Source organism: Shinella sp. SUS2, assembly GCF_001262505.1.
Taxonomy (GTDB): Bacteria; Pseudomonadota; Alphaproteobacteria; order Rhizobiales; family Rhizobiaceae; genus Shinella.
Genome location: NZ_KQ410728.1, coordinates 1 through 109733, shown reverse-complemented (window position 1 = coordinate 109733; position 109733 = coordinate 1). Strand labels below are relative to the sequence as shown.

121 protein-coding genes, 6 tRNA genes and 1 pseudogene (1 of these 128 running past the window's edge) are annotated in these 109733 nt (G+C 63.4%); 45 read left to right on the top strand and 83 right to left on the bottom strand.

The features are described from left to right. On the top strand, positions 1 to 109 hold the 3' portion of the coding sequence (locus AKG11_RS10870) for a hypothetical protein (protein ID WP_050743900.1). It extends 317 nt beyond the left edge of the window; 109 of the gene's 426 nt are visible here — the last part of the coding sequence; its start codon lies off the left edge, out of view; it ends in the stop codon at positions 107 to 109. Between the two features lie 125 nt (positions 110 to 234). On the opposite strand, the gene AKG11_RS10865 is transcribed toward AKG11_RS10870, so the two are convergent. Next, positions 235 to 1362 (bottom strand): DUF2336 domain-containing protein, encoded by a 1128-nt coding sequence (locus AKG11_RS10865; protein ID WP_050743899.1) that lies wholly within the window; start codon positions 1360 to 1362, stop codon positions 235 to 237. Positions 1363 to 1490: 128 nt separating this feature from the next. Here AKG11_RS10865 and AKG11_RS10860 point away from each other — a divergent pair, with 128 nt between their 5' ends. Then, entirely contained in the window at positions 1491 to 2129 is a 639-nt protein-coding gene (locus tag AKG11_RS10860) for a hypothetical protein (RefSeq protein ID WP_050743898.1), read from the top strand. Between the two features lie 10 nt (positions 2130 to 2139). Here the strand turns inward: AKG11_RS10860 and AKG11_RS10855 are convergent, their stop codons facing one another. Together AKG11_RS10855 and AKG11_RS10850 are read right to left on the bottom strand one after the other, a co-directional pair. Next, complete coding sequence (locus AKG11_RS10855; protein ID WP_050744034.1) at positions 2140 to 2748, bottom strand: flavin reductase family protein; 609 nt, start codon at positions 2746 to 2748, stop codon at positions 2140 to 2142. A 4-nt stretch (positions 2749 to 2752) separates the two neighbouring features. Further along, entirely contained in the window at positions 2753 to 3337 is a 585-nt protein-coding gene (locus AKG11_RS10850) for a nitroreductase family protein (RefSeq protein WP_050743897.1), read from the bottom strand. A gap of 100 nt (positions 3338 to 3437) precedes the next feature. Between AKG11_RS10850 and AKG11_RS10845 the strand changes: the two genes are divergently transcribed. Beyond that, positions 3438 to 4430, top strand: coding sequence for a hypothetical protein (locus tag AKG11_RS10845; protein ID WP_050743896.1), 993 nt, complete (start codon positions 3438 to 3440; stop codon positions 4428 to 4430). On the opposite strand, the gene AKG11_RS10840 is transcribed toward AKG11_RS10845, so the two are convergent. The 4 genes and pseudogenes from AKG11_RS10840 to AKG11_RS10825 form a co-directional block, all read right to left on the bottom strand. Then, the gene (locus AKG11_RS10840) at positions 4427 to 5263 is read right to left on the bottom strand and encodes a lysophospholipid acyltransferase family protein (RefSeq protein ID WP_050743895.1); all 837 of its coding nucleotides are present in this window, start codon (positions 5261 to 5263) and stop codon (positions 4427 to 4429) included. The genes AKG11_RS10845 and AKG11_RS10840 overlap by 4 nt on opposite strands. Before the next feature lie 75 nt (positions 5264 to 5338). Continuing rightward, entirely contained in the window at positions 5339 to 7312 is a 1974-nt protein-coding gene (thrS, locus tag AKG11_RS10835) for a threonine--tRNA ligase (RefSeq protein WP_050743894.1), read from the bottom strand. Between the two features lie 200 nt (positions 7313 to 7512). Next, a pseudogene (locus tag AKG11_RS10830) lies at positions 7513 to 8658 on the bottom strand (P-loop ATPase, Sll1717 family); the annotation flags it as partial. Positions 8659 to 8673: 15 nt separating this feature from the next. Further along, positions 8674 to 8970, bottom strand: a complete 297-nt coding sequence (locus AKG11_RS10825; RefSeq protein WP_050743892.1) for a hypothetical protein — start codon at positions 8968 to 8970, stop codon at positions 8674 to 8676. Between the two features lie 648 nt (positions 8971 to 9618). On the opposite strand from AKG11_RS10825, the gene AKG11_RS10820 reads away from it, so the two are divergent. Beyond that, positions 9619 to 10020, top strand: a complete 402-nt coding sequence (locus tag AKG11_RS10820) for a hypothetical protein (RefSeq protein WP_157255834.1) — start codon at positions 9619 to 9621, stop codon at positions 10018 to 10020. Positions 10021 to 10027: 7 nt separating this feature from the next. Here the strand turns inward: AKG11_RS10820 and prmB are convergent, their stop codons facing one another. Beyond that, positions 10028 to 10945 carry a 50S ribosomal protein L3 N(5)-glutamine methyltransferase gene (gene prmB / locus AKG11_RS10815; RefSeq protein WP_050744033.1) on the bottom strand — a complete coding sequence of 306 codons (918 nt, stop codon included), beginning with the start codon at positions 10943 to 10945 and terminating at the stop codon, positions 10028 to 10030. Between the two features lie 262 nt (positions 10946 to 11207). Here prmB and AKG11_RS10810 point away from each other — a divergent pair, with 262 nt between their 5' ends. Together AKG11_RS10810 and AKG11_RS10805 are read left to right on the top strand one after the other, a co-directional pair. Continuing rightward, complete coding sequence (locus tag AKG11_RS10810) at positions 11208 to 11972, top strand: pseudouridine synthase (RefSeq protein WP_050743890.1); 765 nt, start codon at positions 11208 to 11210, stop codon at positions 11970 to 11972. Between the two features lie 122 nt (positions 11973 to 12094). Further along, positions 12095 to 12676 carry a methyltransferase family protein gene (locus AKG11_RS10805; protein WP_050743889.1) on the top strand — a complete coding sequence of 194 codons (582 nt, stop codon included), beginning with the start codon at positions 12095 to 12097 and terminating at the stop codon, positions 12674 to 12676. A gap of 2 nt (positions 12677 to 12678) precedes the next feature. Here AKG11_RS10805 and AKG11_RS10800 read toward each other — a convergent pair whose 3' ends face one another. The 3 genes from AKG11_RS10800 to AKG11_RS10790 form a co-directional block, all read right to left on the bottom strand. Then, the gene (locus AKG11_RS10800; RefSeq protein ID WP_050743888.1) at positions 12679 to 13206 is read right to left on the bottom strand and encodes a DUF1697 domain-containing protein; all 528 of its coding nucleotides are present in this window, start codon (positions 13204 to 13206) and stop codon (positions 12679 to 12681) included. A gap of 114 nt (positions 13207 to 13320) precedes the next feature. Continuing rightward, positions 13321 to 13686 carry a membrane protein insertion efficiency factor YidD gene (gene yidD, locus AKG11_RS10795; RefSeq protein ID WP_023517155.1) on the bottom strand — a complete coding sequence of 122 codons (366 nt, stop codon included), beginning with the start codon at positions 13684 to 13686 and terminating at the stop codon, positions 13321 to 13323. A 6-nt stretch (positions 13687 to 13692) separates the two neighbouring features. Continuing rightward, entirely contained in the window at positions 13693 to 14139 is a 447-nt protein-coding gene (locus tag AKG11_RS10790; protein WP_023517156.1) for an iron-sulfur cluster assembly scaffold protein, read from the bottom strand. A gap of 393 nt (positions 14140 to 14532) precedes the next feature. On the opposite strand from AKG11_RS10790, the gene folE reads away from it, so the two are divergent. The 3 genes from folE to AKG11_RS10775 all read left to right on the top strand — a co-directional run bounded on the left by folE (position 14533) and on the right by AKG11_RS10775 (position 16959). Then, entirely contained in the window at positions 14533 to 15144 is a 612-nt protein-coding gene (folE, locus tag AKG11_RS10785) for a GTP cyclohydrolase I FolE (RefSeq protein WP_024270818.1), read from the top strand. Between the two features lie 36 nt (positions 15145 to 15180). Then, positions 15181 to 15633 (top strand): phosphoribosyl-AMP cyclohydrolase, encoded by a 453-nt coding sequence (gene hisI, locus AKG11_RS10780; RefSeq protein WP_050743887.1) that lies wholly within the window; start codon positions 15181 to 15183, stop codon positions 15631 to 15633. A gap of 363 nt (positions 15634 to 15996) precedes the next feature. Beyond that, the gene (locus tag AKG11_RS10775) at positions 15997 to 16959 is read left to right on the top strand and encodes a patatin-like phospholipase family protein (RefSeq protein ID WP_023516451.1); all 963 of its coding nucleotides are present in this window, start codon (positions 15997 to 15999) and stop codon (positions 16957 to 16959) included. A gap of 78 nt (positions 16960 to 17037) precedes the next feature. On the opposite strand, the gene AKG11_RS10770 is transcribed toward AKG11_RS10775, so the two are convergent. Together AKG11_RS10770 and AKG11_RS10765 are read right to left on the bottom strand one after the other, a co-directional pair. Then, positions 17038 to 17466, bottom strand: a complete 429-nt coding sequence (locus AKG11_RS10770) for a CBS domain-containing protein (protein WP_023516762.1) — start codon at positions 17464 to 17466, stop codon at positions 17038 to 17040. A 186-nt stretch (positions 17467 to 17652) separates the two neighbouring features. Then, on the bottom strand, positions 17653 to 18393 hold the full coding sequence (locus tag AKG11_RS10765) for a rhomboid family intramembrane serine protease (RefSeq protein ID WP_050743886.1): 741 nt from the start codon (positions 18391 to 18393) through the stop codon (positions 17653 to 17655). 293 nt (positions 18394 to 18686) lie between these two features. Between AKG11_RS10765 and AKG11_RS10760 the strand changes: the two genes are divergently transcribed. From AKG11_RS10760 to AKG11_RS10750, 3 genes are all read left to right on the top strand, one after another. Then, positions 18687 to 19322, top strand: a complete 636-nt coding sequence (locus tag AKG11_RS10760; RefSeq protein ID WP_050743885.1) for a PAS domain-containing protein — start codon at positions 18687 to 18689, stop codon at positions 19320 to 19322. A 145-nt stretch (positions 19323 to 19467) separates the two neighbouring features. Next, positions 19468 to 20079: a PilZ domain-containing protein gene (locus AKG11_RS10755; protein WP_050743884.1), complete on the top strand. Its 612-nt coding sequence runs from the start codon at positions 19468 to 19470 to the stop codon at positions 20077 to 20079. 483 nt (positions 20080 to 20562) lie between these two features. Then, positions 20563 to 21162 carry a transglutaminase-like cysteine peptidase gene (locus tag AKG11_RS10750; RefSeq protein ID WP_023516323.1) on the top strand — a complete coding sequence of 200 codons (600 nt, stop codon included), beginning with the start codon at positions 20563 to 20565 and terminating at the stop codon, positions 21160 to 21162. A gap of 141 nt (positions 21163 to 21303) precedes the next feature. On the opposite strand, the gene AKG11_RS10745 is transcribed toward AKG11_RS10750, so the two are convergent. Continuing rightward, complete coding sequence (locus tag AKG11_RS10745; protein WP_037407892.1) at positions 21304 to 22278, bottom strand: GlxA family transcriptional regulator; 975 nt, start codon at positions 22276 to 22278, stop codon at positions 21304 to 21306. Positions 22279 to 22563: 285 nt separating this feature from the next. On the opposite strand from AKG11_RS10745, the gene AKG11_RS10740 reads away from it, so the two are divergent. The 6 genes from AKG11_RS10740 (at position 22564) to arsH (ending at position 25924) form a co-directional block, all read left to right on the top strand. Continuing rightward, the gene (locus tag AKG11_RS10740) at positions 22564 to 23004 is read left to right on the top strand and encodes a BA14K family protein (RefSeq protein WP_050743883.1); all 441 of its coding nucleotides are present in this window, start codon (positions 22564 to 22566) and stop codon (positions 23002 to 23004) included. A 133-nt stretch (positions 23005 to 23137) separates the two neighbouring features. Then, on the top strand, positions 23138 to 23491 hold the full coding sequence (locus AKG11_RS33685; protein WP_053190849.1) for an ArsR/SmtB family transcription factor: 354 nt from the start codon (positions 23138 to 23140) through the stop codon (positions 23489 to 23491). 86 nt (positions 23492 to 23577) lie between these two features. Then, positions 23578 to 23751, top strand: coding sequence for a hypothetical protein (locus AKG11_RS34530; RefSeq protein WP_156334083.1), 174 nt, complete (start codon positions 23578 to 23580; stop codon positions 23749 to 23751). Then, on the top strand, positions 23738 to 24796 hold the full coding sequence (arsB, locus tag AKG11_RS10730; RefSeq protein WP_050743881.1) for an ACR3 family arsenite efflux transporter: 1059 nt from the start codon (positions 23738 to 23740) through the stop codon (positions 24794 to 24796). The genes AKG11_RS34530 and arsB overlap by 14 nt, the downstream gene beginning before the upstream one ends. A 2-nt stretch (positions 24797 to 24798) precedes the next feature. Further along, positions 24799 to 25221 carry an arsenate reductase (glutaredoxin) gene (gene arsC, locus AKG11_RS10725; protein ID WP_050743880.1) on the top strand — a complete coding sequence of 141 codons (423 nt, stop codon included), beginning with the start codon at positions 24799 to 24801 and terminating at the stop codon, positions 25219 to 25221. Next, positions 25196 to 25924 (top strand): arsenical resistance protein ArsH, encoded by a 729-nt coding sequence (gene arsH, locus AKG11_RS10720; RefSeq protein ID WP_050743879.1) that lies wholly within the window; start codon positions 25196 to 25198, stop codon positions 25922 to 25924. The genes arsC and arsH overlap by 26 nt, the downstream gene beginning before the upstream one ends. Before the next feature lie 266 nt (positions 25925 to 26190). Here arsH and AKG11_RS10715 read toward each other — a convergent pair. From AKG11_RS10715 to gloA, 4 genes are all read right to left on the bottom strand, one after another. After that, positions 26191 to 26265 (bottom strand) — tRNA-Glu (locus tag AKG11_RS10715). A 506-nt stretch (positions 26266 to 26771) separates the two neighbouring features. Continuing rightward, positions 26772 to 26846, bottom strand: a tRNA-Glu gene (locus tag AKG11_RS10710). Positions 26847 to 26984: 138 nt separating this feature from the next. Next, positions 26985 to 28313 (bottom strand): YcbK family protein, encoded by a 1329-nt coding sequence (locus AKG11_RS10705; protein ID WP_082342411.1) that lies wholly within the window; start codon positions 28311 to 28313, stop codon positions 26985 to 26987. Between the two features lie 339 nt (positions 28314 to 28652). Beyond that, positions 28653 to 29093, bottom strand: a complete 441-nt coding sequence (gloA, locus tag AKG11_RS10700; RefSeq protein ID WP_023516788.1) for a lactoylglutathione lyase — start codon at positions 29091 to 29093, stop codon at positions 28653 to 28655. Between the two features lie 195 nt (positions 29094 to 29288). Between gloA and AKG11_RS10695 the strand changes: the two genes are divergently transcribed. The 6 genes from AKG11_RS10695 to AKG11_RS10670 all read left to right on the top strand — a co-directional run bounded on the left by AKG11_RS10695 (position 29289) and on the right by AKG11_RS10670 (position 31310). Continuing rightward, positions 29289 to 29867 carry a cold-shock protein gene (locus AKG11_RS10695; RefSeq protein WP_024270461.1) on the top strand — a complete coding sequence of 193 codons (579 nt, stop codon included), beginning with the start codon at positions 29289 to 29291 and terminating at the stop codon, positions 29865 to 29867. Further along, entirely contained in the window at positions 29867 to 30364 is a 498-nt protein-coding gene (locus tag AKG11_RS10690; protein ID WP_023517361.1) for a DUF192 domain-containing protein, read from the top strand. Before AKG11_RS10695 ends, AKG11_RS10690 begins: the two co-directional genes overlap by 1 nt. A gap of 90 nt (positions 30365 to 30454) precedes the next feature. Then, a tRNA-Pro gene (locus AKG11_RS10685) sits at positions 30455 to 30531 on the top strand. Between the two features lie 128 nt (positions 30532 to 30659). Then, a complete protein-coding gene (locus AKG11_RS10680; RefSeq protein ID WP_050743877.1) occupies positions 30660 to 30965 on the top strand; it encodes an ETC complex I subunit in 306 nt (101 codons plus the stop codon). A 24-nt stretch (positions 30966 to 30989) separates the two neighbouring features. Continuing rightward, a tRNA-Arg gene (locus tag AKG11_RS10675) sits at positions 30990 to 31066 on the top strand. A 169-nt stretch (positions 31067 to 31235) separates the two neighbouring features. Then, positions 31236 to 31310: transfer RNA gene (locus tag AKG11_RS10670), tRNA-Glu, on the top strand. Positions 31311 to 31342: 32 nt separating this feature from the next. Here the strand turns inward: AKG11_RS10670 and recJ are convergent. The 4 genes from recJ to AKG11_RS10650 form a co-directional block, all read right to left on the bottom strand. Then, a complete protein-coding gene (gene recJ / locus AKG11_RS10665) occupies positions 31343 to 33145 on the bottom strand; it encodes a single-stranded-DNA-specific exonuclease RecJ (protein ID WP_050744032.1) in 1803 nt (600 codons plus the stop codon). A 312-nt stretch (positions 33146 to 33457) separates the two neighbouring features. Then, positions 33458 to 34780 carry a homoserine dehydrogenase gene (locus tag AKG11_RS10660; protein ID WP_050744031.1) on the bottom strand — a complete coding sequence of 441 codons (1323 nt, stop codon included), beginning with the start codon at positions 34778 to 34780 and terminating at the stop codon, positions 33458 to 33460. Positions 34781 to 34838: 58 nt separating this feature from the next. Further along, entirely contained in the window at positions 34839 to 36059 is a 1221-nt protein-coding gene (locus AKG11_RS10655) for an LL-diaminopimelate aminotransferase (RefSeq protein WP_023511915.1), read from the bottom strand. A gap of 174 nt (positions 36060 to 36233) precedes the next feature. Continuing rightward, entirely contained in the window at positions 36234 to 36578 is a 345-nt protein-coding gene (locus AKG11_RS10650) for an SHOCT domain-containing protein (protein WP_023511916.1), read from the bottom strand. 125 nt (positions 36579 to 36703) lie between these two features. On the opposite strand from AKG11_RS10650, the gene AKG11_RS10645 reads away from it, so the two are divergent. The 7 genes from AKG11_RS10645 to AKG11_RS10615 all read left to right on the top strand — a co-directional run bounded on the left by AKG11_RS10645 (position 36704) and on the right by AKG11_RS10615 (position 44265). Next, positions 36704 to 38560, top strand: coding sequence for a PHA/PHB synthase family protein (locus AKG11_RS10645; RefSeq protein ID WP_050743876.1), 1857 nt, complete (start codon positions 36704 to 36706; stop codon positions 38558 to 38560). 13 nt (positions 38561 to 38573) lie between these two features. Beyond that, positions 38574 to 39293: a DNA/RNA nuclease SfsA gene (gene sfsA / locus AKG11_RS10640; RefSeq protein ID WP_050743875.1), complete on the top strand. Its 720-nt coding sequence runs from the start codon at positions 38574 to 38576 to the stop codon at positions 39291 to 39293. Between the two features lie 30 nt (positions 39294 to 39323). Further along, positions 39324 to 40151 (top strand): type I methionyl aminopeptidase, encoded by an 828-nt coding sequence (gene map / locus AKG11_RS10635; RefSeq protein WP_023511919.1) that lies wholly within the window; start codon positions 39324 to 39326, stop codon positions 40149 to 40151. A gap of 7 nt (positions 40152 to 40158) precedes the next feature. Next, complete coding sequence (radC, locus tag AKG11_RS10630) at positions 40159 to 40989, top strand: RadC family protein (RefSeq protein ID WP_082342399.1); 831 nt, start codon at positions 40159 to 40161, stop codon at positions 40987 to 40989. A gap of 183 nt (positions 40990 to 41172) precedes the next feature. Continuing rightward, positions 41173 to 42579 (top strand): Si-specific NAD(P)(+) transhydrogenase, encoded by a 1407-nt coding sequence (gene sthA, locus AKG11_RS10625; protein ID WP_023511921.1) that lies wholly within the window; start codon positions 41173 to 41175, stop codon positions 42577 to 42579. Positions 42580 to 42669: 90 nt separating this feature from the next. Continuing rightward, positions 42670 to 43515 (top strand): endonuclease/exonuclease/phosphatase family protein, encoded by an 846-nt coding sequence (locus AKG11_RS10620; protein ID WP_050743874.1) that lies wholly within the window; start codon positions 42670 to 42672, stop codon positions 43513 to 43515. A 69-nt stretch (positions 43516 to 43584) separates the two neighbouring features. After that, on the top strand, positions 43585 to 44265 hold the full coding sequence (locus tag AKG11_RS10615) for a DUF2268 domain-containing putative Zn-dependent protease (RefSeq protein WP_050743873.1): 681 nt from the start codon (positions 43585 to 43587) through the stop codon (positions 44263 to 44265). Positions 44266 to 44335: 70 nt separating this feature from the next. Here the strand turns inward: AKG11_RS10615 and tig are convergent, their stop codons facing one another. The 4 genes from tig to AKG11_RS10595 form a co-directional block, all read right to left on the bottom strand. Next, the gene (gene tig, locus AKG11_RS10610; protein WP_050743872.1) at positions 44336 to 45811 is read right to left on the bottom strand and encodes a trigger factor; all 1476 of its coding nucleotides are present in this window, start codon (positions 45809 to 45811) and stop codon (positions 44336 to 44338) included. Positions 45812 to 46092: 281 nt separating this feature from the next. Then, positions 46093 to 46177 (bottom strand) — tRNA-Leu (locus AKG11_RS10605). Positions 46178 to 46303: 126 nt separating this feature from the next. Beyond that, a complete protein-coding gene (locus AKG11_RS10600; protein WP_050743871.1) occupies positions 46304 to 46894 on the bottom strand; it encodes a GDYXXLXY domain-containing protein in 591 nt (196 codons plus the stop codon). Positions 46895 to 46897: 3 nt separating this feature from the next. Next, positions 46898 to 48001 carry a DUF2157 domain-containing protein gene (locus AKG11_RS10595; RefSeq protein ID WP_050743870.1) on the bottom strand — a complete coding sequence of 368 codons (1104 nt, stop codon included), beginning with the start codon at positions 47999 to 48001 and terminating at the stop codon, positions 46898 to 46900. A 1105-nt stretch (positions 48002 to 49106) separates the two neighbouring features. On the opposite strand from AKG11_RS10595, the gene AKG11_RS33680 reads away from it, so the two are divergent. The 3 genes from AKG11_RS33680 (at position 49107) to trmFO (ending at position 51292) form a co-directional block, all read left to right on the top strand. Then, positions 49107 to 49250: a DUF1127 domain-containing protein gene (locus AKG11_RS33680; protein ID WP_024270460.1), complete on the top strand. Its 144-nt coding sequence runs from the start codon at positions 49107 to 49109 to the stop codon at positions 49248 to 49250. Positions 49251 to 49595: 345 nt separating this feature from the next. After that, complete coding sequence (locus AKG11_RS33675; protein ID WP_023511883.1) at positions 49596 to 49739, top strand: DUF1127 domain-containing protein; 144 nt, start codon at positions 49596 to 49598, stop codon at positions 49737 to 49739. A gap of 143 nt (positions 49740 to 49882) precedes the next feature. Beyond that, positions 49883 to 51292 (top strand): methylenetetrahydrofolate--tRNA-(uracil(54)-C(5))-methyltransferase (FADH(2)-oxidizing) TrmFO, encoded by a 1410-nt coding sequence (gene trmFO, locus AKG11_RS10590; RefSeq protein WP_050743869.1) that lies wholly within the window; start codon positions 49883 to 49885, stop codon positions 51290 to 51292. A 140-nt stretch (positions 51293 to 51432) separates the two neighbouring features. Here the strand turns inward: trmFO and AKG11_RS10585 are convergent, their stop codons facing one another. From AKG11_RS10585 to yajC, 5 genes are all read right to left on the bottom strand, one after another. Then, entirely contained in the window at positions 51433 to 51885 is a 453-nt protein-coding gene (locus tag AKG11_RS10585; RefSeq protein WP_023511881.1) for a hypothetical protein, read from the bottom strand. A gap of 146 nt (positions 51886 to 52031) precedes the next feature. Further along, positions 52032 to 52886 carry a phytoene/squalene synthase family protein gene (locus tag AKG11_RS10580; protein WP_050744029.1) on the bottom strand — a complete coding sequence of 285 codons (855 nt, stop codon included), beginning with the start codon at positions 52884 to 52886 and terminating at the stop codon, positions 52032 to 52034. Positions 52887 to 52894: 8 nt separating this feature from the next. Then, on the bottom strand, positions 52895 to 53281 hold the full coding sequence (locus AKG11_RS10575; protein WP_023511879.1) for an Mth938-like domain-containing protein: 387 nt from the start codon (positions 53279 to 53281) through the stop codon (positions 52895 to 52897). After that, on the bottom strand, positions 53274 to 55781 hold the full coding sequence (locus AKG11_RS10570) for a protein translocase subunit SecDF (protein ID WP_050743868.1): 2508 nt from the start codon (positions 55779 to 55781) through the stop codon (positions 53274 to 53276). Before AKG11_RS10570 ends, AKG11_RS10575 begins: the two co-directional genes overlap by 8 nt. A gap of 90 nt (positions 55782 to 55871) precedes the next feature. Further along, complete coding sequence (gene yajC / locus AKG11_RS10565) at positions 55872 to 56207, bottom strand: preprotein translocase subunit YajC (RefSeq protein WP_023511877.1); 336 nt, start codon at positions 56205 to 56207, stop codon at positions 55872 to 55874. A gap of 183 nt (positions 56208 to 56390) precedes the next feature. Here yajC and AKG11_RS10560 point away from each other — a divergent pair, with 183 nt between their 5' ends. After that, a complete protein-coding gene (locus AKG11_RS10560) occupies positions 56391 to 57260 on the top strand; it encodes an ATP-binding protein (RefSeq protein ID WP_037406753.1) in 870 nt (289 codons plus the stop codon). 39 nt (positions 57261 to 57299) lie between these two features. Here the strand turns inward: AKG11_RS10560 and AKG11_RS10555 are convergent, their stop codons facing one another. Genes AKG11_RS10555 through AKG11_RS10545 form a run of 3 tightly spaced genes read right to left on the bottom strand, consistent with a single transcriptional unit; the run spans position 57300 to position 58543 of the window. Continuing rightward, complete coding sequence (locus tag AKG11_RS10555) at positions 57300 to 57605, bottom strand: NIPSNAP family protein (RefSeq protein WP_023511875.1); 306 nt, start codon at positions 57603 to 57605, stop codon at positions 57300 to 57302. A 36-nt stretch (positions 57606 to 57641) separates the two neighbouring features. Beyond that, positions 57642 to 58115 (bottom strand): GNAT family N-acetyltransferase, encoded by a 474-nt coding sequence (locus AKG11_RS10550; protein ID WP_050743867.1) that lies wholly within the window; start codon positions 58113 to 58115, stop codon positions 57642 to 57644. Further along, positions 58112 to 58543: a rhodanese-like domain-containing protein gene (locus tag AKG11_RS10545; protein WP_023511873.1), complete on the bottom strand. Its 432-nt coding sequence runs from the start codon at positions 58541 to 58543 to the stop codon at positions 58112 to 58114. Before AKG11_RS10545 ends, AKG11_RS10550 begins: the two co-directional genes overlap by 4 nt. An 88-nt stretch (positions 58544 to 58631) precedes the next feature. Here AKG11_RS10545 and ftrA point away from each other — a divergent pair, with 88 nt between their 5' ends. Then, entirely contained in the window at positions 58632 to 59642 is a 1011-nt protein-coding gene (gene ftrA, locus AKG11_RS10540; protein ID WP_197283970.1) for a transcriptional regulator FtrA, read from the top strand. Positions 59643 to 59687: 45 nt separating this feature from the next. Here ftrA and AKG11_RS10535 read toward each other — a convergent pair whose 3' ends face one another. The 15 genes from AKG11_RS10535 to AKG11_RS10465 all read right to left on the bottom strand — a co-directional run bounded on the left by AKG11_RS10535 (position 59688) and on the right by AKG11_RS10465 (position 77249). Then, the gene (locus AKG11_RS10535) at positions 59688 to 61268 is read right to left on the bottom strand and encodes a peptidoglycan DD-metalloendopeptidase family protein (protein ID WP_050743865.1); all 1581 of its coding nucleotides are present in this window, start codon (positions 61266 to 61268) and stop codon (positions 59688 to 59690) included. Between the two features lie 151 nt (positions 61269 to 61419). Next, positions 61420 to 62049, bottom strand: a complete 630-nt coding sequence (locus tag AKG11_RS10530; protein ID WP_050743864.1) for a hypothetical protein — start codon at positions 62047 to 62049, stop codon at positions 61420 to 61422. Positions 62050 to 62309: 260 nt separating this feature from the next. Beyond that, a complete protein-coding gene (locus AKG11_RS10525; RefSeq protein WP_023511869.1) occupies positions 62310 to 62966 on the bottom strand; it encodes a protein-L-isoaspartate(D-aspartate) O-methyltransferase in 657 nt (218 codons plus the stop codon). Beyond that, positions 62963 to 63733 (bottom strand): 5'/3'-nucleotidase SurE, encoded by a 771-nt coding sequence (gene surE / locus AKG11_RS10520; RefSeq protein ID WP_023511868.1) that lies wholly within the window; start codon positions 63731 to 63733, stop codon positions 62963 to 62965. Before surE ends, AKG11_RS10525 begins: the two co-directional genes overlap by 4 nt. A 19-nt stretch (positions 63734 to 63752) precedes the next feature. Further along, entirely contained in the window at positions 63753 to 65036 is a 1284-nt protein-coding gene (gene serS / locus AKG11_RS10515) for a serine--tRNA ligase (protein WP_050743863.1), read from the bottom strand. 69 nt (positions 65037 to 65105) lie between these two features. Then, complete coding sequence (tatC, locus tag AKG11_RS10510) at positions 65106 to 65942, bottom strand: twin-arginine translocase subunit TatC (RefSeq protein ID WP_023511866.1); 837 nt, start codon at positions 65940 to 65942, stop codon at positions 65106 to 65108. After that, positions 65939 to 66562, bottom strand: coding sequence for a Sec-independent protein translocase protein TatB (gene tatB, locus AKG11_RS10505; RefSeq protein ID WP_050743862.1), 624 nt, complete (start codon positions 66560 to 66562; stop codon positions 65939 to 65941). Before tatB ends, tatC begins: the two co-directional genes overlap by 4 nt. A gap of 91 nt (positions 66563 to 66653) precedes the next feature. Continuing rightward, positions 66654 to 66851, bottom strand: coding sequence for a twin-arginine translocase TatA/TatE family subunit (locus AKG11_RS10500; RefSeq protein ID WP_023511864.1), 198 nt, complete (start codon positions 66849 to 66851; stop codon positions 66654 to 66656). A gap of 42 nt (positions 66852 to 66893) precedes the next feature. After that, positions 66894 to 67997 carry an ABC transporter ATP-binding protein gene (locus AKG11_RS10495; protein ID WP_050743861.1) on the bottom strand — a complete coding sequence of 368 codons (1104 nt, stop codon included), beginning with the start codon at positions 67995 to 67997 and terminating at the stop codon, positions 66894 to 66896. A gap of 64 nt (positions 67998 to 68061) precedes the next feature. Further along, positions 68062 to 68793 carry an SMC-Scp complex subunit ScpB gene (gene scpB, locus AKG11_RS10490; protein WP_023511862.1) on the bottom strand — a complete coding sequence of 244 codons (732 nt, stop codon included), beginning with the start codon at positions 68791 to 68793 and terminating at the stop codon, positions 68062 to 68064. Next, positions 68768 to 69577 (bottom strand): segregation and condensation protein A, encoded by an 810-nt coding sequence (locus tag AKG11_RS10485; protein WP_050743860.1) that lies wholly within the window; start codon positions 69575 to 69577, stop codon positions 68768 to 68770. Before AKG11_RS10485 ends, scpB begins: the two co-directional genes overlap by 26 nt. Positions 69578 to 69690: 113 nt before the next feature. Beyond that, positions 69691 to 70710: a beta-N-acetylhexosaminidase gene (gene nagZ, locus AKG11_RS10480; RefSeq protein WP_023511860.1), complete on the bottom strand. Its 1020-nt coding sequence runs from the start codon at positions 70708 to 70710 to the stop codon at positions 69691 to 69693. A gap of 125 nt (positions 70711 to 70835) precedes the next feature. Then, positions 70836 to 74138: an SPOR domain-containing protein gene (locus AKG11_RS10475; protein WP_050743859.1), complete on the bottom strand. Its 3303-nt coding sequence runs from the start codon at positions 74136 to 74138 to the stop codon at positions 70836 to 70838. Between the two features lie 63 nt (positions 74139 to 74201). Beyond that, positions 74202 to 75962: an arginine--tRNA ligase gene (argS, locus tag AKG11_RS10470; protein WP_050744028.1), complete on the bottom strand. Its 1761-nt coding sequence runs from the start codon at positions 75960 to 75962 to the stop codon at positions 74202 to 74204. A 66-nt stretch (positions 75963 to 76028) separates the two neighbouring features. Further along, positions 76029 to 77249 (bottom strand): deoxyguanosinetriphosphate triphosphohydrolase, encoded by a 1221-nt coding sequence (locus tag AKG11_RS10465; RefSeq protein WP_050743858.1) that lies wholly within the window; start codon positions 77247 to 77249, stop codon positions 76029 to 76031. 218 nt (positions 77250 to 77467) lie between these two features. Here AKG11_RS10465 and erpA point away from each other — a divergent pair, with 218 nt between their 5' ends. Next, the gene (erpA, locus tag AKG11_RS10460) at positions 77468 to 77800 is read left to right on the top strand and encodes an iron-sulfur cluster insertion protein ErpA (RefSeq protein WP_023513989.1); all 333 of its coding nucleotides are present in this window, start codon (positions 77468 to 77470) and stop codon (positions 77798 to 77800) included. Between the two features lie 35 nt (positions 77801 to 77835). After that, complete coding sequence (gene xth / locus AKG11_RS10455; protein WP_037406760.1) at positions 77836 to 78627, top strand: exodeoxyribonuclease III; 792 nt, start codon at positions 77836 to 77838, stop codon at positions 78625 to 78627. A gap of 54 nt (positions 78628 to 78681) precedes the next feature. Here xth and exoR read toward each other — a convergent pair whose 3' ends face one another. The 6 genes from exoR to AKG11_RS10425 form a co-directional block, all read right to left on the bottom strand. Then, positions 78682 to 79485 (bottom strand): exopolysaccharide production regulator ExoR, encoded by an 804-nt coding sequence (gene exoR / locus AKG11_RS10450; protein ID WP_037406752.1) that lies wholly within the window; start codon positions 79483 to 79485, stop codon positions 78682 to 78684. Positions 79486 to 79848: 363 nt separating this feature from the next. Continuing rightward, complete coding sequence (locus tag AKG11_RS10445; protein ID WP_023512144.1) at positions 79849 to 81102, bottom strand: OmpP1/FadL family transporter; 1254 nt, start codon at positions 81100 to 81102, stop codon at positions 79849 to 79851. A 358-nt stretch (positions 81103 to 81460) separates the two neighbouring features. Further along, on the bottom strand, positions 81461 to 84388 hold the full coding sequence (locus tag AKG11_RS10440; RefSeq protein WP_023515115.1) for a valine--tRNA ligase: 2928 nt from the start codon (positions 84386 to 84388) through the stop codon (positions 81461 to 81463). Positions 84389 to 84527: 139 nt separating this feature from the next. Further along, entirely contained in the window at positions 84528 to 85292 is a 765-nt protein-coding gene (locus AKG11_RS10435) for a PopZ family protein (protein ID WP_050743857.1), read from the bottom strand. Between the two features lie 211 nt (positions 85293 to 85503). Further along, entirely contained in the window at positions 85504 to 86901 is a 1398-nt protein-coding gene (locus AKG11_RS10430) for a TolC family outer membrane protein (protein ID WP_023514824.1), read from the bottom strand. A 258-nt stretch (positions 86902 to 87159) separates the two neighbouring features. Then, positions 87160 to 87810 (bottom strand): protein-L-isoaspartate O-methyltransferase family protein, encoded by a 651-nt coding sequence (locus tag AKG11_RS10425; protein WP_088016539.1) that lies wholly within the window; start codon positions 87808 to 87810, stop codon positions 87160 to 87162. 367 nt (positions 87811 to 88177) lie between these two features. On the opposite strand from AKG11_RS10425, the gene exbB reads away from it, so the two are divergent. The 5 genes from exbB (at position 88178) to AKG11_RS10400 (ending at position 90920) form a co-directional block, all read left to right on the top strand. Then, positions 88178 to 89197 carry a tonB-system energizer ExbB gene (exbB, locus tag AKG11_RS10420; protein ID WP_082342410.1) on the top strand — a complete coding sequence of 340 codons (1020 nt, stop codon included), beginning with the start codon at positions 88178 to 88180 and terminating at the stop codon, positions 89195 to 89197. A 4-nt stretch (positions 89198 to 89201) separates the two neighbouring features. Beyond that, positions 89202 to 89639, top strand: coding sequence for a TonB system transport protein ExbD (gene exbD / locus AKG11_RS10415; protein WP_024270455.1), 438 nt, complete (start codon positions 89202 to 89204; stop codon positions 89637 to 89639). Positions 89640 to 89948: 309 nt separating this feature from the next. Then, entirely contained in the window at positions 89949 to 90392 is a 444-nt protein-coding gene (locus tag AKG11_RS10410; RefSeq protein ID WP_156334082.1) for a hypothetical protein, read from the top strand. Positions 90393 to 90447: 55 nt separating this feature from the next. Next, positions 90448 to 90675 carry a hypothetical protein gene (locus AKG11_RS10405; RefSeq protein ID WP_050743853.1) on the top strand — a complete coding sequence of 76 codons (228 nt, stop codon included), beginning with the start codon at positions 90448 to 90450 and terminating at the stop codon, positions 90673 to 90675. Continuing rightward, positions 90672 to 90920, top strand: coding sequence for a DUF982 domain-containing protein (locus AKG11_RS10400; protein WP_050743852.1), 249 nt, complete (start codon positions 90672 to 90674; stop codon positions 90918 to 90920). The genes AKG11_RS10405 and AKG11_RS10400 overlap by 4 nt, the downstream gene beginning before the upstream one ends. Positions 90921 to 91031: 111 nt before the next feature. Here the strand turns inward: AKG11_RS10400 and AKG11_RS10395 are convergent, their stop codons facing one another. From AKG11_RS10395 to AKG11_RS10310, 19 genes are all read right to left on the bottom strand, one after another. Then, positions 91032 to 91406: a DUF1515 family protein gene (locus tag AKG11_RS10395; RefSeq protein ID WP_050743851.1), complete on the bottom strand. Its 375-nt coding sequence runs from the start codon at positions 91404 to 91406 to the stop codon at positions 91032 to 91034. Between the two features lie 90 nt (positions 91407 to 91496). Next, positions 91497 to 91775, bottom strand: coding sequence for a hypothetical protein (locus tag AKG11_RS34525; RefSeq protein ID WP_050743850.1), 279 nt, complete (start codon positions 91773 to 91775; stop codon positions 91497 to 91499). After that, a complete protein-coding gene (locus AKG11_RS10385; RefSeq protein ID WP_050743849.1) occupies positions 91772 to 92782 on the bottom strand; it encodes a glycoside hydrolase family 19 protein in 1011 nt (336 codons plus the stop codon). The genes AKG11_RS34525 and AKG11_RS10385 overlap by 4 nt, the downstream gene beginning before the upstream one ends. A 24-nt stretch (positions 92783 to 92806) precedes the next feature. Next, positions 92807 to 93151 (bottom strand): hypothetical protein, encoded by a 345-nt coding sequence (locus AKG11_RS10380; protein WP_050743848.1) that lies wholly within the window; start codon positions 93149 to 93151, stop codon positions 92807 to 92809. Further along, entirely contained in the window at positions 93148 to 93273 is a 126-nt protein-coding gene (locus AKG11_RS35695) for a hypothetical protein (RefSeq protein ID WP_256364421.1), read from the bottom strand. The genes AKG11_RS10380 and AKG11_RS35695 overlap by 4 nt, the downstream gene beginning before the upstream one ends. A 121-nt stretch (positions 93274 to 93394) precedes the next feature. Beyond that, positions 93395 to 93967 (bottom strand): DUF4376 domain-containing protein, encoded by a 573-nt coding sequence (locus AKG11_RS10375; protein WP_050743847.1) that lies wholly within the window; start codon positions 93965 to 93967, stop codon positions 93395 to 93397. Further along, positions 93967 to 94782: a YncE family protein gene (locus AKG11_RS10370; protein ID WP_050743846.1), complete on the bottom strand. Its 816-nt coding sequence runs from the start codon at positions 94780 to 94782 to the stop codon at positions 93967 to 93969. The genes AKG11_RS10375 and AKG11_RS10370 overlap by 1 nt, the downstream gene beginning before the upstream one ends. Further along, a complete protein-coding gene (locus tag AKG11_RS10365; RefSeq protein ID WP_050743845.1) occupies positions 94782 to 95126 on the bottom strand; it encodes a hypothetical protein in 345 nt (114 codons plus the stop codon). Before AKG11_RS10365 ends, AKG11_RS10370 begins: the two co-directional genes overlap by 1 nt. 3 nt (positions 95127 to 95129) lie before the next feature. Then, a complete protein-coding gene (locus AKG11_RS10360) occupies positions 95130 to 95846 on the bottom strand; it encodes a hypothetical protein (protein ID WP_050743844.1) in 717 nt (238 codons plus the stop codon). A gap of 2 nt (positions 95847 to 95848) precedes the next feature. Beyond that, positions 95849 to 96364, bottom strand: coding sequence for a hypothetical protein (locus tag AKG11_RS10355; RefSeq protein ID WP_156334081.1), 516 nt, complete (start codon positions 96362 to 96364; stop codon positions 95849 to 95851). Between the two features lie 10 nt (positions 96365 to 96374). After that, on the bottom strand, positions 96375 to 97628 hold the full coding sequence (locus AKG11_RS10350) for a hypothetical protein (RefSeq protein WP_050743842.1): 1254 nt from the start codon (positions 97626 to 97628) through the stop codon (positions 96375 to 96377). Between the two features lie 24 nt (positions 97629 to 97652). Beyond that, positions 97653 to 98456 (bottom strand): baseplate wedge 1 family protein, encoded by an 804-nt coding sequence (locus tag AKG11_RS10345; protein ID WP_050743841.1) that lies wholly within the window; start codon positions 98454 to 98456, stop codon positions 97653 to 97655. Continuing rightward, the gene (locus AKG11_RS10340; RefSeq protein WP_050743840.1) at positions 98456 to 99343 is read right to left on the bottom strand and encodes a hypothetical protein; all 888 of its coding nucleotides are present in this window, start codon (positions 99341 to 99343) and stop codon (positions 98456 to 98458) included. The genes AKG11_RS10345 and AKG11_RS10340 overlap by 1 nt, the downstream gene beginning before the upstream one ends. Further along, the gene (locus tag AKG11_RS10335; RefSeq protein ID WP_050743839.1) at positions 99340 to 99699 is read right to left on the bottom strand and encodes a contractile injection system sheath initiator; all 360 of its coding nucleotides are present in this window, start codon (positions 99697 to 99699) and stop codon (positions 99340 to 99342) included. Before AKG11_RS10335 ends, AKG11_RS10340 begins: the two co-directional genes overlap by 4 nt. Further along, positions 99696 to 100352 carry a Gp138 family membrane-puncturing spike protein gene (locus AKG11_RS10330; protein WP_050743838.1) on the bottom strand — a complete coding sequence of 219 codons (657 nt, stop codon included), beginning with the start codon at positions 100350 to 100352 and terminating at the stop codon, positions 99696 to 99698. The genes AKG11_RS10335 and AKG11_RS10330 overlap by 4 nt, the downstream gene beginning before the upstream one ends. Further along, positions 100352 to 101230: a phage protein gene (locus tag AKG11_RS10325; protein ID WP_050743837.1), complete on the bottom strand. Its 879-nt coding sequence runs from the start codon at positions 101228 to 101230 to the stop codon at positions 100352 to 100354. Before AKG11_RS10325 ends, AKG11_RS10330 begins: the two co-directional genes overlap by 1 nt. A 1-nt stretch (position 101231) precedes the next feature. Further along, positions 101232 to 101546 carry a phage baseplate plug family protein gene (locus tag AKG11_RS10320; protein WP_050743836.1) on the bottom strand — a complete coding sequence of 105 codons (315 nt, stop codon included), beginning with the start codon at positions 101544 to 101546 and terminating at the stop codon, positions 101232 to 101234. Between the two features lie 3 nt (positions 101547 to 101549). Further along, positions 101550 to 102128: a phage baseplate protein gene (locus tag AKG11_RS10315; RefSeq protein WP_050743835.1), complete on the bottom strand. Its 579-nt coding sequence runs from the start codon at positions 102126 to 102128 to the stop codon at positions 101550 to 101552. Beyond that, entirely contained in the window at positions 102125 to 103792 is a 1668-nt protein-coding gene (locus AKG11_RS10310; RefSeq protein WP_050743834.1) for a tape measure protein, read from the bottom strand. The genes AKG11_RS10315 and AKG11_RS10310 overlap by 4 nt, the downstream gene beginning before the upstream one ends. Positions 103793 to 103846: 54 nt before the next feature. On the opposite strand from AKG11_RS10310, the gene AKG11_RS10305 reads away from it, so the two are divergent. Both AKG11_RS10305 and AKG11_RS10300 read left to right on the top strand, forming a co-directional pair. Further along, positions 103847 to 104170 (top strand): hypothetical protein, encoded by a 324-nt coding sequence (locus tag AKG11_RS10305; protein ID WP_156334080.1) that lies wholly within the window; start codon positions 103847 to 103849, stop codon positions 104168 to 104170. Further along, on the top strand, positions 104155 to 104634 hold the full coding sequence (locus AKG11_RS10300; RefSeq protein ID WP_050743832.1) for a thermonuclease family protein: 480 nt from the start codon (positions 104155 to 104157) through the stop codon (positions 104632 to 104634). Before AKG11_RS10305 ends, AKG11_RS10300 begins: the two co-directional genes overlap by 16 nt. A gap of 770 nt (positions 104635 to 105404) precedes the next feature. Here AKG11_RS10300 and AKG11_RS10290 read toward each other — a convergent pair. The 9 genes from AKG11_RS10290 to AKG11_RS10250 form a co-directional block, all read right to left on the bottom strand. Beyond that, positions 105405 to 105842 carry a phage tail assembly chaperone gene (locus AKG11_RS10290; RefSeq protein ID WP_050743830.1) on the bottom strand — a complete coding sequence of 146 codons (438 nt, stop codon included), beginning with the start codon at positions 105840 to 105842 and terminating at the stop codon, positions 105405 to 105407. Next, positions 105835 to 106269, bottom strand: a complete 435-nt coding sequence (locus tag AKG11_RS10285) for a phage structural protein (RefSeq protein ID WP_050743829.1) — start codon at positions 106267 to 106269, stop codon at positions 105835 to 105837. The genes AKG11_RS10290 and AKG11_RS10285 overlap by 8 nt, the downstream gene beginning before the upstream one ends. Positions 106270 to 106282: 13 nt before the next feature. Beyond that, a complete protein-coding gene (locus AKG11_RS10280) occupies positions 106283 to 107428 on the bottom strand; it encodes a DUF3383 family protein (RefSeq protein WP_050743828.1) in 1146 nt (381 codons plus the stop codon). A 31-nt stretch (positions 107429 to 107459) separates the two neighbouring features. Beyond that, positions 107460 to 107966 carry a phage neck terminator protein gene (locus AKG11_RS10275; protein ID WP_050743827.1) on the bottom strand — a complete coding sequence of 169 codons (507 nt, stop codon included), beginning with the start codon at positions 107964 to 107966 and terminating at the stop codon, positions 107460 to 107462. After that, positions 107963 to 108292 carry a hypothetical protein gene (locus tag AKG11_RS10270; RefSeq protein ID WP_050743826.1) on the bottom strand — a complete coding sequence of 110 codons (330 nt, stop codon included), beginning with the start codon at positions 108290 to 108292 and terminating at the stop codon, positions 107963 to 107965. Before AKG11_RS10270 ends, AKG11_RS10275 begins: the two co-directional genes overlap by 4 nt. Continuing rightward, the gene (locus AKG11_RS10265; protein WP_050743825.1) at positions 108289 to 108765 is read right to left on the bottom strand and encodes a hypothetical protein; all 477 of its coding nucleotides are present in this window, start codon (positions 108763 to 108765) and stop codon (positions 108289 to 108291) included. The genes AKG11_RS10270 and AKG11_RS10265 overlap by 4 nt, the downstream gene beginning before the upstream one ends. Beyond that, positions 108762 to 108965: a hypothetical protein gene (locus tag AKG11_RS10260; RefSeq protein WP_050743824.1), complete on the bottom strand. Its 204-nt coding sequence runs from the start codon at positions 108963 to 108965 to the stop codon at positions 108762 to 108764. Before AKG11_RS10260 ends, AKG11_RS10265 begins: the two co-directional genes overlap by 4 nt. Before the next feature lie 10 nt (positions 108966 to 108975). After that, a complete protein-coding gene (locus AKG11_RS10255) occupies positions 108976 to 109368 on the bottom strand; it encodes a DUF4054 domain-containing protein (RefSeq protein ID WP_050743823.1) in 393 nt (130 codons plus the stop codon). A 49-nt stretch (positions 109369 to 109417) separates the two neighbouring features. Next, a partial coding sequence (locus tag AKG11_RS10250; RefSeq protein WP_197283969.1) for a hypothetical protein occupies positions 109418 to 109733 on the bottom strand: 316 nt, incomplete at its 5' end.

The window sequence follows — 109733 nt, the reverse complement described above, 5'->3', positions numbered from 1 at the left end:
CGTGAAGCAGGCCATTCCCGACAAGGCCGCCCTGAAGACCGCCGTCACCACCCCGGTGCGTTACGCCGAGGATGGTTACTCCTGGGTGGTCAAGCGCTTCGCCGATTAGAGTGATGCCAGCAAAAATGCCAGGCGCACCTCCGTCATTAACTGTGTAAAAACAATTAGTTACAACAATTTCCAGTTCAGGGAACTGCGGATGTACGCCGGGGATTTTTCGAATACCGCCCTGGCCTAAGCCGCTTCGCGTGCGGCGATGAGGGCGTAGCTGCGCGCCGTCTGGCGCTGCTCGGCGATGGCCAGCCGCTCAACGAGTTCCAGCATGGACTGGCAGGCGGCATCGCCCGCCGCGCGGGCACGGGAGAGCAGGCGTTCGGAAACCGACGGCCCGTCGTCCTCGCCCTTCGCCTCGCGCCGCCAGAGCATCGTCGCCTCTGCAAAGAGGGCGCTGACGTCCCGGCCGAGGCCGGCGGTCTCGTAGAGGGCACGCACTGCCGCCTCGCGGCCGTCGGAAAGGATGGAGCGGACGCGCCGCTCCGCCTGGCCGGAGAGATCGGTGATGGCGGCCGCAAAGAACTCGACTCGCCCCGTGCAGAGCGCGTGCATCAGGAAGACCGGCGTCAGCCGGCCGGTCAGGCGCAGGTGCTCGACAAGTGCTGGCATCTCGGCAGCCGGGACCTCGCCGGCCATGCCGATCGTCGCGACATCGCAGGCCTCGCGCGTGATGCGCTCGACACGGCTCGTGCCGACCGCCGCCTGGATGAGCCCGAAACCGGCCAGCGCCGTGCCGATCTTCTCCACCAGCGCATGGCGCGCATCGCTCGGCAGGTCGTCTCGGTCGAGCAGCAAGGCACGGATTTCCGCATCGTCGCCGAGGCGGTCCACGATGCGCGTCAGGCTGCGCCGGGAGAGCACGGCGCCCTCGTTCTCCAGCAGCGCCAGCACGTCGGCCCCATCGCCGATTTCCGCCAGCGCCGCCGAAACGGCGCGCGAGACAAAAGCACGATGGGCGATCAGCATACGCGTCGTCGCGCTGCCCTTGGCAGCGAGATCGACGAGGTCGCCATCCGTCAGCACCGACGAACGCAGGATGATATGGGCGGCGATTTCCGGCTGGTCTTCCGCCAGCGGCAGGATGACGGCGCGCGGCGCCTCCTCGCAGTCGGCAAGCGCTTCCGCGAGGGCCAGCCGTACTTTCGGCGCCGGATCGTCAAGCAGGAAGATCATGGCCATCTCCGCGCCGTGGCGGTCATCCGCCGAAATGCGCGCCCGTGCGTAAGCCCGCGCCAACACGCTGGCCGCCTTGGCCCGGTCGGCTGCCCGTGCGGTCTCGACCCAACGGAGAAAAGCATGAACGATCAATGGACGCCCCAAACGCCTGCAAAACGCTACTGGAAACACGCTAGCGCCAAAGTGTTTAAGATTGGTTCACCATACCCGTTAACCGGTTCGTCATTGCCATTCCCAGGCGCAAAGCCCTATGAAAAGACATGGTACCGCTGCCCCACGCCCTTTTCGAAGCGACCGAAACGCCCTTTCCCCTTCCCAAAGGGTGCGGCGTACTGGTGCGCGCCGGCGACTCACAGACAAAAGGCAACATCGTCATCGTCGATACGACGATCGATCTCGCAACCCTCCGCTACATCATCGGTAGCGGCGCTGCCGCCATCGCCCTCGCCGGCTGGCGAACCGGCGCTGACCTCCAGCGCCTCGCCGCCCTCCTGTCCGTCGCAGAAGCCGAGGAAGGCAGGGGGGACGGCACCACCCCCGTCCTGGCGATCACCGACGGTATTCTGCCCGCCCCCGTCTCGTGCAAGGGCGTTGCGGGCAAAACCATACGGCTTGCCGCCCTGGTTTGGGACCAGCGTGCGCTGAAGCGCACCCTCGGCGCAGCCCGCGCCTTCACCGCATCAGACGAATGGATCGCCCCCTTCGCCGCAGCCCGCGCCGCAACCCTCCTCACCGCCGCTGTCGCCGGCGTTCCTGCCTTTGATTCGTTTCCGGATCTGACGGGAGCAGCACTGGAACGGGCCTGCGAACACTCACGAGACGAGGGCTTCTTCGGTGGTTTCGCGGTCGATACGGCGCAAGTTGCGCCGATCGGGACGATTTACGGCCGCAACCGCTGAGGCTCAGGCATCACCCCACCTTGGGCCGCATCATGGCAAAGACATCCGCTCCGCCGTCGCAGTAATCCATATAGCCCATGCGGGCGAGCGGGCGCGCGGCGGCCATGTCGATCATGCCGTCGCGCAGGATCTCCGGGCTGATGTGGATGCCGACCACCTGGCCGAACACCACCCAGTTGTCCGTCTCCCGCCCATCGGTATCGACGGGGCGGAAGGACTGCGTCATCCGGCACTCCAGCGCCGCATGGGCCTCGCCGACATAGGGCGCATCGACAAGGCGGCCGGTGACGGGCGTAAGGCCGGCGAGCGCGAATTCGTCGACGCCTCGCGGCACGGCAGCAGAGCTGGCATTCATCGCCTCGGCGAGATGCCGGCCGGCCAGCGAGCAGGTGAAGACGCCGGTTTCCTCGATGTTGCGCACGCTGTCCTTGTGGCCGCTCGAGGAGAACATCACCAGCTTCGGCCTGTCGCTCACCGCGTTGAAGAACGAATAGGGCGCCAGGTTGCGCCGCCCGTCCGCCGCCTTGGTGCCGATCCAGCCGATCGGGCGCGGCGCGACGATCGCCTTGAACGGATCGTGCTTCAGGCCGTGGGCGTTTTCCGCCGTCTCGTAGAACAGCGCGTCAGGTGTCATCGCCGACCCATGTGACGATCTCGGCAAGCTCCGGCCGCGGCCGCTCGGTCGGCGGCACGGTGGGCGTGCCGATATGGATGAAGCCGGCGACCTTCTCACCCTCGGCAACGCCGAGGATCGGATAGGCGCGTTCGTCGAAGGCGTACCATTCGGTCAGCCAGTTCGAGGCGAAACCATGTGCATTCGCCGCCATGACGAGGTTGAGGCAAACGGCGCCGGCCGACATCACCTGCTCCCATTCCGGGATCTTGAAATGCGGCGCGGCGCGGCTGACGACGGCGACCACCACCGGCGCGCGGCTGAGCCGTGTGTTTTCCACCTTGACCATCTCCACGGAAAGGTCCGGCTTGTCCTCCATCGCGATCCTGGCAAGTGCCTCGCTGATGCGCCAGCGCTCCGCGCCGCGATAGACGATGAAGCGCCAGGGGGCGAGCTTTCCGTGATCCGGCACGCGCGAGGCGAGCGTCAGCATCGCCTCCAGCTCCCCCTTCGAGGGGCCCGGCTCGCTCATCTGGAAGGCGGGGATAGACCGGCGGGTCGAAAGATAATCGATCAGCTTGATTTCGGTTTTCATCGGGAGGGAGTTCCAATACCTTGGCGCGCGACGCGGCCTTGAAAATGCCATTAGCCGGGTCTCCAAGTGGAGCCTTACAGTCAGGAAGTCAACCGTCCCCATGCGCATGCCCCTCCCTCCCGCCCTTGTCGCGAGCCTTGCCGTGGCCGGCCTTGTCCTGTCGCTCGCCCCGGCCCGCGCGCAGGAGGCGCTGGACAGCTTTTCGCAGGTCACCACGCCCATGAAGGGCGGCAAGCTCACCTCGTTCAACCCGATCGTGACGGGCGAGGCGACGCCGGCGAACCTTCGGGACGTAACCTGCGAGGCGCTTCTGACCCGGGACGGCAGCCCCATGCAGCACGGGCTGACCTGGCGCGTCTTCTCGCCGATCCCCGGCGCCGACGGCAAACTGCCGCTGCTCGCCACCTCCGAGGGCGGCTCGGCCGCCTTCCAGCTGGTGCCGGGCGAATATTTCGTCAACGTCGCCTTCGGCCGCGCCGGCGCCACCAAGAAGCTGGTCGTTCCCGATACGGGCGATGTCGACAAGCAGGTCATGGTGCTCGATGCCGGCGGCATCATGCTGAACGCCGTTTCCGGTTCGGACGTGCGCATTCCGCCGAAGGAGCTCAGCTTCTCGATCTTCGCCGCCGAGGTGCGCGAGGACGGCGAGCGCAACCTCGTCGTTGCCGAGGTGAAGCCGAATTCCGTCGTGCGCCTCAATGCCGGCACCTATCACGTCGTTTCCGACTACGGCACGGTCAACGCCGTCATCCGCGCCGACATCCAGGTCGAGGCCGGCAAGCTGACGCGCGCCACCATCCAGCACCGCGCCGCCAAGCTTACGCTGAAACTCGTCTCCGAGCCCGGCGGCGAGGCGATCGCCGATACGGCCTGGTCGATCCTGACCTCCTCGGGCGACACGGTCAGCGAAAGCGTCGGCGCGTTTCCGACGCTGGTGCTGGCCGAAGGCAGCTACATCGCCGTCGCCCGCAACAAGAACCGCATCTACCAGCGCGACTTCGCGGTGAAGGCCGGCGTCAACACGGATGTGGAAGTGCTGCTCGACGAGAACGCCAACGAGCAGAAGGCGGCGGCGGAAGACGTCGTGGACTAACCAGCGCGCCGCAAGAACGGCTTCTGCCGCGGCGCCATCGCGAACACGGCCTCGTAGAGCCGCGCGGTAATGTTCTTCCGGTCACCCGCATCCAGCTCCGCCCAGGCAATGACGCCGCCGATGCGCGCGGCGATCGTCGAGCCCGAAAGCCTGCGGAACTCGCGGATCAGCAGCGACAGGCGCAGCGTCAGCGAGACCTTGCTGACGAGGTGGAAGAGCCGCCCGTTCTGGCCCTCGAAATAGACGGGGATGACATTCGCCTTGGCCGACTGGATCAGCTTGGCCGGGAACATCTTCCACGGCAGGTCCTCCGCCCGCCCGAACACCTTCTTCGCCGTCGCAACGCCCCCCGCCGGGAACACGATGACCGTCGTGCCCTCCTTCAGGAGCCGCACCGCCTCCGAACGCGTCTTCATGTTGAGCGCCAGCGCCTCCTTCGTCTCCTCGAAGGAGACCGGCAGCGCATAGGGCTGCATTTCCGGCACTTTCAGGAGGTCGTTGTGGATCATCACCTTGAACGGCCGGCCGAGCTGTTCGGCAAGCGCCAGGACGGCGATACCGTCGCCGATGCCGAAGGGATGGTTGGCGACGATGACGACCGGCCCCTCGGGCAGGTCCGGCGGCGGCCAGGAGCCCTCGACGCGCAGCCCGACATTGATGAGGTCGAGCATGTCGCCGAACACCCGCGCGCTCTGCCCGACAATGGAGCTGCGCCAGATGTCGTAGAGCCGGGCGTAGCGGTTACGACCGGCAAGACCTTCCATGGAGCGGATGAACCATCGTTTGAGGCGCGGATCGTTTTCGTTGGCGTAGGACAGTTCCTTGAACTGCACGGCAGTCCCCAAAAAGATAATCCCGCACCTGATAGCACGGGATTATTGCAGTTTTCCGACAATCGCCGGGAAGGCTCACGCCTTGCCGAGCTTGCGCTTGACGTCCGGCGGGGTCGCCTCCAGCGACAGCATCGCGATCGCCTCGTCGAGCGACATCGCCGTCTGGTTCTGCGAACCGAGGCGACGGATGTTGACGGAGCGCTCCTCCGCCTCGCGCTTGCCGCAGACGACGATGACCGGAACCTTGGTCACCGAATGCTCGCGGACCTTGTAGTTGATCTTCTCGTTGCGGAAGTCGGTCTCGACGACCAGGCCGGCATCCCGCAGCTTTTCGGCCACCTCGCGGCCATAGTCGTCCGCCTCCGAGGTGATGGTCGCCACCACCACCTGCATCGGCGCGATCCACAGCGGCATGTGCCCGGCAAAGTTCTCGATGAGAATGCCGAGGAAGCGCTCCATCGAGCCGCAGATGGCGCGGTGGATCATCACCGGCTGCGTCTTGTCGGAGTTCTGGTCGATATAGAAGGCGCCAAAGCGTTCCGGCAGGTTGAAGTCGACCTGCGTCGTGCCGCACTGCCATTCGCGGCCGATGGCGTCCTTCAGCGTATACTCGAACTTCGGCCCGTAGAACGCGCCCTCGCCCGGCAGGATGCCGGTCTTGATGCGCCCGCCGGACTGCGCCTCGATGGTCTTCAAGACGTCCATCATGACGCTTTCCGCCCGGTCCCACAAAGCATCGGAGCCGACGCGCTTTTCCGGCCGGGTCGAGAGCTTCACGACCACCTCGTCGAACCCGAAATCCTTGTAGACCGAGAGGATGAGGTCGTTGATGCGCAGGCACTCCGCCGCCATCTGCTCGTCGGTGCAGAAAACGTGCGCATCGTCCTGCGTGAAGCCGCGCACGCGCATCAGCCCGTGCAGCGCGCCAGAGGGTTCATAGCGATGCACATTGCCGAATTCCGCAAGCCGCACAGGCAGTTCGCGATAGGACTTCAAGCCATGCTTGAAGATCTGCACATGCCCCGGGCAGTTCATCGGCTTCAGCGCGAAGACGCGCTCGTCGTCGGTCTCGTCGCCGGCAACGGTCACCTTGAACATGTTGTCGCGATACCAGCCCCAGTGGCCGGAGGTTTCCCACAGCGACTTGTCGAGCACCTGCGGCGCGTTCACCTCTTCATAGGTGCCGGCAAGACGACGGCGCATATAGGCGACGAGCGTCTGGAACATGCGCCAGCCCTTGCCGTGCCAGAACACGACGCCCGGTCCCTCCTCCTGGAAATGGAACAGGTCCATTTCGCGGCCGAGCCGGCGATGGTCGCGCTTTTCGGCCTCGGCGAGGATGTTGAGATAGGTGTCGAGCTCCTCCTGCGTGCGCCAGGCGGTGCCGTAGATGCGGGTCAGCATCGGGTTGTTGCTGTCGCCGCGCCAATAGGCGCCCGCGACCTTCATCAGCTTGAAGGCCGTGCCGATCTGGCCGGTCGCGGCCATGTGCGGCCCGCGACACAGGTCGAACCAGTCGCCCTGGTAATAGATCTTGAGGTCCTGCCCCTCGGGGATCGCATCGACCAGCTCGACCTTGTACTTTTCGCCCTTGGAAGCAAAAACCTCCTTCGCCTTGTCGCGCGACCACACTTCCCGGGTGAAGGGCTTGTTGCGCTGGATGATCTCCTTCATGCGCTTTTCGATCTTGGGCAGATCGTCGGGCGTAAAGGGCTCGTCCTTGGCGAAATCGTAATAGAAGCCGTTGTCGATGACCGGTCCGATCGTCACCTGCGTGCCCGGCCAAAGCTCCTGCACGGCCTCGGCCATCACATGGGCGGCGTCATGACGGATCAGCTCCAGCGCGCGGTCGTCCTCGCGCGTGACGATCTCGATCCGGCCGTTCGAAACGGTCTCGGAGAGATCGCGCAGCTCGCCATCGAGCGCAATGGCAATCGCCTTCTTGGCCAGCGACTTGGAAATCGCCTCGGCCACATCACGCCCGGTCGAGCCCGCGGGGTATTCGCGGACGGAACCATCAGGGAAAGTGAGGGAAACGGGTGCAGACATGAAAGAATCTCCTATCCAGTCCCGCCAACGAATGCGGGTGGTATGCGAGGGTAAAGCCGGAATGCCGGCGCGTGCGTCGCGCGGTATAAGGGGAAAATGGGGGGATTGCAAATAAGGGTACAGGCACGGCCATCCAGCCAAACCCTCCACCCAAATGCAAATTTGTTAATTCCCGCTTCCGAGTAGTGACGCAGTATCTATTAAAATGCTTTTCCTTGAGTGATTTTCAACCCGTCACGATAAAGCATCGGAATTTTGAAATTTTCCCCAATTTGCTCAAGAAAACCCATATCAGTAAGAGCCTGAATTGACGCCTTTGTATTGGCAACTGGAGAAATAAGCTCATCAAGCGTCTGGGCGTTATGCTCTGATTTCCCATCCCTGAACAATTCTATTACTCTTGTAAGCTCATTGGCCTCGGCAAGTAATGTGTCCTGAACGCGGAGTGCAGATACTTGTGAATATGCCTTCTTTACCGAGACAGCCTCGAATATCGGCCCACGCGTCGCTTCGATATCTCGCTTTTCACGCCCATCCTTTCTTGCTTGCGCCTCTTGCGCCTTATTAAATAGATCTATTATATTTCTGGGAGGCTTTGCGTCGTTTCCGTCGCGTATACGCCCCATTATCCAAGTCAAAGTCGCAGGCTTACGGTCGCCTAAATCTATTTGCTCTGGTAACATAATTTCCATTACTTCTTTATCGCTCTTTCCCTCAAGCCCGCACAATTTTTTCAAAGATTCATTGAGGGCCAATCGGCGAACAATCATATTCACCAAGTCATCCTGATCCCAAACTATCTCGATCCTTCTAGCGTTGATGTGCGTTAAATTAACAAATCCGCCCTGAATGATACGCCTGAAAAGGTCTTTTCGAACAAAAAGCTTCAACCTGACCGTCGCCATTGCGGCTAAGTCCAAGTATGTACGCATAAGAGCTCGCAATGCGGGAATTTCGACATCAGGCGAGCCAGTGAAAGCCTCATCAAGGCGATCGAACAGGACCCAGTAGGTCAGGTCGGTAGTGGCAGCAGCAAGCTCGAGAATTTTCAGAAAGTCGTCGCTGAATATCAGGGTACCTTCTTTCTTCTCCGGCCCAAATTCAATACGAGGCGTAACAATAGGCAAACCAGATTCAGTCAACTCAAGGCCCGCCTCTAAAGCGGTTGGCTCAGTGAGCCTGTGAGCAAGGTTATACAACTTACCAAAAATAGTAGCCGGTGTCGGATCAGGAGACTCTAGGCCGAGGTAATCCAGTGTGTTCTTTAGTGTATTCATTTCATCATTGAAATCATGACCGTAAATATCAATTAAGTAGTTTCCAACAAGTGAAAATACATATGCTTTCCAAAAATTTCTATATTACCCCTCAGATAGAGTAGGCCCTTGGAGAAGCCTTTGAAATATGGGATTGCCCTGCATGTTGAATGCATCAACAATTTCGACATGATCCAACTCTTTGTAAGTTCTGTAATGCCTTTTCAGTACTTTATAAATCGCTGATTTTCCGGTGCCTTTATCGCCAGCAATAACATCGCCCTTATTGCTTATAACAGCTCTAAAGGTCTCCGTTTCGACAAAGTAATTCTCGAGATGCTCATCGAATTCGGCGACAGAATTGCCGATGTTTACCTGCTTAAGAATTTCTAAGGCGTCCATTTTTCGCTCGCTCAACATTCAATTCGATTGTTGTAAATTCCTGGAGCTACTTAGCGCAAGGGTTGAGTGCTGCATCGCTATAAAAAATCCAAACTCAACGCAAACGGGAACATTGCGGTGGCGAGTGCTTGCTCGCCGCAGAACGTTTTTTATCATTTTCCCCGCTCCCAAAACCTCGCATATCCTAAACCTCCTTCCGCCGCCGGACGGATCGCGTAACGTGTCGATGCGGGCGGGAGGAGGCGCTTCCGTTTTCGGCCGAAACGTACGGCAGGGGCGGAAGAGGCGCGAAACGCTGCGGGAATGCGAATTTCCGTCGTGACAGGCTTCCCCCTTCCCCGGGTCTTGCGGGGTCGGTTTGGGTCCGCCATGCAAGCAGGATGGCGGCGCATGTCCCCGAAAGGCGCGGAACGTGGTTTTCGGAAAAGCGCCAACACACTGCGCAGCGAAGCAGTTTTGCGCCTGAAGGAGACCGGACCGTCTCCGAAGAACGCCTTGGGCCGCGCGAAAGCGAAGCCACATATCCCCATCCCCAGAGGCAACGCTTTCGCGCGGTTCTCCGGACATGGACAAACCCGATGGGCGGCCTTCGGGGCGTTTTCGCACGCCCGCAGGCAAGGACGGAAGGCAGGCGCGATGGAAGACGAGGTGAAGGACGTAGAGATCACGCTGAGCGCGCTGGAGCGCCGCCACATCCGGCGCCTGCAGCCGGAGCTTCGCGAGGCGGCGACGCAAGCGGGCCACCACCGCACCTGCCGCCTGCCGAAATGCCGGCGGGCAAAGCGCTGCACCGGCTGCCATCCCGCCGACGAGATCGCCACGACGCACTACAAGACCTTTCCGCCCTGCGTGCACGACGACGCCGCGCAGGCACGCCTGCTTGCCGGCTGGCGCGTGCTCTGCGACCGTGACGAACGGGCGTGGCTTGCCGCCGGCCACACGCTGGAAGCGCTGGACCGGCTCGGCGACGAGCGACGCCGCGCCCTGGAGGAGGATGACGACTGGCCGGAAGATCCCCTCTGCCCGCCACCGCGCAACGCCGTCGCGTGAGACCGGATCAGGAAACGCCGAGCGCTTCAGCGGAAATCCAGAAGACCGCATCCTGCGATTCGGCCGTTTCCAGCCAGACGAATTCCAGATGCGGGAATTCCTCTTCCAGGATCTCGCGGCCCGAGCCGATCTCGCAGATCATGCCGCCGCCGGGATTGAGGTGATCGGCCGCCCCGGCAAGGATTTTGCGCACGAGGTCGAGGCCGTCTTCCCCGCCGTCATGCGCCATGACGGGCTCGGCGCGGAATTCCGGCGGGTAGCCCGCGAGCGCGTCATGATCGACATAGGGCGGATTGGTGATGATGAGGTCGTAGGTGCAGCCGGAAAGCGGGGCGAAGAGATCGCCCTTGAAGAGCGTCACCTGGCCCTCGACGTCGTGTTCGGCAAGGTTCAGCTTGGCGACCTCCAGTGCATCGGCCGACAGGTCCACCGCATCGACGCTTGCCTGCGGGAAGAACTTTGCCGCGAGCACCGCAAGGCAGCCCGAGCCCGTGCAGATGTCGACGGCGCTTTCCACAAGCATCGGATCGGGCAGGAAGGACGAGCCGTGTTCGCCGAGATATTCGGAAAACAGGATTTCGCCGATATGCGAGCGCGGCACGATCACCCGCTCGTCGACAAAAAAGCGCACGCCCTGAATATAGGACCGGCCGGTGAGGTACGCCGAGGGCTTGCGCGTCGCAACGCGCGCCTCGATACGGGACGCGAGCAGCTTCCGCTCGGCCGGCAGCAGGCGGGCGTCGAGGAAGGGATCGAGCGTGTCGATCGGCAGGTCGAGCGTATCGAGCAGCAGGAAGGCCGCGTCGTCGCCGGCCGTCGTCGTGCCGTGGCCGTAGCTGAGCTCGGCCGCGTTGAAACGGGAGATCGCATAGCGCCAGTAGTCGCGCAGCGTGACGAGTTCGGATGTGATGTCGTCCTGGGTCAACGGCGGCCTCGCTTCGGATACTCTGTTGGCGGGCGCAATTCCGGCAAAAACGTGCAACGGTCTTGTCTTTGGACTTGCGCAGGAAACGAACAGGGCCTTCCGCCAGCCGCGGGCGAGCGGAAAGGCTCTGGACGAACCCGGCTTTAGAATGGCATGGGCAGGCCGGTCAACCGCGACGATCAGGGGTTTTGCACGCAGCATGGCGAAAGACAGAGGCAAAGGGCAGAAACCGGCGCCCGCCCGCAAGGCAGCGGCCGCCCCGATGGCGCGCGCGCCCGCGCGACCCGCCGCCCCGCCCGCCGGCAAGCGCGCCACCCTGCCCCGCGCGCTTTCCAAGCTCGGCTTCTGTTCGCGCACGGAGGCGGAAGCGCTGATTTCAGCCGGCCGCGTCGCCGTCGCCGGCCATGTCGTCACCGATCCCGAAACCTGGATCGACCTTGCCGACGCGCGCATCACGGTGGACGGGGCAGCGGTCCTTGCGGAAAAGCCGGTCTATCTCATGCTCAACAAGCCGCGCGGCCTCGTCACCACACGCAGCGATCCCGAGGGGCGGCCGACGGTGTTCGACTGCCTGAAACATCTGGATCCCGCGCATCTCTCCCCCGTCGGCCGGCTCGACAAGGCGAGCGAGGGCCTTCTGCTCTTCTCCAACGACACGGACTTCGCCAACGCCCTGCTCGACCCGAAGACGCATGTCGCCAAGACCTATCACGTCCAGATCGACCGCCTCGCCGACCAGCCGATGCTCGACGCGCTCATCGCCGGCGTCCACCACGACGGCGAGTTTTTGCGCGCGAAGGCCGTGCGCAGGCTCCGGGAGGGCGAACGGAACGCCTGGCTGGAAATCGTGCTCGACGAGGGCCGCAACCGCCAGATCCGCCGCATGCTGGAAGCGCAGGGCATCGCGTGCCTGCGCCTCGTGCGCGTCGCCATCGGCGACCTGGCGCTCGGCGATCTGGAAAAGGGCGCCGTGCGCGCGCTGACGGAGGCGGAGGTGAAGGGCCTCAGGCGGCTCGTCCGGCGCTGAGCGCGGCGACGGCTGTTTTCCCCGCACCGCCAGTTGGCCGCATACTGGGCGCGGGGCGCCGGCCTTGACCCTCCAGTCACTGGAGGTTGCAGACTGGTCGAGGCCAAGCCCGGAGACCCGACATGCCGTCCCTGCCCCTTCTTTCCGCGACCCTCATGGGCGTCTATCTCGCCGCCTTCCTCGCCCTGACGGCGCGTTCGGCGCGGGCAGCGGAGCGGCCGGCCTGGCTGTTCGGCCTCGGCGGGCGCCAGGGCCTGCCCGCCTTGCTCTTCCGCCTGAGTTTTGCCGGCGCTCTTGTCTATCCCGCGCTTCTGGCCGCAGGCCTGCCGCCGGCGCCGGCGCTTGTCGATCCGTCCTTGCCGGTCCGCCTCGCCGGCCTGCTGCTGGCGCTCGGCGGCGGCGTCTTCGCCATCCATGCCCAGCACCATATGGGCACGTCCTGGCGCATCGGCTCAGCGGCGGGCCATTCCGGCGCCATCGTCGATACGGGGCCGTTTCGCCTGTCGCGCAATCCGGTCTTCGTCGGGCAGGTGATGCTCCTTGCGGGCTTCGCCATCACCCGGCCCGATGCGGTCCAGCTCGCGCTCACGGCCGTGCTGGTGCTCGCCGTCCGGCTCCAGGTGCGGGTGGAGGAGGATGTGCTGGCCCAGGATCTCGGCGCGGCCTATCGCGCCTACCGGCAGCGTGTCCCCCGGTGGCTGTGAGGTCAGGCGAGCATGGCCGCAAGGCCGTTGACCGTGTTGGCATTGCGCAGGGTGCCGATACCGAGCTTCTTCGTCGTCAGATGCGACAGGAGCCTCGTCTCGCTCGGCTTTTGCGAAAAGTCGATCCAGAGATCGCCGTCGACGATGGCGAGGCGGATGCCGGGCGCTGCAATGCCTTCGAGTTTCGGCAAGATCTCCGGCCCCAGCGGCTTGCGCATGACGCGGATGCCGACATCCGCTCCGTTGCCGTCGGCAAAAGGATTGCCGGCCGCGACGCGCCGCCAGGCCTCCGCACTGCGCAGGATGATGTCGACATGTTTTCCGAAGCGCGCACGGAACGCCGTTTCCAGCTGGTCCCCGATGGCGGAAAGCGGCGCATCGTCGCCCTCGAAGATCAGGTTGCCGGTAGCAACCAGCGTGCGCGTGTTGCGAAAACCGAGGCCTTCCGCCATGGCCCTGAGATCGGCCATGACAAGCCGCTGGTCCGGGCCGAGCACGATGGAATGCAGGAGAGCGACATAAACCGTCATGCGTGCCAGAGCTCCCGTACGGCATGTGGCGGGCAGTCGATCACATGGGGATCGACGAAAACGGCGTCGAAATCGCGCGAGGCCTGGCGGTATTCCATCCGAACCGACATGGCGTCACCCTCTCCCGGCCGATATGCGCCACAGCCGCCACGGCGCCCACCAGCGCAAACGCGGCTCCAGCACCTCCGGTACGGGATCGAAACCATGGGTGCCGCCGGGGCCGCAGCGGGCAACGCGGAACAGCGCCAGGAAGCCACCCCGCCACAGGCCATGGCGGGCGACGGCCTCATATCCGTATTCCGAGCAGGTCGGCAGGTGGCGGCAGGCATTGCCGATGAAGCCGGAAAGCGTCAGCTGGTAGAGGCGGATGAAGCCCATGCCGACGAGGCGGCCCGGCGTCCGGCGGAACGGCCCCTGCCAGTTGCGGCCCCGATGGACGGGCCGCGCGCCGGCATGCCGGCAGTCGGGCGCATCGCACATCGCCTGTCACCCGGCCTTTTCCAGCCGCTTCGCCTCGATCTGGCCGATGGCGTCCACCACGGCGTCGAATGTCAGCATGGTGGAGGCATGGCGGGCCTTGTAGTCCTTGACGGGTTTCAGGAACCGCATGTCCTCGAAGCGACCGTCCGGCCCCTCGCCGTCGGCCTTCAGCATGGCGAGCATCTTTTCGCGCGCATCCCGGATTTCCGCCGCCGTCGCGCCGATGACGTGGCGCGCCATGATCGAGGAGGAGGCCTGGCCGAGCGCACAGGCCTTTACCTCATGGGCAAAATCCATGACGCGGTCGCCCTCGAGCTTCAGGTAGACCTTGACGCGCGAGCCGCATAACTTGGAATGGGCGCCCGCCTCGCCATCGGCATCGGCAAGCGTGCCGATGCGTGGAATGTTGCCGGCGAATTCGAGGATACGGCTGTTGTAGATATCGTCCATCATGGCCCCGTTTTCCGCATTTTTTGCGGAATCTTCAATGATCCGAGGAGATTATTCCGGCCTCGTCGGTAAAAAAGCACCGCGTGTCGTCTCAAGCCTCTTTCGCAGGCCTCGCTCGATACTATATGATAACTCGTATTGGGGTGAGCGTTTTGCAAGAAGCGGGCAATTCCAGGAAAAGCGTGAAGCGGTTTTCCGTCCGGAATTGCAAGAAGCAAAAAGCAGATCGTTCACCTGTTGTTTGGGAAACCGTGCCGGACGGTCATACGCACTGAGAAGCGAAGACCCGAAAGCCCCGGAGCCCGCCAACGGAACCCAAGCCTGCAGGGTTAGGCGAATGGCCAGTGGCGAGTCCGATAAACACGTCAGGTAACCTGCAGAAAGGTCAATGGGTCCATGGACGCCATAGTCACCAATTTTCCGCGTGTCGACGATCCGTCGGGCCGTCCCTCGCAAAAAGAGGCGGAGGATGCCGTTCGCGTCCTGCTTCGCTGGGCGGGCGACGATCCGGAGCGTGAAGGACTGCTCGATACGCCCAAGCGTGTCGCAAAAGCCTATCGCGAACTGTTCTCCGGTTATGACCTCGCCGCCGAAGACGTGCTCGGCCGCACCTTCGAAGAGGTCGCCGGCTATGACGACATGGTGCTGGTGAAGGACATCCCGTTCTTCTCGCATTGCGAGCACCACATGGTGCCGATCATCGGCAAGGCGCATGTTGCCTACCTGCCGAACGGCCGGGTGCTGGGCCTCTCCAAGATCGCCCGCGTGGTCGAGATCTACGGCCGCCGCCTGCAGACGCAGGAGACGATGACGGCGCAGATCGCCAGGTCGATCGACGAGACGCTGAACCCGCGCGGGGTCGCCGTGATGATCGAGGCCGAGCATATGTGCATGGCGATGCGCGGCATCCAGAAACAGGGCTCGACAACGCTCACCACCACCTTTACCGGTGCCTTCAAGACCGAACCGACCGAGCAGGTACGGTTCATGACGATGATCCGGAGCTAGGCGAGGACCGGCTCCCTTTCGACGGAGCCGACCGCCATGCCGATCACCTTCCAAAGCCCCTCCAAGGACAAGGCCGAGCTCGAAACGGGCCCGGCCTTCACGCCGCGTTTCGACGAGCACGGCCTGGTGACGGCCGTGGTGACGGATGCGAAGGACGGCGAACTGCTGATGGTCGCCCACATGAATGCCGAATCCCTGGCCCTGACCATCGAGACGGGCATCGCGCACTATTGGAGCCGTTCGCGCAAGGCCCTGTGGAAGAAGGGCGAAACCTCGGGGAACCTGCAGACCGTCGTGGAGCTGCGGACGGATTGCGACCAGGACGCCGTGTGGCTGAAGGTCTCGGTTGCGGGCCATGACGCGACCTGCCACACAGGCCGCCGCTCCTGCTTCTACCGCACCGTCTCAAGCGGCCCGGACGGTGCCCTGCTGACGATCACCGGCGGCACGCCACAATTCGATCCGGCGTCGGTCTACGGGAAAAATTAAGCATCCCGGCGAAATCCGTCCGGTTTCGGCACGGATTCATCAATTGGCAACCGGTGCCGACGCCTAATACCCCCCATGGCGGCCTCTACCCCCGCCATTGGATCAGGACATGGAACCCCATCGCTCTCGTGCGTCACGACCGGTTTCCAAGGCCACCCTCACCGCGGTGCCGATCCTGCGGGCGAAGGCCCTCCTCCAGCTGCGACCGGACGCACACGAGACAACCCGCCGGGAGATTATCTTCGGCAAAGTTCCCCGCGTCACAGAGTGCTTCTATCCTGTCATCTATTGTGTTGCCGAGGGTGCCGAGGCACCGGAACGGATTGCCTCGCTGCGAATTCCTCTTGGTAATGGAGGTCCGGAATGTTGAACTGGAGTTTCAATCGTAGTCTCGTAACGGCGGATGCATCCGACCCCGGCGGCCCTTCCATGAACGACATGTCCCATATTCCCGCGCCGGCCACGCCGCGCAAATCCAAGATCGCGCTGGCGCTGGGCGGCGGTGCTGCCCGCGGCTGGGCCCATATCGGCGTGCTCCGGGCGCTGGACGAGGAAGGCATCGAGGTCTCGATGATCGCCGGCACCTCGATCGGCGCTCTCGTCGGCGGCTGTTATCTCGCCGGCAAGCTGGACGAACTGGAGGCTTTTGCCCGCTCGCTCACCATGCGGCGCATCGCCAGCCTTCTCGATTTCACCATTCGCGGTTCCGGCCTCTTCGGCGGCATGCGGCTGACCAGACGCATGCAGGAGCATCTGGAGAATCTCTCGATCGAGAGCCTCGACCGCCCCTTCGTCGCCGTCGCCACCGAGGTCAACAGCGGCCACGAGGTCTGGATCAACAGCGGCGCGCTGATCACCGCCATCCGTGCCTCCTATGCCTTGCCCGGCATCTTCGAGCCGATCAAGTGCAACAACCGCACGCTGGTCGATGGGGCGCTGGTCAATCCGGTTCCGGTGTCGGTCTGCCGCGCCCACGAGGAGCCGCTGGTCGTTGCCGTCAACCTCAATTACGACCTTTATGGCCGCTCGGCAGTGATCAAGCACAGCGCCAGCGAACAGAAGATCGACGAGCACAAGCAGGAGGACAGCGCTGCGCGCCTCGGCCTGACGAGCGTCATGGTACAGTCCTTCAACATCATCCAGGACCGCATTTCGCGCGCGCGCCTTGCCGGCGACCCGCCGGATCTCGCGCTGCACCCCAAACTGTCGGATATCGGCCTGTCGGAGTTCCACCGCGCCGGCGAAGCGATCGACCGCGGTTACCTGGAGGCGAAGGCCCGCATAACCGAGATCAAGCGCATGCAGGAAGTCGTGCTGATGCGCTGAGAGAGGCTTGCTTTTAAAAATGCCGGAGCGGGCGGAGCGACACATCGCTCCGCCCGAAACCGTTCGGGAGACCTGCAATCAGCCGGCGATATAGGCCTTGATGGCATCCGCCTCGTGCTGGATCGCCCGGATATGGGATTTCACCACGTCACCGATCGAGATGATACCGACGAGCCTGCCGTCCTTCTCCACCGGGATATGGCGGGCGCGCAGCGTGCTCATCATTTCCATGAGTTCATCGACGGTCTGGTTCTCGCCGCAACGATGGACGTTACCCCACATGATGGAGGAAATGGGTTTGTCCAGGCATTCGGCCCCGTTGCGGGCCACGGCGGCAACGATATCGCGTTCGGTCGCAATGCCGGCGATGCGGTCGTTGCGGTCGAGGATGACGATGGCGCCGATGTGATTTTCATGCAGATAGACGGCGGCTTGCCTGACGGTGAGCTGCGGGCCGCCGGTGACGACGTTGCGGCCTTTTTCGTCCAGTATCGTCTTTACATACATGCGTACCTCCCGTGTGCATCATGAACGCAGAGAGGCGGGACACCCGCGCAGGGATGCCCTGCCAGTACCGGCGACACCCGCTTCCTCCTGCACGGTGTCGCCCCGTTCCGGTGTGCATGTGCGAACCGGAACACAACCATGGTGCGCCACGAAGGAGGCGATTGCAAGACCGCTAATGGACTATCGTTAATCCCGGCGGCTTTCCGACGTTGCCACATCGAACAGCGGGAAGAACAGGAAGCCGAACAGGAAGCCGCCGATATGGGCTTCCCAGGCGATGGCCCCGCCGGCATCCGAGCCGAAGATCTGGCCGAATCCGATCAGGAAGTTCGTCAGGAACCAGATGCCGGAAAAGACCAGCACGGACCGGTTGGACAGCGCCTCTGCGATCGTCAGGCGGCGGTTGAGATGGGCGAACTGCCGGCTGATGCGCCCGCTCGGCGAGAAGACGAAGCGGGCCGCTGCCCCCATCAGGCCCGACACGACGCCGGAGGCGCCGACGACGAGGATCATTGCGCCCCAGTGCAGGGCCGTATGAAAGGCAACCGCCGCGATGGCCGAAAGGCACCAGAACAGGAAGAAGCGCGTGACACCGATGCGGCGCACCACCGGCGCCCCGAAGGCGACCATCCAGAAGGCGTTGAAGATCAGGTGTTCCCAGCTGCCATGCAGCAGCGAATAGGTGATAGGCCCCCAGAGCCAGCCGAGATCCTGCTCGGCGAAGGGAATGGCATAGCGCCCGGGAATGAAGGCGAAATGCAGGAGCACGTACTCGTCCGCAGAGGCCGAGAGAAGATAGGTGCGGATCACATGGATTGCGGTCAGGAGTGCCAGGACCGCGACGAGGCTGCCCGGCAGGTTGAAGGCCGGCTCTCGCTTGCGGATATCCGCACTGCCATCCCGCGCGTCAACGCCGTCGTTGCTCATGACCGATCCACCAAATTTATAAAATACGAATCGCGCTTATACAGAGAAAAGAAAGGCCGTGCAGCTTTCGCTGACGGCCGGCGCCCCCAATCCCCGGGGCTGAAATCGATGTGCAGTAAACCATTCCCTCGTGGAGGAATGCCCGGATGTTCTCCCATGCCGGCCTCAAGCGCAATCGAAACCAATCGTTAACCTTAACGGCGCGCTGGCACGAAACTCGCTCCTTCCCTGGCATGACCACCATATGCCCGGCCTTTCGTGCCGGAACGGAACAGAACCGATTGGAAATGAGCATGCAGACGAAGGCCATCACGGCCCTTTACGATTACTGGACGCGCCAGCGTGGCGATCGCCGCGTTCCGCTGCGAAGCGTCATCGAGCCCGCCGACATCGCGCCGATCCTCCCGGATGTCTTCATCCTGGAACACAGCCGGCTGCACGATCCGCGTTTTCGCCTGGCGGGCACGCGCCTCTGTGCGCAGTTCGGCCGGGAACTGAAGGCGACCGGCTTCGACACGCTCTTTGCGCCCGACCAGCGCACCCGCATCGCGCGGATCACCGAGAATGTGATGGCGCATGCGGCACCCGCGGTCCTGCAGGTCGCACTCGTCGATGGCCGGCTGGAGACCACCGAGGCCGAGATCGTGCTGCTGCCGCTCGCCAGCAACGGCAAAGTGGCCGATCGCATCATCGGCGCCTTCTCCCCCCTGCCCGGCCAGCGCCAGCCGCTGAGCGCCTTCCGCTATGCGACACTCGGCGCACTTTCGGTCATCGACCCGAGCCGCGCGCGCACCCTCGAGGGCAACCGGCCCGCCGTTCCCATGCCCACCTCCATCATGGCCATGCGGCCGGTGGGGCTTGGCCAGACGGTGAACCGCGTGCTGCATCTTCGCATCTTCGAAGGCGGCCGCCAGACTGACGATACGTGAGGCTGGCGGCACAACTACAATCGAGGGCGCTTCATAGTTGTTGACGGATGCGCGTGTGACGACTTTTCCACGGCGCAACGAACCTTCTGTTAACCCCGAAAGATTAAGAGTTGGAAAGAGATAGGATCATCAGGCCCGCGCGCACATGTACTCATTCCAGCAAGCATCGCCCGCCGCCCGCAAGCTGCAGCCCGAGCAGCGCAGCTTTCAACGCGTCTCGGTGACCCTGCCCGGCCGGCTGATGCTGCCCAATCACGATGAATACGAGTGCACGGTGCTCGACATGTCGCCCGGCGACGCCAACTTCATCTGTGCCGCCCGCCCGCGCATGGGCGAGCGCATCATCGCCTATGTCGATCATCTCGGCCGCATCGAGGGCAGCGTCGCCGCCCTCAACGACAATGGCTTTGCCATTCTCCTTACCGCCACGGACCGCAAGCGCGAAAAACTCGCCGCACAGCTAACCTGGATCGCCAACAAGCATGAACTGGGCCTGCCGGAAGACCGCCGCCACAACCGCCTGACGCCGCGCAACACCCGCACCGAGCTGTCGCTCGACGACGGCCGGCGCTACCCCTGCCGCATCATCGACCTGTCGCTCTCCGGCGCCGCCGTCGACATCGACGTGCGCCCGGCCCTGGGCACACCCATCCAGCTCGGCAACATGAAGGGCCGCGTCGTGCGGCACTTCCAGGAGGGCGTCGCCATCGAGTTCTCCTCCGTCCAGTCGAAGGAAGCCCTGACCGCTTTCCTGTAACATTTCAGGACGGCGCGACACCGACCTGTTCCACAAGGGCCCCGCGGGGCCCTTTGCTGTTTCAGGACGAAACAGATCAATCTGCGCAAAAATAAATTCAAAAAAATTTTGTCCGTCGAAAGCGTTTTTCTGACGCTAGCAGTGTTTCCCCTGACTTTCCGCGCACCCGCTCGGCACCGCATGTGGCTCCCCATCCCCCCCACCGGCACGCTCAGCCGGAAAACAACCCTCCGGCAACTCGAGGAGGAGTCAAAAAATATCCCTTTAAACCAGCCACTTACGACACAAGCAACGCTCCCGGAGCAGGTGGAAATTCGTTCAAATTTTAATCAAATACATCTCAAATACAGATCAAAACAAACTCAAATTCTATTCTTATTTTATGCTTATGCGATCTTGATTTGAACTAAGTTATACTTCGGTTTTTCGCGTAAGCTCAAAACATAGCTGTCATTGTGACCTCATCAAACGGGGACGAACACAATGACAAAAACGATCAAGACAGGGACGTTTGCATTCCTCTTCTCTCTCGCCGCCGCCGGTGCCGCGATGGCGCTGCCCGCGAACATTCCGCTGGCCGGCGCGACCAACCAGCCCATCGGGCACTATGAATTCTGCAAGCAGTACAGCGACGAGTGCGGCTCGAACGGCAAGGATGCCGGCCCGCTCACGCTGACGCAGGAAAACTGGAAGACGATCCTCAACGTCAATTTTTCGGCCAACACCGAGTTCGCACCGCTGACAGACATGGAAATCTACGGCGTCGAGGAACAGTGGACCTATCCCAACGGCGCGGCGGACTGCGAGGACTACGTGCTGATCAAGCGCAAGCGCCTGATGGAAGCCGGCATCTCGCCGTCGAACCTCCTAATCACCGTCGTGCTGCAGCCGAACGGCGAAGGCCATGCCGTGCTGACCGTGCGCACCGACCGCGGCGACTTCGTGCTCGACAACATGCGCAACAAGGTCCTGCTCTGGTCGCAGACCGAATACCGCTACCTGAAGCGCCAGTCCTCGGCCAATGCCGGCAAGTGGGTCAAGCTTCAGGACGGTCGTGCCGACGCCGTCGGTAGCGTCAAGTAACCTCCGGCCGCCGCAAGGCGCCGTATGACGAGACTGCCCGGCGACCCCGCCGGGCGCGAGAAAGGGCCCGGTCAGTCCCCCAATCCCCGTCCCCGACCATGGCCCTGCGGCCGGTTCTGCTGTCCCGGAACCGGCCGCGCTCTATTTGGCCCGCTGCTCGGCCCGCAGCTTGAGCGGGCTGGCGCCGAAGTGATTGCGGAAGGCGCGCGAAAAGGCGGAAAGGCTGTCGAAGCCACTGCGCAGCGCCACATCCTGGATTGAAAGCGACGTGTCGCGCACCAGCCGCTGTGCTGCCGTCAGCCGCAGGCGCAAATAATATTTTCCCGGCCCGATGCCGAGGCCCGTGGCAAACAGCGTCTCCAGCTTGCGCGTGGAAAAACCGAGACGCCTTGCGAGCGCGGCAATGGTCAGCGGCCTGTCGATCGTGCGTTCCATGAGGCGGATCGCTGCGGCGAGGTCCGGCTGATGTTCTCCCAGCCGGCCGAGCGAGACGAGCGGCTGCGCATCCGTCGCGGCATGCACCTCGTCATAGACGAAGACGCTCGCCACATCGAGCGCCACTGCCGAACCGAATCGCTCGCGCACCAGATGCAGCATCATGTCGAAGGTCGGCGAAGCGCCACCGGAGGTCCAGAGCGGCCCGTCTGTGACGAAGCGGTCGGCCCGGACATTGAGCGCCGGAAAGGCCGCCGCAAAATCCTCCAGCTCCTCCCAATGCGCCGTCGCATCGCGCCCATCGAGCAGGCCGGAGCGCGCCAGCAGCCAGCAACCCGATTCGATGCCGGCCACCACGTCGAACCGCCGCGCCACCTTCTTCAGCCGCGACACGAAGGTCCGGTCGGCATGGCGCTCCTGGTTGAAACCGGCGATGACGAGCAGCGCATCGCCGCTCGTGACATCGGCAAAGGCGCCGTCCACGCGGATTTCCACACCGCAGGTCAGGAGCACCGGCTTGCCCAAAGGCGACAGGATCGTCCAGCGGAAGACCGGCTCCGGCACGACACGATTTGCCGCGCGCATCGGATCGAGCGCCGAGGCGAGCGACATGATCGACGACTCGGGCAGAAGCACGATCGTGATGTCGAGCGGCCCCTGCCGCGGCGCTTGTTTGCTCATGTGGAAATTGTCAAAAAAGATGCGCATTCTGTCAATCGGCAAAATCGCATTCGGGCATGATCGCTCACACAGGAGATCTGGAGATGCAGCCGGATTGTGGTGAGAACCCCTGTACCCCGAACACCCTGATCCGCATTTTACCGGAACGGGTTGGCGAGCCGACAAGGCGGACCAACCCGTTTTTTTTGACGTTTTTCCTTACGGAATCATGGTTTTTGTCAGGTTTTTGGAACCACACCGCCCTTGCCGCGTTCTTCTTCCGAAGAAGCAGGAAAGGTTTTTGCCATGTTGAGTTTGAAGACTGGTCTTGCCGCAGGGGCGCTTTCCCTCGCGCTCGCGCTAACCTCCGTCATCCCCGCCCAGGCCGTGACCTTCGCAAGGGTGCCCGTGCCGGAGGCCTCTGCCGTGGAGAAGGTGCAATATCGCTACGAGCGCCGCGATCGCCGGGACCGGTATGAGCGGCGCGCAGACAGGCGCTGGCACGGCCATCGCGGCTATCGGGACTATCGCCCGGGCTATCGCCGCCATTCGGACGGCTGGTGGTATCCCCTCGCCGCTTTCGGCCTCGGTGCTGCAATCGGCGGTGCCATCGCCAATCAGCCGCAGGCGGGTGGCGGATCGCACCAGAGCTGGTGCGCCAACCGCTATCGGTCATACCGCGCCTATGACAACACGTTCCAGCCCTACAACGGCCCGCGCCAGCAGTGCGTCTCGCCTTACTCGTAACGAACGCACAACAGGCAAAACAAGGGGCGGCCGTTTGGCTGCCCTTTTTTGCATGGACCGCGAACAGGCGCCGGCAGCGGAAGGTCAATCCGGCCTGCATTGACAAAGGCAATACATCCATTATTCTGGATATATGGAAACCTCTTCAGCCGTAAACACCCTTGCAGCGCTCGCCCAGGCAACACGCCTTGAAACCTTCAGGCTTCTCGTTCGGCACGAACCTGCAGGGGTGCCGGCGGGCGAGCTCGCTCGATTGCTCGACGTTCCCCAGAACACGATGTCCGCGCATCTGGCCACCCTGTCGAGAGCCGGCCTCGTCAAAAGCGAGCGACAAAGCCGCTCGATCATATACAGAGCCAATCTGGATGGCCTTCGCGAACTGATGCTCTTCCTTCTCAAAGACTGCTGCGGCGGCTCCACCGCGCTTTGCGCCCCGTTGATCGCGGAACTTACGCCGTGCTGCAAACCGCAAGAGCGACCCACATGACCACGAACCCGATCTCCGAAAGGTATCCGGCGCTCAAGCGCCTTTCCGCAAAACCTGAGTCTGAGATCTAGGCGACGGATTCAGCCATGGCCGACAGAATCTCCAGCGTGCCCTTTCCGCGCGCGGGCAACCCCACACTGCCGTTCTCACCATTCACCTTTCCCGATAAATCGGCGCTTGAGCTGGTGTCGCGTGAAATCGGCAAAATGGATGGCACGGCAGCTGCTCCTGCAAGGGAAAACTTAGATGTCCACCTTTGAACGATATCTGACCGTCTGGGTCCTTCTCTGCATCATCGTCGGTGTTGCTCTCGGGCATGGGGCGCCAGACGTGTTTCAGGCCATCGCCTCCATCGAAATCGCGAAGGTCAACATTCCCGTCGCGGTCCTCATCTGGCTGATGATCATTCCGATGCTGATCAGGATCGATTTTCGATCCATGACAAAGGTCGGGACATTCTGGCGTGGCATCGGGGTGACGCTGCTCGTCAACTGGGCGATCAAACCATTCTCGATGGCGATCCTGGCATGGCTCTTCATCGGCTGGCTGTTTCGACCGTATCTGCCTGCGGACCAGGTCGATTCCTACATCGCCGGCCTGATCATCCTTGCTGCGGCCCCCTGCACCGCAATGGTCTTCGTCTGGAGCAACCTCACCCGCGGCGAGCCATTGTTCACCCTGTCGCAGGTCGCCCTCAACGACGCGATCATGATCGTGGCCTTCGCGCCCGTCGTCGGCCTGCTGTTGGGCCTGTCGGCAATCTCCGTGCCCTGGGACACGCTTGCGATCTCCGTCGTCCTGTATATCGCCATACCGGTCGTCATCGCTCAGCTTCTGAGGAACAGGCTAACCGCGGATGGCAATTCGTCGCGGTTGAACGGCCTGCTGGAGACACTGCAACCGGTCTCCCTCGTCTCGCTGCTCGCGACCCTCGTCCTGCTGTTCGGCTTCCAGGGGGAGCAGATCATCGCGCAACCCGCGGTCATCGGCCTGCTCGCCGTGCCGATCCTCATTCAGGTCTACCTGAATTCCGGCCTTGCCTATGTGCTGAATCGCCTATCCGGCGAGCAACACTGTGTCGCCGGGCCGTCCGCCCTGATCGGCGCCAGCAATTTCTTCGAACTGGCGGTCGCTGCCGCCATCAGCCTGTTCGGATTTCAATCCGGGGCCGCGCTGGCCACCGTCGTCGGCGTCCTCATCGAAGTCCCGGTGATGCTGTCGGTCGTCTGGATCGTGAACAGGTCGAAGGGCTGGTACGAGGCCTCACCCGCCGTCTCCCGAAACATATCAACGGAAAGCGCATGACCATGGACGTTACCATCTATCACAATCCCGCATGCGGCACATCCCGAAACGCCTTGGCCATGATCCGCAATGCCGGGATCGAACCCAGGGTGGTCGAGTACCTGAAGACGCCTCCGACACGCGCGCAGCTTGCCGGGATGATCGCCGGCGCCGGTCTCACCGTCCGAGCTGCTGTCCGCGAGAAGGAACCGCGCTATGCCGAGCTCAGGCTCGACAATCCGGCGCTCACGGACGACGAGCTGCTCGATGCCATGCTGCGAGACCCCATCCTGATCAACCGTCCCTTTGTCGTTTCACCCATGGGGACGCGCCTTGCCCGCCCGTCCGAAACCGTTCTCGATACCCTTCCCGACACGCACCGGGGCTCCTTCGCGAAGGAAGACGGCGAACAGGTTCTCGATGAGAAGGGGCAGCGCCTTGTCTGAACCATTGCCAGCGGCCTCGCCGAACCATCTGCGCAAGCCCGATCCGGCTGCTCTCCGGCCGCCGTTTTCGACGCACCGCCCCCGCATCCTGATCCTCTACGGCTCTCTGCGCGACATATCCTACAGCCGGCTCCTCGCCTTTGAAGCGCAGCGCTTGCTGGAGCATCATGGTTGTGACGTCCGGTTGTTTGATCCGAGAGGCCTGCCGTTGCCGGACGAGGCACCGGCCGCTCACCCGAAGGTCCGGGAGCTGCGTGAACTGTCGGCATGGTCCGAAGGGCAGGTCTGGATCAGTCCGGAGCGCCACGGCGCGATGACCGGGATCATGAAGGCGCAAATCGACTGGATACCGCTGTCCGTCGGCTCGGTCCGCCCGACCCAGGGCAAGACGCTGGCCGTCATGCAGGTTTCCGGCGGCAGCCAGTCCTTCAATGCCGTGAACCAGCTTCGTATCCTTGGCCGCTGGATGCGGATGATCACCATTCCGAACCAGTCGTCGGTTGCCAAGGCCTATCAGGAATTCGATGCGGAGGGGCGAATGAAGCCTTCATCCTACTACGACCGCGTCGTCGACGTCTGCGAGGAGCTGGTGAAATTCACGCTTCTGACCCGTGACGCCTCTTCCTACCTGACCGATCGCTACAGCGAGCGGAAGGAGGACGCCGCCAAGCTGGAGCAGCGGGTGCGGCTGACGTCGATCTGACACATGGATGTCGCCGGCCAACATCCGCCGCGTTTCGCCACCCCCGACGGCTAAGGCGACAATGGCCGAGAAGCCAAGGTTGCGGACTGTCGACGCCATTGATTTTCCTGCTTATTTCGGTGAGCGCAAGATCGTCGACGTTCTCCCGGCTGACAAGCGGCGGGACAGCCGCGACCGGGCGACAAGCTTGTTGTACGGCAAAGCGGCACGGCGCACTGCAAGCCGTGAATCCTGCAGGATTTCAAACACGAAATGGAAGGAGAGAATGGCACGCCCTAGGGGAGTCGAACCCCTCTTTTCAGAATGAAAATCTGACGTCCTAACCGATAGACGAAGGGCGCGTGCGGTGGGCGTTATCTAGTCGGGACCGCATGGATTCGCAAGACGAAAAATCGCGTCGGCGCGAAGTTTTTCACAGGCGGGAGTGAAGGATAGGAGCCAGCGCATTTCGAGGGAGCTCCGCCTGCCGGACGCCCGAGCCACGCCTTGCCGCCCAGCCAGATTTGACCACTGGCAATTCTGCATCGGCCTTCCCATATCTCTTCTGCTGAGGACCTGAGGTTGCCGCCGTTGACCCTCCCGGCGTCGCCCGTTGGCTCGGCTTCGTTGCCCCGTCGGCAACACGCAGCCGCTCGTCCGGCAAGCTGGGCCGGGCGGGCGGCTCGACCCAAGCGGTTCGAGACCCCGGAGCGCTGGGCCAAGCTCGACGGGGCCTCTCGCCCGACCGCGTAAGATGGCAGCCGTGACAGTTAAACGTTCTGAACCATGCTTCGTTCCGAAAGGCGTGCGGAAACGACACACCAAAGCACGGCATCGCTTGTTTTTTTACAGTAAGTACAGGAGAGAGTGGCACGCCCTAGGGGAGTCGAACCCCTCTTTTCAGAATGAAAATCTGACGTCCTAACCGATAGACGAAGGGCGCGTGCGGTGGGCGTCTTATAGAAGGGCATCCTGCCTTCTGCAAGCCGGAAAAAGCTGTTGTGACAAAAAAATGAAGAGCCGCCCCGAGGGCGGCTCTCCACGCGAAAAGGTATCGATCACAGAGGGTTAGAGACACCGCCTACTTGCGTCGGCGGCAGCGCCAGTTCCAGTCGCGTTCAGGACCGACGTCGATATGCACGGATTCGGTATGGCAATAGGTGCCGACGCCGCCGCGGCCCGGCATGGTGCGCAGATACTCCGCCAGCTCCCATTTGCTGACGCCGGAAATCTGGATGTCGGCCGCCTCGCAGCGCGTGTGCAGCGACTGCTTCGTCCGGTTGACCTTCAGGTCGCGCAGGCCCGAGGTGACGATGATCGGCTTGTCATAGTGGGTCTCGATCGTCTTCAGCACCTGCAGCAGCTCCGGCTTGAAACAGCCGGTGCGCACCTTGTCCGTCTGCAGCCACAGGCCGTTCGGTGCAAGGCGGGCAAGGCCGGCAAGCGAGGCGACTTCCTTGAACTGCGGGCCGTCATCCTCGACCTCGTCGGCCTCGGAGTGATCCGTCGAGAACATGGCGCTCGCCATCGAGACGCCCGGCAGCGTGCCGAGCGAGGCCTTGCGGGTGGTGTTTGCGCTTTCCCGGTTGAGCACGCGGCGCGGTTGCTCGGCAAAACGGTCGCCATCGAACTGCTGCTTGGCCTCGCGCTTGCCCGCGAAGAGCGAGGCGAGCGTCACGGTCTTTCTCGGCTCGTCCTTCTTGATGCCGGTCGCGCTCACCTGACCCGTGGTGCCGGGCAGCACGGCCGCTGCGCCATCGTCCGCCGGCGTCGCAAGCGCAAGTTCGGCCGCATTGCCGGTTGCGGCTTCCGCCGCAAGAGCCGTTCGCGCGGTCTTGGGAATCGGCCCGTTTTCCGGCAGCGTGATTTCCGCCTGCTCGTCGCCGAGCATGGCGAGGGGCTGCTGGCCGGTTGCCCCGACCGGTGGCATGTCCTCGACCGGCAGACGGCCGGACTGGTCTGTCGTCTGCGCGGCACCGGTATTGGCATAGAGGCTGTTGACGGAAGCATTGGCGCCGGCGGTCTGCGTCGCATAGGCATTGCCGGTCGCGACGGCCTGGCTGCCGTTGCCGTATATGCTGGCTTTGCCGGCATTCAGCGTCGTCGGCTGCATCACGAGGCCGGCCCGGTCACCGGTTGCCTCGCCCGCGACCTGCTGGTCCGCCGTGGCGGCGGCCGCGATATCGAGGGCGGCGGAAGAATCTGCGTTCGCAGCACCCGCGCTCACCACGGGCGTGGTGGTCTCGTCCGTGCTGCCTTCGGCGACCGTGTCTTCGCTTTCCTGCGCAGCCTTGTTATCCGCGCGCATATCAGTGGAGACTGCGGAAACGCAGCCCGAGAGCGTGGCGACCGACACGGCCAGCAGCAATCCATACCGCAGCGCCTTCAGGCCTGGCCACTTTCCCTGCATGTCCTGCAAAGGCTTTCCCCCGCTTTCGACGTTCACACCCTCGGTCTTGCCGCCGATAGGGCCATTTCTTCAAACAGTCGCAACCGCAATCGAGAAAAGCCATAGGGCCAGGCTGCGGTTGCTGCGATGTTAGCGTTTCGGCCGGTGGTGTAAAGGCCGAAGCGCGTGAAGCCGTGAAACGCAGAACGGGAGGCTATCCGGCCCAAATCGGCCAAAGCACCCTCTCGCTGGCGATCGACCGGATGGGCAAGAGATTTCCGGTCAAATACGGCGGAACGATGATCGTTGCACGGATCTATAGGATGCAAGCTTTGCCTGGAGCTTGCGTCCGGCATTTGCCTACCAGGCGCCGGTGTTGCCCATGGAAACCCAGGGTTCGGCCGCCGGCAGACGCTCGCCCTTCTGCAGGATTTCGATGGAAATGCCGTCCGGCGAACGCACGAAGGCCATGTGGCCGTCGCGCGGCGGGCGGTTGATGGTGACGCCATTGTCCATCAGCCTCTGGCAGAACGCATAGATGTCGTCGACCTCGTAGGCGAGATGGCCGAAATTGCGCCCGCCGGCATAATCCTCGGTGTCCCAGTTGTAGGTGAGCTCGAGGCAAGGGGCGGCATTCGCCCGCGCAGCTTCGACATCGTCGGGCGCGGCGAGGAAGATCAGCGTGAATCGGCCCTTTTCGTTCTCGTAGCGGCGAACTTCCGTGAGGCCGAACAGCGTCGAATAGAAATGCAGGGACTGGTCGACGTCTTTGACGCGGACCATCGTGTGGAGATAACGCATTGGAATATCCTCTGAATGTGGAATCGTCCGGAAGAGTAGGGTTTTGTCAGCCTCAGGCAAGCCTTGCAGCCTACCAATGGGACCGGCAAAACTTTCAAAGGGGCTTGCGCATTCGCATCGGGACAATGTTATTCTGGTTATCAAGAATCAGTTAACCGTAACTCATGTGACGCGTAAACGAGGGGCTGGCAGGTCATGGCGGATAGGGTGTCTTCAAAGGAAATCACTGATCGTGATGACCAGAGCAACGACGCCGTCGATCTCGTCGAGATCACCGGGGTCATCAAGTGGTTCGACGTCGCCAAGGGGTTCGGCTTCATCGTTCCCGACAACGGCATGCAGGATGTGCTGCTGCACGTCACCTGCCTTCGCCGAGACGGCTACCAGACGGTTCTGGAGGGCACGCGCGTCGTCGCACTGATCCAGAAACGCGACCGCGGCTACCAGGCCTTCCGCATCCTTTCCATGGACCAGACCACGGCCGTGCACCCCTCGCAGATGCCTCCGGTGAAGACCCATGTGCAGGTCACGCCGTCGAGCGGACTGGAGCGCGTTCTGGTCAAGTGGTTCAACCGCACGAAGGGCTTCGGCTTCCTGACGCGCGGCGAAGGCACGGAAGACATCTTCATCCACATGGAGACGCTGCGCCGCTTCGGCCTGGCGGAACTGCGTCCCGGTCAAGTCGTGCTGGTCCGCTTCGGCGACGGCGAGAAGGGCCTGATGGCAGCGGAAATCCACCCGGACATGCCGGTTCCCGGCAACAGGCCCCACTGATGGGCCTTTTCGCGCGGGCGGCCGGTTTCGCGCGCCTTGCTAGCGCCGCCCTGGCGCTTTTCTTCTGTTTTTCCCTTTCGGCCTTCGCAGCGGAAACATTCGACACACAGCCGCTGACGATCGTCACGAAGGACGGCAAGAGCCATGCCTTCACGGTGGAGCTCGCCATTACGCCGCGCCAGCGCGAACAGGGGCTGATGCACCGCCGCGAGATGGCGCAGGACCGCGGCATGCTCTTCGCGTTCGGTGAGACGCGGCAGGTCTTCATGTGGATGAAGAACACGTACCTGCCGCTCGACATGCTGTTCATCGCCAAGGACGGCAAGGTGCGCGCCATCAAGGAAAACGCCGAGCCGCACTCCGAATCGATCATCGATTCGCAAGGGCCGATCGACTATGTGCTGGAGCTCAACGGCGGCACGGCCAAGCGCCTCGGCATCCGCGCGGGCAACCGCGTCGAGAGCGAATTGATGGATTCGCTGCGCAAGGCGAAGTAAGCCTGCATTTCCTGCGACAAGCGCTTGAAAACGCCCATTTGCTGTTGCGGCGGGGGGCGGATGCGTGTATCTCCCCATCGCCGGGACGGACGGAGTGTAGCGCAGTCTGGTAGCGCATCTGGTTTGGGACCAGAGGGTCGGGAGTTCGAATCTCTCCACTCCGACCAGTCCGGCGGGCGTTTCGATGCCAAATGCGCGTTCGGTCATTCCCCCTTTACGGAATCCGGGTTATGCATTCTCGAACGCGCGCCGGCGGAACGGTGCGCCTTTATGCGAGAATTCTGGAGCCGCTTCGATGACCGCGAAGATCTATCGTCCCGCCAAGACCGCCATGCAATCCGGCAAGGCCAAGACCAATCTCTGGGTTCTGGAATTCGATGCCGAGAAGCCGCGGACGATCGACCCGATCATGGGCTATACAAGCTCCGGCGACATGTACCAGCAGGTCAAGCTCACCTTCGAAACCAGCGAAGAGGCGGTCGCCTATGCGGAACGCAAGGGCATCGACTACCGCGTGATCGAGCCGAAGGAATCGACCCGCAAGCGCGTCGCCTACCCGGACAATTTCCGCTTCAACCGCATGCAGCCCTGGACCCATTGAGGTTTCGCTGGCCCTGCCAGCCCCGGCCCCTTAGCTCAGCTGGATAGAGCATCTGCCTTCTAAGCAGAATGTCGCAGGTTCGAGTCCTGCAGGGGTCGCCATTCCCGGCGAACAATTGAAGAGGAATGTTCCCGGTTTGCGGCGGAGTGGAGGCCTTTGGCGTTTTCGCAGCCTGCAGAAAAGCGGAAACATCAAACGGAAAAAACTGAAAATTCCTGCATTTAGGGCTTGCGCAAATCAGCGGTCCCGACTAGATAACGCCCACCGCACGCGCCCTTCGTCTATCGGTTAGGACGTCAGATTTTCATTCTGAAAAGAGGGGTTCGACTCCCCTAGGGCGTGCCACTCTCCCGTTCATCTTCCGGAATAACGTTGTTTCAGAATGCCTTTGCGGCATCGAGAACACGGAACTGCATGCGCCGGCTGCCCTGCCAGCTGTCGGCGGAAAGCGTGCCGGCGAGATGCACCGCCTGGCCGCGCTGCTTCATCAGGAAAAGACCGAGATCGGCTTCCGCCGCGCGGAAGGCCATGGCACTGAGCCGGCCACCGTCGGGACCTTCGAGTTCGAGACGCAGGTGATTGACGCCGACGGGCCTGATGTCGCGTACGCGGTGCGCAGGCAGCGCGAAGATCGGCTGCGGATGCCCCGAACCGAACGGGCCGGCCTGCTCCAGCTGGTCGGCAAGCGCCAGCGTCGCACCGCTTGCGCTCAACGCACCGTCGATCTTCAGCGTTTCCACGGCCACCAGATCGCGCACGGTGCGCTCGGCGCGCTCCTCGAAGAAGCCGCGCAGGCGGCCGAGATTCGACCGCTCCACCGTCAGCCCCGCCGCCATGGCATGGCCGCCCCCCTTGACGAGAAGGCCCTCGTCGACGGCGGCGCGCACCATGCGGCCGAGATCGAAGCCGCTGATCGAGCGGCCGGAGCCGGTGCCTTTACCCGAGGGATCGAAGGCGATGGCGAAGGCGGGTCGGCGGAAGCGATCCTTGAGGCGCGAGGCGAGCAGGCCGACGACGCCCGGATGCCAGCCCTCGCGGGCCGTCAGGATGACGGAGGCGCCTTCACCGGTGCCGTATTCCGCCTGTGCCTCGGCCTCCGCCTCGGCCAGCATGGCGGCCTCCATGGCCTGGCGCTCGCGGTTGAGGTCGTCGAGCTGCTTGGCGATTCGCTCTGCCTCGCCCGGTTCGTCGATCGTCAGGAGGCGGCTGCCGAGCGCTGCATCGCCGATACGCCCGCCGGCATTGATGCGCGGGCCGACGAGGAAGCCGAGATGGTACGGCGTCACCGGCCCGCCGATGCCCGCCTGCTTCAGGAGCGCCGTCAGGCCGGCATTGCCGAGATGACGTGCCGCGACGAGGCCCTTGACCACATAGGCGCGGTTGAGCCCCTTCAGCGGCACCACGTCACAGACGGTGGAGAGCGCCACGAGATCGAGCATGGCGAGCAGATCGAAGGTTTTCGCCCGCCCGTCGCCCCTTTCCCGCAGGACGCGCTGCAGGGCGACCAGGACGAGAAAGACCACGCCGGCGGCCGACAGATGCCCCTGCCCCGACAAATCATCCTCGCGGTTCGGATTGACCAGCGCATGGGCCGGCGGCAGCGCCTCGCCCACCTGGTGGTGGTCGATGACGACCACGTCGATGCCGCGCTCCTTCGCGACAGCCAGCGACTCGTGGCTGGTCGAGCCGCAGTCGACCGTGACGATAAGCTCTGCACCACGCTCGATAAGCTGGGCGATGGCATTGGGGTTGGGGCCGTAACCTTCGAAGATGCGGTCGGGAATGTAGATTTCCGCCTGCACGCCGAAATGCGCGAGGAAACGATAGAGGAGCGCCGAGGACGACGCGCCGTCGACGTCGTAGTCGCCGAAGATCGCGACGCGCTGACGCTTTTCGATGGCGCGCGCCAGCCGTTCGGTGGCCGCCTCGCAGTCCATCAGGCTGTAGGGTTCGGGCATCAGGCGGCGCAGCGTCGGGTCGAGGAATTCCAGGGCACCTTCGAAGGGCACGCCCCGCCCCGCCAGAACGCGCGCGATGAGATCCGGCAGGCCGTGGCTCTGGCTCATCGCCAGCGCCCGGTTCTCGCCCGCCTGATCAAGCCGCGCCACCCAGCGCTGGCCGGTCACCGAGCGTTCGACATTCAGGAAGGCCCGGCTGACGGGGTCGGCGTTTTCCAGCATGCTCATGGCGGCTCCGGCAACGAGAGCTTTTCCGCTTTTCCCCGAATCGCGAAAACGCTCTATCTCCTTGTTTTGCCGCATTTCCGGACGCAAAATCGCTTCGCACTTTTGCTGGAAATGCTCTACACTGCAGACAAAGTCGCGAAGACCTCTCCCTCGAACGCCTCTCGTCCTTCATCCTCGGGCTTACCCCGAGGAACCACCGTCGCGGGTGACGCATAGATCCTCGACCCAGGGCCGAGGACGACGAAGGTGGGCGTGGCGAGGTTCATCGATCCCTTGATACCACGCCACGCCGAAGAAACGAAAAGATCAGGTCGTCTTCGGCCGCTCGATGCGGATCACCTGCGGTTCGCCGACAAGGTACCCCTCGCCCTTGATGGAAGCGACCGCCTTGCGGACGGAATCCTCCATCGTCGCATGGGTGACGAGGATGATCGTCTTCGGGTCAGTGGTCTCGGCGCTCGCCTGGGCGCGCTGCACGATGGATTCCAGCGAGATGCCGTTCTCCGCCATGTGCTTGGCGATGCTGGCGAAGACGCCGGTGCGGTCTTCCACCGAAAGGCGGATGAAATAGCCGCCGTGGTGCTTGCGGATCTGCGCGCGCTTGTAGGGGGAGAGAGAGGCGGCCGGGCGGCCGAGCGCCGGCACGGTCTGCCCACCCGGACGGCTCTTGGCGATGTCGGCGATGTCGCCGAGCACGGCCGAGGCCGTCGCGTTGCCGCCGGCGCCGGGGCCGACCATCAGGAGTTCGCCGAGAATGTCCGATTCGATCGCAACGGCATTCGTTACGCCGTCCACTTGCGCGATGACGCTGTCGAGCGGCACCATGGTCGGGTGCACGCGCTGTTCGACGCCCGTATCCGTCTTCTGTGCGACGCCGAGCAGCTTGATGCGGTAGCCGAGGTCGGCGGCGGCACGGATGTCGTCGATGGAGATGTTGGTGATGCCTTCGAGATAGATGTCGTCGGCCGCAATCTTCGTGCCGAAGGCGAGCGTCGTGAGGATCGACAGCTTGTGCGCCGTGTCGTTGCCCTCGATGTCGAAGGCGGGATCGGCTTCGGCATAGCCGAGACGCTGGGCTTCCTTGAGGCAAGCCTCGAAGGAAAGGCCTTCCTTCTCCATCTTGGTCAGGATGTAGTTGCAGGTGCCGTTCATGATGCCGTAGACGCGCGAGATCGTGTTGCCCGTCAGGGATTCACGCAGCGCCTTGATAACAGGGATGCCGCCGGCGACAGCCGCCTCGTAGTTGAGGATGGCACCGTTCTTTTCCGCGATGCCGGCGAGCTCCACGCCATGGGCGGCGAGCAGCGCCTTGTTGGCCGTCACGACATGCACGCCGCGCGAAAGCGCCGCCTTGACGGCGGCACGGGCCGGATCGCCGGAGCCGCCCATCAGTTCCACGAAGACGTCGATCCTGGCCTCGCGGGCGAGCGCGACCGGATCGTCGAACCATTCGGCTGCCGAAAGATCGACGCCGCGGTCGCGGCCCTTCGAGCGGGCGGTCACGGCGACGATCTCGATCGGCCGGCCGCACGTTGTCGTGAGCATGTCCCTGCGTTCGACGAGAATCTTCGCGAGCGAGGCACCAACGGTCCCCAAGCCCGCAATGCCGATCTTCAGGGCATCAGCCATGGTCATGTCCTAACGTTTTGGAAGAAGGCCCTCCGCAGATGCGCGGAGGGCGGATTTTTCAGCGATGGGCGTTCAGCGAGATGACGTTGTGCATCGTCTCGTCCGCCGTGGAGAGGAACTTCTTGATGTTGCGCGCCGCCTGGCGGATGCGGTGCTCGTTCTCGACCAGCGCGAGGCGGACGTAATCGTCGCCCTGCTCGCCGAAGCCGATGCCCGGTGCGACGGCGACGTCCGCCTTCTCGACGAGCAGCTTGGAGAATTCCAGCGAGCCGAGGTGGCGGAACTTTTCCGGGATCTTCGCCCAGGCGAACATGGTGGCCGCCGGCGGCGGCACGTCGAAGCCGGCCTTGCCGAAGGTATCGACCATCACGTCGCGGCGGCGCTTGTAGACGTTGCGCACTTCCGCGATGTCGGCGCCGTCGCCGTTCAGCGCATGGGTCGCAGCGACCTGGATTGGCGTGAAGGCACCGTAGTCTAGGTAGGACTTGACGCGGGTCAGCGCAGCGATCAGCCGCTCGTTGCCGACGGCAAAGCCCATGCGCCAGCCGGGCATGGAGAAGGTCTTCGACATGGAGGTGAACTCCACCGTCACGTCGATCGCGCCGGGCACTTCCAGAACGGACGGCGGCGGCGCGTTGTCGTCGAAGTAGATTTCCGAATAGGCAAGGTCGGAGAGCACGATGATGTCGTGCTTCTTCGCGAATGCGATGACGTCCTTGTAGAAATCGAGCGTGGCGACATGCGCCGTCGGGTTCGACGGATAGTTGATGATGAGAGCAAGCGGCTTGGGGATCGAGTGGCGCACGGCGCGCTCGAGCGGCGGGAAGAAACTTTCGTCCGGCTCGACCGACATGGACCGGATCACGCCGCCGGCCATCAGGAAGCCGAAGGCATGGATCGGATAGGTCGGATTCGGGCAGAGGATGACGTCGCCGGGCGCGGTGATCGCCTGCGCCATGTTGGCAAAGCCTTCCTTGGAGCCGAGGGTCGCGACGACCTGCGTTTCCGGATTCAGCTTCACGCCGAAGCGACGGGCGTAATAGGCGGCCTGGGCACGGCGCAGGCCGGGAATGCCCTTGGACGAAGAATAGCGATGGGTGCGCGGGTCCTGGACCACTTCGCAGAGCTTGTCGACAATCGCCTTGGGCGTCGGCAGATCGGGGTTTCCCATGCCAAGGTCGATGATATCGGCGCCACCCGCTCGCGCGCTTGCTTTCAAACGGTTGACCTGTTCGAAAACATACGGCGGCAGACGCCGGACCTTGTGAAACTCTTCCATCTTTAACCCCGTTAGGCACGGAGCCCCTCCGGCGGCTTTGCCGGACGGCGTAAAACTCCGTGCGAATCAAGAAATCGGATACGGACGAAAGCGTTCGAAATGAAGGCACTCCGCCCGGCCGACGACCAACTGGCCGTCATCCGCTTTGCTGCCAAACGGCAAGAAACGCAAGCGCTAATTCGTCTTCTCGATTTCGGAAAGCGTCGCCTTGCCGTGACCGTCGCGCAGCGCCTGCAACTCGGCAAGCTTGCGGCGGTATTCGGCTTCCGAAATCGCGCCCGAACGGCGACGACTGGAGAGTGCCGTCAGGCGTGCGCTGTAGCTGGCGGCTTCCTCGTCGCTCATCTGCTGCGTCTCGGCGCTGACGATCGCCGTGATATCAGGGTAGACATCGGCCCGGTTCGCGCCGGCATTTACCGTCGCGGTCGATCCGGTCTCGCTCGAGGCACAGGAAGCGAGCGCCACCGTGGCGGCAGCCATGAGGAGAGCGGCGCGCAAGCGCCTGATTTCGAACGCCATGTGGCTGTATGCTCCTGTCGAAACGACCGGTTCCCGATAATGCCGTATGCGGCTGTCAGGCCCTTGTAATCTGTTTCGTAGAGAATGTAAAAATACAAAAGTAACAATAAAATCGGGAGGGAACCATGGCCGATGAACGCAAGGCGAATGAACGCGATGCGGCCGGAAACAAGCCCGGTTTCCAGCCCTTCGACCCCGCGACGATCGAGCCCTACATCGTCAAGGATCCCGAGGCGCTGACGGTCAACTTCGCGCGCACCGTCGAACAGCTCGGCAAGGCCGCCTCCGCCTGGCTCGCCCCGCGCGAAAGCGGCGAGAAGGTCGACACGGTTTCCGAGCCGATGGTCGACATGGTGAAGACCCTCTCCAAAGTCTCCGAATACTGGCTGACGGACCCGCGCCGCACGCTGGAGGCGCAGACGCTGCTGCTCGGCAGCTATTTCAACATCTGGTCGCGCACGCTGGGGCGCCTTTCCGGCGACGAGCAGGATGCGGCACCCGATCCGCATGGCAAGGACAAACGCTTTGCCGATGAGGACTGGGTGAAGAACCCGTTTTTCGATTTTCTGCGCCAGGCCTATTTCGTGACCTCCGACTGGGCGGAGAAGCTCGTCGCCGATGCCGAAGGCCTCGACGAGCACACGCGCCACAAGGCGGGCTTCTATGTGAGACAGATCGCCAGCGCGATCTCGCCGACGAACTTCGTCACCACCAATCCGCAACTCTACCGCGAGACGGTCGCCTCGAACGGCGCGAACCTTGTGCGCGGCATGAAGATGCTGGCCGAGGACATCGCCGCCGGCCGCGGCGACCTGAAGCTGCGCCAGACCGACACGAGCAAGTTCGCTATCGGCCAGAACATGGCGCTGACGCCGGGCAAGGTGCTGGCGCAGAGCGACGTCTGCCAGGTCATCCAGTACGACGCAACGACGGACAGGGTGCTGAAGCGCCCGCTTCTCATCTGCCCGCCCTGGATCAACAAGTTCTACATCCTCGACCTCAACCCGGCAAAATCCTTCATCAAGTGGGCCGTGGACCAGGGTCACACGGTCTTCGTCATCTCCTGGGTGAACCCGGATGAACGGCATGCGGCCAAGGACTGGGAATCCTACGCCCGTGAGGGCGTCGGCTTCGCGCTCGACACGATCAAACAGGCGACCGGCGAGGACGAGGTAAACGCCATCGGCTATTGCGTTGGCGGCACGCTGCTCGCGGCGACGCTCGCCCTGCACGGCCAGGAAGGCGACAAACGCATCCGCACGGCGACGCTCTTCACCACGCAGGTCGATTTCACCCATGCCGGCGACCTGAAGGTCTTCGCCGACGAGGAGCAGATCGACCTCATCGAGCGCGGAATGAAGGCGACCGGCTATCTCGACGGCTCGAAGATGGCGACCGCCTTCAACATGCTGCGTGCCTCCGAGCTGATCTGGCCGTACTTCGTCAACAACTACCTGAAGGGCCAGGATCCGATGCCCTTCGACCTGCTCTACTGGAATTCAGATTCCACGCGAATGCCCGCCGCCAACCATTCGTTTTATCTGAGGAATTGCTATCTCAACAACACCCTCAGCAAGGGCGAGATGCAGCTCGCCGGCAAAAAGCTGTCGCTGAAGGACGTCAAGATTCCGATCTACAACCTCGCCACCAAGGAGGACCATATCGCGCCGGCGAAATCCGTCTTCGTCGGCAGCAAGTTCTTTGGCGGCAAGGTGACCTATGTGATGGCCGGCTCCGGCCACATCGCCGGCGTCGTCAACCCGCCGGACAAGATGAAATACCAGTACTGGACAGGCGGGCCGGTGAAGGGCGAGTTCGAGGACTGGGTGGAAAAGGCGAAGGAGGCACCGGGCTCCTGGTGGCCGCACTGGCACGACTGGATCAAGGCGGAGGACGATCGCATGGTGCCGGCACGCAAGACCGGCGGCACGATGAACTCGATCGAGGAAGCCCCCGGCTCCTATGTGCGCGTGCGCGCCTGATCGCCGAACCGCCATGAAATTCGATCCACCGCTCGTTTCCGGCACTCTCGTGCAGCGCTACAAGCGCTTCCTGTTCGACGCCATCCTCGACGATGGATCGGCGATAACAGGCTCCTGCCCCAACACCGGCTCGATGCGCGGCCTGACGGCGCCCGGTTCGCGCATCTGGATGTCGGAGAGCGACAGCCCGACGCGCAAGCACCGCCACCGGCTGGAACTGGTGGAGGCCGACGACACCGTCGTCGGCATCAATACAGGCCTGCCGAACCGGCTGGCGGAGGAAGCGATCCACGCCGGTCTCGTTTCCGATCTCGGCAGCTATCCCGTTCTTGAACGGGAGAAGAAATACGGCCGCAACTCACGCATCGACATCCTGCTCTCCGGGCCGGACCGGCCGCTTGCCTATGTCGAGGTGAAAAACGTGCATTTCCGTCGCACCGCCGGCCTTGCCGAATTCCCCGACACGGTGACCGAACGCGGCGCAAAACATCTCGAAGAACTCGGCGACATGGCCGAGGCCGGCTGCCGCGCGGTCATGCTTTATCTCATCCAGCGGGAGGATTGTTTGCGGTTCCGCATCTGCGCCGATCTCGACCCCGCCTATGCGGCCGGGTTCCGCCGGGCGATTTCTCGCGGCGTCGAGGCCTATGCGGTCAAATGCGCCGTTACATCCCAGCAAATCCGGCCTGTGGCATCGATCACCATGGACGAACCCGGTATGGCTGTTTTATGAACATGCGGAAAGACTAGCGAGAGTTCGACCATGGTGACCTATATCGACGCGTCCTCCGCGCCGCTGAAGAACACGGGCGTGATCCGCCTCTACGATGCAGAAGCCTTTGCCGGCATGCGCAAGGCCTGCCAGCTGACAGCGCGCTGCCTCGATGCACTCTATCCGCTGGTCAAGCCCGGAGTCGCGACCGACGCCATCGACCGCTTCGTGTTCGAATTCGGCATGGACCACGGCGCCCTGCCCGCGACGCTGAACTACCGCGGCTACACCAAGTCGAGCTGCACCTCGATCAACCACGTCGTCTGTCACGGCATTCCGAACGACAAGCCGCTGCGCGAGGGCGACGTCGTCAATATCGACGTCACCTTCATCCTCGATGGCTGGCATGGCGATTCGAGCCGCATGTATCCGGTCGGCGAGATCAAGCGCGCCGCCGAGCGCCTGCTTGAAGTGACGCATGAATGCCTGATGCGCGGCATCGCCGCCGTCAGGCCCGGGGCGCGCACCGGCGCCATCGGCGAGGCGATCCAGGCCCATGCGGAGGCCGAGCGCTGCTCGGTGGTGCGCGATTTCTGCGGCCACGGCGTCGGCCGCCTCTTCCACGATGCACCGAACATCCTGCATTACGGCCGCGCCAACGAGGGGCCGGAAATGCGGGAAGGCATGATCTTCACCATCGAGCCGATGATCAATCTCGGCCGGCCGCATGTGAAGGTGCTGTCCGACGGCTGGACGGCGGTGACACGCGACCGCTCGCTCTCCGCCCAGTACGAACACACGGTGGGCGTCACGGCCGACGGCTGCGAGATCTTCACGCTTTCGCCCGGCGGCCTCGACCGCCCCGGCCTTTCCGCCTAAGGCCGCCATGACAGGATCGCGCGGCCGAACGGACAAGACCTCCCCCGCCGAGACGGGCAACGATCCGACGACCGCCGACGATCTTTTCGACACCCTCGACGAGCGGGGCCACTTCTTCGAGCGCCCCGCCCGCACGACGCCCGCCAAGGCGATTCCCCCCGCCGAAGACAAGCACTACCACGGCCATCGCGAGCGGCTTCGCCTGCGCTTCCGCGACAGCGGCGACGGCGCGCTGGCCGATTACGAGATCCTCGAACTCCTCCTCTTTCGCCTCATCCCCCGGCGCGACACCAAACCGGTGGCAAAAGCCCTGCTCGAGCGGTTCGGCACGCTTGCCGGCGTCTTCGGCGCCACACCGGCGCTGCTGCAGGAAGTGAAGGGCATCGGCGAGGCGGTGGCGCTGGATCTGAAACTCGTCTCCGCCGTCGCCCAGCGCACGCTGAAGAGCGAGATCCGCAACAAGACCGTGCTCGCCTCCTGGTCTTCGGTCATCCAATATTGCCACGCCGCCATGGCGCACGAGCCGCGCGAGCAGTTCCGCATCCTCTTCCTCGACAAGCGCAACACGCTGATCGCCGACGAGGTGCAGGGCCACGGCACGGTGGACCACACGCCGGTCTATCCGCGCGAGGTGGTGCGGCGTGCACTGGAACTGTCGTCCACGGCGATCATCCTCGTCCACAACCACCCGTCCGGCGACCCGACGCCGTCGCGGGCGGACATCGATATGACGAAGACGATCGTGGAGACCGCTCGGCCGCTTGGTATCACGGTGCATGACCACATCATCATCGGCAAGGACGGGCATGCCAGCCTGAAGGGGCTGAGGCTGATCTGAAATCAAGGGGCGCACCCTGCGGGGAAGCGCCGAATCGCGTTACAAAACAACGAAATCGGGTGAGCGTTCCTTCATCCGATTGAAACGGTTTGCTGCCACATTCGATTGACGAAAACTTGCACGGCGAAGACAATTGCTGCGTCGCAATATGATTCTTCCCGCAAAAGGCTGGGGCCATCTCACATGCAGGAATATGATCTCGTCGTCGTGGGCAGCGGCCCCGCAGGCCGCCGCGGCGCCATCCAGGCAGCCAAGCTCGGACGCAAGGTCCTTGTCATCGAACAGGGAAAACGTGTCGGCGGCGTTTCGGTGCACACCGGCACGATTCCCTCCAAGACGCTGCGCGAGACGGCGCTGAACCTCTCCGGCTGGCGCGAGCGCGGCTTCTACGGCCGCGCCTACCGCGTCAAGCAGGAGATCAGCGCGGACGACCTGCGCCGCCGCCTGCTGATCACGCTTGATCATGAGGTGGAGGTTCTGGAGCACCAGTTCGCCCGCAACCGCGTGCAGCACATCCGCGGCAAGGCGAAGTTCGTGACGGCGGATACGATGGAGATCGCCAAGGACGACGGCGAGACCATCCACGTCCAGGCCAAGAGCATCATGCTGGCCGTCGGCACGAAGCCGTACCGTCCCGAGAGCATCCCCTTCGACGGCGTCAGCGTTCTCGACAGTGACGAATTGCTCGACATCAAGGAATTGCCGCGCTCCATGGCCGTCATCGGCGCGGGCGTCATCGGCATCGAATATGCCACGATCTTCTCCGCGCTCGACACGCAGGTCACCGTCATCGACCCGAAGCCGACGATCCTCGATTTCATCGACAGGGAAATCGTCGAAGAGTTCATCCACGATCTGCGCGACCGCAACATGAAGCTCATCCTCGGCCAGAAGGCCGACAAGGTGGAAAAGCTCGACAACGGCAAGTGCGAGATCACGCTGGACAACGGCCGCCGCGTCACCTGCGACATGGTGCTCTATGCCGCCGGACGCGTCGGCGCGACCGACAGCCTCAACCTGCCGGCTGCCGGCCTGACGGCCGATTCGCGCGGCCGCCTCAGCGTGAACCCGGAAACTTTCCAGACCGACGTGCCGCATATCTACGCCGCCGGCGACGTCGTCGGCTTCCCGTCGCTCGCCTCGACCTCCATGGAACAGGGCCGCATCGCCGCCCGTGTCGCCGTCGGCGCCATCGCCAAGGAGCCGCCGAAATATTTCCCCTACGGGATCTATGCCGTGCCGGAAATCTCCACCTGCGGCCTCACCGAGGAAGAGGTGAAGGAGCGCGGCATTCCCTATGAATGCGGCATGGCCCGTTTCCGCGAGACCTCGCGCGGCCATATCATGGGACTCAATTCCGGTCTCTTGAAGATGATCTTCTCGCTGAAGACGCGCCGCCTGCTCGGCGTTCACATCGTTGGCGAAGGCGCGACGGAGCTCGTCCATATCGGCCAGGCTGTGCTCAACCTGAAAGGCACCGTCGAATATTTCGTCGAGAACACCTTCAACTATCCGACCCTCGCCGAAGCCTACAAGATCGCCGGCCTCGACGCCTGGAACCGCATGGGCGACCTGTCGCAGGCTGGTTGATCTTTCGCAGGCGAACAAGGCAGGTCTGACCACCGAGCGGACAGGCCAGTTGCGCCCAGAATCGCAAAACACGCGGGAGGAGGAGCGCGCGTGAAGATCCTGTCGCTGAACGTCTGGGGCGGGATGCTGCATGCGCCGCTCCTTGCCTATCTCGCGGATGTCGATGCCGACGTCTATTGCCTGCAGGAGGTGCCGCGCGCCATCGCCGCGCGCTCGGCCTTTCTGACCTATCGCGACGGCGCAGTGGAACTCCAGCAGCGCGCCAATCTCTACCGCGACATCGCCGCCGCCCTGCCCGGCCATGACGGTTTCTTCGCGCCGGCCATGCGCGGCGAGCTGATGGACGGCGCCCATCCCTGCTGGCAGGAATTCGGCCTCGCCACCTTCGTCCGGCAAGATGTCTCCGTGATCGGCCAGGCGCTCGATTTCGTGCACGGCGCGTTCTCCCCGCACGCTTTCGGCCCGCATCCGCGTCCCCGCAATGCCCACGCCTTGCGCCTCTACGACTATGCCGCGGACCGCGCACTCACCGTCGTGCAGCTCCACGGCCTGCGGACCGTCGACGGCAAGGGCGACACCCCGGAGCGTGACGCGCAGGCCGGCGCCCTGATCGCCCTTGTCCAGCGTTTGCACCGCCCGGACGAAGGCCTCGTCCTCTGTGGCGACCTCAACCTTCTGCCGGAGAGCAGGACGTTTGGGGCCCTCTCCCGCCTCGGTCTGGCCGATCTCGTCACGACCCGTGGCTTCACGGACACGCGGACGTCGCACTACACGAAACCCGGCCGCTACGCCGACTACATGCTGGTGAATGCGACGGTGCCAGTCGCCGGATTTGCCGTCGTCGAATCACCGGAAGTGTCGGATCACCGGGCACTGCTTCTGACGCTCGGCCAGGGCGCGTCCTCCACGCACGCGGAACGAGCGCCGCGCCACTGACAGTTTTCTCTTTCCGCGTCCCCTTCCTTCTGCAAACATTGCACCGCATGGCATGAGCGGGGAGACGGCATGAACCTGACACTTCATTTGCTGGAGGCGGAGGGCTCTCTTTCCGCCTGGCGCGATACGCTTCGCTTACAGACGATCGACATCGGCAGACGGATAGCCGCCCGCGTGCCCGCCGATCTCTGCCGCCATCCGGTGGATATTCTCGTACAGAACTTTCCCGAGGGCACGATCCCGGAAATGGCGATGGGCGGGTCCTGCTTCCGGCGTGGCCTCGTGACGATCAGTCTGGCACCGGACAACCCAGCCTTCGAAGCGCATGTCGCTGGCGGGGTTTTCCAGCAGATGCTGGCGCATGAGCTGCACCACGCCATGCGCTGGAACGCCTGCGGCTATGGGGAAACACTCGGCGAGGCGATCACGTCGGAAGGATTGGCAGATGCCTTTGCCGAGATGCTGACCGGCCTTGCTCCACCGCCCTGGACCGCGGCGCTCGATCATGAGCAGCTTCCCAGCACCCTCGCCCAGGCGAACACGGAACTCGAAAATCCCTATTATGACCATGCCGAATGGTTCTTCGGGGCCGGTGCGGTGCCACGCTGGGCCGGCTACACCCTCGGCTACCGGCTGGCACGGCTTTGCCATGAGCGAGATCCCGATCAGGTGCGGTCGGGCTTCATCGATATGCCCGCTTCTGCGGTTCTTTCCGGCTGGCCGCTGCTCGCATCCATCGAGAACGCATAAAAAATCGCCCGCGGCCAGAGCCGCGGGCGACGAACAGTGTCAGATCAGGCCGTCGTGGCCCTATCCCAAATTATTCGGCCTCGCCTTCAGCGGCCTTCTTCTTGGCCGGGGCCTTCTTCTTCGGAGCGGCGTCTTCGCCTTCCGCAGCGTCGGCCTTGGCAGCAGCCTTCTTCTTCGGCGCAGCCTTCTTGGTTTCCTTTTCGGAACCCTCTTCGTCGTCTGCCATCAGCTCGTCCTTGGAGACGGTCTTGTCCGTCACCTTGATCTCGCCGAGCAGGTGATCAACGACCTTCTCTTCGAAGATCGGCGCGCGCAGCGAAGCGGCGGCGCCCGGGGTCTTCTGGAAGTATTCGAGGATCTGCTTTTCCTGGCCCGGGAACTGGCGGAGCTGCTGGTAAAGCGACTGCTGCATTTCCTCGTCGCTGACCTGGACGCCGGCCTTTTCACCGATTTCCGAGAGAACGAGGCCGAGGCGGACGCGGCGTTCGGCAAGCTTGCGGTATTCTTCGCGGGCAGCCTCTTCCGTCGTGTCTTCGTCAGCGAAGGTCTTGCCGGACTGCTGGAGGTCCGTGTTGATCTGGCGCCAGATGTTTTCAAATTCGGCTTCGACCAGACGTTCCGGCGTATCGAACTTGTACATCTCGTCGAGCTGGTCGAGGATCTGACGCTTGACCTTCTGGCGGGTGACCGAGCCATACTGGCTTTCGATCTGGCCGCGAACGATTTCGCGCAGCTTGTCGGCCGATTCGAGGCCGAGCGTCTTGGCGAGGTCGTCGTTGATCTCGACGTCGGCGGGAGCGGCGACATCCTTGACCTTGATGTCGAAGGTGGCTTCCTTGCCGGCGAGGTTTGCGGCCGGGTAGTCGGCCGGGAAGGTGACCGTGATGACCTTCTCTTCGCCAGCCTTCAGGCCGACGAGCTGCTCTTCGAAGCCGGGGATGAAGCGGTTGGAGCCGAGAACGAGTTCTGCGTCCTCGTCCTTGCCGCCGTCGAAGGCTTCGCCGTCGACCTTGCCGAGATAGTCGATCGTGACGCGGTCGCCATTGGCGGCCTTGCCCTTCTTGGTCTCGTAGGTGCGGGCGCTTTCGGCGATCTTGAGGATCTGCTCGTCAACCTCGGACGCGTCGACCTCGACGACTTCGCGCGTAACGGCGATGCCGGAATTGTCCTTCAGGGCGATTGCCGGGATCACTTCATAGGACAGCGTGAATTCGAAATCGGCCTGACCGGCGAGGATCTTCTCCGCTTCAGCCTGGTCTTCGGTCATCGCGATTTCCGGCTGCGTCGCAGACTTTTCGCCGCGCTCGGAAAGGATGGCCGACGGACGGTCGCGGACGATCTCGTTGACGAGTTCGGCCATGATGGACTTGCCGTACATCTTCTTGAGATGCGCGAAGGGCACCTTGCCCGGACGGAAGCCGTTGATGCGGACACGGCCCTTGGCGTCTTCAAGACGCTCGTTCATCTGAGCTTCCATGTCCTTGGCCGGGATGACGACCTTGATTTCGCGCTTCAGCCCTTCAGCGAGCGTTTCGATAACCTGCATGTTCAAACCTTCATTTCGAGTTGGCGATGCTCAAACCGGCCTGCCGGTTATGGCGAGCACCCCGCCGGTCCATTTGCCGGCAGTGGCTTTACTGAATTCGGTGGCCTTTTGGCAAGCAAAATGGCGCTCTCGACAGCGCCGCGCGCCATTTACGGCGCGCAAAGGACGCTGTCGCACTCTAGAATCTACGACACAATTCCTTAAATCGCTGTCGATCTAAGGAATTGTGTCGCTGTGCTCCACGTCACGCGGAAACCTCCTGTCTCCGCGTTTGGTGGCTCTGGTGCGGGTAGAGAGACTTGAACTCCCACGCCTTGCGGCACCAGAACCTAAATCTGGCGTGTCTACCAATTTCACCATACCCGCGTCTCAGAAACCGCTTTGCCACGGGCAGCGCAGCTGCGCACCGTGGCGCCTTCCGAGCGCGGCGTCTCTATATCACCCGTTTCCGGAGGATCAAAGGAAAAATGCGGGAGCTTCCGGGCACTCCCATCAATAGAGCGGTTCGTCATAGATTGGCTCACCGCGAAGGATCAGCCGGGCGATCTGCGGCGTGCCGTCCGCGGAGACGCGGGCCTCCACCTCCAGCTCCTCCAGGTTGCGGGCATCCTCCAGCACCCTGCCCTCGCCCTCCGGCACATAATAGCGCTCGAGGCCATAGCTCACGAAGAGGGTGTCGGGCAGGCTGCCGTCGCCGGCGGAATAGTAATCGAAGGGCAGCGTGCGCAGGATGACGCTGCCCTCTTCCGGCGCAAGATCACCGAAGCGCGCCTCGTTCGCCGTCCACAGGCCGTCCGCGCCGGGCTTCAAGCGCACGGCGAGGCGTACACGGCCGCTCGCCTTCGGCACATCGCCGGTGACGATCGCCTTGGGGATGGTCGAGATCGGGTAGGACAGGATAACATAGTCGCCGCGCAGGAGATCACGCGGATCGACCGGCAGCGTCTTCAGCTTGATATCGGCGCCGCTGCGCAGGATCGACGCGCGGCTTTCGACCATGTAGCCGAGCACGGCCGTCTGCAACGCGGCGGCAAGGATACCGGCGACGAGCGGCGGCATGCGGAGAAAACGGGAAAGGGTCATGGGTCAGGCCTCCGCCTTCGTTTCAGCCTTGGAAAAGCGCCGCTCCAGCACGATCACCGCCCAGGCGATCAGCGCCACCACGAGGCCGGACACCAGGAAGAAGCCGGATGTGCCGATGATCGAGCCGATCGTTTCGGAGGCCAGATAGAGCGTCTCGGCGGCAAAGGTCGCATAGCCGAGGTAGCGCACCGCGCCGTTCTCCTTGCCGGACAGCGCAATGCCGGCAATGGCGGCCGCGAGCGTGATGATGCCGAGGAACAGGCGGTTCGCCATATTGTCGAATTCGGCATGCAGCACGAGAAGGCCGACCACCAGCACCAGATAGGAATAGAAGGCGGGCGCAGCACCGGCGCTGCGGGCAAACGCATGCAGCGGCGATTGTGGCACGGCGGCGAGGAGATAGGCGATCGCGCCGAAGCCGGCGATCGCGATGGCGGTCTCGGGCGTCTCGTATTCGCTATAGATGAAGGCAAGCCAGGCGACGAGCAGCAGATAGGCGAGATGCCGCACCCGCGCCGCGCCGGTATAGCGCACCAAGAGGATGACGATGACCGCCATCAACGGCATCAGCCAGAGCAGCACCGTCTCGTCGACATTGTAGGACGACGTCCAGTCGGCGCCGGAAACGACGAAGGCAAGGACACCGGCAATGGCCGTGACCGCACCCGAGCGGAAGAGCGCGGCAGCCACGACCGCCCCTGAGAACCAGACGAGCATCGCCTGGAACGTATCGCCGGAAAGATGATACATCTGGCCGACGAGGGCGATCGCGCCGCCGAAGGCGAGCGTGCCGAAGACGAGGAAGGCGGAAGCCAGCCGCTCCGCGCCGCGGGTGATCAGCACCGCGCCGGCAATATAGGCACCCCAGATCAGCCCGACGATGCCGACGAGCCGGACGAGCCGCGGGATCGCCTCCCAGTTGGCCGCGACGAGCAGCAGCACCGCGGCCGAAACGAGCAGCGCCGCGATGATCATCAAAACCCGGCCGAGGCTGAAGGAACTGGGGCGGGAATCGTATTCCTGCAGCAGGCGCCCGGCCGTCGGGGCATCGAGCAAGCCCTGTGCCGTCCAGTGTTTGAGGTCGCGCTCCAACCTGCCCCTGTACATCCGTTCCTGCTCCGTTCGAAAATGCCTGCGGTTCGCGCCGATTCCGGCGTTGTCAACAGGAACGATACAGGGCCGCTGGAAATTCGCAATCGGAGCAAAAATCCGAAAAAAGAGCATTTATTCGACACTTCTGCCCTTGAAGACGGGCTCGGCACCACCAAGATTAACGGGAAATAAAGAAAGGCCTGATAAAATTAGCCTCAACAGGTCGATTGGACCGGTGGTTTCGGACATGCAGTTGGCGCATATCATCCATGCTCATATTGCACTGCACAAAATCAACGGTCGAGGCTATAGTTCAGACATCGGATCAGAAGCGATCCAGCCCGCAAATCAAGGCGCCGCGTAACGTAGGGCGACAGAGGAACGGGAAAGGCGGACTGGTCGAACGCCCGGCATGATGCCGACCGACCCGAGCCCTGGAAACGGGGATCGACATAGAATTCGGAACGACGCACTCCTCCTCCCAGTGTCGTTTCGATACGATTGGCAACACTCCTCCTCCCAGTTGCCAATCACTCATAGTGACGCCCGCTGGACCTCCTCCCCCAGCGGGCGTTATTGTTTGCGCCAGACGCATGCGCAGCCGCGCCAAAGCGGCCAAACACCTCGACACGATCGACCACTCCGCTCAAAATCCGGGCAGAAAATCCTGCTGCACGATCACAGGCATGCACCACATGCATTGGTGCCATTCCCATCCTGCGCTTCAACGCAAGGCTCGAACGGCCTATATCATTCCCATCGGTCGGGCGGCGATCTCCTCCTCCCAACGTCCCCGACAGGATTGGCGGCCCTCCCTCCTCCTCCCAGGCTGCCAATCGATATCAGCAAAGCCCGCCGGATCTCCTCCCCCGGCGGGTTTTGTTTTTTTGCACCGCACCCAACCTCTGACGCATAGCGATCTTAACCTTTGTGGCCAAAAGCCGGAAATTTGGCCAGAATTTTGCCGAAATTTCCGCTTGACATGCTCAAAACGCATAGGTGCCGTGCTGTAACAGCGCTGTTCTTTTCGGCGGCGCAGCGTATATTCCAATTCATCAGATCGGGGCGGCGCCAAGGACGAGCGGCCGCCCAGTAGGAAGCCCAAGAAAGGGGTAAGAACATGAACCTGGCACGCTCTTTCAACAACTGGCGCAAGTACCGTCAGACCGTCAACGAACTCGGCCGCATGTCGGACCGGGAACTCCGCGACCTCGGCATCGGCCGCAGCGATATTCCGTACATCGCTCGCAAGGCTGCCAACTAAGCCGAACGACCGTTAGCGGTCCTGTTTCGAACGCCCTCAGGCTTCCCGCCTGGGGGCGTTTTTGTTTGCCTGTCTTTTTGCGCCGCACAATGTCGCAATCTTCCCCATGCGACATTCCGCAGAGAAGCCACCCAGTACGATGAAGCTTTCTATCTGCCTGGAATAGCGGCATTTTCTGCGTGCTATGCCCGCAGCAAAATCACCTGCCCGATTGGTGGTCGTCTTATTGCACAAATGCATAGCAGCTGCATTTTCTTTGCACTGCACATTAATAAGGGTATCGCCTATATAGAGCTCACACACCGGTGAGACAGACCTCCCGGCCAACCCTTCGAGGAGAAGACGATGAACCCGATCCGCATTGCAAAGAACTGGATTTCCTACCGCCGCACGATGAACGAACTCGGCAACCTGTCGAACCACACGCTGTCCGACATCGGCCTGACCCGTTACGACATCCGCGACATCGCAGCCCGTTCCTTCCGCTAAGACATAGCCGGTTTCCACCGCTGCGGCCGGAAACGGCGACGCGCGAGGAACGCTTCAAACGGCACCATCTGGTGCCGTTTTTGATTCGGGCTTTTGAATCTCCGTGATGGAAAGCAGCCCGCGGGCATGGTAACGAACCGCCCATGACACAGACCTCTTCCCTCGCTCCCATCCACGTCATCGGCGGCGGCCTTGCCGGCTCGGAAGCCGCCTGGCAGATCGCGACCAGCGGCGTACCCGTCATCCTGCATGAAATGCGCGGGGTGCGCGGCACGGATGCCCACAAGACGGACGGCCTTGCCGAACTCGTCTGCTCCAACTCCTTCCGCTCGGACGACGCGACGAGCAATGCCGTTGGCGTGCTGCACGCCGAAATGCGGCTCGCCGGCTCGCTGATCATGCGCGCGGCCGATAGCAGCCAGGTGCCGGCCGGCGGTGCCCTCGCCGTCGATCGCGACGGCTTTTCCGCCGCCGTCACCGCCGCACTCGAAGGCCACCCGTTGATTTCCATCATACGCGAGGAGGTCACCGGCCTGCCACCGGAGGCTTGGGACCAGGCGATCATCGCCACCGGGCCGCTCACCGCCCCGTCGCTCGCCGAAGCGATCCAGGCCCGCACCGGCGCCGATTCGCTCGCCTTCTTCGACGCCATCGCGCCGATCGTGCATACGGCCAGCATCGACATGGACATCTGCTGGTTCCAGTCGCGCTACGACAAGGTCGGCCCCGGCGGCACGGGCAAGGACTATATCAACTGCCCGATGGACGAAGCGCAGTACAACGCCTTCATCGACGCGATGATTGCCGGCGATACGACAGGCTTCAAGGAATGGGAGGGCACGCCCTATTTCGACGGCTGCCTGCCGATCGAGGTGATGGCGGAGCGCGGCCGCGAAACGCCGCGCCACGGCCCGATGAAGCCCATGGGCCTCACCAATGCGCACAACCCGACGGTCAAGCCCTATGCCGTCGTGCAGCTGCGGCAGGACAATGCGCTCGGCACGCTCTACAACATGGTCGGCTTCCAGACGAAGCTGAAATACGGCGCCCAGGCCGAGATCTTCCGCCTGATTCCCGGCCTCCAGAATGCGGAATTCGCTCGCCTCGGCGGCCTCCACCGCAACACCTACATCAATTCGCCGACGCTGCTCGACCGCTCGCTGACGCTGAAGGGTCGCCCGGGCCTGCGCTTTGCCGGCCAGATCACCGGCTGCGAGGGTTATGTGGAGAGCGCCAGCATCGGCCTGCTCGCCGGCCGGTTCGCGGTTGCCGAACGACGCGGCGAAACGCCCTCACTGCCGCCGGAAACCACAGCCTTCGGTTCGCTGCTCGGCCACATCACCGGCGGCCATATCGTCTCGGACGACGAACCGGGAAAACGTTCCTTCCAGCCGATGAACGTCAACTTCGGCCTGTTCCCGCCGCTGGAGCCGGGCACGGTGACGAAGCCGGACGGCGTCAAGCGGTTCCGTGGCAAGGACAAGGCCCTCGCCAAGAAACAGGCGACGGCCGCACGGGCGCTCGAAGACTGCGCCCGCTGGCTCGGTCGCTGATTTTCCGGACGGCTCCCTCGGCCGCACCGTCAAAATGCAGGATAGCACAGGAGGCCGGGAGCACGCCTCCTGCCCCTTCTCCCCGTTGAGGAGAAGGAGAAGGACGCAACGTCGTGCCACGGGCGATTGGCCCCGCCTTTTTAGTTTTGTTGGCCTGCGGTCTCGGCCCCGCGCCCGGCCACGGCCGGCATGAAGCTGCCGAGCAGCCAGAGCGAGACCTCCGCGGCCTCCCGTTCGTCGCGGAATTCGAAGACGCCGCCCTCGAAGGCGGCATTGGCAAATTTCACGGCGAGGCGCTTCGGGCCGGCGCTTTCGACGCGCACGGTGCCGGGCTCGATCCTGTGGCAGGAATAGTGGTGACCATGGGCATGCATGCATCCGGCCTTGCCGTCATGCAGGCGCAGGAACACCGTGCGGCTGTCCGCGGTGGTGATGACCTCGCGGATCGCCTCGTCGGGAAAGGCGCGGCCGAATTCAAGGATCGCAAGCCCCGCATCCTCGCCGGCCATCTCCTGCTCCTCATCCCGGCGAAACACCTGACGGAAGACGAGGCCGGCCAAAAGCAGGCAGGCGATGGTGATGGTCCAGAGCATCGGCGCGATTCCTCCGCGAAAAACGTCCTGCCGCTGTAGCGGACAAGGCTTGCGCCAGTTTTGCGTCTTGTCAGGCGCTCAAGAGGCAGCGCCGACCGGACACCGCAATTTTACGCGACACGCGAAGAAACGGGAACCCCGCCAAGTTAGAACGGGCCACGGCGCAGCGCACGCCACATCCACCATTGCCGTCGCCATTGGGCGGGCTGGAGGGAGCGCTCAAGCACCGCTTCGCCGGCCTTCTCCGCAGCACCCAGCACAGGCGGAACGAGCGCGACGGGCAGAAAGGCCGGGCGGTTGGCCGGCGAAACGCCACCAGCGGCCCGTGCCTTGGCAAGGTGCTCCCGACCGAGACCGACAAAGGCATCCACCGCCCGCGCCGCCGCGGCCGTATCGTTGCCGGCAAGCAGGGCTTCCGGTGTCAGGCCCGTGGCGGCAAGAAGATCGGCCGGCAGGTAGACCTGGCCGCGCCGCCGGTGGATCGGCAGCATCAGCAGGGTGCCGGCGACGGTCTGCGCCACGCCGGCATGGCCGGCAGCCTCCGCCGATTCGGGCGCCCTTGCCGGATCAAGGATAAGGCTTGCAAGCTGGATCAGCGCCGAGGCGGTTTCACCGGCATAGCCTTCGAATGCCGCGCGGCTTTCCATCGGGTCGTTGTAGACGTCGAAGATGCGCGCCTCTGTCATGTCCGTCAGCACGGCGACCGGCAGCCGATGTTCCTTCACGCAGGCCATCAGGCCGGCAGCGAGCGGATTGGCCATGGCATCGCCCTCGGCCGTACCCTCGAGCACGTCGCGCCACCATTGCAGGCGGATTTCGCCGGGCAACGCCTCGCGCACCACGTCGCGCACGCGGGCGATCTCGGCATTGAAGGCATAGAGCGCGGCAAGCGCGCCGCGCTTTTCCGCCGGGGCCAGCAGGCAGGCGAGGTAACGGTCGCGGTCGGTGTCGCGAAGCATCGCCAGACAGTGCGCATAAGGGTCTTGCCGCATATCGGTCATGGCAAAATTCACACCGCGATCAGCGCTGCGGCGACGGCCCGGCTTTCGGCCAGCATGACATTGAAGGTGCGTACGGCGGCGCCCGTGCTCATCGGATCGGAACGCACCTTGCGCTCCGTCAGCGCTGCCTTGATCTCGGCCGAGAGCGGACGGATCTCCTTGCCCGTGCCGACGAGCAGCACCTCGATCTCGCCCGCCTCGTCCAGGACGCGCTGGAGGTCGGCCAGCGTCAGCGGCGCGCCCTCCTCCTTGTCCCAGCCATGGATGCCCGAGGGCAGGCAGAGGATGGAGCCGCGATGCGACATGTCGGCAAAGCGGAAGCCGCCATTGCCATATGCGTCGATCGGCGCACGGCCGGGGAAATGCGCCTCCCGGATTTCGATGCCTTTAGCCATTGGCTCCCGTCGCTTCCGGAGCCGGGCCCTTGCCGCCCTTGCCCGGGCGGTAGCGCTCCGGCTGGAGGCGGAACAGGATAAGGACCGGTCCGGCGATATAGATAGAGGATATGGTGCCGATCGCCACCCCGAAGAGCAGCGTCAGCGCGAAGGTGCCGATTGCCTCACCGCCGAACAGCGCAAGCGCGGCGAGCGCGATCAGCGTCGTCGCCGAGGTGAGCACGGTGCGCGAGAGTGTGCGGTTGATCGCGTCGTCGATGAGGATCGGCAGCGGCATCTGCTTGAAATGCCGGAGATTCTCGCGAACACGGTCGTAAACGACCATCGTGTCGTTCAGCGAATAGCCGGCGACCGTCAACAGCGCCGCAACGGCGCTGATGTTGAACTCGATCTTGGCGAGCGCGAGGAAACCGAGTGTGAAGAAGACGTCATGCGCCAGCGAGATGATCGCACCGATGGCGAAATGCCATTCGAAGCGGATCCAGATATAGGCGACGAGCGCGAGCAAACCGACGATGAAGCCAAGGGTCGCAGTATCGATCAATTCGCCTGAGATCGCCGGGCCGACCACCTCGACACGGCGAAAATCATAATCGTCCTCCAGCTCGCCGCGGGCAATCAGCACGGAGGTCTGCTCCGCGTTTTCGCCCTCACCCGCCGATGTCATCCGCACCAGCGCGTGCCGCGCATCGCGTTGCTTCGTGACGTTCAGCACGTCGACGCCGGCATCGTTCAGGCGGGCCGTGATGTCGTCGAGATCCGCATTGCCGGCCTTCGCCTGCACCTCCAGCGCCGCACCGCCGGTGAAATCGATGCCGAGCTTGAGCTTGCCGGCGACCAAGAGGCCCGCGATGGCGAGCGACAGCACCGCCGTCAGCAGGAAGACGCCATTGCGCACCGCCATGAAACGCAGATTGAGGCTGTCGAAAAAGCCGGAGCGCACGCCCTTCGGCAGGTGCGTCGCGTGGCTGCGGTTGAGCCAGACCGTGACAAGGCGGCGCGTCAGCGTGAAGGTGGTGATGAGCGTCGCGAAAAGGCCGATACCGACGGCAAGCGCGAAGGCGCGCACCGGCGCGGCCGAAAGCAGGAAGAGGACCGCGATGGCGATGAACATGGTGACGGCGGCATCGAGCACCGTGGCACGGGCACGGCGGAAACCGACCAGAACCGACCGGGAGAGCTCGCGCCCACCCTTCACCTCCTCGCGGATGCGCTCGAAGATCAGCACGCTGGCATCGACGGCAATGCCGACCGTGAGCACGATACCGGCGATCATGGAAAGCGACAGCGGTGCGCCGATCAGCGCCAGCATGGCGAAGGTGAGGATGACGTTGAAGGACAATGCCAGCGAGGCGATGACGCCAAGCACGCCATAGAAGAAGGTCATGAAGGCGACGACGGCCGCGACGGCGACGAGAAGCGCGACAACGACCGTGTCGCCCGAGGTCGTGCCAAGCACCGGCTCGATGGAGCGTTCCTCGATGATGGTGAGCGGCGCAGGCAGCGGGCCGCTGGTGATGACGCGTGCGAGGTTCGCCGCGCCCTCGGCGTCGAAATCACCTGAGAGGCGGCCAACGCCGTCCGTGATGGCGCCCTGGATGCGCGAGGTGGAGATCACCTGGCCGTCGAGCAGGATGGCGACGGTGCGGCCGCTGTTGTTGCGGGTGAAGGCTGCGAGCCGTTCGGCGGCCTCGCCCTTCAGCACGAATTCGATGAAGGGTTCGCCATTGGCTGCCGGCTGTGCGGAGGCAACGTCGACGGCGGTGAAAAGATCGTCCTGGCGCACGAGATAGCCGACCGGCGGCTCGCCGGTGGAGTAGAGCACTTCGGATCCGGCCGGAGGGCCGTTCTCGATCGCCTGGTCGACCGGCACACTGTCGTCCACCAGCCGGGCGGAGAGACGGCCGACCTGCGCCAGCATGTCCTTCACGCGCTGCGGATCCGTGAGGCCCGGCATGGAGACGGTGATCCGATCGCGGTCGCCGCGGGCGACGAGCAGCGAGGGAATGCCAAGGCTTTCGACGCGGCGGCGCACGGCATCGACCGCCCCGAGCGAAGCCGCGCTGACGGCGCTGTCCACCGCTTCGCCCGAAAGCACGATGCGGAACTGGCCGGCCTCCGGCTCGCTGAGCGTGCCGAGATCGAGACCGGCGAGCGCCGCGCGGGCCGCGTCACGGCGATCGGCCGCCGAAACCGTCACCTCGATCGTGTCGTCGGCGCCGTTGAGATCGCTATAGGGAATGCGGGCGGCGCGAAGCGCGTTGCCGATCGTCTCGACGCCGGCACGCAGCCGTTCGGCGGCGATGTCGCTGCGCGAGACTTCCAGCACCAGGCGGGAGCCACCGGTAAGATCGAGGCCGGGGGCGAGGCGACGCTCGCTCAGCCAGCCGGGAAGGCCGGCCGACATCCGTGCCGGCAAAAGGCTCGGCAGAAGAACAAGAAGGCTCGCCACAAGGACGAGCCAGAGGGAAAAGGTCTTCCAGCGGGCGGATTGCTGCATCGCGATCTCGACTAATCCGGCGCGCCGCCGGCTGAAAACCAGTCGGGCCGTCCGGCCGGGCACATTCGCTCGGCCAGGCGGCAGGCCAAGTTATTCCTTGACGGGTTCGCCCTTGACGCGGACTTCGCTGACGCCGCTGCGTACGACGCGGATCTTGATGCCTTCGGCGATCTCGACTTCGAGTTCGTTGTCGTCGACGACCTTGGTGACCTTGCCGACGATGCCGCCGCCAGTAACGACCTGGTCGCCGCGGCGGATGTTCTTCAGAAGCTCATCGCGACGCTTCATGGCAGCGCGCTGCGGACGGATGATGAGGAAATACATCACCACGAAGATCAGCAGGAACGGCAGGACCGACATCAGAATGTCTGCGCCGCCTGCACCGCCGGGTGCCGCCGTCTGCGCGAAGGCCTCGGTAATGAACATCAACTACTCCTTGAAATCTTGAATTCGTGCGGCCTCCAGGGCCGTTTCGGTTGCCGGAATATAGGCAAGCGGGCCTTGAATGCAACACACGACCTTGCGAAGTGGCCTGTTTTCAAGCGCTTTCCCCCTTTTCGCGACCCGCCGCCGCATGCTACCCGGCAGGGACGCATGAGGAGAGAGAAATTGCAGGAAGATCACGTCAAGCTCTTGCTCGCCGAAATCGGCCGCATCAACGCCGCGCTGGAACGCCTCGCCGGCCCCGCCCCCGCCGTCAACGACTGGAACGCCGCCGAGGTTTTCGTCTGGTCGCCGGCCCGCCAGCACCTTCAGCCGGTCAAGCGGCCGAACCGCATCGAGATCGATCTCATCCGCGGCGTCGACCATGTGCGTGACATCCTCGTCGACAACACCGTGCGTTTCGCCCGCGGCCTGCCAGCCAACAACGTGCTGCTCTGGGGCGCGCGGGGCATGGGCAAGTCATCGCTGGTGAAATCCGTCCATGCGCTTGCCGCAAAGGAAACCGGCAGCAAGCTGAAGCTGGTCGAAGTGCACCGCGAGGACATCGCCACGCTGCCGGCGCTGATGGATATTCTCAAGGAAGCGCCCTGCCCGATCATCATCTTCTGCGACGACCTGTCCTTCGACCATGACGACACGTCCTACAAGTCGCTGAAGGCGGCACTCGACGGCGGCGTCGAGGGGCGTCCGGACAATGTGCTGCTCTACGCCACGTCCAACCGCCGGCACCTCCTGCCGCGCGACATGATGGAGAACGAGCAGTCGACGGCGATCAATCCGTCGGAGGCGGTGGAGGAGAAGGTTTCGCTCTCCGACCGTTTCGGTCTCTGGCTCGGCTTCTACAAGTGCAGCCAGGCCGAATATCTCGAGATGATCGACGGCTATGCCCGGCATTTCGACCTCGACATCCCGTCAGAGCAGTTGCATGCCGAGGCGCTGGAATGGTCGACCACCCGCGGCTCGCGCTCCGGCCGCGTCGCCTGGCAGTATGTCCAGGATCTTGCAGGCAGGCTGGGCAAACCGCTGGCGAAATGACGAAAAGCCGGCTCAACAATGAGCCGGCTTTTTCCTTGCTCAGGAAAACACCGGGCGCAGGAAGCTTCGCTCGTAGCTCACGATGCTGCGGTTGCGCTTGTCCATCTCGAAGGCCGCGACGCATTCGGGATCGGTCAGCATACGCGTGCGGTAGTCCTCGTAGGCGGCAAAGCTCGGAAAGCTGAAGAGCGCCAGCGCGATGTTGTTCGCCCCTTCGCTGGGCAGGAAATAGCCGTGATGCGTGCCGCCCATGCGGTTGACGATGGGGATCCAGGCACGGGCATATTCTTCGAACTCCGCCAACTTGTGCGGATCGATGACATATCTGAGATAGCAGGTAATCAAGAGGGCCTCCGGTCTTTGTGTTTTGCGGGGACTTTCTCAGATTCGGCCTGGTAGCGGGAGGGTCCAATGCTCCCAGGCCGCATCCGGCGCTGCGCCCTCGGCAGTATAGAAGCGCCGGGCCGGTTCGTTGTCCGGCAGCACCGTCCAGCGCAGGGCGGAAGCGCCGATCCCGGCCGCATAGGCGCGCAGTTGCGCAAAAAGCGCCTGTCCGACGCCCGCGCCGCGAAAACCCTCCGCAACGTAAAGCTCCTTCAGCACCACGACGGGCCGCAGGTCGAAGGTCCAAGGGATGCGATAGTGTACGGCAATACCGGCGATCGTTTCGCCTTTCAGGGCGACGAACACGCCGAAGGCCGGCGCAGGGCCGAAGCCAAACGCCAGCAGATCCCCGGGCGTGACCGCGAAGGCGTCGATATAGCCCTCAAAGACCGCAAGATCGCGCATCAGCCGCCAGACGGCGTCGACATCCTGCGGCTCGAAGGGCCGGACGACGATCTCTCCGCCGCTCATTCGGCGGCAACCGAAAGCAGGCTTCCCGGCTCGGCGCCGGCGGCGAAGGGTTGGCCCTCATCGACCCAGCCGGTAATGCCGCCGATCATGATCTTCACCGGCCGGCCGAGCCGCGCGAGTTTCAGCGCCGCCTGATCCGCGCCGTTGCAATGAGGACCGGCGCAATAGGCGACGAACAGCGTGTCCTCAGGCCATTCAGCCATGCGCTCGGCGGAAATCTCCCGGTGCGGCAGATGCAGCGCACCCGGCACATGCCGCCGTGCATAGGCCTCCGGCGTGCCGACGACATGCAGCAGCACGAAATCCTGATCCGCCGACTTCAGCGCCGCGGCGACATCGGCACAATCGGTCTCGACGGAAAGGCGCTTCAAAAAATGCTCGATCGCGACGGTGGACGGGGCTGCGGCGTAATCGGTGACCGTGCTCATGGTCTCTCTCCTTGCTGGCGATGGGAAATGTTTAGCCGGTTTTCCGCGCGCCTTGCAGATGGCAGGATCGCCATATAGGATCAAGATCATGCCAAACACGCTTTTCCTCCGCCCGATTGCCAATCCCCTTGTCGTCGCACTTGCCTACGACCGGCTCTGCACCTTCGAATTCGGCATCGCGACCGAGATTTTTGCGCTACCGCGGCCGGAAATGGGCGAGAACTGGTATCGTTTTGCCGTCGCGGGCGTAGATGAAGGCGAGATGCGCGCCACCGGCGGACTGCGCTTTCAGGTGGATGGCGGGCTGGCCCTGCTGGCGGAGGCCGGGACGATCGTCATACCCGGCTGGCGCGGGATCGATTCGCCCGTGCCGCAGGCGCTGATCGAGGCGCTGCGGGCGGCCCATGAGCGCGGTGCGCGCATTCTTTCCTTCTGCTCCGGCGCCTTCGTGCTCGCCGCGGCGAAGCTGCTCGACGGCAAGGCGGCGACGACGCATTGGCGCTATACCGACGCCCTCACCGAACGGCATCCGGAAATCGGCGTCAGTCCCGACGTGCTCTACATCGACGCGGGCGACGTCCTCACCTCGGCAGGAACAGCGGCGGGGCTCGATCTCTGCCTCCATCTCATCCGTCGGGATTTTGGTACGGAGGCGGCCAACCTGGTGGCGCGGCGCTTGGTCGTGCCGGCGCATCGCGACGGCGGCCAGGCCCAATTCATCCGGCAGGCTGTGCCGCGCGCCCACGAGAAAAGCCGGCTTGGCCCGCTGCTCGACCACATCAGGGAAAATCTCGGCGCGGATCATTCCGTGGCGACGCTCGCCCGCCGCACCGGCATGAGCGAGCGCACGTTCCTCCGCCGTTTCGAAGCTGCGACCGGTATGACGCCTGCCCGCTGGCTGCTCGCCCAACGCCTCGGCAAGGCGCGCGACCTCCTGGAGGAAACCAACACCTCGGTCGAAGAGATCGCAGCGCTCGCCGGCTTCGGCACAACGGGTACGCTGCGTCACCATTTTCGCCTGCATCTTTCGACGACGCCCGCCGCCTATCGCGAGGCCTTCGGCAATCGCGCCACGCAACGACAAACGGACGGCCCGTGAAGGAGCCGTCCGTTCGATGTTTCAGCGGTGCCGTTTCGCCCGACCCTATTCGAGGAAGGTCATCGGGTTGACCGGGGTGGCGTTCTTGCGCACCTCGAAGTGCACCTTCGGGCGGGTGGCATTGCCGCTCATGCCCGAGGTCGCGACGGTCTGGCCGCGCTGGATCTTCTGGCCGCGCTGGACGTTCAGCTCGCCGGCATGGCCATAGACCGTGACAGTGCCGTCGTCGTGACGCACGAGAACTGCGTTGCCGAGTTCCTTCAGGCTGGAACCCGAATAGATGACCACACCGTTTTCGGCAGCCTTGATCGGCGTGCCCTCAGGAACCGAGATGTCGATGCCGTCGTTGCGGTTGCCTTCGACATTCGCGCCGTAACCCGCGATGACCGCGCCGCGCACCGGCCAGCGATACTTGCCGATGCCCGTGGATTCAGGCGCTTCGTCCGTCACGTCGGACTTCGCAGCCACTTCGGTGACCGACACGGTCTTCACCGGCGCCTTGTAGGCTTCCGGCTTCTTCTCCGCCGTCTCGACAGCCTTTTCCTTCTTGACCGGAACCGATGCGGTCACGGTCTTGTCGGTCGTCGTCTCGGCCGCAGCCATGCTGCCGCCGGCCGGGATGGCCAGGTTCTGGCCGATGCGGATCGACGCGGTGGTGAGCCCGTTCGCCTTCTTCAGCGCATCGACGGAGACGCCGTTGCTGCGCGCGATCTTGGCGAGCGAATCGCCCGGCTTCACTTCGTAGCTCCCCTTGCCCTTGCCTTCACCGGCATCGGCGACGTTCGAATTCGTCTGGCCGCTTTCCGACTTCAGCTTTTCACGGCTGGAGGTGGTGGGCAGGATGGCGACGTTCTGCTCGCCCTTGCGCTCCGGCGTCGGCAGCTTGTTGTCGACCTTGAGCGTGCTGTCGGTCGAGGCCTTGGCGGCGCTTGCCGTGGTGCTGAAGGTCGGGATGACGATCTTCTGGCCCGGCTCGGCGTCGGATGCGCGCTTCAGGTTGTTGGCCGCGAGGATTTCCTTTTCCGGCACGCCGTAGCGGTTGGCGAGCGTCTTCACGCTTTCGCCCTGGCGCAGCATGACGACCGGCGCGTTCGCCGTCGACCAGCCGGCCTTGCCCTTGTTGACGGTTGCCGTCGTCAGAGTGTCTGCATCCCCGACGATCGCCTTCGCCTTGCGCTCGGGAAGCTGCTGACCGAGGGCGACTTCACGCTCGGCGGCCTGACGGGCGCCGGCGGTCGGATCGCCAAGCTCGCCGCGCTGGACGCTCATCGGCGTCGTCGCCAGCCGCGTGCCGGAACCGCCGGTGGTCGCGGTGTTGATCGGATCGTAGGAGACGGCGCCCTGATCGGGGAACGGCTGATTGAGCGCTTCCTCGCGCGACCCCAACTGGTCGGCCGTCGCGAACTGCTGGCCGTTGCCGACATTGCCGCGAGGAACCGGATTGCCGCCGAGGAGCGTGCGGCGCGGGACCGAGCTCGTCGTCATGTTATCCTGGCCGGAGGATGAGAAGAGGCCGCCAAAACGAGACACGTCCGAGCTGCACCCGGTCGCGACGCTGGCCAGCAAGGCGGCAACCACGAGGCGGGTCGCGGTCCTAGCAAAACTCGGCGATACACTCTTACGCATGTGACTACCCAATCGGTACGCTACTTGATGTGGACCGATTAAAGCGCGTTAGAGTTACTGCCCGGTTAAAGCGGGCCTATCCGCATTGTTTTTTTGATGAATTGATAACCATGGCGCGCCCGCACCGTGGCAAGAGGGCCACGGTAACGGATCAGAAGCCGGTCGCGTACATGGTGTCGGCGCGGGAGATACGGCTGGTGACGACGCGGGCGGCGTTCTCGAAATCCGCCTGGCTCGGCTGGAAGATCGCGGAGATGGGGGTCGCGCGCCGGGTGGCCCTGTCATCGGTGGGCACGACGTTCTCAAGAGCGGCGTCGGGCGCCGTCATGTCGAGCGCGCTTTCATTGTAGGCGATGGCGCGAAGCGCGGCGACGGCAGGCTCGCGCGTACCGGCATAGCGGGCGCTGCGCTGGTCCTCGACGGGCATGCTGTCGAAATATTCGATATAGGCACGGTAATAGGCCTTGCGGTCGCCTTCCGCCAGGAAGTGGCCGAACGCCGCATGTTCGCGCTGCTCCAGCGCCGCCGTATCCAGGTTCTCGCGCTCGGCCTCGGTAAGCGCCGGCTGACTGTAAGCCGTCTCTTCCCTGGCGACGCTGAGGACCAGAAGCGCATCGACCGAAAGGCCGACATGGGCGGAAGGATCATAGCTGCCGCCAGCCAGATGCGCGGTCGAGCCGGCCTCGGCGCTTTCTTCGGCGACCTTGCCTGCAGCCTTGGTCGCGAGATAAGCGAGGCTGTCGCTGGTCGAGCTGCTGGCGATCCTGTTCGAGACGTGCATTTCCCTCTCCATCGGAACGGCCGCACCCTTGGAAAACCGGCGTCCTGCGTGGAAGTTTCTGCTTCGCTACCGGCCTACGCCCTGAAGCTTGCGCGAAGCTTGCGCTGGTTAACAAAAGGTTAACGCGCTGTATTTACGCTCGGAATTCGCGCGAAACGCGCAGGCGCGAGCGCCGGGCGCGTTGGTTTTCCGCCAAAAATGCGGAAAGACTCAGCCGGCGCCGGCTTGCCGAGCGAAAGAAAGCGGGTTTTGGGAAGGGATCAGAGGGCCTGCGCCATCTGAGGAACGATCGGCAGATACGGCACCTCGAAGAGGTCCTCGCGATCGAAGCGGCTGCCGGTCTTGACCAGCTTCAGCATGCGACACTCGGTTTCGCTGACCGTGACGGGGGCGATCAGCATGCCGCCCGACACCAGCTGTTCGGCGAAGAAGCGCGGCAGGGCGGGAAAGGCGGCGGTGACGAGGATGCGGTCGAAGGTCCCCTCACCCGGCATGCCGTTGCTGCCGTCGGCCTGTCGCACGATGACATTGCGGATGCCGGCCTTCTCGATCGACTGCTGCGCATTGGTGGCGAGCGTCCGGTAGCGATCGACGGTCAGCACGCGTTCCGTCAGACGCCCCATGACGGCGGCGGTGAAGCCGGAGCCGGTGCCGACCTCGAGGATGCGCTGGCCGGCCTTGAGGTTCAGATGGTGCAGGAGCCGTACGGAAAGGTCGATCCCCTCCATGAAGGACCCGCAGTCGAGCGGCAGGATGCGCCGCGAATAGGCGTCGCCGGCAAACTGCGGCGGCACGAAAAGCGTGCGCGGCGTCTGCTCGACGGCGGTCAACAGGTCGAGATTGTTGATGCCCTGGCCGCGCAGGCGCAACGCCAGCGCGGCAAAACCCTCTTTCTCGATGACCCGTCCCGTATTCAATCCGCATCCTCGCCGTTGAGCGCGCGCTGCACGCGATCCAGCACCGTGTAGTCCGTGAGATCGAGCTTCAGCGGTGTTACGGAGATCTTGTGGTTCTTCACCGCGTGGATGTCCGTTCCGGCGCGGAAATCGCCCTTCCGCTCACCGAAGCGCAGCCAGTAATAGGGGAAGCCGCGGCCGTCCATGCGCTCGTCGATCGTCAGGCCGAAATCGAGCTTGCCCTGGCTGGTGACCTCGACGCCCTTGAGGTCCGCAGGCGCGCAGTTCGGGAAATTGACGTTGAAGAAGGTCCAGTCCGGCAGCTCGACGTCCATCAGCTGGCGGATCAGCTTCGGCGCAAAGCTTTCGGCGACTTCCCACGGCACGACGCGGCCGCCGGCATGGTTGTAGGCCTGGCTCAGCGCCATGGACTTGATGCCCTGCAGCGTGCCCTCGATCGCACCGGCAATCGTGCCCGAATAGGTGACGTCGTCGGCCATGTTGGCGCCGACATTGACGCCGGACAGCACGAGGTCCGGCTTCCTGTCGAGCACTTCGCGCACGCCCATGATGACGCAGTCGGTCGGCGTGCCGCGCAGCGCGTAGCGCTTCTCGTCGATCTTGCGCAGGCGCAGCGGCTCGGAAAGCGTCAGCGAATGGGCAAGACCGCTCTGGTCCGTCTCGGGCGCCACGATCCAGACGTCATCCGTCAGCTCGCGGGCAATCCGCTCGAGGGCAGCAAGGCCCTCGGCATGGATGCCGTCGTCGTTCGTCAGAAGAATACGCATGTCATCTCCGCCTTCCGCCTCAGGCGGCCTTCTCGATCTTCTTCCGGCCGCCCATATAGGGCAGCAGCACGTCCGGCACGGTGACCGAGCCGTCCTCGTTAAGGTAGTTTTCCATGACGGCGATCAGCGCGCGGCCGACCGCCGTACCCGAGCCGTTCAGCGTGTGCACGAACTTCGTCGTCTTGTCGTCCTTGCCGCGATAGCGCGCATTCATGCGCCGTGCCTGGAAATCACCGCAGACCGAAACGGACGAGATTTCGCGGAACGTGTCCTGACCGGGCAGCCAGACTTCCAGGTCATAGGTCTTGCGAGCGCCAAAACCCATGTCGCCGGTGCAGAGCGTCATGACGCGGTAGTGCAGGCCGAGGCGCTTCAGGATTTCTTCTGCGCAGGCCGTCATGCGCTCGTGCTCGTCGATCGAGCTTTCCGCATCGGTGATCGACACGAGCTCGCACTTCATGAACTGATGCTGGCGCAGCATGCCGCGCGTGTCGCGGCCGGCCGAGCCCGCTTCCGAACGAAAGCATGGCGTCAGCGAGGTGAAGCGCAGCGGCAGCTTTTCCTGATCGACGATCTCCTCACGCACGAGGTTGGTGAGCGAGACCTCCGCGGTCGGGATCAGCCAGCGGCCGTCCGTGGTACGGAACAGGTCTTCGGAGAACTTCGGCAACTGGCCGGTGCCGAACATGGCATCGTCGCGCACGAGGAGCGGCGCATGCACTTCCGTATAGCCGTGCTCGCCGGTGTGCAGATCGATCATGAACTGGCCGAGGGCGCGCTCAAGGCGTGCGAGCTGGCCCTTCAGCACGGTGAAGCGCGAGCCGGCGATCTTAGCTGCGGCTTCAAAATCCATGTAGCCGAGGGCTTCGCCGATCTCGTAGTGTTCCAGCGCCTTGTGGTTCCAGCCGGGCTTGGCGCCCCATTTCAGCTTTTCCACATTGCCGGCCTCGTCGGTGCCGACAGGCACGTCGTCGAGCGGAATGTTCGGAATGCGCGACAGGGCGTCGTTGAGCTCGGCAGTGACCTGGCGCTCCTCCTCCTCGGCGGCGGGAAGCTGATCCTTGATGGCCGAGACTTCGGTCTTCAGCTTCTCGGCGAGCTCGCCGTTCTTCGCCGCCATGGCCGCGCCGATCTCCTTGGAGGCGGCGTTGCGGCGCGACTGCATGTCCTGCGCCTTCTGGATGACGCTGCGGCGCCTCTCGTCGAGATCGATGAGGGCCTTTGCCAGGGGGCTCGCACCGCGCTTTGCCAGGGCGGCGTCGAGAGCGGCGGCGTTGTCGCGGATCCATTTGATATCAAGCATTGTCGTTCCAGGCGTTCCGTGGATTGAGGCCCACCCGCGCCCGGCAGCACAGTGCGACGACGCCGGGGATCAGGCCTTGTCGGCCTCTTCCGGCGTCGCAACGACCTCGTTCTCCGCATCCTGCGCGTTCGAGGCGCTCGCCCGCTGCCGTTCGATGAGTCGGGCCGTATAGATGGAAATCTCGTAGAGAAGGATGGCCGGCAGTGCAAGGCCGATCTGGGAAACCGGATCGGGCGGCGTCAGCACGGCGGCGACCACGAAGGCGATGACGATCGCGTATTTGCGCTTGTCGGCAAGCGTCTGGGAATCGATGAAACCGGCCCGCACCAGCAGCGAGGAAACCACGGGAAGCTGGAAGACAAGGCCAAAGGCGAAGATCAGCGACATGATGAGGCTGAGATATTCCGACACCTTCGGCAGGAGCTGGATCGACACCTCTCCCTCGCCGCCGCCCTGCTCCATGGCCAGGAAGAACCACATGACCATGGGCGTGAAGAAGAAGTAGACGAGCGCCGCACCGATGAGAAAAAGGATCGGCGAGGCGATCAGGAACGGCAGGAAGGCGGCGCGCTCGTTCTTGTAGAGGCCGGGCGCGACGAACTTGTAGACCTGCTGGGCGATGACCGGAAACGCGATGACCAGCGCGCCGAACATGGCGACCTTGATCTGCGTGAAGAAGAATTCCTGCGGCGCCGTGTAGATCAGCTCGACATTGCGGTGCGAAAGCCCCGCCCATGTCACGGCCCATTTGAAGGGCAGGACGAGCAGATTGAACAGCTGCTTGGCAAAATAGAAACAGACGAGAAAGGCAACGAAGAACGCGCCGACCGCCCAGAGAAGGCGCTGGCGAAGCTCGATCAGGTGCTCCATGAGCGGCTGGGGCTTATCTTCCATATCGCCGCTCATGCGTCGCCCTTCTTGGTCTTTGCAGTCTTGGCCTTGGCAGGCGCCGCCTTCTTTTCGGCGGAGGCCTTTGCGGCCGGCTTTTCAGCCGCCTTGGCGACGGGTTCGGCTTTCGCGGCCGCCTTGCGGGGCTTTGCCGCCTTGTCCGTCGCGTCCGCGGGTTTCCTTGTCGCCGTCTTCTTCACCGGTCCGGCTTTCAACGGAACGGCAGCGACGGGTTCGGCGGAAACCGGCTTCGGCACCTCGGCTGGCACGGCGACCGGCGTGCTGCCGGCAACGCCTTCCGCGGGCGTTGCGGCAGGGGCCGTCGAGGAGACGGAGCTGGTCGTCTTCTGAAGATCAGCCTTGATGTCGTCGCCCATCTGGCGCAGCGGGTTGACCGCCTCGCGGATGGTGTTCAGCGGATTGAGCTTCTGCGCCTCGCCGATCGTCTTCTTGACGTCCTCGAGGTCCGCTTCGCGCAGCGCCTCGTCGAACTGCTGGCGGAAATCGCCCGCCATGCCGCGCATCTTCGACATCATGCGGCCGAACGTGCGCAGCATCTGCGGCAGGTCCTTCGGACCGACCACGATGATCAGGACGATCGCGATGACGAGTATTTCGGTCCAGCCGACATCAAGCATAGGGTACTGTCCTCATGGGCTGCGAACCACCGCTCGCAGCCGCCAGGTCACGCTGCACGGATTGACCTGGCAAATCCAGGTTCAACGCCGCTCACTTGACCTCGTCAGCCTTGTGATCGACGGTCTTGGCCTTGTCGGCAGCGGCGGCTTCCTCGTCGGACATGCCCTTCTTGAAGTTCTTGATGCCCTTGGCAACATCGCCCATCAATTCCGGAATCTTGCCGCGGCCGAACAGCAGCAGCACCACCACCAGAACGATCAGCCAATGCCAGATGCTGAATGAACCCATATTCTTGACTCCCTTTCGAACTCGTACCCCGATGTAAGACGTTCAGCCGTCTTTTTCAAACACTAGAATGTCGCGGTGGTTAGCCGAAAGCGTGACGTCGCGCAATCCGGAAGCCAACTGATCGGCCCTAACGCGCGCCCGGACCGGCCGATCTGTGCCCGGCACGGCGAGATCGAGCAGCTCCACCACCCCGAGAAAACGCCGCGACAATATGCGTGCGGGGATTTCACCGCCCGTTTCCATCACCCGCAGCCCGGAAAGGCGCACCGCGACATGGACCTTCTGGCCGTCGGAAAACCGCTTGCCGTCGACAGTGCCGAGCGGCGTTTCGACCACGCCCCCGTGCACGCGGCCGGGAAACTCGTTGATTTCGGAGAAAAAGGCGGCAGCGAAGATATTTTTAGGATTGAGATAGAGCTCTTCCGCCGTGCCCACCTGCACGAGCCGGCCATCCTTCAACAACGCGATGCGGTCGCCCATGCGCATCGCCTCCTCCGCATCATGGGTCACCACGATGGCGCTGGCGCGCGACTGGCGCAGGATCGCCAGCGTATCGGCGCGGATCGAGTCCTTGAGGCGCGAATCAAGCCCGGAAAACGGCTCGTCCATCAGAAGCACCGAAGGGCGCGGCGCAAGCGCCCGGGCGAGCGCCACGCGCTGCTGCTCGCCGCCCGAAAGAACATGTGGAAACTTCTGGGCGTAGTGCGAGAGGCCGACGCGTTCGAGCGCGACCTGCGCCTCTGCCTCCGCCTCTGCCCGCGGCAGCGCCGTCAAGCCGAAGCGCACATTGTCGAGCACGGACATATGCGGGAAGAGCGCGAAATCCTGGAACATCAGCCCCACGCCGCGCCGCTCGGGTGGCAGGAAGACGGTCGGACCGGCAACCTCACGGTCGTTCAGAAGCACGCGGCCGGCCGTCTGCGCCTCGATGCCTGCGGCAATGCGCAAAAGCGTCGTCTTGCCGGAACCGGACGGACCGAGCAGGCACAAGACCTCGCCGGGCTCCGCCGTCAGCGAGATGCCGCGGATCGTTTCCTTGTTGTGGTAGCTGTGGTGGATATCCTCGAAGGACAGGCGCGCCGCGAAGGTGACCGCCGATGCCCGTCTCGTCTCGTTGCCGTTGGAGCCTGACGGGTCCAAAACCATGTGCCGAAGTCTTTCCCTGCCGCCGGCACAGGCGCCGACGGTACAGTCCTGTCATAAGCTTCGTTTATTCGTCTTCTTTTCCGCCCGGTGTCAAGAGACCGAGTTCTTCGAGATCCAGCTGGGTGATCGGATCCTCGTCGTCCGCAAACTCGTCCTCGCGCAGCGGCATGGGCACCTGGAAATTGGACGGAATGCGGCCGGACAGCAGGCCGGCGCCCTTCAGTTCCTCAAGGCCCGGCAGGTCGCGCAGGTCCTCCAGGCCGAAATGATCGAGGAAATCACGCGTGGTGCCAAACGTCACCGGGCGGCCCGGCGAGCGGCGGCGGCCGCGAAACCGCACCCAGCCGGCCTCCATCAGCACGTCGAGCGTGCCCTTCGAGGTCTGTACGCCTCGGATATCCTCGATCTCCGCGCGGGTGACGGGCTGATGGTAAGCGATGATCGACAGAACCTCGAGCGCGGCGCGCGACAATTTGCGCACCTCCGTCTCCTCCGTCCGGATGACGAAGGAGAGGTCCGGGGCCGTGCGGAAGGCCCAGCTGTCATCGAGCTGCACGAGGTTGACGCCGCGGCCTGCATAGAGTGCCTTCAGCTCGCGCATGACATGCAGCACATCGACGCCGCGCGGCAGCCTGTCGGCGATATAGGCCTGCGAGACCGGTCCGGCGGAGGCGAAAACCAGCGCCTCGGCAATGCGCGCTGCCTCGTGCAGTCGACGTGGATCGACGATCGTGCCGGCGTCCGCATCGCGCGGTGCGTCGTCCCCCGGCTCAGCCACGTCCGTCGCCCCCGTCATCGTCGCCCTCGGGCTTGGGTCCGCGGCGCAGGTAGATCGGCTGGAAGGCACCGTCCTGGCGCAATTCCAGGCGCCCTTCCCTCACCAGCTCCAGCGTCGCTGCAAACGCGCTGGCGATCGCCGTGGTCCGCTCCGTCGGGTTGCGCAGGTAGCGCAGGATGAAGTTGTCGAGCGCCGCCCAGTCGTCCTCAAAGCCGCCGACGAGCAGCGACAGGATTTCGCGCGCATCGGAGAGCGACCAGACGGTGCGTTTCTCGATGGTGACCTGCGTGACCGCGTGGCGCTGGCGCAGCGACGAATAGGCGTTGAGCAGGTCGTAGAGCGAAGCGTCGAAGGACGAGCGCCGCTCGGTCGGAATATGCTCCGGCATGCCGCGGGCAAAGACGTCGCGGCCGAGGCGGTTGCGGTTGATGAGCCGCGTCGCCGCATCGCGCATCGCCTCAAGCCGCTTCAGGCGGAAGGCGAGGCTTGCCGCCATCTCCTCGCCGGAGGGGCCATCGTCCTTCGCCTGCTTGGGAATGAGCAGGCGCGACTTGAGATAGGCAAGCCAGGCCGCCATGACGAGATAGTCCGCGGCCAGCTCGATGCGGATCTTGCGCGCCCGCTCGATGAAGACGAGATATTGTTCGGCAAGCGCCAGCACGGAGATGCGGGTAAGATCCACCTTCTGCGTGCGGGCGAGATGCAGCAGAAGGTCGAGCGGGCCTTCGAAGCCGGCGAGATCGACGACGAGGCTCTCCTCGGTAAGGCCCCGCGCCTCGGCGTCCTGCCACAGGTCGGCCATCGGCGCTTGCGCGCCGCGCCCTTTCTTCGGTGGCTTCGACCCCGTTCCCTGCACGTCGCCCCTCTTTATCGTGCCGCGCGCCCGCGCCTGCGGGAGCCCGCTTGCGGCGGCTGTCAGGCCACCGCGATCATGGCGTTGAACTCTTCGCGCAGCGCCGCCTCGTCCGCCCCGTCCGGCGTCGGGAAGCCTGCACGCACCGCATTCGCCCGCCGCAGGCTGTCGCCGGTCAGTGGCGGAACGTTCTCGGTCACCGCGATCATTTCCTCCATGATGCCATGGCAATGCAACACCATGTCGAGGCCGGCAGCAATGATTCCCCGGCTTCTTGCGGCAATATCGCCCTTCAGCGCGTTCATCGACACGTCGTCGGACATCAGAAGCCCGTCGAAACCCATATGGCCGCGGATGATCTCGCTGACGACCTTTGCCGAGGTGGTCGCCGGATTGTCGGCATCGATGGCGGTAAAGACGATATGGGCGGACATCGCCATCAGCTCGTCGTTCATGCGGCGGAAGGGCACGAAATCGCAGGCCTCCAGCTCAGCGCGGCTGGCATGCACGACCGGCAGGTCGTGGTGCGAATCGACCATTGTCCGGCCATGGCCCGGCATGTGTTTCATGATCGGCAGCAGGCCGCCGGCCTTGAGACCTTCGGCAGCCGCCCTGCCCATCACGGAGACGATCTCGGGCTCCTGTCCATAGGCACGGTTGCCGATGACGTCATGCACACCCGGGACAGCGACGTCGAGCACTGGCAGGCAATCGACATTGATGCCGAGGCGGAGGAGATCGAAAGCATGCAGGCGCGACATCAGCCAGGCGGCGCGCAGCCCCTTCTCCGCATCGGCGCGGTAGATCGCACCGAGCGCGGCGGCGTTCGGATACTGCTGCACATGTGGCGGCTTGATGCGCTGGACGCGGCCGCCCTCCTGATCGATCAGCACGGGGATATCCGCGTCGCCGCCAAGGCAGTCGCGCATCTCGGCGGTCAGGTCCGCCACCTGCGCCGGCTCGCCGATGTTGCGGCCGAACAGGATGAAGCCCCACGGCCGCTCGCTGCGGAAGAAGGCTTTCTCGTCGGCGGTCAGACTCAGGCCCTTGCAGCCCGAAAGGAAGGATTTCGATTCGCTCATGTCCGCAATCTTAAAGGTTCGATGGAGAAAACGAAGGAGTGCCCTGCCGGCTCCTGCGGCAGCAGCCCGTCGGAATCGAAGAGGCGCGGACCCTGCCCGCGCCTCTCCAGAAAATCAGCGTCTCCTCAGCGGGTGACGAGGCAGCTGCCGCCGGCGCTCTTATAGCGGCTGCAGAGCGAATTGGCCTCCTCGCGCGAGCCGGCCGGGATACGGACGCGGAAGTAGGTACCCTTGTTCGGGATTTCCGCCTTCTTGATGTCCACGCCGCGCCCACCGATGACGGAGGAGAACTTCGAGGAGAGCGAGTTGTAGCTCTTCTGCGCTTCCGCTTCCGAGGGCAGCGAGGCGATCTGGATGACGTAGCTGCCGGGGGCGACGGCTGCGACCTGCGTCTGTTCGGCCGTCTGCTGCGTCTGCGTCGGCGTCGCCTCGGCGGTCTGGGTGCCAGAGACATTGCCGTTTTCGGTGACGGTGCCGACCACGTTGACCGGCTGGTCGATCGGACGCGTGCCCGGAACCGGCGCATTGCCGTCCGTCGAACCGCTCGTGGCGCCGATCGTCGTCGTCTTCACCGTGCGCACCGGCGCCGTGTCGTCGACTTCGGCATTGGCGACTTCCGCCAGCACGGACCGCGGCTGGCCTTCGCTGGCCGCCTGCTCGGCGCTGAGCGAGGCATTGGTGTCGACCGTCGCATTGGCCGTGGCAGCGGCCTCGCCCGAGGCGCTGCCGGTGGTCGCGGTCGCCTTGGCGTCGAGACCGGCAACCTCCGTCGCGGGCTCGCCGACCGTCTCTTCGCGGGCGACGAGCGTGCCGTCCGGCTTGACGATCATCGTCTTGACCTTGCGCGGCGAGACGAGCGGCTTGTTGCCGCCTTCGGCCGCGGCCATTTCCGGTTCATCGACACCCGGCAGGACACGGTTTTCGTTTTCCGCGGCAATGACCGCCTCGACGCCGTCTTCCGGACCATCGAACGGCAGGGTTTCCGGCGTCAGCGTGCGCTGCACGACATCGACGGGCTCTTCCGTGGAGGTGACGAGTTGGTCCTGCTGCGGGGTCGCGGCCGTATCGCCGGCAACACGGTCATAGACCGCCTTGTCCTGGTTCGGCACGGTCTTGCCGCCCTTTTCCTCCGGCACGACCTTGACCGGCTCCTTGTCGGCGAGGATCACGCGCGGCTCGCCCGAACCGGCCGCGCCGCCGGTAAAGGCCGTCCAGGCATAGACGCCACCGCCGCCGACCATGAGGAGGGCCGCAATGGAGGCCGCGATCAGCAGGCCGCGACGCGGGCGGGACTGTTCGTCGTCGTAGCCATCGCCGGCATAGTGCGTGTTGGCCTGGCCGGGATCGACGGGGATCGCCATGCGCTCGGGCTGGCTCAGCGAGCGACGGAAATCCTCTTCCAGGGCGCGTTCGAAATCGTCGACGTCGTTGATCTGCGCCGCCGGCTGGGCGACGGCCGCGGCAACCGCACCGGCGGCAATGCCGGCGGAGAGATCTTCGCCGCGCGTCTTGGCAGCCGGCTCGGTGAAGAGCTGCGCCATTTCCGCGTCGATGTCGAAATCATAGTCCGGCTGATAGGCCGGCGGCTTTTCCTTCTCGATGACGGGAAGCTGCGGCACGTCGAGTTCGGTAACCGGGGAAACCCCCTCGTCCGTCTCGGTGATCATCGTCGGATCGAAGGGCAGCGCACCATCGGCCATTTCCGGAATGACGGGCTGCGGCGCAGTATAGGTCGAGACGGGGACCGCTACGACGGGCTCGCGGCGCACCGGCGTCTGCATCTCGACGGGCCTTACGGCCTCGACACGGGCCTGCGGACGGGTTTCAAGCCGCGCCTCCGGCGTCTTGACCTCCTGCCGCACCGGCTCCTCGTCGAGCGAAAAATCCGAAAGATCGAGGTCGATGTCGGAGAGATCGAATTCCAGGTTCTCGATATCGAGCTCCGGCTCGACGGCCACCGGGCTCGGCTTTGCAACCGGCTCGGCGCGCGCTTCGACAACCGGCGCACGATAGGCGTCAGCCACCGGGCTCTGAACGGGCTCGAACACCGGTTCGCGCGCGGTTTCGACCATCGGGGTACGCGCCGTCTCCACACTCGACTGGCGTTGCGCGACCGGCGTCGCGCGGCCGAAAATCGAGGAAACGTTTGCCAGGCTGTTGCGCGGCGTCGTGCTCACGGCCGCAAGCGAGGCGGCGGCAAGCGTGGCTGCCTCCAGAGAAGGCCGGTTGTCCGGCACAGGGTAACGCTCGACCTCGGCCAACAAGGAATCCGCATCGTGGTTGCGGCCGGGTTCGACCGATTCCAGCCGGTAGTCGGGTTCCGCATCGCGGGCGGGCTCGGCGCCCTGCCACTGCGTCTCTGCTTCGGCCACGGCGCGGGCACGGTCTTCCCGCGTCTCGAACGGCATTTCGGCAACGAAATGCGGCTCGTCCCGGGCATAGGCCGGTTCCGCATGGAACGGCTCGGAAACGGGGCGGCTCGCCGCGTCGGACATCCAGTCCTGGAGGGTCGGCTCATGGCCGGCTTGCGCATCATCGGCGGCGCGGATGTCGGAGAGCAGGTCATCGGCAAAACCATCGCCGATCGACAGCTCCAGTTCGCGCTCAAGATCGAGACCGATCTCGTCGATCGGATTCTCCTCCGGCGCGAGGGGCTGGAAACCAAGGACAACGGGCTGGCGCTCGTCGGCGCTGGCAACGACCGGGGTATCGACAATCGGTTCGCTGCGCACGGGCGGCTCGAAGCGCGGCTCCAGCCGGTCGACGAACTGGCGGCCGGCATGCATTACCGGCTCGACATCGACGGCAGGAACGTCATGCACAGCCGTTTCAAGCTCGTCGGCGAGCAGCAAGGCCGGATCGAAATCAAGCTCGGGCGCCGCATCCGCGACGATCTCTTCCTCACGGGGCAGCTCCGCCACGTGCTCTTCAACCGGAAGCGCATGACCGGCATCGCTTTCAGCGACAACCGGCTGCTCAATCTCGGCCGGGCGCTGCTCGTCGAAAGACGGCTCGGCGCCGAAGAACTGCTCCTCGAAGGAGGGCTCGTGATGTGCGGCATCGCGCGGTGCCATGTCACGCGTCGGCACCGCGTCGAGGATGGCTTCGCGCTCTTCCACGACCGGTGCCGGCCTGTCGAAGACGGGCTCGACATGGCGCGGCGTAGCGCGCTCGGCAACGACCGGCTGGACGCTCTCGCGGCGCGGCGTGTCATATTGCTCGAAGGCGCGCATCAGCTCGTCCTCGAGGGCGAGCACGGGATTGTCCATCCGCGGGACCGCCTGGGCGGGCTCGGAGGAAGACTTGCTGACGTCCTGGACCGGACGCGGTTCGTAGCCGACGAGACGGGCAAGCTCAGCCAGCGGATCGTCGTCCGCCAGGAGATCCGTGTCAGCGGTTCCGCTTCGCGCGAAGTTCTTGTCTGCCATACTGCTTCCCACTCACAAGCTACAAATACGCATTTGCCAGCTTATTGTGGGCAAATGGTGACGTTACCGCATTTCGTTCGGTGCAGCCGTGCCTGTAATGGACAGGCCCGACTTAAGAACAGAGGCGACAGCGTGCACCAGCCCAAGTCTGGCGATACTCAATTCTCTATTTTTATCGTTAACAAACCGTAATTCCGGCTGCTCTTTGCCTTTATTCCAGTGAGCGTGGAATGAACTGGCAAGATCATAGAGATAAAACGCGATGCGGTGCGGCTCGTGCGCGAGTGCAGCACCCTCGACGACACGCGGATATTCTGCGAGCTTCGCCAGAAGCTGCAACTCGCTCGGATCGGCGATGTTGCCCGCGATCGCGGAAGCGAAATCGAGCGCGGGTACATCGAGATCCGGGAACGCCTCGGCCGCCTGGCGGAACACCGACATGCAGCGCGCATGGGCATACTGCACGTAGAACACCGGATTGTCCTTGGACTGCTCCGTCACCTTGGCGAAATCGAAGTCGAGCGGCTCGCTGTTCTTGCGATAGAGCATCATGAAGCGCACCGGATCGCGACCGACCTCGTCGACAACGTCGCGGAGCGTCACGAAGTCGCCGGAGCGCTTCGACATCTTCACCGGCTCACCGTTGCGGAACAGCTTGACCAGCTGGCAGAGCAGCACGGTCAGCTTGGACTTACCCTCGGAGACCGCGCGCGCAACCGCCTCCAGGCGCTTGACGTAACCGCCGTGGTCGGCGCCGAGCACATAGATCATCTCGTCGAAGCCGCGGTCGAACTTGTCCTTGAAGTAGGCAACGTCGGCGGCGAAATAGGTATAGGATCCGTCCGACTTGATCAGCGGGCGATCGATATCGTCGCCAACTTCCGTCGAGCGGAAGAGCGTCTGCTCGCGATCTTCCCAGTCTTCCGGCAATTGCCCCTTCGGCGGCGGCAGCACGCCCTTGTAGACATGGCCCTTGAAGGTCAGGTCATTGATCGCTGTGCGGATCGGCGCGCCGTTGCCGGCATGCAGCGAGCGTTCGGAGAAGAAGACGTCGTGCCGGACATTGAGGGCCGCGAGATCTTCGCGGATCATCACCATCATCGCGTCGATCGTCTTGTCCTTGACGATGGGCATCCACTGTTGCTCCGGCATGGCGCGCAGCGTCGTGCCGAATTCCTCGGCCAGCGCTTCGCCGACCGGAACCAGATAGTCGCCGGGATAGAGGCCCGACGGAATATCGCCGATCGTCTCGCCGAGCGCCTCGCGGTAGCGCAGGAAGGCCGAACGCGCGAGCACGTCGATCTGCGAGCCCGCATCGTTGATGTAATATTCCTTGGTCACGCCATAGCCGGCAAAAGCGAGCAGATTGGCCAGCGCGTCGCCGACCACGGCGCCGCGGCAGTGACCGACATGCATCGGTCCCGTCGGGTTGGCGGAGACGTATTCGACGTTCACCTTGCGGCCCACACCGAGGGAGCCGCGACCATAGTCGGTGCCGGTCTTGACGATCGCGGCCAGCAGCTTCTGCCAGTAGGGTACGGAGAGACGCACATTGATGAAACCGGGGCCGGCGACGCTGACATCGGCGACTTCCGGGTCCTTCTTGAGTTCGGCGACGATAAGGTCGGCCAGCGCCCGCGGATTGAGGCCGAGGGGCTTTGCCAGCACCATCGCAGCATTGGTCGCAACGTCGCCGTGGCTCGCATCGCGCGGCGGCTCGACGCCGATACGACTGAAGTCGAGATCGGCGCGCTTCTCGCGGACGATCTCAAGTCCTTCGAGTACGTTTTTGATTCTGCTATCGAAATCTGTAAAAAGGTTCATCTCATCCATCCGCACGCAGCGGCCCGTTTCGAGCCATTTCTGCGAAGAAGTTCAGGTGGCGGCTGACTATCGCAATTCGGGGGTATGGTCAAACAGCCGGCGATGGGTGTTGACCGCGTAGTTGTCGGTCATGCCGGCAAGATAGTCGCCGACATGGCGGGCACGCGCCGTCTCCGGCATGGTCGCGATGCGGTCCACCCAATAGTGCCCCTGCATCAGCTGCGGGTCGTCCATGTAAGCGTGATAGAGGTCCGTGAGGATGGAAGCGGCGTTCGCCCGCACCCGCATCACCTCCGGATGCCGGTAGATGCGCGAGAACAGGAGCTTCTTGATCTGCTTGTCCGTGACCGCCATCTCGGTGGAGAAGGTCGCCAGGCAGCGGCGCGCCTTGCGCACGTCCTCTGCGCTCTCGGGCCGCTCCTCGTGGATCGCCTGCTGCGCATAGCCGATCACGTCCTCGACCATGGCGGTGATCTGCCGGCGCATGATCTCGTGGGTGAAGCGCGAAGCCTCGAGATCCGGATAGCGCTCGCGCACGTCGCGCATCAGCCGTGCGAGGAACGGCACGTCCTCGAGCATCTCGAACGTGAGATAGCCCGAGCGCAGGCCGTCGTCGATGTCGTGGGTGTTGTAGGCGATGTCGTCGGCGATTGCGGCGACCTGCGCCTCCATGCTGGCGAAGCTGCCGAGCTCCAGGTCGTGTATGGCGCAATAGTCGAGGATCGGCCGCGGCACCTCCTCGCCATGGGTGCACTCGCCGGTCGGCCCGATCAGCGGACCATTGTGCTTGACGAGGCCTTCGAGGCTTTCCCAGGTCAGGTTCAGCCCGTCGAACTCGGCATAGCGCCGCTCGAGCTTGGTGACGATGCGCAGCGACTGGGCATTGTGATCGAAACCGCCGAAGGGTTTCAGCACCTCGTGCAAGGCGTCCTCGCCGGTATGGCCGAAGGGCGTGTGGCCGAAATCATGCACCAGCGCCACGCCCTCGGCGAGATCCTCGTCGAGCTTCAGGGCGCGGGCGAGCGCGCGGGCGATCTGCGCCACCTCGATCGTGTGGGTCAGGCGCGTGCGATAATGATCGCCATCGGCGGCAATGAAGACCTGCGTCTTGTGCTTGAGACGCCGGAAGGCGGTGGTGTGCACGATGCGGTCACGGTCGCGCTGGAAGTCCGACCGTGTGGGGCTCTCGGCTTCGGGATGGAGCCGCCCACGGGTCGCCCAGGGGTCGGAGGCATAGATGGCGCGTTGCCCCGCGCCAAAACCCAGCGCATGTCTGTCGAACGTCATTCTTCACCTGCATTCACGCCGCCCATTGACGCGGCCGCAATGCCTTCATACCTATAGTGTGCACAGCGGCAAGTCCGGCTGCAAGCCGAGCTTGAAATACAAGCCTTTTCAAGGATTTGTATAAGACGGCCCGCAGCGGGCGACGCCAGGGACGGTAAAGGCGCCGTCTTCGAAGGATAGCGATTCTCTCCGGATCTTGACCCCGGTAGGAGGCAGACATGACCGACAAGTCCGTTACCATTTCCGACGCCGCCGTCCGGCGCATCGCGTCGATCCTCACAGCGTCGCCCGAAAAGCAGGCGCTGCGCGTCTCCGTGGAAGGCGGCGGCTGTTCCGGCTTCTCCTACAAATTCGACCTCGTCGAGGACCAGCAGGACGATGACATGGTGCTCGAGCGCGACAATGCGAAGGTGCTGATCGACCAGCTCTCCCTCGTCTACATGGACGGGTCCGAGATCGATTTCGTCGATAACCTGCTCGGCCAGTCCTTCCAGATCAAGAATCCGAATGCCGTCGCCAGCTGCGGCTGCGGCACCAGCTTCTCGATCTGACCTTTCAGAAAACCAAGACGGGAACCCGCATGCCGATCAAGATTGCCACCTGGAACATCAACGGCGTGCGGGCGCGCATCGACAATCTCGTCGCATGGCTGAAGGAATCCAATCCTGACATTGTCGGGCTCCAGGAAATCAAGACGGTCGACGAGGGATTTCCACGCGGTGAGATCGAAGCGCTCGGCTATCACGTCGAGACGCATGGCCAGAAGGGCTTCAACGGCGTCGCCCTGCTCTCGAAGATCCGCCCCGACGAGGTGAACCGCGGCCTTCCCGGCGGTGACGGCGACGAGCAGTCCCGCTTCATCGAGGGTGTCTTCTCCGTCGAAGGCGGCGTCATCCGTTTCTGCTCACTCTACCTGCCGAACGGCAACCCGGCGGACGATCCCGTCAAGTTCCCCTATAAGCTTTCCTGGATGGACCGGCTGATCGCCTTTGCCGAGGACCGGCTGGCGCTGGAGGAACCGCTGATCCTTGCCGGCGACTACAATGTCATTCCCGAGCCGCACGACTGCTGGGACGTCAAGGTCTGGCAGCGGGACGCGCTCTACCTGCCGCCCACCCGCCAGGCCTTCCGGCGTCTCGAAAACCTCGGTTTGCTGGATGCCGTGCGCGCCTCGACCGACGCCGTGCCGCATTATACGTTCTGGGATTACCAGGGTGGCTGCTGGCCGAAGAATTTCGGCATCCGCATCGACCACCTCATGCTGTCGGCCGAAGCCTCCGATCGCCTCGTCTCGACCGCGGTCGAGAAGCATGTGCGCAACTGGGAAAAGCCGTCCGACCACGTTCCCGTGGTGGCCGTGCTGGATTACGCGGCCTGATACGCCCGGCCCGCAGACCTGCGGGCGCAAACCGGCCTCAAATTTTCCTGAAAACTATTCTTCCGGATTGAACCGGATGCTTTGCGCCAGTGCGACGCCCTTGCGGCGATCAGCCTCGCTGGCGACGGAGAAGGCTTCTTCCTGCGTGGCCTGCAGCCAGCCGCAGTCCTTCGGCGGGCAATGATCGAGCGCGGCGGTCATGAAGGCAAGCCCGCGGGCCGTCTGGCCTTCCTGGAAAAGGATGTTGCCGAACAGGCCCATGGCGCCGGCATGGCCATTGTTGCGGGCGCGGTTCAGCCACTTCTTGGCCTGATGCACGCTGACGCTGCCGCCCTCGCCCGAGAGCATCATGCGGCCGAGCTGGAACTGGGCCTCGGGAATGCCGAAGGCGGAAGCCGCCTGGAAATAGAGCTGGCGGGCCTGCGTCATGTCGATCTTGACGGGGCTGTCGGGAATGCCACGACGATAGTAGCTGGCAAGCGCAATCAGCGCATTGGCAAAATAGCCGGTGTCTTCCGAGCCCGGCTCGACGCCGGCCTGGGCGATCTCGCTGTACATCTTGAAGGCTTCGAGGTCGTTTTCCGGTACGCCGTCACCATCGGCATACATGTTGGCGAGCGCCCAGCGCGAGCCGGTATGGCCCTTTTCGGCCGCATAGCGGTACGCCTCGACGGCATCGCTCTTGCGCCCCTCCTTGTAGGAGAAGAAACCGAACTTGAAGAGATCGAAGGGCCCGCTTTCCTTGCTGACGCCGGATTGGGGATCGAATGCGAGAGCCTGAGACGCCGCTCCAAAGGAGAGCGAGAGACAAAGACCCAATACCATTACTTTCATCGGCATCAACTCGGACTTCGGCATCACTTCTACAATTCCGCGCCGAACCTTGTTCCTTCCGCCAAACCGGGAATGCACGACTTTCGTGCGGTTTTCCGGCAACTCCGGCGGCAATGACATCGGCTGGCTCATCGTTTCCTTGGGCGCGGTTCCACGCGTCTACATGTCCGTATCGCTGCGCCCCGTTTGTGGCGGGAAATGGACATTTCGTCGCTTCCCTGAAGGTGTAGCAAACTCTGGGAAAAAAAGTGTTGCGATTCCATCACATATTTTCAGGCGTCGCTGTGTTCTTCCCATCAAGCCTGCCGTGAAGCAACGAAGTATTAACCAAGAAAAAGGGCCCGGTGATGACACCGGGCCCGATTCTGATCGTTTTGGTCCGCCAGATCAGAACTTGATCTTCAGCGACGTGGAGATCGCCGTCACCAGGTCATTGTCGAAGTCATAGGAGACGCGGCGGCCGAAGGTACGGCCGTCCTTGACGACCTGACCGGAGGAGCCGCTCGTCAGGATGCCCAGCGCGCCGCTCAGACGGAACTCGACATTCTCGTTTGCCGCGTAGGAAAGGCCCGTTCCGACGGTCCAGGTGTCGGTATGCGCACCGATGCCGGTGCCCGTGCCGCGGTCCCAGGTCAGGCTCAGGGCGCCGCTGAGCTTGTCGTTGAACTTGTGGCCGACGCCGCCCGAAACGGTCCAGCCGTCGCGGTAGAGCAGATCGAGCGAAGTCACTTCCGTCGGGCCGCTCGTGCGGCAGTCGACACCGCGCGTGGCGATCGGGCAGAAGGGCAGGCTCTGCAGCTGGCTCCAGTCGGTCCACTTGATCGAGCCGAAGGCCAGCCAGTCCGGCGCGATGCCCGTCTGGAACTTGAACTCCAGTGAATCGGGCATGTCGGCGGAGCCGAAGACCGGCGTGTTGACGCCGGCAAAGCCCGGCAGAACCGCGCCGGGAACCTGGCGCAGGTCCATGGTGCCGGTGATGTCGTCGAGCTTCACCGCGCTGTTGTAAACGAGGCTGGTGCGCAGCGCATATTCCTCGATCTCGTAGGCGATGCCGGCGCGCCAGCCCCAGCCCTCACCCTCCAGCTTGAGACGGCCCATGCCGTTCAACGGCGAGCCCTCGGGCATGGCGAAGACGAGACGATCCTTGAAGCCGGAGACCTCCTGGTAGAAGCCGCCGCCAATCACACGGAACTGGCCCGGCCCCATATCGAAGGAGTAGGAGCAGGTCGCCGCGTAGTTATGGCTCTCGATCTTGGTCTCGACATTGTCGTTGGCCCCCGCCCAGTTGCGGCCGGGATTGATATGCGCGCCCCAGGGCTGGGAATAATCGGCCATGCAGTCGATGGAATCGGTGATCGCCGCCTTGAAGCCGATGCGCGGCACCCAGTAGCTTTCCGTATCGCGAATGCCGTTGTTCGGCAGGCCGTTCAGGTCGCCGTCGAGGGGAATGTTGTCGCGGACGTTGTTCATGTCGCGCTGCGGATTGACGAAGGTCACCGCCGATTCGAAGATGTAGTCCGAGGGATCGAACAGCAGGTCGATATTGTACCCGCCACGCTCCAGGCCGCCCGCCTGTGCGGATGTCGCCGCCAGCAGGGCAAGCGCCGTCATCCCTCCAAGGCTGATGTTCTTCCGGTTCATGCAATCCTCCCCTGCGCAACGCCGGCGCAAATCGCAGCTGCCTCTGCGTCCCGCCTCTCCACCCCGACTATCGAAGAGGACCACGAGATTGGCAAACCCCAGTTTTTGCCCCTAACTTCCAGTGGGTATTCAAAAAATTACGTAAGCTTTTCATGAAGCCCCTCAGCAGTTGAGCGGCCTGAAATGATTTTTCAAACAGTAGGGACGTTTCCGCTAATAAAGAGTTATCTTTTCTATAGCGATAATGACCTGTTACATTTGGGAGACAGTCGGAATTTTGCGGGATAACCGGCGAATAGAAAACCGCGCCGGAGATTCCGGCGCGGTTTTCATCGTTCCCAGATAAATCTGAGGGGAATCAGCCAGCTTCGCTAACGCGGGCGAGCGCCACCGCCAGGCTGGCGAGCTGTTGTTCCAGTTCGGCGAAGCGTTCGCGCTCGGCTTCCACCACGTCAGGCTTGGCATTCGCGACGAACTTCTCGTTCGACAGCTTGGCCTGAATGCGTGTGGCTTCCGCCTTCGCCTTCTCGATCGCCTTTTCGAGGCGCGCCTTTTCGGCTGCCAGGTCGATCAGCGTGCCGAGCGGCAGGCAGGCGGTCGCCTCACCGACGACGATCTGTGCGGCCCCCTTGGGCGCCGTGTCCTCCAGGCGGATCTGCTCGACGCGGGCAAGGCGGCGGATGGCTGAATCGTGCGTTTCGAGGCGCTTCTTCGTCATCGCATTGGCATCGACCATGACGAGCGGGGCCGTCGCACTCGGCGGCACGTTCATTTCCGCGCGCACCGAGCGGATGCCGGAAACGAGGTCGATCAGCCAGTTGATCTCGTCGGCCGCCGCCTCGTCGCCATAGGCCGGCGACGGCCACTCGGCGTGGCAGACCAGCGTGTCGCGGGTCTTGCCCTCGCCGGCCGTATGCGCCCAGAGCTCTTCCGTCATGAAAGGCATGAACGGGTGCAGGAGCTTGTAGATCTCCTCCAGGACATAGGCCGCGCAGGCCTGCGATTCCGCCTTGGCAGCCGCATCCTCGCCGCTGAACACCGGCTTTAGAAGCTCCAGATACCAGTCACAGAACTGGTTCCAGACGAAGCGGTAGAGCGTGCTCGCCGCGTCATTGAAACGATAGGTCTCGATCGCCTCCGTGACGTCCCGCGCCGTACGGGCGAGTTCCGTCAGGATCCAGCGATTGATCGTCAGCGAGGCCGCTTCCGGCACGAATTTCGGATCGGACGCGACGCCGTTCATCTCGGCAAAGCGCGTGGCGTTCCACAGCTTGGTGCCGAAGTTGCGGTAGCCGGCGATGCGGGCCGGATCGAGCTTCACGTCGCGGCCCTGCGCGGCCATGATGGCCAACGTGAAGCGCAGCGCATCCGCGCCGTATTCGTCGATCAGTTCGAGCGGATCGATGACGTTGCCCTTCGACTTCGACATCTTCTGCCCGTTCTTGTCGCGCACCAGGGCGTGGACATAGACGGTGTGGAACGGCTCGATCGGGTTGCCGTATTCGTCCTTCATCAGGTGCAGGCCCATCATCATCATGCGGGCAACCCAGAAGAAGATGATGTCGAAGCCGGTGACGAGCACGTCGGTCTGGTAGTATTTTGCCAGTTCCGGCGTCTGTTCCGGCCAGCCGAGCGTCGAGAACGGCCAGAGGGCGGACGAGAACCAGGTGTCGAGCACGTCCTCGTCGCGCGTCAGGATATCGCCCGGCGCAAAATTCTCCAGCTTCTCCTCGACCCAGGCCTTCCAGGGGCCTTCATGGGCGATGTAGTGCTGGATGGCGGCGTGCAGCGCCTCTTCCTCGGTCTTCTCGACGAAGACCTGCCCATCCGGACCGTACCAGGCCGGGATCTGGTGGCCCCACCAGAGCTGGCGCGAAATGCACCACGGCTCGATGTTTTCCATCCAGTCGAAATAGGTCTTTTCCCAGTTCTTCGGCACGAAATTGGTGCGGCCCTCGCGGACGGACGCGATGGCGGGCTTGGCCAGCGTCGCGGCGTCGGCGAACCACTGGTCGGTCAGCATCGGCTCGATGACGACGCCGGAGCGGTCACCGAACGGCTGCATGACCTTCTTGTTCTCGACGAAGGGTACGTCGTTGCCTTCGGCATCCTTGACGGTGACGGCGAGGCCCTCGGCATTGATCGCATCGACGATACGCTTGCGGGCCTCATAGCGATCGAGGCCGCGATACTCGTCGGGAACGAGGTTGATGTCGTCGACCTCGGCCTCGTTCGGCACATGGCCGGTCTTTGCGATGTCGAGCGCCTGCGCGGCGTAGAACGCATAGGGCTCGCCGTCGGCGCGCAGGGCGGCGCGTGTGTCCATCAGGCGGTAGAGCGGAATGTTGTTGCGACGGGCGACCTGGTAGTCGTTGAAATCATGAGCCCCGGTGATCTTGACCGCGCCGGAACCGAAATCGGGCTCCGGATATTCGTCGGTGATGATCGGGATGAGGCGGCGATGCGCCTTCGGGCCGACCGGAATCTCGCAGAGTTTGCCGACGATCGGCGCATAACGCTCGTCGGAGGGATGCACGGCGACAGCGCCATCACCCAGCATCGTTTCCGGGCGCGTGGTCGCGATGGAAATGTAGTCGCGCTCTTCCTGGAAGACGACGTTGCCGTCGGCGTCCTTCTCGACATAGGTGTAGGTTTCCCCGCCGGCGAGCGGGTACTTGAAGTGCCACATATGGCCGTCGACTTCCTTGTTCTCGACTTCGAGGTCGGAAATCGCCGTTTCGAATTTCGGGTCCCAGTTGACCAGCCGCTTGCCGCGATAGATCAGGCCTTCCTTGTAGAGCGAGACGAAGACCTCGAGGACGGCATCGGACAGGCCCTCGTCCATGGTGAAGCGCTCACGCGACCAGTCGCAGGAGGCGCCGAGGCGCTTCAGCTGATTGAAGATCAGGCCGCCCGATTCCGCCTTCCACTCCCAGACCTTCTCGACGAAGGCCTCGCGGCCCATCTCGCGCCGGCCCGGCAGCTTTTCGGCGGCGAGCTTGCGCTCGACGACCATCTGCGTCGCGATGCCGGCATGGTCCATGCCCGGCTGCCACAGCACGTCCTTGCCGCGCATGCGCTCGAAGCGGACCATGATGTCCTGCAGGGTGTTGTTGAGCGCGTGGCCCATATGCAGCGAGCCCGTCACGTTCGGCGGCGGGATCACGATGGTGAAGGTCTCGGCGCCGGGCTTTGCGCCCTCGCCGGCGCGGAATGCGTCCGCATCTTCCCATGCCTTGGCAATGCGCGGCTCGACCGCTGCGGAATCATAGTTTTTTTCAAGCATTTTCGTGCGTGGCCTGCTGTTTGTCGGTTGCGTTTTCTAAACCGGATGGCCGGGGCGAAGTCAACAATATCAGAAGAAAAGCCGCCCCGGAGGCTCCGGCGCGGCTTAAACCAATCTTTTGGAGATTTGGTGGCGTCGGTCAGCGGCGCGGGCCGCGCGCCACCCGTTCGATCTCCTCGCGCACCAGCCGCTCGACGAGCGTCGGCAGGTTGTCGTCCAGCCATTCCTGCAGCATTGGGCGCAGCATCTCCTCGGCGATCTCGTCGAAGGAGCGGCGCGGGCCGGCGTCGAGCGCCTGCGCCAGCGCGCCAAAGGACTGGGCCACGCGCGCGCCGACATCGGGCGAAACGATCGCGGCGACGTCCCGGCCGGCAGCAGCCGGCTCGGCAGCGCGCTCCTCGACGGCCAAATCGACCGCAGGCGCCGCCGCCACATCGGCGACAGGTTCGGCCTTTGCGACGGCTTCGAAGGCCGGCGCGACACGCCCGGCATTGGCGGCCATGCGCGTGGTCACGATCGGGTTTTCCTCCCGCACCGGCGCCGCTACCGGCTCGACGGAAACGGGCTCCGGCATCTCACGGCTGGCGACATGACGCTCGGAGGCCGCACGAACCCGGGCGGCGACATCGGCAAGCGACAGGGCCGGCTGGCCACCCTGCATCAGCTCGGCACGCGGCAACGGCTGAACAGCGGCGGCATGCCGTTCTTCGGCATGGAACTGCTCGACCACAACAGGATGATCGAGCAAGGCGCGATCCTCGCTCCCGGTCGTGATGTCGAAGCCGCCATCGTCCTCGGCATCGGCCGCAAGGTCCGGCATGGCTTCGTTGTTCTCGATGATCTTGCGAATGGACGCCAGGATTTCATCCATGGACGGTTCACGCGCGACATTTGGCTGAGCCATTTCTATCCCCGTTCTCTGCGGCGTCCCTGGCCAGCCGCTACGGGACCTGCCGGACATCACGAAAACCCTAGGCGAGTTCGATGGCGAACTAAATCGCCGCGAATCATGTGTTCCAAGTGATGCACAGATTTGTTTGCCCTGCCAAGGGCAAGACGCGCGACCGCATCCCGCGCGGTCGCAGGAGAGCCCGTTTCGTCGTAAAGGGAAGGACTTACTTGCCGTCGACCGTTCTCAGGCCGAACCACTTGTCCTTGACGGCTTCGTAGTGCACCTCGGCGCGGTATTCGGCGACCTCCAGCCCCTGGCTGCGCACCGTCAGGCTGCCCGTGGCAGCCAGCAGCGAATAGCTCGCGACGACGGCATTGCGCTGCACGGCGGCAAGGTCTTCCTGAGCTTCAAGCACGTTCTGCTGGGCATTCAGCACGTCCAGCGTCGTGCGCTGGCCGACATTGCGCTCCTCGACGACACCGTTCAATGCCTGGTTGGCCGCGTCGATCTGCACCCGGATGGCCGTGATGGAGGCATTGGCAGCCTCATATTGCGCATGCGCCGAGGCGATCGTGCGCTGGACCTCCATGCGCGCGGAATCGACCTGCAGCTGGCTTTCCCCAAGCCGCTCCTTCGCCTGGCGGATCTGGCCGTATTCGGCGCCGCCCTGATAGATCGGAACGGTAAGGCGGGCCGATACAGTGCCCTGAAGACTGTCGCCCGGGCCGTCCACCGTATTGACCGACTTGTAGACGCTGCCCTGCAGGGAGACGCCGGGCAACATGGCGCCTTCGGCCTCCTTCACATTGAAGCCGGCGGCATCGACGCCGCGCATCGCCGCGATGATGTTCGGGTTCTCGCGCATGCCCGTCGCCACAGCATTGTCCAGCGAGTTCGGCATGGCCTTCTTGGCTGCCGAGGGCTGCTTGATGCCTTTTGGCGTCTCGCCGACGATCTGGACATAGGCCGCTTCGCTCTGCTTGAGCGAGGAGACGGCGGCGGTAAGCTCCGCCTTGGCGGAGGCAAGCTCGGCCTCGGACAGGCTGACGTCCGTGCGCGTGCCCTCGCCCACGTTCAGGCGCGCATTCGCGGCAGCGACCTGCTCCTTGAGAAAGGCGATGTTCTGCTTGCGGATCGACACGATCTGCTGGTCGCGGGCAATGTTCGAATAGGCTTCGACCGCGGCGAGAAGGATGGAGATTTCCTGGGCGCGCAGCGACTCGCGGTTCGCCAGGACGTTCGCCTCCGCTGCCCGGACACGGTTGAGCGTCTGAAAGCCGTCGAAAACCTGCTGGCTGATCGTGATACCGTAACTGGAAGCGACGTAGTCCGTCTGGCGGCCGGCCTGCCCGAGGAGACCGCGAGGCGGCCGGACATCGAGGTTCGTGCGGGTCCCTTCGACTTCAGCCACCCCCCTTACTTGCGGCCGCATGCCGGCCTTGGCAATCGTGACGTTCTCGTCAATGGCGCGCAGCGCGGCGCGGGCGGCGTTGAGGTCGGGGTTGTTCTCGTAGGCCTTGGCCATGGCGCCGGCCAGTGTTTCGGCAAGCGCTGCCTGCGGCAGGGCGTTGACGGCAGTGGCGAGCGCGAGCGCAAGGGCAGTTCGACGAAGAAGGGACACAGTACGAAACTCCGATCCTGGCCAGCCCGTCGCGGGAGCCGCCTTTACACACTTCTCACCGACACGAAGGCCTGGTGCATTTCATCCGGCATCGGTGGCCGGTCGCGGACAGCTCCGCCTCGCCCGCGATAATGCCTCTTCGCTCATTCGGGAACAGTCGTCAGGTCCTTCAGGAAGGATTTGGTAACGACAATAGGACAGGCCCGTTGCGAAAGTGCAACAAACGGGCCTGTCGAAACGGCGCATATCCGCGCTGGCTCAGAAGACGAATTCCTTCGCCTTGCGGAAGCCCGGAAGCGGCTTGACGGCGGTATTGAAGACGTTGCGTTCGGAGACGTGGCCGCCTTCCTTGATATAGAGACGCGCCTGCGAGGCATTGCCGTAACCCTCGACGACGACGAGGCGTCCGCCATCGCGCAACTGGGCGAAAAGCGCCTCCGGAACGAACTCGACCGCGCCATGCACGAAGATCACCTCGTAGGGTGCTTCCGGCGCGTAACCGGTCTCAAGATCGCCGGTGACGACGGCGACATTGTCATAACCGAGGCGGGCGAGCGTTTCCGTCGCACTCGCAGCCAGCGCCGCGTCGCTTTCCAGCGCCACGACGGAGCTGCCGAGAAGCGAGAGCACGGCCGAGGCGTAGCCCGTGCCGCAACCGACCTCCAGCACGACATCGCTGCTGGCGATCTCGGCCAGCTGGATCAGCTTGGCGAGCGGCGACGGCTCCATCAGGTAGCGGCCGGGGGCAATCTGGATATCGTCGTCGATATAGGCGAGCGGCTTGACGGCCGCGGGCACGAATTCTTCGCGCGCGACGGTCAGGAAGGCGTCGAGCACCTCATGCGCCGTGACGTCCGTCGTACGGATCTGGTTGTCCACCATCTTCGTGCGCGCTGCTTTGTAGTCAATCATCTCTAGCCCTGTGAGTAAGCGGCAGACCGCGGCACGAAGGCCCGGTTGCGATGCCGGATGCGTCGCAATTCTCTTAGAGCGGTTTCGGGCCGGGTGTCCATAGGCGGCGATCGTCTGCGCGCAAAAACCGCGCCGCTGCGGTTTCGTCCCGCCCACACCGAGGATTTTCCGCAGTTTATCATGAATAAATTACTCAACATATTATTGCCTGCCCCCTCCATAATGTCGTATTGAGCAGTCAGGTTTTTGCGGCGCCTGGCGTCCGCACCGCGCCCGTTTATCGGACGGGCACCGTATAAATTGAGACATGCAAGAGGAATACGCCGTGCTGAAACGGTCTCGACTGCTATTCGCGATCATCCTGATGGCGCTCGCCACCCCGCCGGCCGCCCTGGCCCAGACCCAGGAAACCCAGAGCCAGACGCAGGGTACTTCTGCGCAGACGGACAGCCAGCCGGAAGCCGGACAATCCGGCGGCGCGGCGACGGGCGGCACCGCCGCGACGACGACCACGGACACGACATCGCGGCCCGTGACAGGCGACACCGTGAACACGCCCGCCGTGACGGCCGATGCAGACCAGGAGGCCGCCGGCGAAGAGGCGACCGATCTCGACGTCGTCGATGACGGCGGCGAACGGCAGGCCGGCCTGCCGCACGACCTTTCCCCCTGGGGCATGTTCATGGCGGCCGATATCGTCGTCAAGGGCGTGATGATCGGCCTTGCCTTCGCCTCCATCGTCACCTGGGCCGTGCTTCTCGCCAAGCTCGTCGAACTGGCCGCTGCCCAGCGCTCGGCCAGCCGCGCCGTGCGGCAGCTCACGGTCGCCCGCGGCCTTGAGGACGGCGAGCAGGCGCTCGGCCGCAACCGCGGCACCGTCGCCCGCATGACGCGCGCCGCTCGCGAGGAAATGGAAGCCTCGGAGGCCGTGCTCGACCACGTTTCCGATGGCGGCGTGAAGGAGCGCATCTCCTCGCGCCTCACCCGCATGGAAGTCCATGCCGGCCGCCGCATCGCCAAGGGAACGGGCCTCCTGGCCACCATCGGCTCGACGGCCCCCTTCGTCGGCCTGTTCGGCACCGTCTGGGGCATCATGAACTCCTTCATCGGCATCTCGAAGGCCCAGACCACGAACCTTGCCATCGTCGCGCCCGGCATCGCCGAAGCGCTGCTGGCGACGGCCATCGGCCTCGTCGCCGCCATTCCCGCTGTTGTGATCTACAATTTCCTTGCCCGCGCGATCACCGGCTACCGCCAGAACCTCGCCGATGCCTCGGCCGCCATCGAGCGGCTGGCCAGCCGCGACCTCGACGTGCGCCGCTCGCTGCGCCACGGCGCGCAGCGCAGTGAACGGGGCCCAGGCTCCGTCGTGAAGATCGGGTGAGGCCATGGCGAGCAAGATCAAGGAAGGCGGCGGCGACGACCTCGAGGAGAACAGCGAAATCAACGTGACGCCGTTCATCGACGTCATGCTGGTTCTGCTCATCATCTTCATGGTGGCCGCGCCGCTCGCCACCGTCGACATCAATGTCGACCTGCCCTCCTCCGTCGCGCAGCCGACGCCGCGCGAGGACAAGCCGGTCTTCATGACGCTGAAGAAGGACCTGACGGTCTCGATCGGCAATGGCGAGATCGCCCGCGACAGTTTCGGCCCGGAACTCGACGCCGTGACGGAAGGCAACAAGGATGCCCGCATCCTGCTGCGCGCCGACAAGGCCGTCGACTACGGCAATGTGATGGATGTGATGAACCTCCTGCGCGCGGCGGGATACGGCAAGATCGCCCTTGTCGGCCTTGAAGGCGGCGCCCCGGCGCAGCAGCAATAGAATATGGGGCGCGCCTTCGGGCGCGCCGCCCGGACCTGCGGTCATCGGCCACCGTCTGTTCGGCCTCCGGCAAAGCTGCGACAAAAACGCCGTCAAACGCTTCGTACACATCCGTCAGGATGAAAAAAACGGCATGTTCGGAATAAGCCCCTTGCGCCCTTTCTCAATTCGTTCTAAACGCCCGGCACCACACGCTTTATAGCAAAACGGATGGCCTCGTGGCGGAGTGGTGACGCAGAGGACTGCAAATCCCATCATAATTTAATGATATCAACGAGCGTTCTGAAAATCGGGACGGATCGACCGGATTTGCGCGGCTTTACGGCCATTGAAAACACTGAACAATTCCGCGCGTTCAGAATGACTTTCTTGACGAATTTCCCTCCCCGCATCATCTCCTCCCCCATGTCCGAACGCACATGGAAGCGAAAATACCGCTGGGTCCAAACCTGGCCCGAGGAGAAGGAAGACTGGAGCGCCTTTCATGACGGCCTCTATATCGGTCGCGTATCGCGAGACCGGACCAGCCTGAAGCGGGGCATGTTCTTGTGGTCGGGAGGGTGTTCGGAGTGGCCCGGCTTCCAAGGGCCAATGCCCCACAACGGCCGGAAGCATGAAGCTTGGGAAGCAGCGAAGGCCGTCGAAGACTGGTACGATGAGGGGCTGGCGCGCAGCGGGCCGAGGCCGGCGCTGGTCGCTCAGCGTATCGGGCCGCTGGATGAGGATGGGTTGCCGCTCTGGCTGCGAGGCTAGCCAGGGAACAGACCGCCCAGTCCAGCGTTGCCGCTACAGCAATGGAGGAGCCAGCATGCAACCCGTTATCCAGTCTCCCAACAAGCCGATGGATCATCCGGACGCCCAGATCGACTGTGAAAGCATGATCGACATACCGGTGCGGGATTTTATCGACCAGCTTATTCAGTCAGGGTGGTCGCCGGACGTGGTGTTTGCCGCCATGAGAAGCGTCGTCGACAACCAGGCCATGGCCTATGCGGAAGACCCCGACCCCGCAGACGATCCGGCGCCGGCGCAATGAACCGCGGCTATTGGGATCCTCCCGTCACTATCGAGACGCTCACGCTCGGGCGCTACAGGATGATATCGAGCGCCGCGGAAGCTGCTCGTGTCCTGATTGAGGAATGGCCGGTGGACGAAGGCGAGGCATTTGTTGCCGCCAAGACCCTGTGCCTCGCCGTCATGGAAGGCGCTGCGGACCCGGAAGAGGCCCGAAAGGCATTCCTTATCGCCGCCGACGAAGCGGATGTGTTTGTCAGGCCATAAACCGAAAAAAGCCCCGCAACCCAGAAGGGCGCGGGGCGTTACAGAAGATTGAGACCTTACGGCGCTGAGCATAAGCGCTGACGATCCATTCGGTCAATGTCCCTGTCGTCATCACCCTTTCCCGAGTAGCGCCATCCCGATCCGTTTCAGCGCCTCGCTGAACGTCACGCCGAGGGCCATAGCAGCAACGCCGGTGACTGCGAGCGCCCCCATCCCCATGAGCTTCCACCTCCTCACCTCATCCGTCACCGGCTTCATTTCCGTCACGTCTTCCTTTACCGTGACGATTGATGTTTCGACCTTGCCCACCCGGTCGACCACCTCGTCAAGGCGGCGGTGAACGACGGCCCGGCTGGCTTCCGACTTGTCTTCCGATCGCCGGCTGGCCTCTTCCATCCGACGGATCGCGTCCTGCAGGCCGTGCATACCGGCGACGAGCTCGCCCAGCTGGCGGTGCACTGCCGCGTCGATTTCAGGTGGGCTCATTCCCAGCAGCCTTTCTGCGACCCAAAGCGATTGTGCGCCGCGACCTGGTTGGCGAAAGGCCGATCGCTTCGCAAGATGGTCACCGACGTCTCAAGGCTCGGTCGAAGCTTCTCGAAGCCGGCGCATGCACTCGTTGGTTTCGTCGACTGGCAACCCCAGATCAGCGCACAGAGAGGCAGCGTCAGCAGAAGACACCTGACCATTGATCTTTCCTTTCGTGGTGAAGTCCTTCACGGCCGCTTCGAGGGCGGCAACAGCAGCCTCCTGGCGGCCCTCGCGCTTGCCGAGGTAGTGTGCGGCCGGCGTGGCGATCATTGCGCCAAGAGCAATGCCGCCGGCAATCTTGGCGGCATCGAGGAGGCCGATCATGCTTCGACCTCCCCGCGGATATCCTTCACCGCCGCCACAAGTTGGTGGCGCAGCAGGATCACGATGATGAGCGCCGCCAGCGCCACGCCGCCGAACGCAAGGACGGTCTGCCAGTTCGCGCCGAGCAAACCGGTCAGGCTGGTGCCGATCGTGCCACCGATGCCGGCGAGCCAGCCCATGCGGTCGGCCTTGCTCTTGACCTGCTTATCGACCGCGACGGGAACGACGGGCTTGTCAACCTGCACCGGCACCTTGACCTCAACGGCGACCTCTTCCACCACGGGCGCCGTCGCAACATCGGCAGAAAGGCGCTGCGGTGCGGTGAGCTTCAGAAGAGCCGAATGCAGCGCGGCGCGGGTCAGCGGCCCGGAGGTGCCGGACGTGTCTTTGAGGCCGGCCGCCTTCTGGAATTTCGGCATGTCGTTCATGCCGTAGCCGAGGAAGGCGAGCGCAAGGCGGTCGTAGTAGCGGAGCCGATCGGCATAGCCGTTCAAGCCGCCATTGATGGTCCGCGTCACGTTCTCGATATCGCCACGGTCGGCGTAGCGGTTCAGATCCCGTGTGGACCAATACCAGATCGGCGAGAGAGCTTCCCATGGATCGGAATTGATCTTGTCGGGGGCGGTCTCGAAATTAGGAGCGCCCGGGTCGATCGTTTTCGCCCACTTGCTGAACTCCCGGTAGTTCGCCCGTCCGGTGACCTGGATCGGCCCGCGGCCACGGTACTTCGACCCGTCTCCCTTGTGGATATTGCCGAGATCCTTGCGGCCCTCATAGCCCTTCTGGGCTTTCGTCGGCCCCCAAAGTTCACGGTCATAGGCGAAACCGCCACTCTCATGCATGAGCTGAGCCAGATACTGGACGAGGCGATGCGGCTGGAGAAGGCCGAAGCGGTCTCCGTAGGTTGTCAGGGCGTCGATGACGCTTTGGGCATTGGTGCGCTGGGCACTGGTGAAGGCACGGCCATAGGCGCGCTCCAGCAGCGCAAGCGAAAGCGTTGCAGTCATGGTGTGTCCTTTCGGAGAGGAATTTTACGGGTCGAGGTAGATGGCCCACGCAATGGCATGCACGAGGATCGGTCCGGCCATGTCCAGGATGTTCTTCGGCCGCCACCACATGAACAGCCAGGCCTTGGGCGAGCCGGCCGGCATATCCATCCCGGTCTCGCAGTCGCGCTTCTCACGGCCCCAGTAATTGGCCAGCATGATGCCGGTCCAGAAAAGGAACGCCTGCGCCGGCGTGTAGCGGGAGACTATGACCGTGATCCCGGTCAGCGCCAGGGCGAAGATGAACGCCTCAAGCGCATGGCCGAAGTTGCTCCGGTCCACCTTCCACTCGCTGAACCAGCGAAGTTTGCCATAGGTCCTGTACTTCATCGGGCGCCCCTCTGGTGATCGGTGATGACGACGGCGTTGGTGAGCAAGTGCCCCTCACCATCCGTCGCGCAGGCGGCAAGAAGCAGGCAGCACAAGGCCGCCGCAAGGATGCGAAAAATCATGATGGCAACCTACGATATTTTAAGACATCCCAGCCATTTTGAGGCGGCTGGATGTTCCCCCAAGATCGATCTGGCACGGACCCGGTTGAGCGACACGAGGCGCTCCCGGGTCTCTGTACATTTAAGGCCAGTATCCGTTGTCGGTGAAATCGAACGGGATCGGGTCCGCGTCCTTGATCGCGCGGGCCGCGAAGATATGCGCCGTCTTGTGCTCCATGGCGGCAAGGCCGAAAGCATAGACGGTCTGTGCATCCATCGGATGGATGGAGTTGTCCGCCGCGATCCACACGAAGTCGCTGTCGCCGCCATGCCAACGATAGTCGCCAGCCTGCGCCCCCTGCATCATGGCGCCGAGCGCCGCTGTTGAAGCGCCCATGATGTTCTCGCGGTCCTCTGGGCGGGATTGGTAGATCACCCCGCCGAAGCTGAACCCGGCCGCGATGCGGCGGTCTCGCTCGGCGTCGACCTGTTCTTCGGTGGGCGGAGGCAAAGTCGTCACCGTCCAAACCTCGCCGTCCCATCCCAATTGCTCCGTTGCCGGATCGTAGTCGGGCTGCGCCGGCGCCTCGACATAGCCCGCATCTGCGATCTCATCGACCGTGAAGCTCGACGGATCGGTGCGGATGAAGCCATTGGAGAGCGTGATGGAGGCCGGCAGAGCGGCCGGGTAGGAGCCGTTGCGGGTGTAGAGCATCAGACGCCTCCGAACTGGTTGAGGTAGCCGTTTATATCCATCGCGTAGAGCGCCTTGCCGTCCTCACGATAAAAGAACGATTGGATTCCGCCGACACTCAAGACAGGATTATTGGCCGTGTTGGTCCCGCCGACCGACCATGGATTTCCAAGGGTGTAGTCAGCGATTGTGCCGTTCGCGCCGCGGTCATGGAAGAGACGTGTTCCGTCCGGGCTTAGAGCAACCGAATACCCAGGAGATAGGAATCCGGAACTTCCGACATAGGTCGCCGTTGAGACGAGCCATGGCGTCGAAAGCGTGTACTCATAGATGTTCGACCCACCTTGAAGCATAAGCTTCGTTCCGTCTGGCTTGAACGCCATGCCCCCCGGAGAAGTGGATTGAGAGTTGACGAGTTTCACGCCTACGTAGGAAAGGGTCGAAAGGTCCCATGGTGTAGAAAGCGAGTATTGCCTAATTGCGGCGGAAGCAACACTATCCGTCACATAGACAGCAGTCCCGTCTGGCTTGAACGCTAGGTTGACCGCCGTCCCCATCGTCCCAAGGACAGCACTACCGACGTATACCGCGCTATCGACGCGCCATTTCTTGGCGAGCCGAAACTCGTGTATCGTGTCGTCAGTCGAGAGCAGCACGTAAAACCGTGTTCCGTCGGGCTTCACGCAGATCCCGCGAGCGTTGTTCACGACGCCAAAAACATTGAATCGCGGGATCAAGGCCCTTGGCGTCCACGCCGCCCCCTCATAGGCGGCGCCCTTCCCACCCTTCGCCGTCAAAATCGACCCATGCCCGCCGATGTGTCGAATACGAGGCATTAGACAACATCCTCATCGTAATAGACGGTGGTCACATGGATGTCGCCAGCAGCCGACGCCAGCGCCTCGAAGTCATCGCCAGCCTCAAGTGAAAACGCCCCGACGATCGCCGGGATTACATCCTTGGCCGTCACCGTCGCCTGAGACAGCAGCGGATTGGCCGCATTGCTATTTGAAGCGTCAAGCCAACGCACGGTTGCCAGCGCATCGTTCGATGCATCGATGCTCGTGCACTGCACCATCGTGAAGTGTCGAACCTTCCCGACAGGAACCACGTCAGCCATGATGCGCTGCGCGGAGGTCGTCAGTTCGATCCCGAAGGTTTTGGGAGTTGAGATGGCCATGATTTACCCCGCAATCCAGCGTGTGAAGTAGAGTGCGCCGCGCACCTGATCTGTGACCGAGCCTGCGGCTGCATTGGCTGCGGCAGCGGCATCTTCGGCGGCTTCGACCGCACCGGCGACACTCGCGACGACTGGTGTCAACTGCTCCTCAACCGCTTCGTCGATGATCGGGCCGATCGTGGTTTCCAGGATGAGATTAAGGTCGTCGTTCGTAATGAAGTTCGGCTTGTTCTGGACGTAAGCGGCCGACAACGGGTCCGTGACGGACCAGTCGGCTTGCACATTGAGAGGCACGATGAAGTCCTCCAGTTCCTCGGTGGTGAGTTGGCCGGCGGGGAAGGCATAGACGATCTGAACGAACGGCTGGCCGGAGCGCGGGATGAGGGAAGCGCCATCCTTGACGATGACGTTGGTTTGGATCTCGCCGCCGAACGGATCGACCTTGACGAGGTCATAGATGCCGGGAGGAAGATCGAGGCGAATGTCTCCGCCGCGCGTGTCGATACCGTCGGCGAAGGCCAAGTAGACCGTTTCGTCGCCCCAGCGCACCGTGACGGCGAGGTCCGCGTTATTGAAGGACCGGCCCTTGATGATGTAGAGCCGAGCGCCAAAACTGAACATGGCAACCGCGCCGTCGGGCAGCGGGGCTGTGGTGCGATCGAGCGCCCGCCCCTGCCTCGACTGGAACGGCAGGGAGAGGAAATTGGTGCAGGACGCCATGATCAGCCACCGACGGCAGCGATCACCGCCTTGATGTTTCGGGCCTTGTCGATCGCGGCATAGCGGTCGGATCGGAAGGCCTCGGCCTCGGCCAGTTTCGTGGCGTAGGTCTTCGCCTTCTTGATCACGGTTTTCGCGATGGTCTCAGGCTTGGACCCTGTCGCCTCCGCCATGGCCGCGATGTAGATCGTATCTTCGACCGCGCCGCCGGCGATGATGGCGTTCGCCTCGACGAGCTTCGACGGCCAGGTGTCGCGCTCCTCCTGCGGATAGTCTTCCCGCAGATCGGCCATCTTGTGGGCGACGTCCTCGCGCGTCATCTGCTTGGCCAGATCGCGTGCAACGTCGATTGCAGAGCCGGAAAGGATGTCCCGGCCGAGGCTGTCCTGCCCGATCACTCCGTCCGGAACGATGCCGACCAGAACCGAGCCCCACGCGCTGTAGAGCGTCGCGTCGATCGTCGCAGCATCGACATGCCGGCCGACAATCGCGCCGGCTTCATTCATCACGATTTTCATGGGCTTGCCCTTAGTTCTTGATGTAGCAGTTGCCGTTGCCGACGGTATTCACGGTCGGAGACGCCGAAGCGGAGCCGGCATAGCCTGTGATCGTCATCGCCCCGAAGTTCGAGCAGCGATAATCGCCGGACGTGTTGCTGCCGGAATTGCTTTCCGCCGCATTCAGGCGCCCGCCATTGAAGACCGAGTAGCCGTAGACCTTGTTGTTGTTGGACTGGCTTTCGCGGGCCTGGATGAAGCCGTCATTGGTGATGAGGTAGCCGGAGCCCTCATTGTTCTTGGAGACAGATGCGCGGGCCTGAATGATGCCGGAAAGGGAGACGAAATACCCCCCTGACCCAGACCCGCCGTTGCCCTTGGCCGTCGATACGTCCGCGATGACCGTGCCGCCGATCGACGCGGTGTAACCAGCATCGGCGTTGCCCGACGCTACGCCACCGCTGTTGACGATCGTCCCGTTGTTCGTGACGTTCCAGCCCGAGGCGGTGCAGCCCGAGGCGGTGCAGCCCGGCGCGTAGATGATGCCGCCACGGTCCACCAGCCAGCCATTGAGATAGTTGTGCACCGCGACGTTGGTCGCCCTGATGTGGCCACCGGAGGTCTTGATGCCGTCATTCGAGCCCAGGCCGATGAAGGCGATGTTCTCGAGCGTGATATCGCTTGTGCCGGTGTCAACCGCTCCGTTCGTGGATTCGATGACAACCTTGAAGCGGGTTCGAAGCATCGCGGCATTGACGATGCGGTCGGTCGAGATGTTGCCGACGCCGGAGCCGGTTACCGAGAAGCTCGGCTCTGTCACCATGCCAGAGGGCAGTGCCGGCCCCATGATCTTGATACGCAGGCCGTCGGGGTGGCCGGAAATGACCTTCGTTCCGATATTGTAGGTGCCCTCGGCGATGTTCACGATCACCGTGGCATCGTTCGAGATTCGGAACCGCGACAGGTAGTCCATCGCGTCGGCCGGGTCGGTGAAATCGCCCGGGACGTTGATGACCCGATCTTCGGAAATGATGTCCTTATAGGTCTTCAGGACGTCGTCGAGAATCGTCTCGTCGTCCGGCGAATAGGTCATACCGAGTTCGACGGCGGCATACTCGATCTGCCTGGCCAGCTTATTGATCGCGTCCTGCTCGACGTAGAACAGGTAGTCGAACAGGTCAGGGTCGGCTGCGCCGCAAGCCCAACCGTTCGCGTTTTCTTCGGTCGAGGGCGTGCGCCGATCGGTCGACGCGTTCGCCCATTTCTGCGGGAACGGCAGAGTCATGTTCTCACCTAAAATTTCGAGGTTTCAGAGGGTTTCGATGTCGGCCGGATCGCCGGAATAGAAGCGGCCATTGCAGAAGCCGGACCATGCGGAGCCGAAGCCGAAGATGCCGGATTTGGGAGTCCGCTCCAGCGGATCCTTGATGATCGAGTAGAATGATGAGGTGCACATTTCACCCCATCCATCACCGAAGCCGAAGATTGCGCCGTCGCAGTGCGCCCATGTCAGTTTGACGCCCGGCGCGATCGGCAGGACTTGCTCCGCAAGGTGCAGGATCTGCAGCTCAGCCGAGGTGAAAAATCTGGTGAGGCAAAGGATGATCTCCCCTCGCCGCTCCTTCACGATCACACATTCCGAGGCAAGAAGCGCGCTTGCCGCCAAAACGAGGCTTTCGCGCCTGTAATCGTTGGTCTGGGCGGAGTTGATGGCAACCGCCCTCGCCTTCAGATACCGCCTGTAGAGCGCATCGTCGGCGAACGTGTATTCCTCGTAGAGCGCGCCGTCGCACGCAAATCGGGCGCCCTCGCAAAAGCCGAGAACGGGATAGCCAACGCTGCAGTCGTCGTCCTCACATGCGAAGCCGAAGACCTTGGCCCTGCTGCCCTGGCAATGCGTGCGCGGCCAGCCCAGCCACTTGCCGATCATCGTAAGCTGATCGCCGGTGGACGTGTCGATATCGAACGCCGACTGGATAGCGTCACCGCGCTCGGCCACATCAGCCAATTCCGACAGCGCGGCCCGGATCAAGCCAAGGAGGTTCGAGCTTTCACGATACTGGGTGAGGACGCGGTCGATCCGCTCCTCTTCCATCGCCGCCTTGTCGATCATCAGGAGAACCGCACGTTGATGTTCTTGGCCACGATGACCGGGCGTGAAAGGACGTCGAATTGCAGCCCGTCGGCCGTCAGGTCGTTCGCATCGATGCCGACGAGCGCGCGCGTAACCGAGAGCCCGCCGATCGTGCCCAGCAGCGCCTCAATCTTCGCCTGATCGACCAGATCGCCGTTGATGAGACCGCAATCGCCGTTCGCCGCGGCGTCGAGATAATCCACCACCTCTTGCGGCGAGGTCAGACCACAGGTGCAGACATCAGGCACGAGGCGCACCGTCAGGTCCACGAACACGGGCACGTCAGCGGGGCGGATGAAATTGATCTGCCGGCAGTAGCCGCCGATCGTCACCGGGACGGACGTCATGCCGTAAAGCCCGATGCCGGGCACGGTGTTCTCATAGATCGCTTCGGCCACGTCGGCATCATTCCCGCCGATCACCGCGAACGCGATGGTGTGGGGCGGGATGCCGGACGAGTCCGAAAACTGCGCGCTGTTCTCCCGCACCGCTACCCACGAAACGCCATCCACGGCCATCACCGCCTGGATGCGGTCGGACATGCGGACCGCGCTGTTCTGCTGGTTGGTGATGACGCGGGCAAAACCGGCATCGGAGAGCGAACCGCGCGACAAGGCCCGGATATTGCCGATCCGGTTGAGGTTGGCGCCCTCGGCCTGCGTCGGGTCATAGGACTGGTAGATGGCGAGGTTGCGCTCTTCCATTTCCGTCGCGAAGTCCGTGATAAGGCCGAGGATCTGGCCCAGCGGCGATTGCGCCGTCATGATCACGCCCGGGCCGAACACCGTTTCGGCCTTATCCTCCAGGCTCGCAAGGATCTCCTGCGGCGTCTTGATGACGTAACCGGTGGCCGTTACTCCGCTCATACCTGTACCACCTCCTGATAGGCCGTCATGACTTCGATGGATCGGATGTTGAGGCGCCGGGTTCCGCGGTCGAACGAAACGGAGAAGCCCTCAATGCCGGTAACCTGATCCGTGTCGAGGATTTCCGCCTTCACCACCGCCTCGGCCAGCGCCGGGTCGTAGGCCTTGCCGAGGATCTGATCGAGCCACGGCACGCCGGCCGTCGTGTCGAGGAACCATTCCCGCTCATAGGTCTGGAGACGCTGGCGGGTGTGCTGGCCGACGGCTTCCGCGTCTGTCACGACCGCGAGGCTCTTGTCGGCGCGAAGGAAGAGATCATTTGTCGCCTGGTCGATCGCGAGGCCGAGCCTGCTCATAGCGCCATTCCCCGCAGCTTGCCGGCGATCTCGGCGAATTGTGCCTGATGCGTCAGCGGCCAAATGCCTTTCGATGAGCCACCGGAGACGGTCGCCGTTTCGGCGCCCAACAGCTCGACGACCTGCGCGAGGAGATCGTAGATGTTGCCCTCGGCCCCGCGGATCCGAAACTTGCCGTCTTCGCTCATTTCGATCGCGAACTTGCCGTCGGCCGACCGAATTTCCATGTTCTCGCTGTTGAAGTTCGGGATCGGATCGGTCAGGGCCTCACCGCCGTCAAGGAACGCCTCATAGTCGGCCAGGGAGAAGGTCCGCGCATCGGACGCCTCATAGTCCTCGCCGCCGTGGTAATTCTCGCTGCTGCGCATCTGCGGCCGGAGCGTAACCTTGTCGCCGGGCTTGATTGGTGTGGTGATGACGAATCCACCCACGCGCTGGAAGCGCACCGGCACCTCGTAGAGCTGGGGCATGTCGACGGATTCTCCGTCGAACTTCGGCTTGTAGAGCGGCTGGATGGTCGCCGTCTGGGTCTTGGCATTGAAGGAAACGATCTTGCCGGGGATCTCGCCCCAGATCGCGCTCACTTCTGACTGCGCCCTGCTGCCGACGACGTCGCGGGACTGATTGGTGACCTTGCCGAGCAGACCGACCATTAGCGCTTTCCCTCGTCCACTTTGCCGCCCCTGACGGACTCACCCACGACCTCGACCGAGAAGTCACCGTCGAAGTTGTCGCCGCGGTAGCTGGCTTGGCTGACGCGGTACATGCCGCCGTCAGCATTCATATCGATGATGCCCGACCGCACCTGCACGCGGCGGTTCGGCCGGATCTCCGGATTGAGGAGGCAGGAGACCCGCACCCCATTGTCAGTGATGGCCGGCGTGTCGATCATGCCCGTTTCTGGCGCGATCAGCACGACCTGGCCGACGTATCCGTCTCCAGGAATGATCTCCATCGTCTGGTTCTGGAGGTTCCAGTAGAAGCCGTGGCCGCGCCCGATCGTGTCGAGTTCCCGATAGCACCGGGTGCAGGTCGCATAGGGTCGCTTGAATTCCTGCTTCATGTCATCGGGGAATTTCCACTCCCCGCGCTTGACGCCTTCCTTCTCCAACTCCTTGTAGAGGTCTTCGACGACGTCCTTTACCGGCGTGCCCTTGGGATAGCTCTTGGAGAGCTTGGCCTTGCGGATCGCCTTGTCGCCGTCACCGCAGGAGATGCGGGTGACGATATCGGCGCCCTGGCGCTTGTGCTCGACGTCGCGTATGGCGCCCTTGAAGAGGATGCCGACGTTGCCGCCCCCTTCCGGCGGCATATAGCCGGCCTCCAGGGTGATTTCGTCCAGTTCTTTGCCGACGCTGTTCCTGTGGCTCTCCGACAGGTTCCAGATTTCGATGGTGGCCGTGTTCGCCGAGCTCGAGATATCCTTGACGATGTCGAAGGCGATTTTCATCTCGTGCACAGCGATGCCGCCCGGATTGATGGTCAGCCCGCCGTTGAAAATTCCGCGGACCTTCTTCAGGTATTGGCGCATGTCAGGCAGCCGCCTTCATCTCTTCCGCCGAGACCTGATAGAGCTTCACTGTGCCGAGCGGCAGAGCGGAGCGGTCCGGGGCGGCACCCGACGGCGAGAAAGCCACGATCGCGCCGACGCCGAAGCCGAAACCACGGAGCAGATCGAGCCCAGCCACCACCCGCCGGCCGTTCAGAACCGGCACATCATCGATCGAGAGGTCCAGCATCCACCGGTCCACGACCTTGTTGTAGCGGAGACGAAGCGTCACCCGGCGATTGTTCATCACAGCGGAAAACTGCTGATCCGCCTCATCGATGATCTTGAAGACGTTCATGGGTTAGCCGCCAAGCATGGTCTTGAGGTACGAGGTGTCGTCACTGGTGGTCACGTTGTCGAAACCGGTATCCCCGCGCTGGATGGTCTCCGTAACGCGGTCACCGGTCGTCGTGTCGCCGGAAAGTTCCTTGCTGAGGCGCGTGGACCGGGTGCTGTCCTTGCCGCCCGGCTCTCCGCTCGTCCGGCCGCTCGTCCGGCCGCTGGTGTCGGTCGTATAGCCGGTGCTGACGATGATGATCTCTTGAAGCTCCACCGTGCAGCGAAGGATGCGCGCCGAATCCTTGTCCCGGTCGGCGGTGAGCCGCTTGATCAGCATGTTCCGATAGAGCGAGAGCCCCGTGACGAGCTGAAACGGGACCCTGGTGCTCTGGAACGCGACGAATGCGTTATAGGCCGCAGCGGCGTTGTCGTTGGCAATGTCTAGCACGACGCGCTTCGGCAGCACGAATGCATGATCCGTGATTCTCGCCCCGCTCTCGATCGGGATTTCCGTGATCTCGATATCGCTCTCGTGCTTTTCCGAGATCACGCAATCGACCGGGATAGGGCCGATGAGGCGCGAGAAGGCGATGGCGCTCATAGCTGGTCATCCTTCTCGAAACGGGACGCGCCGGCCCGAGCCGCAGCCTGGCCAACCGCATTGCCGACCGCACCGCCTACCGCGCCAGTGACGTTTTGGACGCCTTGGACCGTCACTCCACCGACATTTACCGTCGTGCTCTGGTTTCGACTGTCATTGAGCGTGTTGCTGACATTCGCCGCGGCGGCGTCACCCTCCATTTTTGCCCTGTTCTCCTCAAGGTTCTGAAGGAGGAATTTGTAGTCCAGCGCGTCCTTGGTAAACCCGGCCGTCGGGTTCTCATCCGGTCGGTCAATGCGCCGATTGCCGTCCATGTAGATGAACTCGCCCTTTTCGTCGTAGCCATGCCCCTTTTCGACATATCCCGGCTTCGAGCGCGGGTTTTCAACCGCCTTGATCTTCGAACCTTCCGCATCCAAGTTCGCGAGGTAATCGAAACCAGATTTCGCGAGGTAGAAGGCCCCTGCGAACGCGGCGAGCGCCGCAGCAAGGGGCCAGACAGCCGCCGTAAACGAGCCCATCACTGCGGCGGCTCCAACAAGCCCAAGGGCCGCAGTTCCGATTGTCGTAATCGCCGAGGCAACAGCGTCAGGGTCAGCGCCGAGCATTTCGGAAAGCGCGTCGGCAAAGTCACCGATAACGGATTCCCCGCCTCGCATGAACGTCAGCCAATCGTCGATCGCCAGAGCGAGGGCACCGAACAGCGAAATGAGCGGGAAGAGGCGCACACCGATACCGAGGAGGACCCATTTTAGGCCTTCCCAGACGCCCTTATGCTCCTCGATCAACTCGGCGATCGTCCCCCAGTGGGCGGCGAGGCGCCATCCGAAGCGCGCGATGGCATCGGTGATCCAGATAAACGCACTCGACCACGACTTGGCCCAGCGGGCGAGCGTCCCATCAAGCTCGAGTTGGGCGAGAAAGTCGAGAACCCTACCAAGCTGCCCCTTTACGGCATCGAAGAAGCCGGCTTCGCCGATCTTTCGCTGAAAATCGGTCCATGTGTCGGACAGGTTCGACATCATACCGTTCCAGGTCTTCGACTGGCGCATCATCGCGCCGTTGAAGCGCGCGCCAAAACGCTCCTGGATGAACTTCGTGATTTCCTCGCCGTTTTTCTTCACGGTTTTGGTGAGCGTCTTTCCGTTTTCCGTCCAGGAAAACGTCACCTGATTGCCGGCTTGGCTCGCGCGGATACCGAACTCCTTCAGCCGCTCAAACTCGCCGGTGGAAGCATCCGCAATCATCTCTACGGCATCGATCAGGGACTTGCCCATAGCCGACGAGGCATTCCCGAGATCCTCCATCAGGCCGTTCGTCGGATCCATGCCATATGCGCGAAGCTTGACGAAGGCGCTCGTCAGTTCCTCGACCTCATAGGGTGTGCGCTTCGCAAACTCGCTGATCCAGTCGAGTGAGGCTCGAGCCTTGTCGGCGCTCCCCTCGACGGTTTCGAGCGTGGCCTGGAAGCTCTCGAATTTCGCAGTGGTATCAATGACGGACTTGCCAAGTGCGGCAGCCGCTCCCGCAGCGACCGTCGCGGCCGCCACGGCAAAGGTTGTCAGCCGGCGCGCCGCATCGTCGATCGACTGCGTAAAAGCCCGCAGCTTGTCTTGACCGCGGATCTCGTATCCGAGAATAGCGACCAGCTCGTCAGTGATCATTGATTGAAATCCTTGATGGGCCTAACCATAGGCGCTCACCTTCTGGAGGAACCTATGAAGAGAATCGGAATTCTTGCGCTTTCGCTGCTCTTGCCGCTGAGCGTTGCGGCGGATGACGCGTGGCGGGACAAAGCAATTGACCTGATCCGGAAAGAGAAGGTCGTGGTCGAGGCCATGTTTCCTCAGCGGATATCGCTGTGGGTTTCGGTTCGAGATGACGGCTCACGTCGCGACGGCTTGGCCGACTACATGTGTCTACTGCTCAGCGAGGCCGGAATGCCCAAAGGTGATCTAGTCATCATTCGCATCCTTGATGCCGCAGCACTTGCGAGGGATGAAATGACCGAACTGGGGAAGAGTGAATGCTCGCTCGGTTGATCCTGGTCGCCCTTACCTCATTGCCTATCCCGGCGATGGCCACTGAGATCGTCGGCCGCGCCTCCGTCATCGACGGCGACACGATCGACATCCAGGGCACCCGCATCCGGTTCGATGGGATCGACGCGCCCGAAAGCCGCCAGCGCTGCACGGACGCCTCAGGACAGTCATATCGATGCGGCAAGGTGTCGGCTGACGCTCTCGACGCGTTCCTAGCCGAGTCCCGCCCAGTGTCTTGCCACAAGACCGGGCGCGACCGGGACAGGATCGTTGCCGTCTGCACCCGGGCCGATGGGACTGACGTGAACCGTTGGCTTGTGACGAACGGCTATGCCATCGATTGGCCGAAATACAGCAAGGGCCGATATGCCGAGGAGCAGCGCCAGGCAGATGCGGCCGGCGCCGGCATCTGGGCCGGGACGTTCGAGCGGCCTTGCGTGGTTCGAGGTTCAAAGTGCGATTGAACAATCGGTTTAGAATTTCACTTCACCGCGGAAAACGCTGCGAGGAAAGTCGTCAGATCGTTCAAGCGTAAGGTTTCTTGCTTGCGAAAGAGTCATCCTCTTCCCGTTCATTTTCTTTTCGAAAGACGTGTCCCGTTCATCCCCCGCAGAACTGAGAGTGCAATGCGTAACATCCGCCTCTTCCATTCTGCGAAGGTTATGGAGAGTGCGACATCTATGCTCCTCCAACCGAAGCAACCTCGCCGCCTCGGCGACTGAATCCGCAGATTCATCCGGCAAAGCTGACTTCAGCAACTTCATGAACCCGCTGCTGCTTCCACCCTTCCGGATGTGCATCGTCGCATTTTTTACGATGAACTCCTTTGCCTCCGGGGATACTAGGTTGCTGCCCCGTAGTCGGACCTCCAGCCGCTCACGAGGAGGTGCATAATCGTCAAAGTCAGGGTCACCGGAAATGTCGAGGGAGATTGACCTCTTGACCTCATCGAAGACGACTGGCCGCGACGTAAAAACTCTACGAAGCCAACCGAACATCGCGCCCCTCCATGGTTTTGGGGCACTACCCTACCTAACGAACACGCCTGATCAAGGCTTGTTCGCCTTCTCCTGCATCGCGCCCTTCAAATCGAGGGCTTCATGGGCGTCCATGACGTCCTGCAACGTTACCCAAGTGCGTAGGTCGGCCTGGGTGTATATGGGTGGGTCGGCGACGATTGGCCGCCAGAGCCACATGTTGAGGTTCGGCGCGATGCGCTCCACTTGAGCCGAGGTTAGGCCGTTCCCATCGCCCCGCGGTTGCCATTGGCCAGCGCGCCGGAGAAAAAATCCCCAAACACCTCTTTCAGGACGAAGGCGGCGACGGGGATGATGGCGCCGAGATTGAGCGTCAGGTCGCCGTCGAGGTCCATACGGTCGTACTGACCGGAGGGCCGCTTGATCTTCGCCATTGCGACGATATCGCCCACGAGGCGCACGTATTCGTCCGCATCAAGGCGGTCGAACACGTCGGTCAGCACGCCGATAAGCTTGACGCCGATCGCCTGCTTGGCTTCGTCGGTCTGGGCGGCGCGCATCTCGCCGAGGATCTCGGGCAATTGGTCGGCGGCGCCCCCGGCCGCGCGCATGAGGCGGGCTTGAAGCCTCAGCGCCTCGGTCGCGAGGGGCCGATCGACGCGGACTTCCATGCCGGCAATTTTACGCTCAGCCATTCGGGATCTCCGGGTTCCATTCGCCGGTCACCAGAACCCATTCACGAACGGTCGCATTGCTGCCCTTGCTGTCGGTCGGTGCGCTCTGGATGAAGCACTTGTCACCCGTGCCGCCCTCGCCGCTCGAGGTGTCGAAGGCGGTTACCGGGAATGCCGCCGACGGCGAGGCCAGCGCCTGCTGACGCTTCAGCTTCTGCATGAGCAGGCGATGGGTTGGGCTGGTGTGCATCAGGCGGAGCGTAATCGTCGCGCCCCGGTTCGCCGAGACGGAGAACAGAGCCGATCCGTCGGCGCCGATGAGCATCGTACCTTTATCGCCGAGAGGCGCGATGCTGATCACGTCGTCGCCGTCCCAGAGGCCCTGGACGAGCTGGCCGTCTACCGTATTCGCGGTATTGACGTAGCCATATGCGGAAGTGGTTCCCATGGATCAGGCCTCCTTAATAAGCCATCTGGTAGCGAACGACCGTGTAGTGGACGGCGCCGGCGGCGCGGAAGCGGCATTCGATCGGGGGAGAGATACGAGCCTTTCGCTGGCTTTCCGGCACATCGAAGGCGCTCGGAACGGTGATTTGAACGGCCGCCTCGTATGCGCCGGTGGCGTCGTCGACGTCGAGCGCAACCAGGCCGGCGCGCGTGGCTTGCTGCATGACGGTGCGAACCGCGCCGGCGAGCATCTGCATGCCACTGTCATCGAACCGGATGCGCGGATTGTTGAGAAAGATGCCGAGTGCCTCCTCTTCCGTGCGGGCGATGATCCAGTCCGTCGCATGGATCTCATCCAGGAAGACGTTAGCCGTCAACGTCGAGCCCTCGACCACGAAATTCCGGCTGCCGATGTCGATATAGGTGTTGGCCATATGGCCGGCCGCTTCGGACTGACCGACGCCGGGCGTGAAGCCCGTGACGGCGGTGAGTGCAGCGGAGCCGATATTCACGGCGGGCACGCCGGGAAGCTCCTTGAACTTGGCCGTATATGCCGAGTTTGCCTCATCGAAGTCGCGCGTCTGCATGTAGGCGGCGAGCGAAGCCGCCGGATATGCCGATGCATCGGTGTGATAGAAGATCGCCGTCCGGTCGAAGTTGCCCTTGTTCGCCGATGCGATGCTCTGGGTCGTGCTGGCCGGATTTTCCGTGTCGACGTCGTTGCTGTCGAGGATGGCAAGCTTCGGCTTGGCCTGAACCCACGGGAGGAGGCCCGGAAGCGCGGCGACGTCGCGGAGGTCGGCTGCGATCGTCAAGAAGTACCAGTCGCTGTCAGCGGCATAGAGGAGATCGAGCTGCGCCTGAAGCTCAGTGTCGATCATCGTCTCGTCATCAACGACGTGCCCGATTTTGATTTGGCGGGGCCGACGCTTCTGCGAGAACGCAGACAGCGCGGCCTTGTAGGCGCTGGTCGTCGTCGCCCAGTCTTCACCGACTTCCTCGATCGAGCCGTAAAGCTTCGTGCGGTGGGTCGGGTCGACCTTTCCGGTCACCGATTCCGTGGTGATGATGAGCTGCGTACCGAAACCGCGGCGGCTCGGGTAGGCGTCATTGCGCGAGAGGGTGACATCCACCACTCGCGAATAAGGGATCACCGCCATGGCGATTTCCTTTCTCTCGGGTTTTCAGGGGTTAGCCAGCCGGACGGATGTCGAAGCTGTATTCGTCGATGACATCGAGAACGTGGGCGTCACGCGTCACACCACGGACGAAAAGGTCCATCTGAGCGCGTGGTTGCCATTTCTCATTGATCCAGTCCGGCACATTGCGGATCTGGGACGCGGAATGCACCAGCAGGCCCGGCAACAGCGGCTCCATCACCTGGGGGAGCTTTATTGCCGAAAGGATCGGTCGAAGCCGGTCGGTCGGGTTTTCCCCGTAGGCATGAACGGAGAAGCGCCATTCCATGTCGATAACCGGGGCGGCCTCAATGATCTTCTCGCCGGCGGAGTTGAGTTCGTCGGTCTCGGTAAACTCGATCTTGCGGTGCCAGCGCCGAAGTTCTTCCGCGCCGGTGAAATTGACCATGTTATAGGCGGGGTACGTCTTGCCGCCTTCGTGGCTCTTGATCGTTCTCACGCCGTTGGTGCGCGCGCAGATCCAGCGGACGACGGCGCTGTGGACTTCGTCGTTCGTCATGCGAGCCGCCCCAGCGCAGCGCGGTAGAACCCTCCCTCGGCGCGCGGCCAGGAAAACAGCACGCGGTAGGACACGCCAGACGCCGTTATCGTGTCATCGACGATGATGTCAGACCGGCTCCAGCACATCCACCCCGCTTCGGTGCGAATCCCCTCGGGCATATCCATAAGCTGGTTGCCTTTCACCGGCTGGATGGCTGCGCGAATGGTCGCCGTGACGGGCGCGCCTTCGATCCAGTCGCCGTCGTCGTTATGATCGCCGCCCACCAGGCGCGCCCGCGTTACGTTGACGGCCTCCCCGTCTATGGCAATGGCAACGTCGATCATCCGTTCCAGACCTTCCAGGTCACGGCGCCGCGCATCTCGCCGGTGTCAATAAGCGGGTTGCTCGAGCCCTTGAGCGCAATTGTCGTCGGGCTGTTCGCGGGCGATGAGAGCGACGTGATGCTCTGCTGCACATCGCCTTGAGCCATGATGCCCAGCTTCGACAGAACGACCGTAATCGACGTCTTGCCGGTCAGGATCTTCGCAGCGGACGACCGCATGCCGTTGCGGTATTTGCTGGTGTTCTCGCGCATTGCGTTGCGCATGAAGGGACGTTCTGGAACTGGGCCGCCCCACCCGCCGCCGGATGCGCCGCCGCGCGTGCCAAATTCGTTCCAGACTGCTTTCTGGATGTTGTCGCTGTCCGCCTCGCCGGCCGGGAAGCCGACCTTGACCTTCTTGGGCCCGCGCAGGCTGGTCTGTAGCCTTGAGAGGTCGATCCGCTTCTTGCGCTTGACCTCGACCGTGAAGCTCACTCGTCGGCCGTCTTCTGTTCGCCATCGGCCTTTGAGCCCTTGCGGGTGCGGCCATCGATGACGAGATCAGCCGAACCGTCGACAAATTTCTCACCGGCGGCCGTCAACTCGACGTCGCGGCTCTGGCCCGGATGGATGAAAACGACACCGTCGGTGGTGTGAACGCCCTGGCGGGACTGGCTGGTGTTGGTGACCTTCATTGTCATCTCCTCAAACCACGGCGACTGCCGGGAAGTTGCGGCACATCAGCGCCATGTATTCTTGCCCGTACGATGTGAGGGCGTATCTGGACGTCGCACTGCCACCAGACGATGAGCCGCCGGCGGTCGCGAATTCCACCTCAACGTCACCGACCTTGCGGCGCTTGACGAGGCCAGTGCCTGCGGAGCCCTGCCCGGTTGTGGACCGGCCCGGCTCGCCCTCAATCGTCAGCCAATGGGCGACGAGGAGCATCTGCGCGCGAGATCGGTCTTTCTCGATCCATGTGTCGCCGACTTCGCCAATCGCGTCGTCGATCATCAGTTGAACGAGATCGTCGCTGACCGGCGCGAACTCCGGATAGCGGGCCTTGAATGTCGTGGGGGTCGGGGCGGTATAGGCCATGTTCCGTCCTCTGGAAGGGGTGCCCGGCGGTTTCCCGCCGGGTCATGGGTCATTCGGCCAGCTTGGCGTCGATCAGCTCTTTCAGCTTCACGTTCGAGATGTTGCCGGCGTACTGAAGACCGAGTTCGTCGGCCTGCTTCTTCAGCTCGTCGCGCTCGCTCGGCTTGCCATCACCTTTTTCAGGAAGGCCTGAGCTTTCGAACCAGTTCTCCGGCGCATCTTCGCCCTCAGCGAGGTCAACCTCAACGGTCTCTCCCGGCTCGAGCCAGACCTTCCCCTTGGTGGTGTTGTCAACGGCGGAGTAAAAACCGGCCACGGGGCGGAGCAACAGTCGGCCACGGTGGCGCCGGCCTGAGACCGCCGGG

Bases quoted from the DNA above. Each gene is read 5' to 3' on its own strand.
- AKG11_RS10860 (WP_050743898.1), top strand. From the start codon at position 1,491: ATGGTACCGCTGCCCCACGCCCTTTTCGAAGCGACCGAAACGCCCTTT.
- AKG11_RS10850 (WP_050743897.1), bottom strand. From the start codon at position 3,337: ATGAAAACCGAAATCAAGCTGATCGATTATCTTTCGACCCGCCGGTCT.
- AKG11_RS10845 (WP_050743896.1), top strand. From the start codon at position 3,438: ATGCGCATGCCCCTCCCTCCCGCCCTTGTCGCGAGCCTTGCCGTGGCC.
- thrS (WP_050743894.1), bottom strand. From the start codon at position 7,312: ATGTCTGCACCCGTTTCCCTCACTTTCCCTGATGGTTCCGTCCGCGAA.
- AKG11_RS10825 (WP_050743892.1), bottom strand. From the start codon at position 8,970: ATGGACGCCTTAGAAATTCTTAAGCAGGTAAACATCGGCAATTCTGTC.
- AKG11_RS10810 (WP_050743890.1), top strand. From the start codon at position 11,208: ATGGCGCGCGCGCCCGCGCGACCCGCCGCCCCGCCCGCCGGCAAGCGC.
- AKG11_RS10805 (WP_050743889.1), top strand. From the start codon at position 12,095: ATGCCGTCCCTGCCCCTTCTTTCCGCGACCCTCATGGGCGTCTATCTC.
- AKG11_RS10800 (WP_050743888.1), bottom strand. From the start codon at position 13,206: ATGACGGTTTATGTCGCTCTCCTGCATTCCATCGTGCTCGGCCCGGAC.
- yidD (WP_023517155.1), bottom strand. From the start codon at position 13,686: ATGTGCGATGCGCCCGACTGCCGGCATGCCGGCGCGCGGCCCGTCCAT.
- AKG11_RS10790 (WP_023517156.1), bottom strand. From the start codon at position 14,139: ATGATGGACGATATCTACAACAGCCGTATCCTCGAATTCGCCGGCAAC.
- folE (WP_024270818.1), top strand. From the start codon at position 14,533: ATGGACGCCATAGTCACCAATTTTCCGCGTGTCGACGATCCGTCGGGC.
- hisI (WP_050743887.1), top strand. From the start codon at position 15,181: ATGCCGATCACCTTCCAAAGCCCCTCCAAGGACAAGGCCGAGCTCGAA.
- AKG11_RS10775 (WP_023516451.1), top strand. From the start codon at position 15,997: ATGTTGAACTGGAGTTTCAATCGTAGTCTCGTAACGGCGGATGCATCC.
- AKG11_RS10770 (WP_023516762.1), bottom strand. From the start codon at position 17,466: ATGTATGTAAAGACGATACTGGACGAAAAAGGCCGCAACGTCGTCACC.
- AKG11_RS10765 (WP_050743886.1), bottom strand. From the start codon at position 18,393: ATGAGCAACGACGGCGTTGACGCGCGGGATGGCAGTGCGGATATCCGC.
- AKG11_RS10760 (WP_050743885.1), top strand. From the start codon at position 18,687: ATGCAGACGAAGGCCATCACGGCCCTTTACGATTACTGGACGCGCCAG.
- AKG11_RS10755 (WP_050743884.1), top strand. From the start codon at position 19,468: ATGTACTCATTCCAGCAAGCATCGCCCGCCGCCCGCAAGCTGCAGCCC.
- AKG11_RS10750 (WP_023516323.1), top strand. From the start codon at position 20,563: ATGACAAAAACGATCAAGACAGGGACGTTTGCATTCCTCTTCTCTCTC.
- AKG11_RS10745 (WP_037407892.1), bottom strand. From the start codon at position 22,278: ATGAGCAAACAAGCGCCGCGGCAGGGGCCGCTCGACATCACGATCGTG.
- AKG11_RS10740 (WP_050743883.1), top strand. From the start codon at position 22,564: ATGTTGAGTTTGAAGACTGGTCTTGCCGCAGGGGCGCTTTCCCTCGCG.
- AKG11_RS33685 (WP_053190849.1), top strand. From the start codon at position 23,138: ATGGAAACCTCTTCAGCCGTAAACACCCTTGCAGCGCTCGCCCAGGCA.
- AKG11_RS34530 (WP_156334083.1), top strand. From the start codon at position 23,578: ATGGCCGACAGAATCTCCAGCGTGCCCTTTCCGCGCGCGGGCAACCCC.
- arsB (WP_050743881.1), top strand. From the start codon at position 23,738: ATGTCCACCTTTGAACGATATCTGACCGTCTGGGTCCTTCTCTGCATC.
- arsC (WP_050743880.1), top strand. From the start codon at position 24,799: ATGGACGTTACCATCTATCACAATCCCGCATGCGGCACATCCCGAAAC.
- arsH (WP_050743879.1), top strand. From the start codon at position 25,196: ATGAGAAGGGGCAGCGCCTTGTCTGAACCATTGCCAGCGGCCTCGCCG.
- AKG11_RS10705 (WP_082342411.1), bottom strand. From the start codon at position 28,313: ATGCAGGGAAAGTGGCCAGGCCTGAAGGCGCTGCGGTATGGATTGCTG.
- gloA (WP_023516788.1), bottom strand. From the start codon at position 29,093: ATGCGTTATCTCCACACGATGGTCCGCGTCAAAGACGTCGACCAGTCC.
- AKG11_RS10695 (WP_024270461.1), top strand. From the start codon at position 29,289: ATGGCGGATAGGGTGTCTTCAAAGGAAATCACTGATCGTGATGACCAG.
- AKG11_RS10690 (WP_023517361.1), top strand. From the start codon at position 29,867: ATGGGCCTTTTCGCGCGGGCGGCCGGTTTCGCGCGCCTTGCTAGCGCC.
- AKG11_RS10680 (WP_050743877.1), top strand. From the start codon at position 30,660: ATGACCGCGAAGATCTATCGTCCCGCCAAGACCGCCATGCAATCCGGC.
- recJ (WP_050744032.1), bottom strand. From the start codon at position 33,145: ATGCTGGAAAACGCCGACCCCGTCAGCCGGGCCTTCCTGAATGTCGAA.
- AKG11_RS10660 (WP_050744031.1), bottom strand. From the start codon at position 34,780: ATGGCTGATGCCCTGAAGATCGGCATTGCGGGCTTGGGGACCGTTGGT.
- AKG11_RS10655 (WP_023511915.1), bottom strand. From the start codon at position 36,059: ATGGAAGAGTTTCACAAGGTCCGGCGTCTGCCGCCGTATGTTTTCGAA.
- AKG11_RS10650 (WP_023511916.1), bottom strand. From the start codon at position 36,578: ATGGCGTTCGAAATCAGGCGCTTGCGCGCCGCTCTCCTCATGGCTGCC.
- AKG11_RS10645 (WP_050743876.1), top strand. From the start codon at position 36,704: ATGGCCGATGAACGCAAGGCGAATGAACGCGATGCGGCCGGAAACAAG.
- sfsA (WP_050743875.1), top strand. From the start codon at position 38,574: ATGAAATTCGATCCACCGCTCGTTTCCGGCACTCTCGTGCAGCGCTAC.
- map (WP_023511919.1), top strand. From the start codon at position 39,324: ATGGTGACCTATATCGACGCGTCCTCCGCGCCGCTGAAGAACACGGGC.
- radC (WP_082342399.1), top strand. From the start codon at position 40,159: ATGACAGGATCGCGCGGCCGAACGGACAAGACCTCCCCCGCCGAGACG.
- sthA (WP_023511921.1), top strand. From the start codon at position 41,173: ATGCAGGAATATGATCTCGTCGTCGTGGGCAGCGGCCCCGCAGGCCGC.
- AKG11_RS10615 (WP_050743873.1), top strand. From the start codon at position 43,585: ATGAACCTGACACTTCATTTGCTGGAGGCGGAGGGCTCTCTTTCCGCC.
- tig (WP_050743872.1), bottom strand. From the start codon at position 45,811: ATGCAGGTTATCGAAACGCTCGCTGAAGGGCTGAAGCGCGAAATCAAG.
- AKG11_RS10600 (WP_050743871.1), bottom strand. From the start codon at position 46,894: ATGACCCTTTCCCGTTTTCTCCGCATGCCGCCGCTCGTCGCCGGTATC.
- AKG11_RS10595 (WP_050743870.1), bottom strand. From the start codon at position 48,001: ATGTACAGGGGCAGGTTGGAGCGCGACCTCAAACACTGGACGGCACAG.
- AKG11_RS33680 (WP_024270460.1), top strand. From the start codon at position 49,107: ATGAACCTGGCACGCTCTTTCAACAACTGGCGCAAGTACCGTCAGACC.
- AKG11_RS33675 (WP_023511883.1), top strand. From the start codon at position 49,596: ATGAACCCGATCCGCATTGCAAAGAACTGGATTTCCTACCGCCGCACG.
- trmFO (WP_050743869.1), top strand. From the start codon at position 49,883: ATGACACAGACCTCTTCCCTCGCTCCCATCCACGTCATCGGCGGCGGC.
- AKG11_RS10585 (WP_023511881.1), bottom strand. From the start codon at position 51,885: ATGCTCTGGACCATCACCATCGCCTGCCTGCTTTTGGCCGGCCTCGTC.
- AKG11_RS10580 (WP_050744029.1), bottom strand. From the start codon at position 52,886: ATGACCGATATGCGGCAAGACCCTTATGCGCACTGTCTGGCGATGCTT.
- AKG11_RS10575 (WP_023511879.1), bottom strand. From the start codon at position 53,281: ATGGCTAAAGGCATCGAAATCCGGGAGGCGCATTTCCCCGGCCGTGCG.
- AKG11_RS10570 (WP_050743868.1), bottom strand. From the start codon at position 55,781: ATGCAGCAATCCGCCCGCTGGAAGACCTTTTCCCTCTGGCTCGTCCTT.
- yajC (WP_023511877.1), bottom strand. From the start codon at position 56,207: ATGTTCATTACCGAGGCCTTCGCGCAGACGGCGGCACCCGGCGGTGCA.
- AKG11_RS10550 (WP_050743867.1), bottom strand. From the start codon at position 58,115: ATGAGCGGCGGAGAGATCGTCGTCCGGCCCTTCGAGCCGCAGGATGTC.
- AKG11_RS10545 (WP_023511873.1), bottom strand. From the start codon at position 58,543: ATGAGCACGGTCACCGATTACGCCGCAGCCCCGTCCACCGTCGCGATC.
- ftrA (WP_197283970.1), top strand. From the start codon at position 58,632: ATGCCAAACACGCTTTTCCTCCGCCCGATTGCCAATCCCCTTGTCGTC.
- AKG11_RS10535 (WP_050743865.1), bottom strand. From the start codon at position 61,268: ATGCGTAAGAGTGTATCGCCGAGTTTTGCTAGGACCGCGACCCGCCTC.
- AKG11_RS10530 (WP_050743864.1), bottom strand. From the start codon at position 62,049: ATGCACGTCTCGAACAGGATCGCCAGCAGCTCGACCAGCGACAGCCTC.
- surE (WP_023511868.1), bottom strand. From the start codon at position 63,733: ATGCGTATTCTTCTGACGAACGACGACGGCATCCATGCCGAGGGCCTT.
- serS (WP_050743863.1), bottom strand. From the start codon at position 65,036: ATGCTTGATATCAAATGGATCCGCGACAACGCCGCCGCTCTCGACGCC.
- tatC (WP_023511866.1), bottom strand. From the start codon at position 65,942: ATGAGCGGCGATATGGAAGATAAGCCCCAGCCGCTCATGGAGCACCTG.
- tatB (WP_050743862.1), bottom strand. From the start codon at position 66,562: ATGCTTGATGTCGGCTGGACCGAAATACTCGTCATCGCGATCGTCCTG.
- AKG11_RS10500 (WP_023511864.1), bottom strand. From the start codon at position 66,851: ATGGGTTCATTCAGCATCTGGCATTGGCTGATCGTTCTGGTGGTGGTG.
- AKG11_RS10495 (WP_050743861.1), bottom strand. From the start codon at position 67,997: ATGGTTTTGGACCCGTCAGGCTCCAACGGCAACGAGACGAGACGGGCA.
- scpB (WP_023511862.1), bottom strand. From the start codon at position 68,793: ATGACGGGGGCGACGGACGTGGCTGAGCCGGGGGACGACGCACCGCGC.
- AKG11_RS10485 (WP_050743860.1), bottom strand. From the start codon at position 69,577: ATGGCCGACCTGTGGCAGGACGCCGAGGCGCGGGGCCTTACCGAGGAG.
- nagZ (WP_023511860.1), bottom strand. From the start codon at position 70,710: ATGAGCGAATCGAAATCCTTCCTTTCGGGCTGCAAGGGCCTGAGTCTG.
- AKG11_RS10475 (WP_050743859.1), bottom strand. From the start codon at position 74,138: ATGGCAGACAAGAACTTCGCGCGAAGCGGAACCGCTGACACGGATCTC.
- argS (WP_050744028.1), bottom strand. From the start codon at position 75,962: ATGAACCTTTTTACAGATTTCGATAGCAGAATCAAAAACGTACTCGAA.
- AKG11_RS10465 (WP_050743858.1), bottom strand. From the start codon at position 77,249: ATGACGTTCGACAGACATGCGCTGGGTTTTGGCGCGGGGCAACGCGCC.
- erpA (WP_023513989.1), top strand. From the start codon at position 77,468: ATGACCGACAAGTCCGTTACCATTTCCGACGCCGCCGTCCGGCGCATC.
- exoR (WP_037406752.1), bottom strand. From the start codon at position 79,485: ATGCCGAAGTCCGAGTTGATGCCGATGAAAGTAATGGTATTGGGTCTT.
- AKG11_RS10445 (WP_023512144.1), bottom strand. From the start codon at position 81,102: ATGAACCGGAAGAACATCAGCCTTGGAGGGATGACGGCGCTTGCCCTG.
- AKG11_RS10440 (WP_023515115.1), bottom strand. From the start codon at position 84,388: ATGCTTGAAAAAAACTATGATTCCGCAGCGGTCGAGCCGCGCATTGCC.
- AKG11_RS10435 (WP_050743857.1), bottom strand. From the start codon at position 85,292: ATGGCTCAGCCAAATGTCGCGCGTGAACCGTCCATGGATGAAATCCTG.
- exbB (WP_082342410.1), top strand. From the start codon at position 88,178: ATGGCGCTCGCCACCCCGCCGGCCGCCCTGGCCCAGACCCAGGAAACC.
- exbD (WP_024270455.1), top strand. From the start codon at position 89,202: ATGGCGAGCAAGATCAAGGAAGGCGGCGGCGACGACCTCGAGGAGAAC.
- AKG11_RS10405 (WP_050743853.1), top strand. From the start codon at position 90,448: ATGCAACCCGTTATCCAGTCTCCCAACAAGCCGATGGATCATCCGGAC.
- AKG11_RS10400 (WP_050743852.1), top strand. From the start codon at position 90,672: ATGAACCGCGGCTATTGGGATCCTCCCGTCACTATCGAGACGCTCACG.
- AKG11_RS10395 (WP_050743851.1), bottom strand. From the start codon at position 91,406: ATGAGCCCACCTGAAATCGACGCGGCAGTGCACCGCCAGCTGGGCGAG.
- AKG11_RS34525 (WP_050743850.1), bottom strand. From the start codon at position 91,775: ATGATCGGCCTCCTCGATGCCGCCAAGATTGCCGGCGGCATTGCTCTT.
- AKG11_RS10385 (WP_050743849.1), bottom strand. From the start codon at position 92,782: ATGACTGCAACGCTTTCGCTTGCGCTGCTGGAGCGCGCCTATGGCCGT.
- AKG11_RS10380 (WP_050743848.1), bottom strand. From the start codon at position 93,151: ATGAAGTACAGGACCTATGGCAAACTTCGCTGGTTCAGCGAGTGGAAG.
- AKG11_RS35695 (WP_256364421.1), bottom strand. From the start codon at position 93,273: ATGATTTTTCGCATCCTTGCGGCGGCCTTGTGCTGCCTGCTTCTTGCC.
- AKG11_RS10375 (WP_050743847.1), bottom strand. From the start codon at position 93,967: ATGCTCTACACCCGCAACGGCTCCTACCCGGCCGCTCTGCCGGCCTCC.
- AKG11_RS10370 (WP_050743846.1), bottom strand. From the start codon at position 94,782: ATGCCTCGTATTCGACACATCGGCGGGCATGGGTCGATTTTGACGGCG.
- AKG11_RS10365 (WP_050743845.1), bottom strand. From the start codon at position 95,126: ATGGCCATCTCAACTCCCAAAACCTTCGGGATCGAACTGACGACCTCC.
- AKG11_RS10360 (WP_050743844.1), bottom strand. From the start codon at position 95,846: ATGGCGTCCTGCACCAATTTCCTCTCCCTGCCGTTCCAGTCGAGGCAG.
- AKG11_RS10355 (WP_156334081.1), bottom strand. From the start codon at position 96,364: ATGAAAATCGTGATGAATGAAGCCGGCGCGATTGTCGGCCGGCATGTC.
- AKG11_RS10350 (WP_050743842.1), bottom strand. From the start codon at position 97,628: ATGACTCTGCCGTTCCCGCAGAAATGGGCGAACGCGTCGACCGATCGG.
- AKG11_RS10345 (WP_050743841.1), bottom strand. From the start codon at position 98,456: ATGATCGACAAGGCGGCGATGGAAGAGGAGCGGATCGACCGCGTCCTC.
- AKG11_RS10340 (WP_050743840.1), bottom strand. From the start codon at position 99,343: ATGAGCGGAGTAACGGCCACCGGTTACGTCATCAAGACGCCGCAGGAG.
- AKG11_RS10335 (WP_050743839.1), bottom strand. From the start codon at position 99,699: ATGAGCAGGCTCGGCCTCGCGATCGACCAGGCGACAAATGATCTCTTC.
- AKG11_RS10330 (WP_050743838.1), bottom strand. From the start codon at position 100,352: ATGGTCGGTCTGCTCGGCAAGGTCACCAATCAGTCCCGCGACGTCGTC.
- AKG11_RS10325 (WP_050743837.1), bottom strand. From the start codon at position 101,230: ATGCGCCAATACCTGAAGAAGGTCCGCGGAATTTTCAACGGCGGGCTG.
- AKG11_RS10320 (WP_050743836.1), bottom strand. From the start codon at position 101,546: ATGAACGTCTTCAAGATCATCGATGAGGCGGATCAGCAGTTTTCCGCT.
- AKG11_RS10315 (WP_050743835.1), bottom strand. From the start codon at position 102,128: ATGAGCGCCATCGCCTTCTCGCGCCTCATCGGCCCTATCCCGGTCGAT.
- AKG11_RS10310 (WP_050743834.1), bottom strand. From the start codon at position 103,792: ATGATCACTGACGAGCTGGTCGCTATTCTCGGATACGAGATCCGCGGT.
- AKG11_RS10305 (WP_156334080.1), top strand. From the start codon at position 103,847: ATGAAGAGAATCGGAATTCTTGCGCTTTCGCTGCTCTTGCCGCTGAGC.
- AKG11_RS10300 (WP_050743832.1), top strand. From the start codon at position 104,155: ATGCTCGCTCGGTTGATCCTGGTCGCCCTTACCTCATTGCCTATCCCG.
- AKG11_RS10290 (WP_050743830.1), bottom strand. From the start codon at position 105,842: ATGGCTGAGCGTAAAATTGCCGGCATGGAAGTCCGCGTCGATCGGCCC.
- AKG11_RS10285 (WP_050743829.1), bottom strand. From the start codon at position 106,269: ATGGGAACCACTTCCGCATATGGCTACGTCAATACCGCGAATACGGTA.
- AKG11_RS10280 (WP_050743828.1), bottom strand. From the start codon at position 107,428: ATGGCGGTGATCCCTTATTCGCGAGTGGTGGATGTCACCCTCTCGCGC.
- AKG11_RS10275 (WP_050743827.1), bottom strand. From the start codon at position 107,966: ATGACGAACGACGAAGTCCACAGCGCCGTCGTCCGCTGGATCTGCGCG.
- AKG11_RS10270 (WP_050743826.1), bottom strand. From the start codon at position 108,292: ATGATCGACGTTGCCATTGCCATAGACGGGGAGGCCGTCAACGTAACG.
- AKG11_RS10260 (WP_050743824.1), bottom strand. From the start codon at position 108,965: ATGAAGGTCACCAACACCAGCCAGTCCCGCCAGGGCGTTCACACCACC.
- AKG11_RS10255 (WP_050743823.1), bottom strand. From the start codon at position 109,368: ATGGCCTATACCGCCCCGACCCCCACGACATTCAAGGCCCGCTATCCG.